The sequence below is a fragment of the Acidovorax sp. SRI_002 genome (assembly GCF_057586455.1).
In genome coordinates this window covers 113384-228726 of sequence record NZ_JBYCZW010000009.1, presented here as the reverse complement: position 1 = coordinate 228726, position 115343 = coordinate 113384, and the positions used below count along the sequence as shown (strand labels likewise).

The 115343-nt window shown below is 64.1% G+C and carries 97 protein-coding genes, 1 tRNA gene and 1 pseudogene (1 of these 99 cut by a window edge); 45 read left to right on the top strand and 54 right to left on the bottom strand.

From position 1 onward, the window contains the following. The first annotated feature begins 308 nt into the window (after window positions 1-308). The 14 genes from AC2YJX_RS23380 (at window position 309) to AC2YJX_RS23315 (ending at window position 20142) form a co-directional block, all read left to right on the top strand. A complete protein-coding gene (locus AC2YJX_RS23380; RefSeq protein WP_487257411.1) occupies window positions 309-1748 on the top strand; it encodes an aldehyde dehydrogenase family protein in 1440 nt (479 codons plus the stop codon). A gap of 165 nt (window positions 1749-1913) precedes the next feature. After that, entirely contained in the window at window positions 1914-2276 is a 363-nt protein-coding gene (locus tag AC2YJX_RS23375) for a DUF2946 family protein (protein WP_487257410.1), read from the top strand. Between the two features lie 136 nt (window positions 2277-2412). Then, window positions 2413-4635, top strand: coding sequence for a TonB-dependent receptor (locus AC2YJX_RS23370; RefSeq protein WP_487257409.1), 2223 nt, complete (start codon window positions 2413-2415; stop codon window positions 4633-4635). A gap of 19 nt (window positions 4636-4654) precedes the next feature. Continuing rightward, window positions 4655-6265, top strand: a complete 1611-nt coding sequence (locus AC2YJX_RS23365) for a PepSY domain-containing protein (RefSeq protein WP_487257408.1) — start codon at window positions 4655-4657, stop codon at window positions 6263-6265. Window positions 6266-6376: 111 nt separating this feature from the next. Then, a complete protein-coding gene (locus AC2YJX_RS23360) occupies window positions 6377-6694 on the top strand; it encodes a hypothetical protein (RefSeq protein WP_055402051.1) in 318 nt (105 codons plus the stop codon). A 468-nt stretch (window positions 6695-7162) separates the two neighbouring features. Continuing rightward, window positions 7163-10462: a hypothetical protein gene (locus AC2YJX_RS23355; protein ID WP_487257407.1), complete on the top strand. Its 3300-nt coding sequence runs from the start codon at window positions 7163-7165 to the stop codon at window positions 10460-10462. Then, window positions 10446-10733: a barstar family protein gene (locus AC2YJX_RS23350; protein WP_218301775.1), complete on the top strand. Its 288-nt coding sequence runs from the start codon at window positions 10446-10448 to the stop codon at window positions 10731-10733. Before AC2YJX_RS23355 ends, AC2YJX_RS23350 begins: the two co-directional genes overlap by 17 nt. Window positions 10734-11458: 725 nt before the next feature. Continuing rightward, window positions 11459-11950 carry a transposase gene (locus AC2YJX_RS23345; RefSeq protein WP_487257406.1) on the top strand — a complete coding sequence of 164 codons (492 nt, stop codon included), beginning with the start codon at window positions 11459-11461 and terminating at the stop codon, window positions 11948-11950. A gap of 593 nt (window positions 11951-12543) precedes the next feature. Further along, window positions 12544-13563 carry a porin gene (locus tag AC2YJX_RS23340; protein ID WP_487257405.1) on the top strand — a complete coding sequence of 340 codons (1020 nt, stop codon included), beginning with the start codon at window positions 12544-12546 and terminating at the stop codon, window positions 13561-13563. A gap of 1164 nt (window positions 13564-14727) precedes the next feature. Continuing rightward, a complete protein-coding gene (locus AC2YJX_RS23335; protein ID WP_218301772.1) occupies window positions 14728-15879 on the top strand; it encodes a hypothetical protein in 1152 nt (383 codons plus the stop codon). Next, window positions 15860-17164 carry a sensor histidine kinase gene (locus tag AC2YJX_RS23330; protein ID WP_487257404.1) on the top strand — a complete coding sequence of 435 codons (1305 nt, stop codon included), beginning with the start codon at window positions 15860-15862 and terminating at the stop codon, window positions 17162-17164. Before AC2YJX_RS23335 ends, AC2YJX_RS23330 begins: the two co-directional genes overlap by 20 nt. A 97-nt stretch (window positions 17165-17261) precedes the next feature. Further along, complete coding sequence (locus AC2YJX_RS23325) at window positions 17262-17927, top strand: response regulator transcription factor (RefSeq protein WP_218301770.1); 666 nt, start codon at window positions 17262-17264, stop codon at window positions 17925-17927. A 540-nt stretch (window positions 17928-18467) separates the two neighbouring features. Next, complete coding sequence (locus AC2YJX_RS23320; RefSeq protein WP_218301769.1) at window positions 18468-19196, top strand: hypothetical protein; 729 nt, start codon at window positions 18468-18470, stop codon at window positions 19194-19196. A gap of 244 nt (window positions 19197-19440) precedes the next feature. Next, window positions 19441-20142 carry a DUF6683 family protein gene (locus AC2YJX_RS23315; protein ID WP_228896325.1) on the top strand — a complete coding sequence of 234 codons (702 nt, stop codon included), beginning with the start codon at window positions 19441-19443 and terminating at the stop codon, window positions 20140-20142. 102 nt (window positions 20143-20244) lie between these two features. On the opposite strand, the gene AC2YJX_RS23310 is transcribed toward AC2YJX_RS23315, so the two are convergent. The 19 genes from AC2YJX_RS23310 to AC2YJX_RS23220 all read right to left on the bottom strand — a co-directional run bounded on the left by AC2YJX_RS23310 (window position 20245) and on the right by AC2YJX_RS23220 (window position 37850). Continuing rightward, window positions 20245-20931 carry a GNAT family N-acetyltransferase gene (locus tag AC2YJX_RS23310; protein WP_487257403.1) on the bottom strand — a complete coding sequence of 229 codons (687 nt, stop codon included), beginning with the start codon at window positions 20929-20931 and terminating at the stop codon, window positions 20245-20247. Beyond that, window positions 20921-22324: a hypothetical protein gene (locus AC2YJX_RS23305; RefSeq protein ID WP_487257402.1), complete on the bottom strand. Its 1404-nt coding sequence runs from the start codon at window positions 22322-22324 to the stop codon at window positions 20921-20923. Before AC2YJX_RS23305 ends, AC2YJX_RS23310 begins: the two co-directional genes overlap by 11 nt. A 63-nt stretch (window positions 22325-22387) precedes the next feature. After that, window positions 22388-23089: a hypothetical protein gene (locus AC2YJX_RS23300; protein WP_487257401.1), complete on the bottom strand. Its 702-nt coding sequence runs from the start codon at window positions 23087-23089 to the stop codon at window positions 22388-22390. Window positions 23090-23493: 404 nt separating this feature from the next. Then, window positions 23494-24294 carry a type III secretion system export apparatus subunit SctT gene (gene sctT / locus AC2YJX_RS23295; RefSeq protein WP_176886942.1) on the bottom strand — a complete coding sequence of 267 codons (801 nt, stop codon included), beginning with the start codon at window positions 24292-24294 and terminating at the stop codon, window positions 23494-23496. A gap of 12 nt (window positions 24295-24306) precedes the next feature. Beyond that, the gene (gene sctS, locus AC2YJX_RS23290; protein WP_142143659.1) at window positions 24307-24579 is read right to left on the bottom strand and encodes a type III secretion system export apparatus subunit SctS; all 273 of its coding nucleotides are present in this window, start codon (window positions 24577-24579) and stop codon (window positions 24307-24309) included. Window positions 24580-24629: 50 nt separating this feature from the next. After that, the gene (gene sctR, locus AC2YJX_RS23285) at window positions 24630-25283 is read right to left on the bottom strand and encodes a type III secretion system export apparatus subunit SctR (RefSeq protein WP_487257400.1); all 654 of its coding nucleotides are present in this window, start codon (window positions 25281-25283) and stop codon (window positions 24630-24632) included. Next, window positions 25274-26140 carry a hypothetical protein gene (locus tag AC2YJX_RS23280; RefSeq protein WP_487257399.1) on the bottom strand — a complete coding sequence of 289 codons (867 nt, stop codon included), beginning with the start codon at window positions 26138-26140 and terminating at the stop codon, window positions 25274-25276. The genes sctR and AC2YJX_RS23280 overlap by 10 nt, the downstream gene beginning before the upstream one ends. 274 nt (window positions 26141-26414) lie before the next feature. Next, complete coding sequence (locus AC2YJX_RS23275; RefSeq protein ID WP_487257398.1) at window positions 26415-27014, bottom strand: hypothetical protein; 600 nt, start codon at window positions 27012-27014, stop codon at window positions 26415-26417. Between the two features lie 10 nt (window positions 27015-27024). Then, window positions 27025-27507: a hypothetical protein gene (locus tag AC2YJX_RS23270; RefSeq protein WP_487257397.1), complete on the bottom strand. Its 483-nt coding sequence runs from the start codon at window positions 27505-27507 to the stop codon at window positions 27025-27027. 37 nt (window positions 27508-27544) lie between these two features. Further along, window positions 27545-28882 (bottom strand): FliI/YscN family ATPase, encoded by a 1338-nt coding sequence (locus AC2YJX_RS23265; RefSeq protein ID WP_487257396.1) that lies wholly within the window; start codon window positions 28880-28882, stop codon window positions 27545-27547. 20 nt (window positions 28883-28902) lie between these two features. After that, on the bottom strand, window positions 28903-29562 hold the full coding sequence (locus AC2YJX_RS23260) for a FliH/SctL family protein (protein ID WP_487257395.1): 660 nt from the start codon (window positions 29560-29562) through the stop codon (window positions 28903-28905). Then, the gene (locus tag AC2YJX_RS23255; RefSeq protein ID WP_487257394.1) at window positions 29559-30155 is read right to left on the bottom strand and encodes a hypothetical protein; all 597 of its coding nucleotides are present in this window, start codon (window positions 30153-30155) and stop codon (window positions 29559-29561) included. The genes AC2YJX_RS23260 and AC2YJX_RS23255 overlap by 4 nt, the downstream gene beginning before the upstream one ends. Window position 30156: 1 nt before the next feature. Continuing rightward, window positions 30157-31077 (bottom strand): type III secretion system inner membrane ring lipoprotein SctJ, encoded by a 921-nt coding sequence (sctJ, locus tag AC2YJX_RS23250; protein ID WP_487257393.1) that lies wholly within the window; start codon window positions 31075-31077, stop codon window positions 30157-30159. A gap of 25 nt (window positions 31078-31102) precedes the next feature. After that, the gene (locus tag AC2YJX_RS23245) at window positions 31103-31522 is read right to left on the bottom strand and encodes a hypothetical protein (RefSeq protein WP_487257392.1); all 420 of its coding nucleotides are present in this window, start codon (window positions 31520-31522) and stop codon (window positions 31103-31105) included. Window positions 31523-31537: 15 nt separating this feature from the next. Then, a complete protein-coding gene (locus AC2YJX_RS23240; protein ID WP_487257391.1) occupies window positions 31538-31840 on the bottom strand; it encodes a hypothetical protein in 303 nt (100 codons plus the stop codon). Between the two features lie 160 nt (window positions 31841-32000). Further along, a complete protein-coding gene (locus AC2YJX_RS23235; protein ID WP_487257390.1) occupies window positions 32001-33206 on the bottom strand; it encodes a SctD/MshK family protein in 1206 nt (401 codons plus the stop codon). A 50-nt stretch (window positions 33207-33256) separates the two neighbouring features. Continuing rightward, window positions 33257-35023, bottom strand: a complete 1767-nt coding sequence (gene sctC, locus AC2YJX_RS23230) for a type III secretion system outer membrane ring subunit SctC (RefSeq protein ID WP_158603824.1) — start codon at window positions 35021-35023, stop codon at window positions 33257-33259. Window positions 35024-35289: 266 nt separating this feature from the next. Then, window positions 35290-37257 (bottom strand): FHIPEP family type III secretion protein, encoded by a 1968-nt coding sequence (locus tag AC2YJX_RS23225; protein WP_487257450.1) that lies wholly within the window; start codon window positions 37255-37257, stop codon window positions 35290-35292. Window positions 37258-37328: 71 nt separating this feature from the next. Beyond that, complete coding sequence (locus AC2YJX_RS23220; protein ID WP_176886954.1) at window positions 37329-37850, bottom strand: lytic transglycosylase domain-containing protein; 522 nt, start codon at window positions 37848-37850, stop codon at window positions 37329-37331. Between the two features lie 686 nt (window positions 37851-38536). Here AC2YJX_RS23220 and sctU point away from each other — a divergent pair. Both sctU and fliO read left to right on the top strand, forming a co-directional pair. Further along, the gene (gene sctU / locus AC2YJX_RS23215; protein ID WP_487257389.1) at window positions 38537-39817 is read left to right on the top strand and encodes a type III secretion system export apparatus subunit SctU; all 1281 of its coding nucleotides are present in this window, start codon (window positions 38537-38539) and stop codon (window positions 39815-39817) included. Continuing rightward, on the top strand, window positions 39814-40239 hold the full coding sequence (fliO, locus tag AC2YJX_RS23210) for a flagellar biosynthetic protein FliO (protein ID WP_487257388.1): 426 nt from the start codon (window positions 39814-39816) through the stop codon (window positions 40237-40239). The genes sctU and fliO overlap by 4 nt, the downstream gene beginning before the upstream one ends. 213 nt (window positions 40240-40452) lie before the next feature. Here fliO and AC2YJX_RS23205 read toward each other — a convergent pair whose 3' ends face one another. After that, window positions 40453-42081, bottom strand: a complete 1629-nt coding sequence (locus tag AC2YJX_RS23205) for an ABC transporter permease (RefSeq protein ID WP_487257387.1) — start codon at window positions 42079-42081, stop codon at window positions 40453-40455. A 118-nt stretch (window positions 42082-42199) separates the two neighbouring features. Between AC2YJX_RS23205 and AC2YJX_RS23200 the strand changes: the two genes are divergently transcribed. After that, the gene (locus tag AC2YJX_RS23200) at window positions 42200-43279 is read left to right on the top strand and encodes an ABC transporter ATP-binding protein (protein ID WP_055402047.1); all 1080 of its coding nucleotides are present in this window, start codon (window positions 42200-42202) and stop codon (window positions 43277-43279) included. An 85-nt stretch (window positions 43280-43364) separates the two neighbouring features. On the opposite strand, the gene AC2YJX_RS23195 is transcribed toward AC2YJX_RS23200, so the two are convergent. The 7 genes from AC2YJX_RS23195 to AC2YJX_RS23165 all read right to left on the bottom strand — a co-directional run bounded on the left by AC2YJX_RS23195 (window position 43365) and on the right by AC2YJX_RS23165 (window position 49418). Then, complete coding sequence (locus tag AC2YJX_RS23195; protein ID WP_121421089.1) at window positions 43365-44597, bottom strand: Yip1 family protein; 1233 nt, start codon at window positions 44595-44597, stop codon at window positions 43365-43367. A 182-nt stretch (window positions 44598-44779) separates the two neighbouring features. Further along, entirely contained in the window at window positions 44780-45517 is a 738-nt protein-coding gene (locus tag AC2YJX_RS23190; RefSeq protein ID WP_121505518.1) for a lysophospholipid acyltransferase family protein, read from the bottom strand. Window positions 45518-45544: 27 nt separating this feature from the next. Then, window positions 45545-46840 (bottom strand): dihydroorotase, encoded by a 1296-nt coding sequence (locus AC2YJX_RS23185; RefSeq protein ID WP_487257386.1) that lies wholly within the window; start codon window positions 46838-46840, stop codon window positions 45545-45547. 79 nt (window positions 46841-46919) lie between these two features. Then, window positions 46920-47882, bottom strand: a complete 963-nt coding sequence (locus tag AC2YJX_RS23180) for an aspartate carbamoyltransferase catalytic subunit (RefSeq protein WP_008903259.1) — start codon at window positions 47880-47882, stop codon at window positions 46920-46922. 2 nt (window positions 47883-47884) lie between these two features. Further along, the gene (pyrR, locus tag AC2YJX_RS23175; RefSeq protein WP_055393349.1) at window positions 47885-48406 is read right to left on the bottom strand and encodes a bifunctional pyr operon transcriptional regulator/uracil phosphoribosyltransferase PyrR; all 522 of its coding nucleotides are present in this window, start codon (window positions 48404-48406) and stop codon (window positions 47885-47887) included. Beyond that, entirely contained in the window at window positions 48403-48822 is a 420-nt protein-coding gene (gene ruvX / locus AC2YJX_RS23170; RefSeq protein ID WP_121505516.1) for a Holliday junction resolvase RuvX, read from the bottom strand. Before ruvX ends, pyrR begins: the two co-directional genes overlap by 4 nt. Then, the gene (locus AC2YJX_RS23165; RefSeq protein ID WP_055393353.1) at window positions 48819-49418 is read right to left on the bottom strand and encodes a YqgE/AlgH family protein; all 600 of its coding nucleotides are present in this window, start codon (window positions 49416-49418) and stop codon (window positions 48819-48821) included. The genes ruvX and AC2YJX_RS23165 overlap by 4 nt, the downstream gene beginning before the upstream one ends. A gap of 21 nt (window positions 49419-49439) precedes the next feature. Between AC2YJX_RS23165 and AC2YJX_RS23160 the strand changes: the two genes are divergently transcribed. After that, entirely contained in the window at window positions 49440-50924 is a 1485-nt protein-coding gene (locus AC2YJX_RS23160; RefSeq protein ID WP_176886962.1) for a cryptochrome/photolyase family protein, read from the top strand. Window positions 50925-50933: 9 nt separating this feature from the next. On the opposite strand, the gene AC2YJX_RS23155 is transcribed toward AC2YJX_RS23160, so the two are convergent. From AC2YJX_RS23155 to AC2YJX_RS23125, 7 genes are all read right to left on the bottom strand, one after another. Beyond that, on the bottom strand, window positions 50934-52112 hold the full coding sequence (locus AC2YJX_RS23155) for a PilT/PilU family type 4a pilus ATPase (RefSeq protein WP_055393357.1): 1179 nt from the start codon (window positions 52110-52112) through the stop codon (window positions 50934-50936). Between the two features lie 112 nt (window positions 52113-52224). Continuing rightward, window positions 52225-58401: a hybrid sensor histidine kinase/response regulator gene (locus tag AC2YJX_RS23150; protein WP_487257385.1), complete on the bottom strand. Its 6177-nt coding sequence runs from the start codon at window positions 58399-58401 to the stop codon at window positions 52225-52227. A 47-nt stretch (window positions 58402-58448) separates the two neighbouring features. Continuing rightward, window positions 58449-60737, bottom strand: a complete 2289-nt coding sequence (locus tag AC2YJX_RS23145; protein WP_055393361.1) for a methyl-accepting chemotaxis protein — start codon at window positions 60735-60737, stop codon at window positions 58449-58451. A 21-nt stretch (window positions 60738-60758) separates the two neighbouring features. Then, window positions 60759-61286, bottom strand: a complete 528-nt coding sequence (locus tag AC2YJX_RS23140; protein ID WP_055393363.1) for a chemotaxis protein CheW — start codon at window positions 61284-61286, stop codon at window positions 60759-60761. A 15-nt stretch (window positions 61287-61301) separates the two neighbouring features. Beyond that, entirely contained in the window at window positions 61302-61667 is a 366-nt protein-coding gene (locus AC2YJX_RS23135; protein WP_010459520.1) for a response regulator, read from the bottom strand. After that, entirely contained in the window at window positions 61667-62065 is a 399-nt protein-coding gene (locus AC2YJX_RS23130) for a response regulator (RefSeq protein WP_034692846.1), read from the bottom strand. Before AC2YJX_RS23130 ends, AC2YJX_RS23135 begins: the two co-directional genes overlap by 1 nt. A gap of 58 nt (window positions 62066-62123) precedes the next feature. After that, on the bottom strand, window positions 62124-62297 hold the full coding sequence (locus tag AC2YJX_RS23125; protein WP_008903269.1) for a rubredoxin: 174 nt from the start codon (window positions 62295-62297) through the stop codon (window positions 62124-62126). Window positions 62298-62391: 94 nt separating this feature from the next. Here AC2YJX_RS23125 and thiD point away from each other — a divergent pair, with 94 nt between their 5' ends. The 3 genes from thiD to AC2YJX_RS23110 all read left to right on the top strand — a co-directional run bounded on the left by thiD (window position 62392) and on the right by AC2YJX_RS23110 (window position 66537). Then, the gene (gene thiD / locus AC2YJX_RS23120; RefSeq protein ID WP_487257384.1) at window positions 62392-63351 is read left to right on the top strand and encodes a bifunctional hydroxymethylpyrimidine kinase/phosphomethylpyrimidine kinase; all 960 of its coding nucleotides are present in this window, start codon (window positions 62392-62394) and stop codon (window positions 63349-63351) included. Further along, window positions 63335-64645 (top strand): glutamate-1-semialdehyde 2,1-aminomutase, encoded by a 1311-nt coding sequence (hemL, locus tag AC2YJX_RS23115; protein ID WP_228896295.1) that lies wholly within the window; start codon window positions 63335-63337, stop codon window positions 64643-64645. Before thiD ends, hemL begins: the two co-directional genes overlap by 17 nt. Window positions 64646-64785: 140 nt before the next feature. Then, window positions 64786-66537 carry an alkaline phosphatase D family protein gene (locus tag AC2YJX_RS23110; protein ID WP_487257383.1) on the top strand — a complete coding sequence of 584 codons (1752 nt, stop codon included), beginning with the start codon at window positions 64786-64788 and terminating at the stop codon, window positions 66535-66537. An 8-nt stretch (window positions 66538-66545) separates the two neighbouring features. Here the strand turns inward: AC2YJX_RS23110 and AC2YJX_RS23105 are convergent, their stop codons facing one another. Then, a complete protein-coding gene (locus AC2YJX_RS23105; protein ID WP_228896293.1) occupies window positions 66546-67325 on the bottom strand; it encodes an IclR family transcriptional regulator domain-containing protein in 780 nt (259 codons plus the stop codon). A gap of 201 nt (window positions 67326-67526) precedes the next feature. Here AC2YJX_RS23105 and pobA point away from each other — a divergent pair, with 201 nt between their 5' ends. Beyond that, window positions 67527-68711, top strand: a complete 1185-nt coding sequence (gene pobA, locus AC2YJX_RS23100) for a 4-hydroxybenzoate 3-monooxygenase (protein WP_487257382.1) — start codon at window positions 67527-67529, stop codon at window positions 68709-68711. An 86-nt stretch (window positions 68712-68797) separates the two neighbouring features. On the opposite strand, the gene purH is transcribed toward pobA, so the two are convergent. The 4 genes from purH to AC2YJX_RS23080 all read right to left on the bottom strand — a co-directional run bounded on the left by purH (window position 68798) and on the right by AC2YJX_RS23080 (window position 72496). Beyond that, complete coding sequence (gene purH, locus AC2YJX_RS23095; protein WP_487257381.1) at window positions 68798-70399, bottom strand: bifunctional phosphoribosylaminoimidazolecarboxamide formyltransferase/IMP cyclohydrolase; 1602 nt, start codon at window positions 70397-70399, stop codon at window positions 68798-68800. 95 nt (window positions 70400-70494) lie between these two features. After that, on the bottom strand, window positions 70495-70728 hold the full coding sequence (locus AC2YJX_RS23090; RefSeq protein WP_015015597.1) for a Fis family transcriptional regulator: 234 nt from the start codon (window positions 70726-70728) through the stop codon (window positions 70495-70497). Next, window positions 70725-71771, bottom strand: a complete 1047-nt coding sequence (dusB, locus tag AC2YJX_RS23085; protein WP_487257380.1) for a tRNA dihydrouridine synthase DusB — start codon at window positions 71769-71771, stop codon at window positions 70725-70727. The genes AC2YJX_RS23090 and dusB overlap by 4 nt, the downstream gene beginning before the upstream one ends. Window positions 71772-71932: 161 nt before the next feature. Beyond that, window positions 71933-72496 (bottom strand): D-Ala-D-Ala dipeptidase, encoded by a 564-nt coding sequence (locus AC2YJX_RS23080; RefSeq protein ID WP_487257379.1) that lies wholly within the window; start codon window positions 72494-72496, stop codon window positions 71933-71935. Between the two features lie 153 nt (window positions 72497-72649). On the opposite strand from AC2YJX_RS23080, the gene AC2YJX_RS23075 reads away from it, so the two are divergent. Then, complete coding sequence (locus tag AC2YJX_RS23075; RefSeq protein WP_055393381.1) at window positions 72650-73132, top strand: YqaA family protein; 483 nt, start codon at window positions 72650-72652, stop codon at window positions 73130-73132. Between the two features lie 22 nt (window positions 73133-73154). On the opposite strand, the gene AC2YJX_RS23070 is transcribed toward AC2YJX_RS23075, so the two are convergent. The 5 genes from AC2YJX_RS23070 to AC2YJX_RS23050 form a co-directional block, all read right to left on the bottom strand. Next, window positions 73155-74792, bottom strand: coding sequence for a bifunctional aminoglycoside phosphotransferase/ATP-binding protein (locus AC2YJX_RS23070; RefSeq protein WP_487257378.1), 1638 nt, complete (start codon window positions 74790-74792; stop codon window positions 73155-73157). 140 nt (window positions 74793-74932) lie between these two features. After that, window positions 74933-76174 (bottom strand): GGDEF domain-containing protein, encoded by a 1242-nt coding sequence (locus tag AC2YJX_RS23065; protein WP_487257377.1) that lies wholly within the window; start codon window positions 76172-76174, stop codon window positions 74933-74935. Window positions 76175-76421: 247 nt separating this feature from the next. Then, window positions 76422-77300: an EamA family transporter RarD gene (rarD, locus tag AC2YJX_RS23060; RefSeq protein ID WP_487257376.1), complete on the bottom strand. Its 879-nt coding sequence runs from the start codon at window positions 77298-77300 to the stop codon at window positions 76422-76424. Between the two features lie 128 nt (window positions 77301-77428). After that, entirely contained in the window at window positions 77429-78523 is a 1095-nt protein-coding gene (gene ychF, locus AC2YJX_RS23055; RefSeq protein WP_121421105.1) for a redox-regulated ATPase YchF, read from the bottom strand. 83 nt (window positions 78524-78606) lie between these two features. Beyond that, entirely contained in the window at window positions 78607-79476 is an 870-nt protein-coding gene (locus AC2YJX_RS23050) for an MOSC domain-containing protein (RefSeq protein WP_487257375.1), read from the bottom strand. Window positions 79477-79566: 90 nt separating this feature from the next. Here AC2YJX_RS23050 and AC2YJX_RS23045 point away from each other — a divergent pair, with 90 nt between their 5' ends. From AC2YJX_RS23045 to AC2YJX_RS22985, 13 genes are all read left to right on the top strand, one after another. Further along, on the top strand, window positions 79567-80700 hold the full coding sequence (locus tag AC2YJX_RS23045; RefSeq protein ID WP_487257374.1) for an FAD-dependent monooxygenase: 1134 nt from the start codon (window positions 79567-79569) through the stop codon (window positions 80698-80700). 53 nt (window positions 80701-80753) lie between these two features. Then, the gene (locus tag AC2YJX_RS23040; protein ID WP_055393390.1) at window positions 80754-81482 is read left to right on the top strand and encodes a DsbC family protein; all 729 of its coding nucleotides are present in this window, start codon (window positions 80754-80756) and stop codon (window positions 81480-81482) included. 78 nt (window positions 81483-81560) lie between these two features. After that, window positions 81561-83366, top strand: a complete 1806-nt coding sequence (locus AC2YJX_RS23035; protein WP_487257373.1) for a M61 family metallopeptidase — start codon at window positions 81561-81563, stop codon at window positions 83364-83366. Window positions 83367-83481: 115 nt separating this feature from the next. Continuing rightward, the gene (locus tag AC2YJX_RS23030; RefSeq protein ID WP_176886979.1) at window positions 83482-84261 is read left to right on the top strand and encodes an enoyl-CoA hydratase; all 780 of its coding nucleotides are present in this window, start codon (window positions 83482-83484) and stop codon (window positions 84259-84261) included. 25 nt (window positions 84262-84286) lie between these two features. Then, window positions 84287-84363 (top strand) — tRNA-Met (locus AC2YJX_RS23025). A 207-nt stretch (window positions 84364-84570) separates the two neighbouring features. Next, complete coding sequence (locus AC2YJX_RS23020) at window positions 84571-85023, top strand: hypothetical protein (protein ID WP_487257372.1); 453 nt, start codon at window positions 84571-84573, stop codon at window positions 85021-85023. Between the two features lie 106 nt (window positions 85024-85129). Then, entirely contained in the window at window positions 85130-86473 is a 1344-nt protein-coding gene (gene miaB / locus AC2YJX_RS23015) for a tRNA (N6-isopentenyl adenosine(37)-C2)-methylthiotransferase MiaB (RefSeq protein WP_306554604.1), read from the top strand. Between the two features lie 22 nt (window positions 86474-86495). Further along, entirely contained in the window at window positions 86496-87959 is a 1464-nt protein-coding gene (locus tag AC2YJX_RS23010; protein ID WP_487257371.1) for a sensor histidine kinase, read from the top strand. 55 nt (window positions 87960-88014) lie between these two features. Further along, complete coding sequence (locus AC2YJX_RS23005; protein ID WP_121508598.1) at window positions 88015-88635, top strand: hypothetical protein; 621 nt, start codon at window positions 88015-88017, stop codon at window positions 88633-88635. A 30-nt stretch (window positions 88636-88665) separates the two neighbouring features. After that, entirely contained in the window at window positions 88666-90081 is a 1416-nt protein-coding gene (locus tag AC2YJX_RS23000; RefSeq protein WP_055395011.1) for a sigma 54-interacting transcriptional regulator, read from the top strand. A gap of 181 nt (window positions 90082-90262) precedes the next feature. Then, a complete protein-coding gene (locus AC2YJX_RS22995; protein WP_487257370.1) occupies window positions 90263-91834 on the top strand; it encodes a glucan biosynthesis protein G in 1572 nt (523 codons plus the stop codon). Continuing rightward, complete coding sequence (gene mdoH / locus AC2YJX_RS22990; protein ID WP_121421111.1) at window positions 91807-93816, top strand: glucans biosynthesis glucosyltransferase MdoH; 2010 nt, start codon at window positions 91807-91809, stop codon at window positions 93814-93816. The genes AC2YJX_RS22995 and mdoH overlap by 28 nt, the downstream gene beginning before the upstream one ends. 442 nt (window positions 93817-94258) lie before the next feature. Continuing rightward, window positions 94259-94921 (top strand): C13 family peptidase, encoded by a 663-nt coding sequence (locus AC2YJX_RS22985; RefSeq protein ID WP_487257369.1) that lies wholly within the window; start codon window positions 94259-94261, stop codon window positions 94919-94921. A gap of 90 nt (window positions 94922-95011) precedes the next feature. Here AC2YJX_RS22985 and ffh read toward each other — a convergent pair whose 3' ends face one another. Further along, the gene (ffh, locus tag AC2YJX_RS22980) at window positions 95012-96391 is read right to left on the bottom strand and encodes a signal recognition particle protein (protein ID WP_121421114.1); all 1380 of its coding nucleotides are present in this window, start codon (window positions 96389-96391) and stop codon (window positions 95012-95014) included. Window positions 96392-96460: 69 nt separating this feature from the next. Here ffh and AC2YJX_RS22975 point away from each other — a divergent pair, with 69 nt between their 5' ends. From AC2YJX_RS22975 to AC2YJX_RS22940, 8 genes are all read left to right on the top strand, one after another. Then, window positions 96461-97258 carry a cytochrome C assembly family protein gene (locus tag AC2YJX_RS22975; protein WP_055395019.1) on the top strand — a complete coding sequence of 266 codons (798 nt, stop codon included), beginning with the start codon at window positions 96461-96463 and terminating at the stop codon, window positions 97256-97258. Then, window positions 97255-97482, top strand: coding sequence for a PP0621 family protein (locus AC2YJX_RS22970; protein ID WP_121421116.1), 228 nt, complete (start codon window positions 97255-97257; stop codon window positions 97480-97482). The genes AC2YJX_RS22975 and AC2YJX_RS22970 overlap by 4 nt, the downstream gene beginning before the upstream one ends. 8 nt (window positions 97483-97490) lie before the next feature. Next, the gene (locus AC2YJX_RS22965) at window positions 97491-99194 is read left to right on the top strand and encodes a two-component system sensor histidine kinase NtrB (RefSeq protein ID WP_431150657.1); all 1704 of its coding nucleotides are present in this window, start codon (window positions 97491-97493) and stop codon (window positions 99192-99194) included. An 11-nt stretch (window positions 99195-99205) separates the two neighbouring features. Then, window positions 99206-100723: a sigma-54-dependent transcriptional regulator gene (locus tag AC2YJX_RS22960; protein WP_228896260.1), complete on the top strand. Its 1518-nt coding sequence runs from the start codon at window positions 99206-99208 to the stop codon at window positions 100721-100723. Then, complete coding sequence (gene ampD / locus AC2YJX_RS22955) at window positions 100707-101336, top strand: 1,6-anhydro-N-acetylmuramyl-L-alanine amidase AmpD (RefSeq protein ID WP_176886985.1); 630 nt, start codon at window positions 100707-100709, stop codon at window positions 101334-101336. The genes AC2YJX_RS22960 and ampD overlap by 17 nt, the downstream gene beginning before the upstream one ends. Before the next feature lie 369 nt (window positions 101337-101705). Beyond that, the gene (locus tag AC2YJX_RS22950; RefSeq protein ID WP_487257368.1) at window positions 101706-104645 is read left to right on the top strand and encodes a ribonucleoside-diphosphate reductase subunit alpha; all 2940 of its coding nucleotides are present in this window, start codon (window positions 101706-101708) and stop codon (window positions 104643-104645) included. Between the two features lie 135 nt (window positions 104646-104780). Continuing rightward, window positions 104781-105977, top strand: coding sequence for a ribonucleotide-diphosphate reductase subunit beta (locus AC2YJX_RS22945; protein WP_218301718.1), 1197 nt, complete (start codon window positions 104781-104783; stop codon window positions 105975-105977). Between the two features lie 186 nt (window positions 105978-106163). Beyond that, window positions 106164-106751 carry a hypothetical protein gene (locus AC2YJX_RS22940; protein ID WP_055395059.1) on the top strand — a complete coding sequence of 196 codons (588 nt, stop codon included), beginning with the start codon at window positions 106164-106166 and terminating at the stop codon, window positions 106749-106751. Between the two features lie 137 nt (window positions 106752-106888). Here AC2YJX_RS22940 and AC2YJX_RS22935 read toward each other — a convergent pair whose 3' ends face one another. The 8 genes and pseudogenes from AC2YJX_RS22935 to AC2YJX_RS22900 form a co-directional block, all read right to left on the bottom strand. Continuing rightward, a complete protein-coding gene (locus tag AC2YJX_RS22935; RefSeq protein ID WP_121508595.1) occupies window positions 106889-107785 on the bottom strand; it encodes a carbohydrate kinase family protein in 897 nt (298 codons plus the stop codon). Window positions 107786-107810: 25 nt separating this feature from the next. Further along, window positions 107811-108596, bottom strand: coding sequence for a DUF3426 domain-containing protein (locus AC2YJX_RS22930; protein ID WP_431153126.1), 786 nt, complete (start codon window positions 108594-108596; stop codon window positions 107811-107813). A 687-nt stretch (window positions 108597-109283) separates the two neighbouring features. After that, window positions 109284-109349: pseudogene (locus tag AC2YJX_RS22925) on the bottom strand (MJ0042-type zinc finger domain-containing protein); the annotation flags it as partial. A gap of 56 nt (window positions 109350-109405) precedes the next feature. Beyond that, window positions 109406-110308 carry a 50S ribosomal protein L11 methyltransferase gene (gene prmA, locus AC2YJX_RS22920; RefSeq protein WP_121421123.1) on the bottom strand — a complete coding sequence of 301 codons (903 nt, stop codon included), beginning with the start codon at window positions 110306-110308 and terminating at the stop codon, window positions 109406-109408. A 76-nt stretch (window positions 110309-110384) separates the two neighbouring features. After that, entirely contained in the window at window positions 110385-111734 is a 1350-nt protein-coding gene (gene accC / locus AC2YJX_RS22915; RefSeq protein WP_055395037.1) for an acetyl-CoA carboxylase biotin carboxylase subunit, read from the bottom strand. Window positions 111735-111741: 7 nt separating this feature from the next. Further along, window positions 111742-112197: an acetyl-CoA carboxylase biotin carboxyl carrier protein gene (accB, locus tag AC2YJX_RS22910; protein ID WP_121421124.1), complete on the bottom strand. Its 456-nt coding sequence runs from the start codon at window positions 112195-112197 to the stop codon at window positions 111742-111744. Between the two features lie 235 nt (window positions 112198-112432). Further along, window positions 112433-113014, bottom strand: a complete 582-nt coding sequence (locus AC2YJX_RS22905; RefSeq protein ID WP_487257367.1) for a TlpA family protein disulfide reductase — start codon at window positions 113012-113014, stop codon at window positions 112433-112435. Continuing rightward, window positions 113011-113610 (bottom strand): hypothetical protein, encoded by a 600-nt coding sequence (locus AC2YJX_RS22900; RefSeq protein ID WP_121421126.1) that lies wholly within the window; start codon window positions 113608-113610, stop codon window positions 113011-113013. The genes AC2YJX_RS22905 and AC2YJX_RS22900 overlap by 4 nt, the downstream gene beginning before the upstream one ends. A 174-nt stretch (window positions 113611-113784) precedes the next feature. On the opposite strand from AC2YJX_RS22900, the gene mpl reads away from it, so the two are divergent. Then, window positions 113785-115209 (top strand): UDP-N-acetylmuramate:L-alanyl-gamma-D-glutamyl-meso-diaminopimelate ligase, encoded by a 1425-nt coding sequence (gene mpl, locus AC2YJX_RS22895; protein WP_121508591.1) that lies wholly within the window; start codon window positions 113785-113787, stop codon window positions 115207-115209. A gap of 48 nt (window positions 115210-115257) precedes the next feature. Here the strand turns inward: mpl and AC2YJX_RS22890 are convergent, their stop codons facing one another. Then, window positions 115258-115343, bottom strand: partial view of a hypothetical protein gene (locus tag AC2YJX_RS22890; protein WP_487257366.1) — the 3' end only. The gene runs 226 nt beyond the window's last position; 86 of the gene's 312 nt are visible here — the last part of the coding sequence; its start codon lies beyond the right edge, outside the window; its stop codon occupies window positions 115258-115260.

Genomic DNA, 115343 nt, shown 5'->3' with positions numbered 1-115343 from the left:
CCTTCATGAACCCTGGGGAATCATGGCCAAGGTGAGACGCCCGGTTGTCCCATCAGTAGTTACCCGACAACCGAGAGGACTTCTTATGTTGTACGATGACATACAACAAAATGTTGCAATGCTTTCGCGCGGTCGGGACTGCGACGCCTTTCAAACCACCAGGAGTTGTCTGTCGTAAAGCCCTCAGCGCACATTGAAAGACATCCTTCCTGGGTGCAGCGCCAGTTTGCGCTGCGCAACCTGCGCACTCGGCATGCAACCGCCCCTTTTTTTCTCAACACCCTCTTCTTCACCACCACACCACCACCATGCATGCAAACCTGATTGGCGGCGCCTGGACTGACGGCGTTCGCACCTACCAGAACACCAACCCGTCCGACACGCGCGATGTGATAGGCGACTACGCCGTGGCCAGCCGCGAGCAGGCGCTGGACGCCGTCGCCGCAGCGCACGCGGCCTTCCCGGCATGGAGCCTGTCCACGCCCCAACAGCGCTTTGACATTCTGGACGCCGTGGGCAACGAAATCATCGCGCGCAAGGCCGAGCTGGGCGACCTGCTGGCCCGCGAAGAAGGCAAGACCCTGCCCGAAGCCATTGGCGAAGTCGGCCGCGCTGCGGCCATCTTCAAGTTCTTTGCGGGCGAGGCGCTGCGCCCCGGCGGCGAGATGATCCCCTCCGTGCGCCCCGGCGTGGGCATCGAGATCACGCGCGAACCCCTGGGCACCATCGGCATCATCACGCCGTGGAACTTCCCCATCGCCATCCCGACCTGGAAGATCGCGCCCGCGCTGGCCTACGGGAACTGCGTGGTGTTCAAGCCCGCCGAGGTGGTGCCGGGCTCCGCCTGGGCGCTGGCAGACATCCTGCACCGCGCAGGGCTGCCGGCCGGTGTGTTCAACCTGGTGATGGGCCGGGGATCGGACGTGGGCGCCGTGCTGCTGGAAGACGAGCGCATTGCGGGCGTGAGCTTTACCGGCTCCGTCGGCACGGGCCAGCGTGTGGCCGCCGCCTGCGTGCCGCGCGGTGCCAAGGTGCAGCTGGAGATGGGCGGCAAGAACCCGTTTGTGGTGCTGGACGACGCGGACCTGAATGTGGCCGTGGGCGCGGCCATCAACAGCGGCTTTTTCTCCACCGGCCAACGCTGCACCGCCAGCAGCCGCGTGATCGTGACCGAAGGCATCCATGACCGCTTCGTGGCCGCCATGGTCGAAAAGATGAAGACCCTGAAGGTGGATGACGCACGCAAGGCCGGCACCGACATCGGCCCCGTGGTGGACGACCGCCAACTCGCACAAGACCTGGAATACATCGGCATCGGCCAGCAGGAAGGCGCCAAGCTCGCCTACGGCGGCGAAGCCCTGGAGAAGAACGCCGACGGCGCGCCCGGCTACTACCTGCGCCCCGCCCTGTTCACCGAGACCACGCCCGGCATGCGCATCAACCGCGAAGAGATCTTCGGCCCCGTGGTCAGCGTGTTGCGCGCCAAGAACTACGAGGAAGCGCTGGCCCTGGCCAACGACACGCCCTTTGGCCTGGCCAGCGGCATCGCCACCACCAGCCTCAAGCACGCCACGCACTTCAAGCGCCATGCGCAAGCCGGCATGGTGATGGTGAACCTGCCCACGGCGGGCGTGGACTACCACGTGCCGTTTGGCGGCCGCAAGAGCAGCAGCTACGGCCCGCGCGAGCAAGGCCGGTATGCGGCCGAGTTCTACACCACGGTCAAGACGGCCTACACCCAGGCCTGAACCTGGCGCCGCCGCCGACGCGGCGGCGCCAGCAGCCACGGTGCTTGCCCTGCGTCAAATTGCCACAAAATCCGGCCCTGGCGCCGATGCAGAAAGCAGGAAATGCTACAATATTTATAGCAAACCGCCCCGCACCGCTGTGTGGCCGCAGTATCATCGCGCCCCATGACCGCCCTCCCACGAACAACCTTTGCCGCGCTGCGCCTGTGGGTGCTCGCATGGTTCGTGGCGTCAATGGGGGTGGCCATCGCATCTCCGCTGGTACACCCCCAGTCCATCGAGGTGATCTGCTCGGGCGCGGGCACCATCAAGCTCCTGGTGCAGACCGATGACGGCACGGTGGAGATGGGCGCCATGGGCATGGACTGCCCCTTGTGCGCCACTCCCAGCGCGCCGCCCCCCACCCCGGTAGCCTCCGTGCTGCCACCCCACCCCCTGGCCCATGCGCTGCAGCCCGTCGAGGCCGCCCGCATCGCAGCGGCCACTGCAGCGCCACTGCCCGCACGCGGGCCCCCATCGCGCTCTTGATCTGAAGCCTGTTGGCAGTACCCGGCACCTGGTTGGTCGGGCGCTGCCTTGTTCCCGCTGGTTTCCAGACCGCGCAGCCCCGCGTGCACTCCACGCGGGCCTGGTTGCGCTGTCGCCTCAAGACAAGAGCGTTTTCATGTCCCGTTCGTACTCCTCCTCCCGCCATGCTGCGTGCTCTCCGCGCCTGCCTCTTTCTCCTTCGTGCTGGGGCGTGTTCGCCACCTGCGCACTGGCCTCCCTCTCTGTCCCTGCCCAGACCACCACGCCCACGCCCACGCCCACGCTCAAGGCCGTGGACGTGGTGGACACCGCCGCATCCCCCAACGGCAAGCTGAACCTGGACACACCCGTGGACACCGGTAGCCGCCTGGGCCTGACGGTGCGCGAGAACCCCGCCTCCGTCACCGTGGTGGACCGCGCCACCATCGACGCACGTGGCGCACAGGACACGCAGGAAATCCTGCGCGCCGTGCCGGGCGTGGTGGCGCACAACGCACCGGGCTCCATGTCAGCGCACTACCGGGGGTTCACGTCCAACTCGGTGGCCCAGCTGTACAACGGCATCAACCCGCAATACGGCAGCGCCACGCGCGCGGTCGACAGCTGGATCTATGACCGCGTCGAGGCCATCGGCGGCACGTCGAGTTTTCTGTACGGCTCGGGCGGCGTGGGTGGCTCCATCAACTACATCACCAAGACGGCCGAGCGCAGCGACTTTGCGGAAGCGCAGCTGCGCCTGGGTTCCTACGACCTGAAAGAAGTGTCCGTGGGCCTGAACCGCCGCATTGCGGGGGGCGATGGCAGTGCAGGCCCTGCCCACTACGCGCGCATCGACCTCAACCACCGCAACGCTGGCAGCTGGACCGAAGGCACCAAGACACAGTCCACCCAGCTGGCGACCTCGCTGCTGTCGGACCTGGGCGGAGGCTTCAGCCACACGCTGGCCTACGAATACCAGAAAGACCATGTGGACCGGCCCTACTGGGGCACGCCAGTGCTCAACCCCGCCGTGGGCGCGCTGCACATCGACCCGGCCACGCGCTTCAAGAACTACAACAGCGCCGACGGCATGTACGAACACCGCGTGCAATGGCTGCGCTCGGTGGCGCAATGGCGCGTGTCCGATGCGCTGCAACTCAAGAACACGTTCTACGTGTACGACGCCTTGCGCGACTACCGCAACGTCGAGATCTACACCTTCAACGCGAGCAACACGGCCGTCACGCGCACGGCGCCCTACCTGCAGCGCCACGACCAGACGCTGGTGGGTGACCGGCTGGAGGGCACCTACCAAGGGCAGCTGGCAGGCAGAAGGAGCGACTGGGCCTTTGGCCTGGATGTGAGCGTGAACAAGCAGGCACGTTTCCCGTTCGGCCCCTCGGTCACCGTGAGCACGGTCAACCCCTATCACTTCTCCACCGAGAACTTCTTCGACATTCCCGGCATGTCGCCCGTCCTGAGCCCCGACAAAGACAACAAGATCACCAACACCGCGCTGTACCTGGAAAACCGCACGGCCGTGGTGCCCGGGGTGAACCTGGTCACCGCACTGCGGCACGAGCGCATCGAGCTGGACTTGGTGAACCGCCGTGCCGTGACGGCCACCGCGCCCGCCACCTTCAGCCGCAGCTACAGCCCCACCACTGGCCGCCTGGGCGTGGTGTGGGACATTGCGCCCGGTGCCAACTTGTATGCACAGGCCTCCAACGCGGCCGACCCACCATCGGGCTCGCTGGCCTCGGCCTCGTTTGCCGATGTGCGCAACAACAGCGAGCTGACCACGGGCCGCCAAGTCGAGGTGGGCAGCAAGTTCGACTTCTGGGACGGCAAGGGCAGCGCCACGGTGGCGGCCTTTGACATCCGGCGCAAGAACATCGCCTCGCAAGATCCGTCCAACCCCAACCTCACGGTGCTGGTGGGCGAGCAGTCGTCCAAGGGCATCGAGCTGTCGGCCGGCATCCGCCCCACGCCGCAATGGCAGCTGCAGGGCAACCTGTCGCTGATCCGCGCGCGGTACGAGAACTTTGTGCAGGGCGGTGTCTCACGCGCGGGCAATGTGCCGCAACTGGTGCCGCAGCAAGTGGCAAACCTGTGGGCGTCGTATGCCATCACATCCACCGTCACGGCAAGCGCCGGTGTGCGCCATGTGGGCAAGGTGTATGGCAATGCAGCCAACACCAAGTTCTGGCCGTCGTACACGCTGCTGGACCTGGGCCTGGCGTGGAAGGTCAACAAGACCACCACCCTCACGGGCCGCGTGCGCAACGCCACCGACCGCATCTACGCGGCTGAGACGCGCGACCAAGTCTACCTGGGCGCACCGCGCACGCTGGACGTGACGCTGCACACCGCGTTCTGACGCAGGCGGAGCACCAGACATGCCACACGCCAAACGCTGGCTGTACCTCGTCCACCGCTGGCTGGGCGTGCTGCTGTGCGCCTTCTTCGCCATGTGGTTCCTCTCGGGCGTGGTGATGATGTACGTGGGCTACCCCAAGCTCACGCAGGCCGAGCGCCTGGCCCACCTGCCGCCACTGCGCAGCGCAACGCTGGGCACAGAGCCTCTGCTGGAGCCCGCTGCCGCCTTGGCGCGCGCAGGCCTGGCAGGACCGCTGCAGGACCTGAGGCTCGCCGTGGCCAGCGGCGCGCGCGCGGTGTACATGGTGGTTCCCGCCGCCCCTGCCGGAGACGCCGTACCACGCCCGCGCAGGGCGCCAGCGCCTGCGGTCATCGACGCACTCACAGGCGAACGGTTGCAGCGCGTAGACGCCGAGCACGCCCTCGCTTCGGCTCGCGCCTTCGCGCAGGAGCCCGGCGCACGGATCGCACACCTGGGCACGATCGACGAAGACGCCTTCACCCACTCGCGTGCGCTCGACGTGCACCGCCCGCTGCACCGCCTGCACCTGGGCGACAGCGCGGGCACCGTGGTCTATGTGTCGGGCACCACGGGCGAGGTGGTGCGCGATGCGCCGCTGCAGGAACGCGCCTGGAACTACGCAGGCGCTTGGATCCACTGGCTCTACCCCTTCCGGGGCAATGTCTTCAACGGCTACTGGACGGACATCGTCAACTGGCTTTCCATTGCGGGCATCGTGCTCACGCTGACGGGCACCGTGGTGGGCGTGCTGCGCTGGCGCTTCCAGGGCCGGTACAAGACCGGTTCGCGCACGCCATACCGGGGCTTCATGATGCGCTGGCACCATGTGTTCGGGCTGGTGTTTGCGCTGATCACATTCACCTGGATCTTCAGCGGCCTCATGTCGATGAACCCGTGGAAGATTTTTGACAGCGGCGCCGCGCCACTGCGCCAGCAGGCCATGAACGGCGGCCCGCTGGTGCTCCCCCCGCAAGCCGCCACCGTGCAGGCTTTGCTGTCAGGCGGTTCGCCGAACACGCGGGAGCTGCGCTGGGTGCAAAGCGCGGGCCATCCGCTGGTGCTTGCGTACAGCCCGACCGGCGCCCCCGCGCTGCTCGATGCGACCACCGCCGCGCCCCACCAGTGGCCCCCAGGCGCGGTGGCCGAGGCCGCAGCGCGCCTGCTGCCCCACGCCGTGGTGCGCACCGACACGCTGACCGCCTACGACCTGCATTACTACGACCGCGCCACCCACACCATGACGGGCGGGGGCGACAAGCCCCTGCCCGCGCTGCGCCTGGTGTTTGACGACCCCCATGCCACCTGGGTCCACATCGACCCCCACACCGGCGCCGTACTCGGCCGCACCGACAGTTATCGCCGTACCAGCCGCTGGCTGTTCTCCATGCTGCACAGCTGGGACTGGCTGCCGCTGCTGGAGCGGCGCCCGCTGTGGGACATCGTTCTCATTGTGCTGAGCCTGGGTGGTGCGGTGCTGAGCGCAACGGGGGTTGTCATTGGATTGCGGCGGCTGGGCGCCAAGTTCGCATTCGCAGCGGGCCCGGCGTCGCAGCTTGCCGGACAGGGCCGCCGCAGGCGCGCCCGTGTCTTGCCTACGACAGGTGGCTGAGCCGTCATTTTTTGTTTGATACTTTTTGTTTCAAACAACTACACTGGGCTTCACCCACCGCACGTCCATCCCGGGCGTGCGGGGGCTCCATCCCTCGCAGAGATTTTCCCCATGCAACTGATCCGCACCATCACTGGCGCCGCCCTCCTGTTGGCCGCTGGCACTTCGGCCTGGGCCGCCACCGACTACAACCGCCCACCTGCAGGCGACGCGCAATACCGGCAGTGCCTGAGCTACTCTGCCACCGTCTACGAGGGTGGCAACGAGCCCAGCCCCATCAAGGGCCAAACCAAGGCCCAGGCCTGGTGCACCTGCATGTGGAACGAAACGCCCGAAGATTTCAAGGGCAACCTCGTGAAGTTCGCCGAAACCCGCAAGGGCAAGGAAACCAACAAGCTGTGCGAGAAGCATTCGGACTGGAGCGAATAAGCGCCACGGTGCAATAGACCGGTTGGCGGTTTCCCACGACAGCTGAAGTGCCCCCATGTTCGCCCAAGCTGTTGGGTTTCAATCAGTCTGCCAACCTGCAGGCCATCAAGGCACAAGACGAAATGATGGGTTCGCTGCTCGAAGTGAAGGCCTGAGCCAGCAGTGTGCAGTCAGGCGAAATTCCTTCGGCGCTGACCCGGCACCCGCAGTTCGCGCCCTTGCGTCCTACCTGCCCGTCGTAAAAGTCTGTAACCCCCTCCGCCTCATCTCCTGCGTTCCCCGCGCGCAGACCGCTCCTGATTCCATAGCTGCTTGCGCTCTCTCCACGGCCCCTGCGGCCATATTTCTTGCATTTCCCACGGCTCCCACCGGCCGGTCCCATGTAGGGGTCATTCCTAGCTAGGAACGTCCCTAGCTAGGAGCCTTCCCAGTTTCGCGCGCTGATGCCTGTAGGCACAGTCGCGCGCCATGCAAGTCGCACCCTCAGCCTCCACCTACGCCCCCGCCCCTGGCGACCTGGCCAGCCCGCCCGCTCCTGGCAGTGCATTCAACAGCTATACAGACCAGCCCCAGGACAACGCTGGCGCCTTCACCGACAGCGGCCCAGGCGGCTATGGCCAGCCCGACCCCTACGCTGACACGGCCTTGGCCAGCACCTCCCTCTTCGCCCCCACCGACCACACCCCCAGCACCACACTGGCCCTGATGGTGCAGGCACAGACCAAGCCTCTGCAGGTCACCCCGGAGAACGCAGCAGGCCTGGGCATCGACTTTGCACACACCAAGCCCCTGACCGTCACCCCGGAGAACGCAGCAGGTCTCGGTATCGACCTGGTGCAGACCAAACCCCTGCAGATCACTCCCGAGAACCCAGCCATTGGCACTGCCAGCGCCCAGGCAGCAGCCCCCAACGCCAGCCCCACCGAGGTCGCCGCCCTGGAACTGCTGCTGGCCGAGCCCGCCAACCAGGAGATGGTGGCCCAGTTCGGCCCGCCCCTGCGCCCCTTGAACACCGACACCGACGTCGGCCAAGGCATCCTCGCGCGCTTTGGCCCCGACCTGGGCGCACGCCTGACCCAGTTGCAAGAGGCGCACAACGCCGTACGCGACCAATTCCTGCAGGCCCTGGACCACGCCCAGCAAAACCCCGGCCCCGAAGTGGCAGGCAGCGAACTGATCGCACGGCACTCCAGCGGAGGCGATGCCGAGCACATCACCGAGCAGACACTGCACAGCGTCACCCACCCGCCAAGCGCCAATCAGGCCAGCGACCTCCAGGCCATCGAAGCCCAGGCGCTCGCCGCTGGCGGGCAACACCAGAACCTCTGGCGCCTGAGCGACCCCGCCGAATTCGCCAAGGCCTACGCCAGCGGCGACAGCCCCGCACAAAAAGCCTTTGCCCAACTGCACGGCAAAGAGCCCCTGCAGTTCCATTCCGCCGTGCAGCACGGCGAAACCGATGCGGGCCCCCAGATCACCCCTGCCTACTACGGCCTGGGCGAGAGCCAGCTGGTACTCGGCGGCCCCACCGTCACAGAAAACGGCAACCCCGGGCCCTGGGCTGCCAGCACCTGGCAAGCCACCCAGCTCACCCCCGAACAAAACCGGGATCTGATCAACAACGAATACCTGTGGTTTGACCCCGTCAACGGCTGGAGCACGGACCTGGCCAACAACATCCGGCAAAGCACCAGCTTCCTGGACAAAGCGCTGCCCATGGTGTTTGCAGGCGTCATGACCTTCGCCACCGCAGGCGCCTTTGGCATCACCGCCGCCAGCGCCAGCACCAGCCTGGGCCAAAGCATGGCGCTGGGCGCCATCAGCAGCGCCACCATGCAGCTGACCACCGGGGGCAAGATCGACCTGGGCGACCTGCTGCGCTCGGCACTGACCGCCGGAGTGAGCTTTGGGATGATGAACGCCACAGGCATGAACGAGCTGCTGCAAGGCGGCGATCTGGCCACGCGCAGCCTGGGCCACCTGGGCAAGGCGGGCCTGCAGGGTGTGCTGCAAGAAGCCACGGGGGGCAAGTTCAAGGACGGCCTCACAAACAGCCTGCTGGCCAGCGTGGCGGGAGAAGTGGGCAAGAGCCTGGAAGTGCAGATCGCCGAGCTCAGCAAGAACGAAGGCCTGAGCGTGCAAGAAGCCAGCATGCTGCGCCTGCTCGGCCGGGCTGCCAGCAGCGCAGTGAAGGTTGCGGGCAGCAATGACCCGGCGGCAGGGTTTGCGAGTGACTTCCTGGGCGAAGTGCTGGGTGAAGAGCTGCGGGGCGCACAAGGAAAGGGGCAAAGCCAAAGCCAGAACCCAAGCCAGGCAGGGAATGAGGGACAATCAGGAGACAGGCCCTCCAGCGACTGGGTGAGGAACCTGGGGGCCAGTGAGGTGGATGCGCAGGGGCTGGGCCTGCGGCCAGGGCTCGGAGGACAGGGGCTGCAAATCTCGGGCGAAACGCTATCGAACTGGAGCGACGAAATCGACGGCGGCATCGCCCTAAACGGCAGCATGGCCCCCGAAACGCAAGCCATCACCGAAGCAGTGGTGGGCAAGGGCCAAGGTCCGCTGGCGGCATTGGCAACGGCCGGACTGGACAAGCAGCAGCAGATAGCGGCCTACGGTCAGTTGCTGGCTAGCGGTCAGATACAGCTCAACGCGCAGGGCGTGCCCATCGTGCAGCCGGGGCAGGTGCTGCAGTTTGATCTGTCGGATACAGGCGCAGCGCAGCTGGGCGGGCGGGCCATTGCGCACGAGAGTGCGGGGCGGGCCCAGCGTGAGGCGCTGGCGGCGCAGCAGGCGGCAGAGACCTATACGGGAGCAGGCGGCGGACGGGGGTTTGTGAATCCTGCACTAGCGTCAGAGCATGGCCGCTATCCCTTTGCGGGGCGCTCCACGATTACCGACCCCAATGCTTACATTGACCCGCGCCGACGCACCATGGCACTGGCGGACATGTCGAACATGCCCGCTGAGAAATACAGCGCAGAAGAGTGGAGAGCCGCAGCCCAGGAGTACAAGCAAATCCAGGGCAAAGACTTCTCTCGTGACAGCATCTATAACGGTCTGTGGACCAAGGCGGCGCAACTGGACGCTGAAGCAGGCAAAGGGTTCAGCCGGGATGTGATCAATGACATCACAGGCTTTGCCACGTCAGAAGGGCTGCACGCGCAGGCCGGTGTGGCGATAGGCGGGGCGCTGGGTCGGGGTATTGGCAACAGGCTTGGTGGCAGCGTTGACAATGCGCTGGGGGCTGTAGGCAAGAAGCCGGATGGGGCTGTGCCTGCGGCTGGGCCGGGTGTGGGTGGTGTTTCGACCAATGGGGCCAATGGAGGGACAGCGACAGCGGGAGGTACCGCAAATGTTGCGACCTATGCTGGCTTGAAGTTGGATCTAAAGACGACCCAGGCTGCAAACGAGGTAGTCGAAAGCCTCCAGACTACTGGGAAATTGCCTCCAAACTACGTCGATAAAGCGCAAGCAGCTCAACAAGGATGGCAACCGGGCAAGGCGTTAAACAACTTTGTTCCGGGTGGACAATTGGGTGGTGATGTCTTCAATAACGTTCCACCTATCAACGGGCTACCGCAAGCTGCAAGCAGGACCTGGCAGGAAGTGGATATTGGATTGAGTAATACCATGTCCAGAAGTAATCAACCTGGCACACGGTTGCTTTATTCCAATGATGGTCTTCTGTACATAACAACTGACCACTACAAAACGGTTACGCCAATCGGTATTTGGAAAAATAGGGAAAAGCATGGAAATACTCATTGATGGTGACACGCTTGAAACGGCGAGTGATTTTCACCGAGCATTTGCGTTTGCGCTTGGAATTGAAAGTTTTTATGGTGAAAATCTTCACGCGTTGTGGGATGTTTTGAGCGCTAGTATTGAAAGGCCCGTGACGCTGACTTGGAAGCGGTCTGATAAGTCAAAACAGGCGTTAGGGGCTGACTTTGATGCAATTGTTGATGTGCTTCGACGAGTTGAGTTGCAGGATGAGAAATTTGGTTGGGCAGATAGGTTTTCTTTTGCCCTTGAATAGGTGTTGCGAATGGCTTTGTTGGGCTTTGTTGCACAAACCGCCCCCCTTGCGCGGGCAGCTCAGCGCATGAGTGAACCCCAAGGGCCAAAGGCCCGCTACAAGACCACCCACTGGACGAAGTACAACGCGGCGCTTAAGGCCCGAGCAGGCGGCTGAGATCTACATGCGATACGGAAGACGCTCTGCCAGCTATGCAGGTTTGACACCCACCTGGAGCGGCCGCATGGTCGACGTGCCAGGGGGTGGAGTGGGCGCCCTGGGCAACCCTACGGGCAGCCGTCAACTGCCCTTGCCACAACACCTTGTAGGGGCCTTGGTCAACCAGCGCAGCTCCTCACAGCAGGTCATGCTCGACGGCTTCTTTGCAAACCTGGGCACTGATGATGGGACTGGTCTCGGACATGTGCGTATGTATCTCTGACCGCGCCTTTGCCAAGACCCGCAGTCACCTCGATTGGAATGCCCTGCCCGAGCTCAATGCGCGCTTGCTCGCGACTGCTCATGCCTTTGCACCCCGCTGTCACGGGCGGCGTGTGGTGACCGCAGATGCCAGTCTGCTCATGCCCGCCCTTCGTGTCGGCCATCAGGCGCGGTTGGTCAAGGTGGACCAGCGTCTGTTTGCCCGGAGCCTGCCCAGCGCTGAGCTTTGCTTGAATGCGCGGGTGTACGGTGGTGCGAGAGCGGCAGATGTTGTTTGAATCCTTGGAGCAACCGGGGCTTCGGATTTGCTGGTACTGGACCGGGGCTACCCCGCCAGCTGGCTGGTCGCGCATTTGGTGGAGCAGGGCATCGGCTTTTGCATGCGCTGCGACAAGGCCAATGGCAGGGTGGCGATGCAGGAGTTCTTGCAAAGCCAGCACGATGAGCCCATCGTGCAACTGAGGGCGCCCAGTACGCAGGATGCCAAGGACTACGAGTGCTCGGGGGCTGCGCCCTGGGTACGTTTGGTGCACTGCATCTCCAGCACCGGGCAGGTGCGGGTGATGGCGACGAACCTGCCAGCGCAGGACTTCCCGGCATCGGTGTTTGCAGAGTTGTATCACCAATGCTGGCGCATCGAAGATGCGTTCAAGCGGCGTTCAAGATCGAATGTATTTCCGGTGCTGACGCAGCAGGCGCTGCTGGTGGATGTGGCGGCTAAGGTGTTGGCGGACAGCCTAGCAGCACAGGTGTGCGCGGCGGCGCAGACTGAAAACAATCTGCAGCCCGAGGATTGAGTGTGCAATCGCGCGCATGCGGAGGCCGTGATGCAGAGCTGGTTGCCGCTTGCGCTGCTGCTCCTACGGGGCGACCTGCAGGGCCGCAGGAGCCGATTTCCCATGCCGTTGGCCTGCTGGGCAAGAACTTGGTGCGCCGCAGTTCCGGGCCGATCTCAGCCCAGACCTGCGCGGCATGTGAAGCCGCATCCGCATATGGCTTACAAGGGATGGTGGGGGCTTAAGTTCGGTGGATTGAGGGCATTGCGGGGATGGCGCGGCCGGGGCGTGCATTTGCATGTACCCAGCCCAGCTCACACCTCTATCCATAGCAGGTCTCTGTCCTTTTAGGTTCACTCAGGTTCATGCATTGGGGCTAGCAGCGCAATGGGCCCGACTTGTGCAACAAAGCCCCCACGAATTGCAATCAAAAGAAACATTCTTTTCACACCTCCCCAGTGTGCAGTAACACCTGCTGTTGCGTGCGCGCGAAACCATGGCGCAGGGGCGCCGGGGGCTTGCTGTAATACCGCGCTGCGGCTGCCCTGCCAGGCTGGACTGGTGGGCATCAGGGAGGGGCAGCCTTTCAATAACTTCTGGATCAAGCACTGTTCATGAATAAATACCAAGTAACCCCTTTGGCTCTGGCAACCCTGCTGGCGTGCGCGCCTGCGTGGGCGCAGTCGAGTGTGACGATTTATGGCGCTGTGGATGTGGCTGTGGGTAAAACATATCAAGTAGACAGTACCCAAGTGAAGCCGGGCAGGATCGGCCTACAAAGTTCTTCCATGGTGAATCTCCAAGACAGCTTTGTAGGTATCAGAGGGGTGGAAGACTTAGGTGGCGGGCTGCAAGCGGGCTTTCAGCTGGAGCAAGGCTTAGATGCGTCCAGTGGCGCAACCGACCCTGCAGGCGCGTTTGCTCGCAACTCCAGCGTTTGGGTGGGTGATAGCTGGGGCCGCATAAAACTAGGTCGAGCCACTACGCCCAGCTATAACGCTATGGCATCCTGGGATTTGATGGGCGCAGGAAATAATTCCATTGCAGTTCGAGTTTTCGGCGCTGTGGGCGCTGGCCTGCGCCAATCCAATCAGATCAGCTACCGTACGCCGCAATTGGGTGGTCTTATGCTGGAGGCCGCCTATGTGCCGAAGGACAACGATCTGCTCAATGGTGCCAACCGCAGTAAGGTGGACCTCGGCGCTACTTACAGAACAGGCCCCCTGACTATGGGCGCCGCCTATAACAAGGCAAGCGACCAGAAAGCCAATTTTGCCTTTGGTGCCAAATACCAATACCAAAACCTTGCATTTTCAGGCGGCTACTTTCAATCGCGCAATGGACGATATTACGACCCTTCCACCCTACTTAGCGTGGCCAATGCTATTTTTTCATCCAGTGGCATTACTCTGGGCGCCAAGGCCACCTGGAATCAATTTTCAGCAGGTATTGATATAGCCCGCGAAACCAAGGCTGAGTACACCATTGGCAATGCACGGTTTGAACGCAAAAAATACACCAACGCGACTATCAACGGTACATACGCCTTATCCAAGCGAACACAAACCTACATCAACTACATGCGGGAAGGCACTCTTAATAATTACGGTATTGGAGTTACCCATAGCTTCTAAAAAATACAAATATCCGGTGCAAAAATATACTTGAAATAACCTTTTTCACTAATGTTCACCGGCCATAGTGATGCACTGACCCCACCGGTCACTCCTACTCCCACCGAAGTACCCGCGCAGCCCCCCGCTACGCCCGAGGCTCCGGTGTCGGCACCCAGTGGGCCTCCCGCACCGGTGGATCCTCCGCTACCGCCGGCCTCCAACCAGCCGCCCCCTGCTCCGGCAGAGGGCCCCAGCGCGGCCCCTGCGCACAACCCCACTCCAGCCCAACAGCCCGGTGAAGCCAGCCCCACGGACGGACCCAACGGCTCAACCAACACCGGCAGCAGCCCACCCGGCGCACGCCCTGGGCTGGGCAGCAGTGGGGAATCCAGTCCGGGGGGCTCCGGAGCTGGCGGTACCGGCAGTGTTGGCCCTGGTGGCGGGGGACTGCAGCCTGTGGGCGGGCTGAGCACTAACGTCGGCGGTAGCGGCGGTGGGAGCCCGGGAAACTGGGCAACCCACAGCGGTGCAGGACAGTTGCAGGGCGGCGGCCAGGCGTACTCGGCCGCGGGTACGCCACAGGGTGGTGGAGCATCTCAGCCCACAGCCAGTGGCACGGGTGTGCCGCCTGGCGGCTATGGTTTTGGAGGAGGGAGTTCTCAGCAGGGCAGTGCGCAGGGGGGCCAGCCCCCTGTTGGAGCGCCGCCGGGGGCGCTGGCACCGGCCACCACGCTGGCTGGCACGGCTGTGACGATTTCAGGCGCTGGCACCAGCTGGGGTGCTGGTTCTGCGGTACACAACGGCAGCGCCATGGGAGGCCAAAACTACGGCGCTGCGCCATGGCAGGGTACTGCGACCGGCGGCGGGCAGCGCATAGAAGGGATGAGTACGGGCGGGGGTTTACCGCGCCCGCTAGGCACCAGCCCGGCAGCAACGCAAGTGGGCATTGCCAACCCAAGGGCTGATGCGGCTGCGCAGTCTTTGGCACAAGGCAATGGGTTCGCTGCTGCCAAAAGCACGCCTGCCAGCGCAGGGCAAACGCCTGCGGCGGTGCAGGCCGCGCAGGCAGCACAGAGCGCACAGGCTGCAACTGTGGGAGCGGCACCGCAGACGGAAGGCCGCAAACAGACGCCCCCCCAGCCACGCACAGAGACCCGAGATGGTGCGGCGCCGTCTGGGAGCATGGCGGGGCGCGCTGGTGCGCAGCCCGCAGTGGCGCAGGCGCAAGCTGCCCTGGCCCAGGCATTGGGGCGCACTCTGGCAGGACAAATGACGGCGGGGGCAGCTGCGGTGGCGCTGGCGCAGGCACAGTGGGCGCTGCGGGCTGCGCGCTTGGGCGAGAGCCCTGCGGGGGGCATTGCGGGAATGGCGCGGCCGGGCGCAGGAGCCGCCGCAACAGGGGCTACGGCGCGCGGGCCTGAATTCGCCCCGCGCGGTGTGCGGCCCGATGGGCTGGCGCTGGGGCCACGCGGCCGCGCTGAGGGGCCGCTGGCAGCTGCCACAGGCGCAGACGCCAAAGGTTCGGTAGCAACGGGGGCCGCAGGCGTGCGTGAGGAGCGGGGGCCTGGCAAGCCACTGCTCGCGGGCGAACCGACGGAGATGCCGCACGCCCTGGCAATGGCTTTGGCGCTGGCACCGAAGGTTCGGCAGCGGGTGTCGCAGGACCGGGTGGAGCGGGTGGAACGCGACATGCCACGCAATGCTGCGCCGGAGCTGGAGGACGAAGATTTCTGGGATGCCTGGAGCGATGCCGATGAGGACGCGCAGGAGGAGCCCGGTGAGGCGCCAGGGCTGGAGGATATGAGTCGAGAAGCCGCTGCACAGCACTACCGAGCGCTGCGGGTGTGGCTGGAGGCCAATGCGCAGCAGGCATTGTTGCGGGAGCTGGAGGCGGGTCGCTGTGTGTTGGTGCTGGCGCCGCCCGATGTGTCGCACATGCGCCTGTGGGGGCATGTACTGCGCCCGGATGCGGTGCGTGCGGGGTGGGCAGCCGGCACAGCAGGACAAGCTTGGCCGCTGGTGGCACGCTGGACGGCCACGATGCCTGCCGATACGCAGTGGCGGGTGTGGCGCTTGCGCCAGGACGTGGATGCCGCAGGCCGGTGGCGGCTGGGAGCTTCTCGGCCAGATCGCCACACGCCGCAGCTGGTGGTGCATAGCGCGGCTGACGAGCCTGCGGCGGCGGGCCCGGGAGCGCCCGAGCGCATTGTGCTGCAGGAGCCGCGCCGCCTGCGCCGCTTGCTGGGCACGCAGTGGACACTGATGGCACTGCGGTTGCCTGTACCGCTGGATGGCGCGGGCCTGGGTGCGCTGCATGCCGTGCATGCAGGGTGATGGCTTGAACAGCGTGGGCTTGGCGCAGGGGCTGCCTGCCGACTGGCAGGCCTGTGCGCTGACTGCTCTGGGCGATGCGATGGCGGTGCTGGATGTGTCTGGCACAGGTCGGGTGCTTTGGCGCAATGCAGCGCTGTGCGCGGCAGTGGCCCCTCCCACGGAGAGGGTAGAGCAGGACACCTGGCCGCCCGTGGGTGCCCCCCTGGCACTGCTGTGCGAGCGGCTGGAAGGGTTGACGGCCGGGATGTGCGCGGTAGCCCAATGGCCGGGCTGTGATCACGGATGGGCAGGCACGGTGGAGTTGTGTGGCGAGCAAGTGGAGGGGCACGACGAGGCACACGATGGCCGCATGCATGCCGCGCCTAGGGGCGCACGCACGCGCCCTGCCCGGCTGGCCCCGGTGGCACCGCAGCAGGGGCTGTGGGTGCTGTGGCTTGGGCCTGATGGAGGGGCGCTGAACCCTACGCGACGCCACCTGGAAGACCGTGAGCGACTGCTTTTTACGTCGCACAGCTTGGCGGTGGGCGAGATGGCGACCACGTTGGCACATGAGCTCAACCAGCCGCTGGGGGCGGTGGGCAATGTGCTGCGGGGCCTGAAAGCGCGGCTGGCGTCGGCTGGTGAAAGTTTGCAGCCGCAGATGTTGCCGCCGCTGGTGCAGGGGGTGCAGTTGGCGTTGGAGCAGGTGCAGTACGCGGCACGGGTGATTGGCCGGGTGCGGGACTACACGCGCAATCACCAACCGCAACGGGAGCCTCTGGATACGCTGACCTTGTTACGCAGTAGCTTGGCGCTGCTGGATTGGGACCTGGAGCGCCACGGGGTGCAGTGGTGCGTGCAGGAGGACGGCATTGAGCAGGCGCTGCAGCAGCGCGGCTGGGCGGTGGTGGCCGATGGTGTGATGGTGCAGCAGGTGCTGGTGAATTTGCTGCGCAATGCAATCGATGCCATGGCGCAGTCGCCTGCGCACGAGCGGCGTCTGGAGGTCGTGTGCCGGATCGATGAGGTGGACCAGATGCTGGAGATGGCGATCCGGGATTCAGGGTGTGGCATGGAGGATGAGACGGCGGCGCAATTGTTCATGCCGTTTTTTTCGACGAAACCCACGGGAATGGGTGTGGGGCTGAACATCTGCCGCAGCCTGATTGAACTGCACCAGGGCCGCCTGTGGTTCACGCCCAATACGGACCGGGGTTGCACGTTCTTCGTCGCGCTGCCGCTGGTTGCAGCGCCTGCGCCTGCCGCCCAGGCCGAGCCGCAGGGGCTACCCGGCGATCAGGCCTGAGCCTGGCGGCGACTGCGGCGCAAAGACAGGCGCAAGACCTGCCTACCCAACGGGGCGCCCCTGAGAGTTTTGAATGCTATGAGGGAGAGATGGACACATGACAGTCACGCACGCTGGACCGACGACACGAACGCTGTACCTGCTGGACGACAACGCAGATTTCCGCACCACGGCCCGCTGGTGGCTGGAGGGTGCGGGCTACCGGGTTCTGGATTTCGCGGATGCCAACGCCGCCATTGCCACCCTGGAGCACCAGATGCAAGCGGGCACGCTGGCCGACAGCTGCTTGTTGCTGGATGTGCGGATGCCCGGGATGTCAGGGTTGCAGGTGCATGACGTGCTGATTGCGCGGGGTATTGCAGGGCCAAGTGCGCAGTGGCCACTGCCGGTGGTGTACATGACCGGGCACGGCGACGTGCCGCTGGCGGTGCAGGCCATGGAAAAGGGCGCCATCACGTTCCTGGAAAAACCGTTTGAAGACAGTGCGCTGGAGCAGGCGCTGGCCAAGGCGTTTGAGGCACCGGCCGCGCCGCATCGGCCACCAGCGTGCGCAGAGTTCCAGCGCAGGCTGGCCACGCTGACGGATCGGGAGTCCGAGGTGATGCGCGGGGTGGTGGACGGCAAGATGAGCAAAGAAATCGCCCGGGACCTGAACATCAGCGCCAAGACGGTGGAACTGCACCGCGGCCGGGTGCTTGGCAAGATGCAGGCCGACTCTGCGGTGCACCTGACCCGCATGACCATGGCACAGAGGGTGCTGTAAGCACCTTTGCGCGATCTGTTCACGGCGTGCTGTGCACAACGCGCACGGACGGGCTGGGCAGCGCGTTGCAAAGGTCTTCAGTTGCAACGAGTCGCAAGCAGGCGAAGCGCGCGACAAGGGCTTCGACAGGTATCTGGCATTGGGAGCTGAGCTACTCCGGTGCAGGATGACAGAGTGTTGGGCAACGGCTGATATCCAAAGCAAATATGCCGCCAGCGCTTTTCTACAAAGCGCAATTAGCTACTATTTTTATAGCAAAAATAGATACTGAAATTGTGATCCGCGCATGCTTTGCGGGCGGGCGGATCCTGGGCCAGAGAGGTGCGCGGGTAGGTGTCCTCCCTAGCTAGGGGCATTCCTAGCTGGGAATCGCACATATAGCGCGGCAGACCCAAAGCCGGTTCAATCACGGCTGTCCCGACGGAGCCAGTGCCACAAAGCCGCAGCCCGATGGGGTCCTTGCCAGGGCGACCTGTGCAGGCAAAGGAGTCGTTCCAACCAATCACGGCCCGAAGATGGGCCAGTTTCAAGGAGTTTGTTATGGGTGCAGCAGTTGGCGTCGTGGGTTCCGCATTGATCGGCGGCGGCGGAATGGGCATGGGCGGCCTGCTCGGTGGCATCGGTTCGCAGTTTCTGAGTGGCATGGTCAGCGGCCTGCTGGGTGGCAATGACATGAGCAAGACGCTGGAAGGCTTCTCGCCAGTCAACATCCTGAATGCAACGACCAACTTGGTCAGCACCATCATGGGCGGCGGCGCACAACAAGCGGCGCAAACACTGCAACGCGAAGATGGCATGCCGAAGTTCCTGCAAGACGCGATCAGCCAGGCGATCGACGAGGTGATGCAGGAATACTGCAAGCCCACCGATGGTGCTGGTGAGGCAATTTCCGACGTGGCATCTTGCGACATCCAAAAGTCGGTTGACGACATTGCGCAGCAGATCGTCGACAGCGTGCGCAACCAGATGGCCGAGAGCACGGGCGAAGGCGGCAGGGGCTGTGGCAAAGCCGGTGCCAAGAGCTGGCTGCAGGCCATTGCCCAGGCCATGGGCGAGGCCATGGGCGACAAGGCCGCCAAGATGGTGGAGCTGTCGGGCAAGCTCAAGGAGGCCGCTGGTGGTGACGGCGAGGATGCTGCCAAGGAAATGCAGGCTGTCAACGCAGAGTTCCAGGCTGTAAGCCAGGAGTTCAAGCTGCTGACCGATGCGTTCAATACCGCGCTGAAGTCGCTGGGCGAAGGCATGAGCAGCATGGCTCGCAAGCAATAAGCCCTGTCCGCCCGACGGGCGGATATCGCGATTTGCAACAAACGAAACGGACCGTTCCTCGGTCCGTTTTTTTCTTCCTCGACCGATACGATGTGGCCGCCTTGTGCGCCTGGTGGGCACCGCTGGAAGTCCAAGGCCGTTCTGCATGCACAGGTATCACCTGGGATGTTTGGACTTTTCTTTGTGCCCCGGACAGGGCTGGCTGGGTTGCGGAACTGTCCGCGTTTTTGACTGAACACTGATCATGAAATCCCTGAAAGATCTTTGCGCTGCTGTAGCGATCACCTTCGCAACCATGACTCCTGCCAGTGCCTGGTGGATGAGTTCGGACACGGGCATGAGCCTGTCCGTGGGCGCTGGCAGCTACTTGCTGAACAACGAAATCCAACGCGCTGCGCGCGCCAGCCGCAAGGGGGTGGCGGGCGGCGTATCCACAGCGCAGTTGGCGCGCACCGGCTTTCAGCGCAATGGCAGAACGGCAGCACTGGATATGTTGGTGGGCTACTACCCGCCGGCGCAGCGTCCACAAATGCGCCAGGGGTTTCTGGAACTGCACCAGCAGTACCCGCAGGTGGCGCGACAGCTGGGTGTGCCGACCAACGATGTGGCCACGGGGCTGGCATCTTTTCTCGCGGGAGCCTATATGGCCTACAACAACCAGAATGTGAGCAACAGCCATGTGAAGCCGCTGGCCAATCAGTTGCGCAGAGCGCTTGCGGCAGAGCGAGATTTCGCCCAGGTGACCGACGCGGAGAAGCAGCGCATGTATGACGCCACGGTGATGCTGGGCATGCTGATGGCAACGACGCAGGTGCAGTTGCAGCGGCAGCCTGATCCGATGCTGGAGGCGCAGATGCGGCAGCTTGGCAAGGAGATGATCGAGGGCTTCTTGAAGGTGGACGCCAGCCGCCTGCGCATCACGTCATCGGGCATGCGAATCGTTTGAGATCGGTGCGTCGTTCATCGTTTGGGGCGAGCCTCTCGGGGCCATCACGCCCCGTGCCATCCCTCTTCACATCCCCCTCACCTCCCCTCACCCGCTGCAGGTTTATGCCGGAGAAACGCTGAGCACCGCACGCTGGCGCTGGCGGCGGGACTGGGTGTGCCACGCCTGCCACTGGGCCTGGTCCAGGCGGTAGCGCCGGGCCTGCGTGCCGTTGTAAGTGGCCATACCTTGGCAGCCGAAGCCCAGTACTTGCAGACAGTGCGCGGCAGAGCGGTTGGTGGGTGCGCAGTGGCCTAGCACATGCGTTTGCAGCAAGGCGCCAAAGGCGTGCTGCAGCAGCCACTCCCCGCCATCCAGTGCGAGCGTACCGCCCCAGGTCTGTGCCGCCAGTCGGGCGCCGATCTCCAGGATTTTCGGATCTTCCTCCAAATGCACCAGGCTGAACCAGCCGCAAAAGACCCATCGGGGTTGCACAAGCTTGGCCAACAACGCAGCGTCGATGTCGCCTTCGGCGTGCGCACGCACTGCGTCGGTAATGGTGTCCGAATCAGGCGGCTGTGCCCGCTCTGCACACCAGATGCCGGTGCCAGGGTATTGCAGATAAAACTGCTGCATGTGCGCGATAAAGCGGTGTGCGACACGGGGCTCATCCAGCGGTGCATCGTCGGCCAAGTGCGCGCGTACGCGAGGGTCGCGGTGCATGGTGACCAGGGCCTGGGCGTCGCGGCTGCGGAACTGGCGAATGCGCAAGCGTGGACCTTGATAGAGGATGACGGGTTCAGGGGACATAGGGTGTGCCGATGACGGGCGCTGCGCCGCTGTGGGTGGGTGCGGAGGCTGCCAGGAGGAGTGGCGATAGCCCGCCGCAATGGGCTTGCAGCACGCGCTGATAAGCCGCCCAAAAGGCGGTTTGCGGACCGCTCTGTTGCCAGACAGGCGCCGTGAGGAACTTGCTCGCCTCTGCACTCTGGGCGGGCCCGAGGGCGGCATATGCTGTGCCTGCGAGCCAGAGGTCTCCTTGGTGAGCGGCTTGCGGTGCGCGCCCGGTGGGCTGGGCATGGGGAGAGAGCTGCACTGGCGCAGTTGTGCCTGCGGGAGGGCCGCCTGGGTTGTTGCCGATGACCATGGCCCAAGCCCCCAGGTAGTGCCCCAGAGCCATGGCATGGGGATATGCCCCGCGCCGATCGCAGTGATGCAGGTATTCCGCAGGAGGGTGCATGCCGTCGTGGCCCTGGTGCAGCTGGTGGTGAATGAGCCGGATTTCTTGGGTGCGCTGCTGGGCACACAGGATGTGCAAGTAGCAAGCCAGGGCCTGGCCCTCAGGGTGCTGCTGGGCAAGGGCCTTGACAATGGCACAGGTCTGGCTGGTAAGCAGCCGCGTAAGGGCGGGGGCGAGTGCCGGCAGGGCCGCACCTTGGGAAGCAACAGGTATGGCCAGGGCCCACAGGGTGGCTTTGGCGGGTGCATCGCTGGCGGTGGCGCAGGCCTCCAGCGCCTGCCGCAGGGCTCCGGGATCGGCCTGCGTGCGCACCGGGGTGTAGGGTGGTAACAGGGCGGTGAGCATGGCCCTGACCATTGCCACAGACTGTGCCGACGCCGGGGGAAGCTGCAGCATGGCGTGCAAGGCGGTGTCGAGGGCATGGGTACGGCCGTGCAGACTACTCAGCAAACGGCCGATCAAAGGAGCGCGCAGTCCGTCTGGCTGGGGGTGGCTGAGCAGGACAGGCTCCACGGCGGTACGGTGGCCAACCAGAGCGATCAGCAGGCCGAGCCTGTCGCGATCGCTGGCGCTGCGCGCCAGGTGTTCACCCCAGCGCGCCAGATCTTGCTCCTGAACGGCAACCCGGGTGAAGCCTGCCAGGTGCGCTGCATCGAGGCGCGTTGCGAGGTGCTGCAACAGTGTGTCTGTGTCGGCGTAGTCGAGCTGGTGGTACCAGGGTCGGGCCCGGCGACTGGGGGACTGCGCCAAGCTGTGTACCCAGGCCTGCAGGTCGGCGTCCTCCAGCCGGAGCAGAGCATCCAGCAAGTGGGCGGGCGACTGGGGGGCTTCGGGGTCGTCACCGGGCCATGGCCCGTCACCGCTGAAGCCCTGGCCGCCGCCCGGGTACCCCCCCAAGGCTGCAACGCGGCCACCAGGAGCAACGGCCCGAATGGGGGCCAGCGCGGCCCATGGCTCAGACATGCCAGATGGTGAGGGTGGGATAGCAGGGTGCAACGGGCCGCATGGGGGCGGCGTACAGGGGCCTCAACGCCAGGAGGCCGGAGGAATCCAGCCCTGAGCCAGCGCGCCAACCGTTGCATCAGGCGCGGATTGTTCACCGTGGCGGGACGCAGCCATGAAGGCTTCTACCGCCTGGGTGGCCGCACGGTAGGGTTCGGGGTCCGCCTGAGACCAGCTCAGGGCCATAGCTTGCAGTGCGTGGCGGCTGCTGCGGGTCCAAGCCCCATCGAGGGGGTCGTCGGCCACGCTGTGGAGCTTGGCGCAATAGAGGCGCCGGGCCGCTTCACTGTGCGATACCAGGCCCACCAGTGCGCGTGCGGCCCGGTCAAAAGCCACCGCCCCGAGGGTGCCGCGCCCGTCGGGCTGCGCGAACCAGGCGCACAGGTACTCAATGGGGCCCATGGTGCGGGTGGCGCGCACGGACGCGTCCCACTGCGCCCCCCATGCGGCGTGCCGCCCCGAGGGCAAGCGGCCGCTTTGCAGAGCAAGCACCAGAGTATCGGCGACCACAGCCTGGGCCTGGGGGTGGCCGTGTTCGCCAATGCGGCAAAGCACCTGCAGGAAGGCGGGGTACAGCGCATCGCCGAGCGAGAGGCACAGGCGCTCCATCCAGCGCACGCGGTCTTCACGTGAAGGCAGATGGGCGCAGCCTTCGATGAGGACCTCTGCCGCACCGGCCCAGTCGGGCTGATCGCGCAGGGTCAGATCGGGGATGGGTTGGGCCATGGGTGGTGTCGCAAAGGAGCGGCGCGCGGGGGGCGGAGATCAAACCCGGGTAAAGAGGCAGTCAATGAACCGGGATTGCAACTGGGCAGGGGTGTCGCCGCTGAAGGGGGGGACGGACAAGGAGCGGGCGACGGCGTCGCTGCCGGTATAGCCAAACAGGCGCGCGGTGTCGCCGTTGTCCAAGGCTGGCCGGAGCGCGTCAGTCCGGGGCGCTAGGCCAGCGAGGCCTGCCAGCGACGAGAGAGAGGACGAGGTCACCATGTGTGGACGCGGATGAAAGATGGGATGTCTCCATCGTAAAAACTTGCGCCCGCTTGCGCTATTGGGAAGCCTCCTAGTGGAGGGGGTGCATTTGCAACAAAACGCTTCAAACCCCAAGCCCGAGGCAGGCGCTCGCTGGGTGTTCAGGTGGGCAGCAGGGTCTGCATCTTGTGCAGCAGCGTCGGGAAAAGGGCAGCCAGGTAGTTCAGTAGTGTCTTGGCCAAGGTGGTGAGCATGACCAACCACAGCAGGATGGCTGCCACGCTTTTGAGGGAGCTGGACAACGAGTACAGATTGAGCTGGGGCGCGAAACGATTCATGAGGCCCAGCGCCAGGTCAATGGCGTACATGACTACCAGGGTGGGCGCAGCGAGCAGGAAGCTCAGGCCCGCAAACTGCGCGAAGGCGCTCTCAAACAAGGTGACACCGGCTGGGCGCGGCGCAAGGCCAGGCTGGGCCAGGGGCCACAGCACAAAGCTTTCCATGAGGACGCCGATCCAGAGCATGAGGCCACCCGAGGCCATAAACAGGTACACAGCCAAGCGACCCAGGAAGGCCCCTGAAAGCGAGGTCTGACGCCCGGAGAGAGGGTCTGTGACCTGCGCCTGCGACAGTCCGATCGCGCCGTCAATGATCTCGCCGGCGGCGTCGAACGCCCAGAGTACAGCGGCCAGCAGCATGCCCAGAGCCAGGCCGATGAAGGCTTCTTTGGAGAACAACCCGATCCATTGGGAAACGCTCCAGCCGGTGACGTTGACCGCAGGCTGCAGGGCCAGTGTGATGACTCCGAACGCAAGAAAAATGGCGCCCCGCACGAGCTGGGGCACGGTTTCCTGGGCCAGCAGGGGCAACAACACGAAAGCGGTAGCAAAGCGCACGCTGGCAAGCGCGGCCAGCAACGCAAGTTCGCTGACGTTGTTCACCGCAGCAAAGGTTTCTCCCATAGGTGGGTGGCCTCAGCGTTTGACGAGGGCGGGGAAGTCGGTCATGACCCGGTCGGTGTAGCGGTACAGCGTGCCGCCCAGCAGGGATGCGGTGATGAAGATGGTGAGCACGATGGCGAAGAACTTGAGCGCGTACTGCAGGGTCTGCTCCTGAATCTGGGTGGCGGCCTGCACCAGGGCAACCAGTAGCCCGACCAGCGCGGCCACGATGACCGGTGGCGCGGACAGGAGCAACACCAGCCACAGGGCCTGGTACAGCAGTTGGATGGTCTGGCTTTCAAACATGGCGTACGGAGGGCATGGTCAGAGTGGGAAGGCGATGCACGGGGGCGAGGTCAGTGGCCGTAGGAGAGCACCAGGCCGTGGGTGAGCTTGACCCACCCATCGACGAGCACGAAAAGCAGCAGCTTGAACGGCAGCGAGATGGTGGTGGGCGACAGCATCATCATGCCCATGGCGGTGAGGATGTTGGCGATGACCAGGTCGATGATGAGAAAGGGCAGGAAGATGAGGAACCCGATCTGGAACGCTGCAGACAGCTCGCTGACGGTAAAGGCGGGCACAACCACCACAAAGTCGCGTTCGCTGATCTGGGCAGCGCGTTCGGGACTGAGGGTTTTCTGGGCGGTCTTGAGGAAGAAAGCGCGCTCGTGGGCGGATGAGTGGCGAACCAGAAAGTCGCGCAGGGGCTCTTTGGCCGCATCGGCCACCGCCAGCATGCCAGAGGTGCTGCCGATGTTGGAGACGCTGCGGGCACGTTCGGCCATATCCAACCCCACGGGCAGCATGACGTAGATGGTGAGTACCAGGGCCATGCCGTTGAGCACCACGTTGGGTGGCACCTGCTGCAGGCCTAAAGCGTTGCGCAGCAGGCTGAGCACCACAATGATCTTGGTGAAGGAAGTGACCATGACGCCCACAAACGGCGCCAGGGAGACAACGATCACGGTGACCAGTGCCGAGGAAGGGGTAAATTGATTCAGGTCCATGGTGTCTGCGAATGGGCTGCGCCGCACGCGCGCCCGGTGGATGGTTCAGCGGAAAACAAGGGGGCTTCAGGCCCAAAGGCTGGTGTGGCACCGAGGGCGCTGCGGATTCGAAGGGCGTAGCCACCGGCCAGAGGAACCAGATCACCGTGGGCGCGCAACGCACCACCCTGCTGCAAGTGCAGCTCCCCCGGCAGCATGGGTGGTAGCCGAAGGCGAGCCGGTGCTGTCGATGCGGGAGGTGCGGCTGGTACCGAGAGCACCGCAGGGCGAGCCTGCCAGCACAGCCATTGCTCCAGCCCCATGGCGGGCATGCCGTGCCAGACGATCTCGGCATCGGCATCCGTGTTGGCATGGGTGTCTGTGGCAGGAGGCTCGGTGGCCGTGGGCAGCGGCGCGTGCAGGTCCAGCCCCAGGGGCTCGGCCATGTGCGGGGCACCAGTGCGAACATCGGGGCTGCGTACCAGCACCCCCGCGCGCACCGGAAGGTGGCCGCAGATGGGCCGCACGGTGACGGGCCATTCGCACCCCAGAGAGGGCGTGAGCCAGACCAGGGAGCCTTCAGCGAGTTCCGCGACTGCGGCGGCAGGCACTGCATCCAGGCACAGTTCCGTGTGCACGCTGGGCCAGGCGACATGCGGGGACTGCAGCCAGTCGGCTGGCGGACCCGACAGTGCCGTCCAAGGCAGGCGCAGGCGCGTGCCCACAGGGGCCAGTGCAGCGGTCTGCACCACCGCTTCGCACGTGCCGGATTCCAGGGCGACTGCTGGCGCGGCTTCACCGGGCTGCAACAGCCAGGGGTGGCGCAGCCATTGCTCGACAGCACTGATGAGCGGTTCTGCCTTGGCCAGCTGCAGCATCAGGCGCGGTCCGGTCCACTCCGCTGCGGTGTCCCCAGAGGTGCGCGCAGGCGGGGTGGCATCCCGACCAGTGGTGCCTGAGGAGGCTGTTGGTGCATCCGGGTTTAGGGCTGGGGGCTGAGGTTCACACAGGCAAGGGTCTGGCTCTGGCAGCAGCGGCAGCCAGAGTTCGGCCCGGTGCGCGCCCACCGGGCCACAAAAAACGAGCCACGCCGGCGCGGGCACTGGTGGGGCGTGCGGGGCAGGTGTCGCCACTGCGGCTGGGTTGGCGGTATCAGGCCACGATGTCATCGTCAAATCCGAGGTCGTCCATGCGACCGTGGCTGTGTTCGCGCAGGCGGTCACGCAGTCGCTCCAGGTGCGGGGTCAGTTGCTGGCGGGTGGTGGCATTGGTGCCCATGCGCAGCTGCCACTGGCCGTTGCCGCTTTGGGCTAAGCGCAGGGCCAGGGTGGCGGCCTCGGCACCGCCCAGCGGCACTTGCAAGCGCAACGGGGTACCCACCCCAGGCGCGGCCGCATGTGGGGCCATGGGCAGAGAATCTGGCAGGAGGCCAGTGGGTTGGGCGGGTGCGGTGAGGGCTGCACTGCCCCCCATAAGGGCACTGCCCTCACCTGCCGACCCGGTGTGCCCGGTCAGTGGCGGCAGCTGCCCCCAAAGGCCTGGGGGCGGAGCCTCGGTGTGAAAGAGGTCGTTGGGTTCGGGATCGTCGTGGTCCTTGAGCCGACTGTCACTGCGTTCGCCGGCCCGCCGGATGGCGGCATCAAAGTCCCGCCGCGCCTGCGGGGGCACCCAGCCGCCGGCCTGTGAGGCCCGGGCGGTAGTGTCGGAGGTATGGGTTTTTCGTTCAGGGGTCGATGGACGGATGTCACTCACGGGGCATTCCTCAGGGGGCTGACCGGAGCGGGGGGTCTTCCCGCTCCAGCGTGGTTTCACGTTCGCGCCGCAGGCTCTGGCGGGCGTCATCGCGTAGCGTGGAGCTGGCCTGGTGCTGGGCCACGGCCTGGAGCCACGTGGTGCGGGCTGAGGCGGCGCGGGTGCGCGCGTTGATCAGCTCTTCTTCCTCATCGATCAATGCGTATTCAGCGCGTTCGAGCTGGTCGTCCAGCGCCTCCTGTGCAGCACTGGCGTAGCTGGCCACGACCCCCATGCGGGCGGCGTAGGGGCCGATCAGGCTGTGCTGCAGCTCCAGCCTGCGGGCCTGCAGCTGGCGAATTTGGGCTTCGCGGTCGCGCACCACTTGCTGGGCAGCTTGCAACTCGCGCTCGGCCTGCTGGCTGGCTTGCAAGGCTTTGCGTTCGCGCAACGCACGCAGTCGCTGCAGCTGACTGGCAGCGGCCAGTTGCTGGGCCATGGCGGAGGCGGTCATGGGTGAGCCCCCCAAGGTGTATGCAGGCTGGTCACAGTCACCGCTGGAACTGCTGCAGCGCAGCAAGGGTTTGTTCGAAGGGTGTCCCCTCGTCGGGCCGCTGTCGCAACAGTGCCTGCAACGCAGATTGGGCGACGATGGCGTCGTCGGCCAGGGCGTCGCTGCCTGGCGCATATTCACCAACCTGAAGCAGGAAGCGGATTTCGTCGTGTTTGGCCATCAGGGCGCGCACGCGCAGGGCTGCGTCTTGGTGGGCGCGGTCGGTGACGCGGTTGAACACACGGCTGGCACTGGCCAGTACGTCAATGGCCGGGTAGTGCCCCGCTTGCCCTAGCTGGCGCGAAAGCACAATGTGGCCGTCCAGGATAGAGCGGGTCTCCTCGGCCACAGGATCGGAGCCGTCTTCATCTTCAGCCAGAACCGTGTAGAAAGCGGTGATGGAGCCGGACGCATCGTTACCCGCCCGCTCGAATAGGCGCGGCAGCTCTGCAAACACACTGGGGGGGAAGCCACGGCGCACGGCCGGCTCCCCCACCGACAGGCCGATCTCGCGCAACGCACGGGCGTATCGGGTCACGGAGTCCATCATCAGCAGCACGCGCCGCCCTTGCGCGCGGAAGTGTTCGGCAATGGCGGTGGCGGTCTGGGCGGCACGCAGCCGCTCCATGGCGGGCCGGTCGGAGGTGGAGACAACGATCACCGAGCGGGCCAGGCCCTGGGGGCCAAGGCTGTCCTCCAGAAACTCGCTGACCTCACGCCCCCGTTCGCCAATCAGGGCAATGACATTGACATCGCTGTGTGCGAGCTTGGCAAGCATGCCCAACAAGGTGGACTTGCCACCCCCGGCCATGGCGAACACGCCCAGTCGCTGACCTTCACCGATGGTGAGCAATCCGTCGAGCGCACGCACCCCGGTGATGAATGGGGTATCAATGGGCCGCCGGGTCAGCGGGTTGGGTGGCTCGGCGTGGAAGGCGCGGAGCGGCAAGTGGGCCGGGAGGGCGTGACCATCCAGGGGTGTGCCGAAGGCATCGAGCACGCGGCCCAGCAGGGCGTCGCCCACGGGAATGAGCTCTCCGCCATCCAGAGGCTCCACCTCGGCACCCATCGAGACGCCGTGCAGGTGCCCCAGTGGCACAAGAATGGCGTCATGCTCGCGAAGCCCGACGACTTCTGCGCGCAGCACGTTGCCATGCGGTTGCGCGGGGTCACGAATCAGGCATTGCTGGCCGATGACGGCACGCAATCCACTCACGCGCAATGTGGTGCCAAAGGCTTGCACAACCCGCCCCCGGGCAGCCACCGGCTGCATGGAGCGCAGCGAGGCCAGGATGGCAGGATCGAGCAGAGGGCGGGGGGAAGCGTCGGCGTGCATGTCGCAAATCGGTGGCGCGCTCAGGCGGCCCTGGCTTCGGGGGCCGCCATCTGGCGCTGAGAGGTTTCAATCCGCTGCGCAGCACTTGCCAGGACGGTGTCGAGCCCGGCCAGCAACGCACCAGCCTGAGACTCCACCACGCAGTCCAGCCCATGGATTTCTGTGTCGGCCAGACATTGCACGGGCATGGGCAATTCACGCGTGGCAAGTTGTGCGCGCACGGGCTCGACCAGCTCTGCGGGCAGGCGCAGGCGCACGGGCTGAGGAGGCACTACCTGCTCAAAAGCCTGCAGCGCCAGGGCGGTCACCACTTGATCGGGCGCCAGGGCCGAAGCCATGCAACGCACCATGGCAGTGGCCAGCGTGACGAGGGCGCTGCGCAGTTCTTCGCGCTGGTGCTGGTGCTGTTGCGCCAGCGATTGCAGCGCTGCTGCAATCTGTCCCGCCGCTTCCTGGTGGGCCTGTGCCAGCCCAACGGCAAAACCGTCGCGGTGACCTTGCTCGCAGGCCGCCTGCTGCGCCTGCGCAGCCGCGTCACGGGCACTGCTGGTAAGCGTTTGCAGCGCAGCGGCCAGGTCCAGAGCGCTCTCCAGCGCCTGAACGTGCTGCGCCGGCACGGTACGTTCCGTGGTGGCCAGGGTCAGGGTTGCGTCTTGGTGCAGGGTGAGCAGGTAACTCATGACGGTGTGGGCAACGGGGTTACGGGCTCGGTCTGCGGGGTAACACTGGCGGGTGCTGCCAGCGCTGGTGCGGCCGCATGTGCCTGCTCTAACGCGGACTGGGCCCAGGTCGGGTTAGAGCCCACCGTGGGCAGCAAAGCCAGCGAGGCGCTCCAGCCAAGGTGGTGGGCAAGGCGCGCCTGGAGTTCGTGCACGCAACCCCACAGCAGCATCGCCTGACCCCAGGCACGAACGTACGACACGATCGTGTGGGCAGGCGGCAGCAGGGGCCGGGGTGCCCGCGCCAGCAGTTCCGGGGTTTCCGGAGCGTCAAGGGCAGCACGGAAGGGCCCGACCCCAACGCTGCGCGACAGGGGTGCGAGTTGCCGCCCGTCGATGCAGGCACGCAGCGACGCCTTGAGCCAGTAGATGCCAGACAAGGCGCTGAGTGCATCGCGGGCCGGCGCGGGATCGGCCACCCACAGAGGACACAGCATGAGCTGCTGCCAGCTCAATGGCTCGGCCTGCAACTGCCGCGCAAGCGCTGCCCGCGCGCGCCGCTGCGCGGCCACATGGGTCAACGCCGAGTCTTCACCCAGGTCCACGGGCTGCATCTCAGGACTCGCTGCCGACACGGGGCTGCGCGGGGGATGCGACCGCAACGGCGGCGCCCCGGCGCAGCGGTGCCACTGCGGCGCCGACCATGGAGGCCAGCCCGGTCTCGGCCAAGGCTGCTGCGGCTGCAGGGCGGCGCTGCCACCAGGCCATGGCCGCCACGGCGGCCGCTATGAGGCTAAGCAGCCCCGCCACCAGCATGACCATGCCGCCATACTGCGCCCACAAACCGCCCAGGAATGACGGCGGGGCCGCCGGTGGAATAGGTTCGGCGGGGAACATGGCAACAGTGACGTTGTCGTAGGGCAGCCCCTCCATGGCGTTGACTACGAGGGCTTTGATCTTGCCCGTCTGCTGGCTCAGGTCGACCCCGGGGCGGTGTTTGATGAACACCGAGGCCGTCGAGTGCTGGGGCTTGTCGGACAGGGGATTCTTCTCGGGCACAGAGACATGCACCCGTGCCTGCACCACGCCGTCAATGCTGGAAAGCGTGGCCGAGAGCTCTTGCGACAGGGCATGGGTGAAGCGGGCCCGCTCTTCGAGTGCCGATGACACGAAGCCCTCTTTCTTGAATACCTGGCCCAGGGTGTCGAAGGAGTCCCGTGGGAACCCTCCGGCGTGCAAGATCTCTACAGCGCGAGAAAAGTCGTCAGGCCGGGTGCTGACGACAAAGGCTTTGCCGTCGCGCGAGGCCGCTTTTTCTGCATGCAGGCCCGCATTGCGCAACACGGCCACCATCTCGTTGGCTTGGCGCTCGGTCAACTGGCCATACAGCTCCTGCTGGGAGCATGCGGCCAGGAGTGCCAGCGTGACCGTGACGAGGGCACGCGCGGGCCAGGAGGGTGTCCTGGCCTTGCGGGCGTTGGCCCCGGGAATGGGGCAAGTGCGCAGGTGCGTTCTGGCAGTAAGTAGCGGTCTCATGCGATATAGCGGTCAAGGCGGGCGGTCAGGCCTGCTGGCGGAACAGTTGTTGCAGCCCGTCAGAGGTGCGGTTGGCGATATTGGCGGTGAGCTGGCTGTGGAACAGAAACTCGTGCGCCCGGACGGTCAGCATGACCATCTCACCCGGTGTCATGTCGTTGCCCGCAGCCATGGCCGCCTGCGCATGTTCCTCCAGCGAGGCGGCCTCGGCGTTGATGTGTTCAAGCGGTTTAAAGAGGGCTTGCATGCCCTCGCCCGATGCCTGCACAGGCTGGGCCTGTAGCGTGCTACCTGCGCCGGCTTCGGCACGCGCCATGGCTTCATGGAAGCCAGACATGTCGGTCAGGGAGATGCCGTAGCCGGCCTGGACGGAGCCCTGCCCCGCAGAGGCGCCGGCAACGTCTGCGCCCGAAAGTGTCAGGCCCATGGTGGTGGTGGGGTTCATGGAGTCAACGCCACATCACTGTTTGCGGGCCATGGTTTCCAACGCGGTCCCGACCGACTGCAGGGAAGTGTGCGCGCTGTTGGACATGAAGCCCATCTGCTGGGCCAGCATGGTCATGTGAGTGATGTGGGCAGGCTTGTCGTTGCCGTCGGCCAGGGCATCCCCTGCTGCCTCGATTTCGCTGGCTTTGGCATCCAGTGTTTTGCCCCAGGCATCGGCCATGACCTCGTACCAGCTGGCACTTTTGCCGCCACGGTTTTGGGAGCTGCTAAGTCCGGTAGTGGCCATCATGGCCAGCGGGTTGATGGAATTGCTCATGCTCTGACTCCTTTTGCAGGTGGTGCTGGCGGTGATCGCCAGCGGGTGGTTGATTGCGGGACCGGTGCGTGGGCCGGTGTGGCGCAGTGCCGGTTCAGGTTTTTGGAAGAGACTGGTGCGGTTGGTCCGGACGGGCTGAGCGGACGGCTATGCGGGGGCCTTAGAACGAAAGTACGCTGGCCACGCCCTCGCGCTCCATTTGCACCTTGTCGGGCAGGATGGCCACGATGCGGTGCCCGCTTGGCAGCATGGCCCCCTCGAAGTAGCGGGTTCCATCCGCAGTGACGAGGTAGGCGGGTTCTCCGGGCACGATGGCTGCCACACGCTTGCCCGGGTCGTGGATAGTCGACGCAGCCGGGGGCGGCGCAGGGGGGGCCTCGTTGATAGCGACCAGCTGCTGCAAGCCCGGCACATCGCGGTGGGCCAGGGCCTGGACATGCTCAAGCTGCCGCACATCGGACACGGCGGTCTGCACGCGCACCACGCCGGCACCCGTGGCCTGCACCTGCGCAGCAATGCCGTTCAGGCGATACACCTCAGCCACGCTGGCAGCAACCTGCTCGTTGACCCACACTGAGAGCCTGGCGGGCGAACGGTCTGCGAGGGCTTTCTCCAGCCGTGCTCTTTCCGCCTGGGATTCAAGGTGCCCGGTCACAAACAACTGCCCGTTGCGCGACTCAACATTGAGTGCAGCCATGCCCATGTGAGAGAGCGTCTGGCGGATGTTCACAGCCTGCTCTTGCGGGCTCAGGGTGGAAGGCCCCATGGCCCAGGCCAGGGTGAGGGTGCACACAGAAACGCCCACCAACGCGGTACCGCCCAGCATCAGGCGCGAGCGCCAGCGCTGCAAAGGGGACGTCTGACCTGCCGCCATGGCTGCAGGGTCCTTTGCTGGCGTAGCTGCGGCAGAGGAGGCCTGCGAAGCAGACGCACCCATACCAGCATGCGAACGCGCCTCCGAGGCTGCTTCTGAAGCAGGAGCAGACTCTTGCGCATGCGGTGTAGCCGACGTGGCACCTCCGTCTGGTGCCGCGTCGGTGAATAGCGGCGCCCATTGCTGCGCACCGAGCTGACCCACGGCAAGCCGGATCCCTCCGACAGTGAACGGCTCGTACAAGCCCAGCTCTGCGCGCGCGCCTGCCTCCAGCGTCCTGTGGGCTACGGCACCGCCGCCCTGCTGCACCTGCAACACCAAGATGCCTGTGGGCGAAAACGACAACACAGCAACGCCTTCGGCCTTCTGAAGCACGACTTCATTGATCCAGTCCTGTCCGATGCGCAGCGTCTGCCCAGGCTGAATGACAGAAGATGCGCCACGCTGCTCGCCGCTGAGAACGCGCAGTTCGTACAGAGTTTCTGTGCTCATTCCACGGTACTCCTCGGCCCGGACATGCGGGCCTCGTTCGCTCGATTCGTTCACGGCGCCTGCTCACCCAACCCCTGGGCTACGCCAGGCCTGGGATCGCCCGTCGCGGGGTTGCGGGTAGACGTTGTGGTCTCTTCCAGTACAGGCATGGGTGGGGCAGCCACGGCGCCACCGGGCCGCAGTGGCCCCGTGGGTGCTGATGCATTGGTCGCGCGCCGTGCAGGGATGAGGCGGGGCGAAATGAGGAAGAGGCGTTCCACCCGCTCTTGCTGATCGTTGTTCGAGCGGAACAGCGCGCCCGCCAGGGGGATATCGCCCAGAAATGGAACCTTGGAAACCCCTTCGCTGCTGGACTCCTTGACCATGCCGCCAATCAGCAGGCTCTCGCCCGCGCCGATCAGCGCCTGGGTATTGATGGAGGAACGCTCGACGATGGGGATCGAATCAACCTGGCTGGCTCCATTGATGCCGCCGTCTTCGATCTGGACGAGCAGCTTGATGCGCACGTCTGAGCCTTCCTGGAACACATGGGGCGTGACACGCAAGGAGGTCCCTGCCGACACCTTGTAAAGGTCGACTTGCTCTCGACCTGCCACGCGCACGTAGAAACTCTTGTTGGTGTCAAAGAGCGCCTCGACGTTGGACAGCGTCATGACCTGGGGGCTCGAAACAATGCGGGCTACGCCCTTGTTCTGCAATGCATTGATTCGCGCCACAAAGTTGTTGCGCCCGCCCAGCACCAGGGACATGAATCCGCCCTCGCCTGCTGGCGTAATGCTCTGAACCGGCGTGCTGCCCAGCAGACTGGTGTCGCTGGCGGTGCCATTGCCAAACAGGAAGGAATAGCGGTCGCCACTCAGGCGCCAGTTGATACCCATCTCACGCAACTTGTCGGTGCTCAGGTCGATGATGGTGGCTTCGATCTCCAGGGCCTGGGGCTCAATGTCCAGCGACTTGATGAGCTCGTCGTAGTAAGGCAGACGCTCCGGGAGGTCTCGCACGATCACTGCATTGAGACGGGTATCGGCCTCCACACGGGCCTGGTTCGCGACCGAAGCCGCGCCCAGGCCTTCCAGCAACGCCGCGTCCACGGTGGCCACCTGCACACCTCCTACGGCTCCAGGTCGGCCGCCCCAGGCTTGCTGCACGGTTTCGGCAGAGGCCTGCATGGGGTTGGCACCAGCGGCTCCCAGCGTGCCTTGTCGAGCCAGCCCCTGGCCGCGCAGACCCGGCTCAGAGGCGCCCCGATACTGCGTCAGTGCCGGTGACGGGTTACCTCGCTGGGCTGTCAGCAAAGAACGCAGGATGCTTGCCACACCAGGGATGACCGTGACGGTGCCGCCGTACTGGGCACTCACATCCTGGGCCCATGCGTATTTCAGGTAGTACACCTTGAAACCCACGGGAGCCAGCGTGGTGGACTGGCTTTGCTGACCTGAAGCCAGTTCGCCGACCAAGTCTACAAACCGTCGGTTTCCGCTGGCGATGAGCCCACCACTCTGGCTCACACGCAGGGTGTTGCGCGAGTCCATGATGTTCATGTCACGCGCGGTATTGATGACCTGGCGAGCGTCTCCCTGGCGCATGGCAAAGGTGCGTGTCGTGACCTCTGCCGGTGTGTACACGTGCACGACGGCGCCGTCGTAGTAGGCCATGAGCCCAAATGAGCGCTGGATGCTGGAAAACACTTTTTCGGCCGTACCTCGGAACACGCCGTTGACCGCGCCCTTGACACCAGAACTTACCGACACGGGTACATCCATGGTCCCGAAGAAGTCCTGCAAGAACGCCGCAATCGGCTGCTCTCGCACGGTCATATCGACCTGTCTCTCCCCGAAAGGAATGGGCGAGGCCTGCACCGCCGTGGCGCACAACGCCCAACCCAACGCACAGCCTGCCGCCCAGGCGCGCCACGCGCCCGCCTTTGGCCCCGACAGCAACGGACTCCAATTCCCCTTAGCTACTACTCCCATTCTCACTCCCTTGTTTGAACTCATTGTTGGTATCAGCGCATACGCTCATCGGCGAGGCTGTTGAAGAACAGACTCCGCCTGAAAACAGTCGGCGACTGCCGACCGACTTACTACGACGCCCCCTGTAACATGGGGGCGTCGTCTTTTCCGACATGGGCCAGTACGCCCAGGTGCAGCGTCGGAACCAATTCGTGGTAACTGAGCACTGGAGTGTCAAAGCACTCGATCTCGATCAACTTGCGTACGTGGCGGCGAATGTCCACCGCCGTCACGATGGCTGCTGGCCGGTGATGTGCGATGGCCTGCGTGAATTTCTGAATCAACTGCGTGGTTTGCGCAGGATCGAGCGCCAGCTGCTGCACCCCGCCGTTGACCCGCACAGCGGATCGCAGCAGCTCCTCGACGGAGGGATCGATAAGCAGCGCGCCCAGGCGGCCGATCGGCGCGTAGCGATAGCACAGCTGGCGCTTGAGTCCGATCCGGACCAGTTCCGTCAGAGCGAACACATCTTTCTCCCGCTGGGCCGCATCGGCGAGGGTCTCCAGGATGTCGCGGAGGTTGCGGATGGCCACCTCTTCTTCCACAAGGCGACGCAGGATTTCAGCCACCCGTGCCAGAGGCAGAGCACGAAGGGTTTCCTTGACCACATCGGGCAGCTCGGCGCTGGCACGGGTCAGCAAGAGGTTGGTTTCCTGCGTGCCCAAGAACAGCGCGGCGTTGCGACGGAGAGCTTCCCGCACGGCCGTGGCCAGTGCCGCCGCAACACCGTCGGCCACCATGTCGCCCTGGGCAACCGGCACCTCGTGCACCATCAGCCGCCAAGCAGGCGCTGGCGCGGCTGGTTCGAGGGCCAGTGCGCTGGACCCCGGCACCGCTGGCGCCGGCGTCTGAGCAGGTGACGCGGGCACCATGTGCACATCGATGCGCGGCAAACGCAGGCCCAGGTGCAGCTGAAAATGGTCGAGCACGCCTTCAAGGCCGTGCAGCAGGTCACGGCTGTCTTCGCCGCGCAGGTGCCCGGCAGGCAACTCAAGTAGGAGGGGCACGTTGGGACGCACCGGGATGGCATCGGTGAACATCAACTCGGGGGCGTGCGCGGGCTTGCGGCGCACAGCCACCAGCTTCGGCCCGATCCAGCGTTCCCAGCGCTCCCGCCACGCGGGCGTCAGCATGGCCCCAACCCCAAAGAACACAAGACCGAGCAGACCAAAGACCACGGCGGGAAAGCCAGGCACGGCCGCGAAAAGAAAACTCAGGCCACCGGCCACCAGCAACACGCGGGGCTTGGCCGTCAGTTGTCTACCAATGGCGTCGCCCAGATGTTTGTCATGCTCATCGTCTGTAGTGCGCGTCACCAGCAGACCTGCGGACATGGCCCCCAGCAATGCGGGGATCTGCGTCACCATGCCATCACCAATGGCAAGGATGCAGTACTTGATGGCCGCTGCCGACATGGGCATTCCCTGCTGGAGCACCCCCACGGCCAGCCCTCCCAGCAGATTAATGATGATGATGATGATGCCCGCGATGGCATCGCCTTTGACAAACTTCATGGCGCCGTCAAGGCTGCCGTTGAGCTTGCTTTCGCTTTCCAGTTGGCGACGGCGACGCCGGGCCTCGTCCTTGTCGATCAGGCCTGAGCGAAGGTCCGAGTCGATGGACATCTGTTTGCCAGGCATGGCATCCAGCGAGAAACGCGCGGCGACTTCAGCCACGCGCTCCGAGCCTTTGGCAATGACGATGAACTGCACCACGGTAATGATGAGAAACACCACCAGGCCCACCACGAGATTGCCGCCCGCCACCATGTTCCCAAACGTGTCAATGATGTGGCCAGCTTCGCCGTGCAGAAGAATCATGCGGGTTGTCGCGATCGACAGCGCCAGCCGAAAAAGCGTGCTGATCAGCAGCACGCTGGGGAACACGGAAAATTCGAGTGGATTGGCCACATAGATGGCCAGCAGCAGCAGCAAAACCCCACCCGAGATGTTGACGGCCACGAGGGTGTCGAGGGCCCAGGTCGGCAGCGGCACGATCATGAGCGCGATGATGGCCACGATGCCAGCCACCAAGGCGATGTCGGTGTACCGCGCGAGCCCGCCACCACTGCGGTCGGCACGCGCGGCCGACCGGAAATAGCTAGCCAAATTCACAGCGAGTCTTTCCCTGTGAAGGCATGGCCCGCTTGCCTGGCGCTGACCCCGCGCAGCAGCACGTATTCGGCAAGCACTTTGCGGACGTAGTCCTGAGTCTCGCGGTAGGGTGGGATTTTGCGTCCGTGTTTTTCTACGGCGCCCTCACCGGCGTTGTAGGCGGCAAGCACCAACTCCAGGTCATTGCCAAATCGCTGCTGCAAGGTTTTGAGGTACCGGGCGCTCACCCGCAGGTTCGTCTGCGGGTCGTGCAGTTGCTCTGCGCCCTCCACGCCAAAACGGCGCGCGGTCGGGGGGATCACCTGCATCAAGCCTCGGGCTCCTGCATGCGAGATGGCATCGGGCTGGTGACGGGACTCCACGCGAGCGATGGAGTGCAGCAGCAACGGGTCGATGTCGTGCTCCTGCGCGGTGCGGTCTACCAAAGGTGCCAGCCCGACGGGGCTGCTGGTTCGCAAGGGCTGGGCGTCGGGGCTGCGCGATGGCATGGCTGTGCGGGGCGGGAGCTTGCCGGTCATGGCAGGCTGCGCTGTGCGGGCGCCTGCACCGACAGGCAACAGACGCGACGAGGTGTGGCGATACAACCCCATCTGCGCAGCCAGAACTGGTTTGCTGGATTTGGCGGCAGACACTTGGCAACCGCGAACAAGCGCTTCGGCGTCCCGTTGCGCGGGTGTCAACAACTGATCCCACCCGACGGCACATTCGGCTGTCGGCGCTGGCGCCAAGACCGCAGGTCCAGGTGCAGCGTGGGTCAGCCCCCCAAGGCCCAGTCCGCAAGTCCCCATGAGGAACCACATCCTAGGGAGCCTCGCCAAGGGCCGAACCAACAAACGTCGGGCAAGCAGATGAACACGATGAGACGATGGGGAACGCACAAACACACTTTCGCTTTTAGAAGCAGACTCAGACACGAACGCAACAAGGTAGAGCTAGTGTTTCCGCTCAGCCTTTCGAATTTGTGGCAAAAAGTGCTGCTTCACGTATCCATTTGTCAGCAACGAAACACAGATGCAACGCACGCCCATTGCTGGCACGTGCTTTCGCTTGCATCCTGTTTCAACATTCATGTGACCGTTGGCGCACTGCCCGACACTTCAGTTTTGTGCACCGCTGCCAAGCTTCCCCGTGATGCTGCAGCGCCTTGAGCCCAGGGCCTGCACGGCCTGCGGCCCCACCCGATTTCCAACAGGACTCTCCGCCCATGGCCGGCCAAGACGACAGTGGCGACAAGACAGAAAAGCCGACACCCAAGAAGCTTCAGGACGCTCGGAAAAAGGGCGAGGTTTCCAAGAGCAAGGACCTGACAGCGACAGCAACATTGCTGACCGTGCTGCTGCTAGCCACTGTGGCCTTGCCGATGGTGGGGCAGCAGATGACGTCACTGATTGAACTGAGCCTGTGGGGACTGCAGGTCCCTTTTCCTGAGGCACTCGCCCAACTGGGGTGGCAAGCGCTGCGCACATTGCTGTTGCTGGTGGGGCTGGTGGTGGTACCCGTTGCGGTGGTCGGCGTCCTGGTGGAGTTTCTGCAGACCGGCCCTGTGCTGACGATGGAGAAAATCTGGCCCAAGGCAGAACACCTGAACCCCACCAGCGGCCTCAAACGCATGTTCTCGCTGGACAACCTGGTCGAGCTACTCAAGTCACTGCTCAAGACCGTGCTCGTGGCCGTCATTGCCTGGATTGCGCTGAAGGACTTGCTGCCCGATCTGCCACTGCTTGCGCGCGCGAAGCCAGAGGCCGTGGGATCGGCTCTCTGGCACGCCAGCTGGACGCTGCTGGCGTGGGTCACGGGCGCGTTTCTCCTGGTGTCGGCGCTGGACCTGGCATGGCAACGCTACAGCTTCATGAAGAAGATGCGCATGAGCATGCGCGACATACGCCAGGAAATGAAGGACGCCGAAGGCGACCCGCATCTCAAGGGCCATCGCAAGCAACTGCAGCAGGAGTGGGCTCAGCAAGGCGCCAACAAGGCGGCAGCCAGCGCCCATGTGCTGGTGGTCAATCCCACCCATGTCGCGATTGCCATCGACTACCATCGTGACCGATGCCCGGTGCCCACGGTCATTGCCAAGGCGCAGGACGATGATGCTCTGGCCATGAGAACCGCCGCACAGGAGGCCGGCGTTCCCGTACTGCGCAACATCGAAATCGCCCGTCAATTGCTGGCCGACACAGAGCCCGGCGACGTCGTTCCTGCGGAGCTGTTCGACATCATCGCGACCGTGATCCTGTGGGCGCAAGATGTGCGCTATGAACTCGAACGTGCCTCGCAGACCTCCCATGCGAAGTCTTCCACAGAGTCAGAACCGCGCCGTCCTCGGCGCCCCGCTCCTGGTGAAGACCTGACCCGGTACCCGATATCTACGGCCCATGACGCAGCGGGCGCAGCCGCCCCCCCCGGGGGCTGGAGAACCAACCGCCTTGCCCGCTATGTTCCCAGGCGGTGGCGATCCAAAGCTGCCACTGACACAGCATCATGAACAAGCATTCACATACAGACACCGCACAGCCTCATGAAGGCACAGCCCCTGCCCAACTGGTCGAGATGACGAGCCCCCAGGCCACTGCCAGCGTGGTGCTCCCGACGGCCCCGCCATATGGCGTATCTGACGCGCCCGCAGCGCCCTTGGCCGGAGTGCTGGGTACGGTACTGGCACTGGCATTCGTGCTGGCCCTGGCCTGGATACTTCTGAAGGTGCTGCAGCGCACCGGCATAGCGCGGAATCGAGGTGGCAAAGCCGTGCTGCAGGTCGTGCAGCAAATATCTCTTGGCGGGCGAGAGAGAGTGGCCCTGGTCCGGCACGGGGACCGAGAATATCTGCTGGGGGTGACACCGCACCAGGTACATCTGCTGGCTGAATCCGCTCCTGAAGGCAGAGAGAAATCGCCGACTGTTCCTTGAGGCGTTCATGCAGGCATTGCGGCAACTGCGTGCGCTCCCATGGTGGCTGTACCAAAGACTGCGGGGCACCCTCGGTAGGGTGTCAGAGGTGCCTGCCGCTGCGCCTTCTCCTTGGGCTGTAAACAAGCTGCCACATGGCAGCTTGTTTTCTACGCTGGAGGACCATGCCCTTGGGCGGGCGCGCCCACCCATTCAGTACAGCATGTCAGCCGCTCACCCTTTGCTGCGCAGCGTCCGGCTCAGCAAGATCACGGGCACCAACCCCACGGCCACCAGCGCCAGAGACGGCAACGCCGCCTCACCCAGCCGCTCGTCGCGCGCCAGCTGGTAGGCCACCACGGCCAGGGTGTCGCTGTTGAAGGGGCGCAACACCATGGTGGCGGGCAACTCCTTCATCACGTCCACAAACACCAGCAGCGCGGCAGCAGCGGTAGACCGCTTGAGCAGCGGCCCATGCACGCGCGCCATCAGGCCCACGCTGCCCATGCCCAGCATGCGGGCAGAGTCATCCAGGCTGGGGGGAATTCGCGCGTAACCGCTCTGAATGGACTGCAGCGCCACCGCGCAGAACCGCACCAGGTACGCCCATACGATGCCCAACGCCGTGGCCGTGACCAGCGCACCCACGCCCCACTGTGGCATGGCCGCCTGCAGCCAGCCCACGGGCAGCAGCAGGCCCACCACAATGACGGCACCTGGCACGGCGTAGCCCACGCTGGCCAATTGCACCACGCCGCGCGTGATCGCATCAGGCTGGCGGCGCACGGCAAACGCCAGGGCCAGCGCAATCATCACGGCCAGCGCAGCGGTGATGCATCCCAAGCGCACGCTGTGCCAGGCCCATTCCATGAATCGCTCCCACGGCAGCACCGACCAGTCGGCCGCCAGCGGGCGCAGCATGAAGAGAACCGGGGCGACAAAACCCATCACCACCGGCACCGCGCACACCACCCAGGCGGCCCAGCGGCGTGCGCCGCGCAGCGCCAGGGGCTGTGCCTCGGCCGAGCCTGCGCGCCCGCCGCCCGTGGCGAAACGCATGCGCTTTTGCGCGCGATGTTCCAGGTGCAGCAGCGCCATCACCACCACCAGCAGCATGGTGGCCAGCTGCGCGGCGGCCAGGCGGTTGTCCATCGACAGCCAGGCCTTGTAGATACCGGTGGTGAAGGTCTGGATGCCGAAGTAGCTGGCCACGCCAAAGTCAGCCAGCGTTTCCATCAGCACCAGCGCAACGCCTGCAGCGACTGCCGGGCGTGCCAGAGGCAGCGCCACGGCGCGGATGCGGCGCGACAGCGGAGCGCCCAGCAGGCGCGCGGCCTCCATGAGGTGCGCGGCACGCTCGCCCAGCGCCGTGCGCGCCAGCAGGTACACATACGGGTACAGCGAAAAGATGAACACCCACACCGCGCCGCCCAGGCTGCGCACCTCGGGCAGCAGGCGGCCTTCCAGGCCAAAGGTGTTGCGCAGGCCCACCTGCAGCGGGCCGCTGAACTGCAGAAAGTCGGTGTAGGCATACGCGGTGACATACGCGGGCATGGCCAGGGGCAGCAGCAGCAGCCATTCAAACGTACGGCGGCCCGGGAAATCAAACAGCGTCACCGCTGCCGCCGTGCCTGTGCCCACAATGGCCGCGCCCAGGGCCACCAGCACGCTCAGCCACAAGGTGGTCCACACATAGCCAGGCAACACGGTGGCCGCCATCTCGCGCAGGATGGCGCCCGCCTGCGCATCGCCCTGCCCCAAGGGCAACCAGGATGCCAGCACGGCCAGCACGGGCAGCGCCAGAAACCCCGCGAACAGGATCAAAGGGATGGTGCGAAAGGCAGAAAAAGGCGTGCGGCGCAAGGCGAGTGGCTCGGCAAAGTAAGAAAGCGCACACCCGCTGGCAGGCTCAGGCCGGGCAACGATCAGGAATGCAAATGCGAATTTTAAGCATTCGTCCCTGCCCGCCTAGAATCAAGCGATGTTTCTAGAGGTCTCCCAACTCGAAGTGCGCTACGCAGGCCGCCCCAACGCGGCGGTGGAAGGCGTCACGCTGGGCCTGCATGCAGGCGATATCGGTGTGTTGATCGGCCCCTCGGGCTGCGGCAAAACGACACTGCTGCGCGCTGTGGCAGGGCTGGAGCCCGTGACGGGCGGCGAGATCCGCCTGACCAAAAGTGTGGTCAGCAGCGCCACGCTCAGCGTGCCGCCCGAGCTGCGGCGCATTGGCATGGTGTTCCAGGACTACGCGTTGTTCCCGCACCTGTCGGTAGGCCGCAACGTGGCGTTTGGCATCCACCAGTTACCCCGTGCCGAGCAGGCCGCGCGCGTGGCAGAGGTGCTGCAACTGGTGGGGCTGGAGGGCAGCGAGAACCGCTTTCCGCACGAGCTTTCTGGCGGGCAGCAGCAGCGTGTGGCCCTGGCTCGGGCCCTCGCACCACGCCCGCAGCTCATGCTGCTGGACGAGCCTTTTTCGAACCTGGACGTGGACCTGCGCGAGCGCCTGGCCCACGAGGTGCGCGGCATTCTGAAAGCCGCTGGCGCCACCGCCCTGTTTGTGACGCACGACCAGTTCGAGGCCTTTGCCATTGGCGACGTGATCGGCGTGATGCACGAAGGCCATCTGCACCAGTGGGACGATGCGTACACGCTGTACCACCGCCCCGCCACACGGTTTGTGGCCGACTTCATTGGCCACGGCGTGTTCGCCCCTGCCACGCTGCTGCAGCGCGGTAACAACGTGGTGGCGCAGACGCCGCTGGGCGAGCTGACCGACCTGGAAGAATGCCCCCTGCCCAGCAGCTACCCCGGTGGCGAATGTGATGTGCTGCTGCGTGCGGACGACATTGTGCACGACGACCATGCCCCCGTGCAGGCGCAGATCGTGCGCAAGTCGTTCCGGGGTTCGGAGTTTTTGTATACGCTGCGCCTGGCCAGCGGCCACACGGTGCTGGCGCATGTGCCGAGCCACCATGACCACGCCTTGGGAGAGTGGATAGGCATCCGCGCCCAGGTGGACCATGTGGTGACGTTCCCCCGCGAACAGGGAACCACCATCTAAGCCCAAATAGGCTATAGCGCTTATCCATAAAGCGCTGGTTGCTATTACTTTTGATGGCTCATTGCGCCACGGCGCACTGCAGTCTTCAGGATTTGCCCTTGCGCTGCAGGCTTTCCAGGGCATTGAGATCCACCTGCGACATGAAGCCCCGCAGATCCTTCACGCCCATGTTGTCGCCCTCAATGCTGACCACCAGGCCGTTTTTCAGGATGGTCTTGAACTCGGCATGGCTGCCGTCCTTTTCATAGCGCTGGTGCAGGGTGCGGCCACCCTCCTGCCAGGTCTTCTCGGCGCTCGTTGGGTCTTCTTTTTCGCCCTGGGCCATGCCCATGGCCATGACCGCCATCTGCCCCAGGCCGCCGATATCCACGATCTCCAGGCGCACCTGCTTGTCATCGCTGCCGTACTGCGCACTGGCCTGGCTGGTGGGCAGGCCCAGGGCGGCACCGTCCTGCACATCAAAGCCCGTGCGCGGCAGGCCGGCGAGCTTCTCGGGCAGTGCCGCCTTGAGCGACTGCGCCGCAATGGCCTGGCCACCCCCCAGCGCACCTGCGGCGGCCTTGGCGGCATCACCAGCAGCCGCGGCAATGGCGGCGGGGTCCTGGCTCTTTTGCGCTTCTTCCATCTTGCGGGCAGCCTCTTCCATCTTCTTGCCTGCGGCCTCCAGGCCGGCGGTGTCGATGGACACCTTGCCGCCCGGCGTGTTCATCGTGATGGCGGGCGCATCGGCCCCGCCAAACATCGCTCCGCCACGGGGCAGGAAGAGCGCACTGACGGCGCCGATGACCACCCCCATCACAATGGCCGCGATGATGACCACCACGGTGTAGACCACCGACTTGTCGGGGGCGTTTTTCATGAGCACCGGCAGGCCGGTGTAGAGCAGGTAGATGGAGTACAAAGCCGCCAGCAGGCCCAGCATGGATAGTGCAGGCAGCAGGCTGAACACCCCGCCCAGCATGGCCGCCGTGCTGGCATACACCGCCACCTTCAAGGCCTGGATGGAGTTTTTCTGGCCGCCAAAGGTGGAGGCCAGCGCATCGATGATGAGCCCGAGCACGAAGATGCCCACGAGGCTGAGCACATACGACACCACCATGTTCACCAGCCCCGAGACAAAGGGCACGCGGATGGTGACGCCAAAGCCCCCAAAACCGATCAGCGACATGCCAATGAAACCGCAGACTGCCGGAATGGCGGCCAAAATCATGGCGTAGCGGGTGTACAGGGTGGCGGCGTCGGTGCTCTCGGCCTCAATGGTGACCCAGGTGTCCTTGGGTTGCAGAAGAATGCTCTTGGCGCGCTCAATCAGGTTCATGGTGCCCTCCCGGCAGTGTGGATGAGCCTGCCCACGCATTTGCAAGCGCTTGCAGGCGAAAGACGCGGACGATACGGGAAATTGCGTGCAATAGAGATCGGATGTGCAGACCGCGCTGCTGCAAACGTGGAATATGCACGCTTTTGCCCACGGAAACCACCCCCTGCCCCCAGAGCGCCAGCTCAGGCTTTGCGCAACTGATCGACCGTATCGTGCAGGTGCTGCGTCCAGGTACGGCGGTCGCGCTCGCCCGCCAGCTCGGGGGGGCCGTAATGCACCACAGCCTCGATGGGCGGGGCGCACAGGGTGCGCCAGATGGAGCCCACCAGGGTTTCGTCGCCGATGTAGCTGGGCGCAAAACTGGTGGCACCCGTGGCCTTGTCGGCAAAACGCAGTCCCACGGGCTGCACCGGAGCCTGCGCCACCACAGCGGCTTGCAGCAAATTGGCGTGAAAAGGCAGCATCTCGCGCCCATCGCCCGTGGTTCCCTCAGGGAACACGGCCAGCACCTCGCCCCGCTCCAGCGCCTCCTGCATCGACCGCACCATGCGCAGCGCATCACGGCGCGAGCTGCGCTCGATGTAGAGCGTGCCTGCGGCCGTGGCCAGGGTGCCGATCAGCGGCCAGCCCTGTACGTCGGACTTGGAGACAAAGCGGCAATGCCGCGCCGCGTGCATCACCGGGATATCAAGCCACGAGATGTGGTTGGCCACCAGCATCACCGGGCCGGTGAGCGGGGGCTGACCCAAGATGCGCAGGCTGATGCCAAGGTGCGCCAGCAGCTGCAGCGACCACACCTGCACCCGGGCATGCTGCTGGTCCGGCGAGAGCGCTGGAAAACGCAACGCCACGATGGCGAGCCCTTTGACAATGTGGCCCAGCAGGCGCAGCAGGCGCCAGCAGGCACGCAAAGACTTCACCGCAGGGCCTCGCAGCGTCGCACTACCTCAACCCCGGTCAAAAGCCACCTGGCCACCGACGAGGGTCATGCGCACACAGCCAGGCAGTTCGTAGCCCGAGAACGGGGTGTGTTTGCCTTGGCTGCGCAATGCGTCGTCCTGCACCGTCCACGCCGCCTGCGGGTCAAAGACGCACAGGTCGCCCACGCCACCTTCCACGATCTGGCCGACGCTGGCCTGCAGTGTGCCCAGGGCGCTGCCGAGCACGCGCGCGGGTTCAGACGTGACGGTGGCGAGCGCACGCTGCAGGGGCACAACGCTGTCCTGCGACCACTTGAGCGCGAGCGACAGCAGCAGCTCCAGCCCCGTGGCGCCGGGCTCGGCTTCGGCGAATGGCAAGGTCTTGGCGTCTTCATCGACCGGCGTGTGGTCAGACACCAGGGCGTCGATGGTGCCGTCGGCCAGCGCAGCGTTCAGCGCATCGCGGTCGCGCTGCTGGCGCAGCGGGGGCGACAGGCGGGCGCGGCTGTCGAAGAAGCCGATGTCCACGTCGGTGAGGTGCAGCGAGTTGATGCTGACATCGGCCGTCACCTTCAGGCCCTCGGCCTTGGCGCGGCGCAGCAACTCGACACCGGCAGCACTGCTGATGCGGCACAGGTGCACACGGGCGCCGGTGGTCTTGAGCAGTTCAAAAATGGTGTGCAGCGCAATGGTCTCGGCCGCCACGGGCACGCCCGACAGGCCCAGGCGCGTGGCCAGCGGGCCGCTGGCAGCCACGCCCTTGCCCAGGTGCATCTCCTGCGGGCGCAGCCACACGGTGTAGCCAAAGGTGGCGGCGTATTGCAGCGCGCGCTGCAGCACCTGGGTGCTGGCCAGCGGCACCTCGGCCTGGCCAAAGCCCACGCAGCCGGATTCGGTCAGCTCGGCCATCTCGGTCAGCACCTCGCCTGCAAGGTTGCGCGTGAGGGCCCCCAGAGGGAACAGGCGCGCCTGGTGCAACTTCTCGGCGCGGAACTTGAGCATCTCGACCAGGCCCGGCTCGTCGAGCACGGGGTCGGTGTCGGGCGGGCAGACCAGGCTGGTCACGCCACCGGCCACGGCGGCGGCCATTTCGGATTCGAGCATGCCTTCGTGTTCGTGGCCGGGCTCGCGCAGGCGCGCCGCCAGGTCCACCAGGCCGGGCAACACGATGCAGCCAGCAGCATTGATGGTGCGGTTGGGCGCAAAGTCGGGGGGCACGCGGTTGACGCTCACGATGCGGCCTGCCGCCAGCGCGATGTCGCAGGTCTGGTCAAGCCCCGAAGCGGGATCGATCACACGGCCGTTCTGGATCAGTATCTTCATGATTTCAAGCCAAATTGACTGCTAGCGCTTATTGGATAAGCGCTAGCAGCTATGAAAACAGGAGCATTTATTCCAAGCGTCATGCTTCGTTACCAGCAACGATGGACATGACAGCCATACGGACCGCAATACCGAAAGTCACCTGCGGCAGGATCACGCTCTGCTTGCCATCGACCACGGCGGAGTCGATTTCCACGCCGCGGTTGATGGGGCCGGGGTGCATGACGATGGCGTCGGGCTTGGCCAGTTGCAGCTTCTCCTGCGTGAGGCCGAAGCTCTTGAAATACTCCTGGCTCGACGGCAGCAGGGCGCCGCTCATGCGCTCGTTCTGCAGCCTCAGCATGATGACCACGTCGGCATCCTTGATGCCCTCTTCGAGCGTGTGGCACACGCGCACGCCCATTTGCGCCATGTCGCTGGGCACCAGCGTGCGCGGGCCCACCACGCGCACTTCGGCGCAGCCCAATGTGGTGAGGCCGTGGATGTCAGAACGCGCCACGCGCGAGTGCAGCACGTCGCCCACGATCGCCACAGTAAGGTTGCTGAAGTCCTTCTTGTAGTGGCGGATGGTGTACATGTCCAACAGCCCCTGCGTGGGGTGGGCATGCCGGCCGTCGCCCGCATTGATCACATGCACATGGGGCGCCACATGCTGCGCGATGAGGTAGGGCGCGCCCGACTCGCTGTGCCGCACCACGAACAGGTCGGCCGCCATGGCCGAGAGGTTGGCGATGGTGTCGAGCAGCGACTCGCCCTTGCTGGCCGAGCTGCGCGCGATGTCGAGGTTGAGCACGTCGGCCGACAGGCGCTTGGCCGCGATCTCGAAGGTGGTGCGGGTGCGCGTGCTGTTCTCGAAAAACAGGTTGAACACGCTCTTGCCGCGCAGGAGGGGCACCTTCTTCACTTCGCGGTCGTTCACGCTCACGAAGTTGGCCGCCGTGTCGAGGATGTGCGTGACGATGTCGCGCGGCAGGCCTTCGATGGACAGCAGGTGGATGAGTTCGCCGTTGCCGTTGAGTTGGGGGTTGCGCTTGTGCAGCACGGTCAGGCCTCTTTGACTTGGAATTGGAAGATGCCGCTGTCGTCACGCGCCAGGGCCAGCGACTGGGCGGCAGGCAGGGCCACACGCGCGGCGGCAAAGTCGGCCTGCACGGGCAGCTCGCGCCCACCCCGGTCCACCAGCACGGCCAGGCGCACGCTGGCGGGGCGACCGTAGTCGAACAGCTCGTTGAGCACGGCGCGGATGGTGCGGCCGGTGTAGAGCACGTCGTCGAGCACCAGCACGTCGGCACCGTTCACATCGAACGGCAGCGCGGTCTGCGCGCTGGCCGACAGGCCACGCTGGGCGAAGTCGTCGCGGTGCATCACCGACGACAGCACGCCTGCGGGCCCTTCGAGGCCCAGGTCTTTTTGCAGGCGCTCGGCCAGCCAGGCGCCGCCCGAGGCAATGCCCGCCAGGCGCGTGGTGGGGGTCAGCATGCTGCGCACTCCGCGCAGCAGTTCGCGGTACAGCGCCTCAGCATCAAGCACCAGGCTGCCGGACACTCCGGGGGAGGGGGTGGTCATGGGAGATTCCTCAAAAACTGTTCCAGGATGATGCAGGCCGAAGCGGCGTCGGCATCCTTGGCGCCACCTGCGATGGCTTCGGTGGTGCTGTAACGCTCGTCAACCTCGAACACCTGCAAACCAAAGCGGCCGCGCAGCTGGCGGCCGAACTTGAGCGCGCGCTCGGTGTTCTCATGGCTCGCGCCGTCAGGGTGGTAGGGCACGCCGATCACGAGGGCGTCGGGCTGCCACTCCTTGATGCGCTGCGCCACCTGCACAAAACGGGCGTCGCCCTCGGCCTTGATGGTGGCCTGCGGCGTGGCGCTGCGCAACATGCGGTTGCCCGTGGCGACCCCCGTGCGCTTGAGGCCAAAATCGAAAGCAAGAAAGGTCTGAAAATGCGCAGGAACGGCGGGCTGAACGGGCAGGCCGGTCATGCGTGCCCCGCCTCGGGCGACAACATCCAGGCCTTGAGGCCCAGCAGCGAAAGGGCCCGGTCGTAGCGCTCGGGCACAGGGGTGTCGAAGATCACGGACAGATCGGCCGCCACGGTGAGCCAGGCGTTCTCGGCCAGCTCCGATTCAAGCTGGCCCTCACCCCAGGACGAATACCCCAGCGTGATGAGCACGCGGCGCGGGCCTGCGCCCGTGGACAGCGCTTCGAGCACGTCCTTGGAGGTGGTCATCTCCAGCCCGCCGGGGATGGTCATGGTGGAGGCATATGCCGATTCATCGGTTTCTGCCTTGTCCATGAGCATGGGCTCATGCAACACAAAACCGCGCTCGGTCTGCACCGGGCCGCCTTGGAAAACAGGTTCCTGGGTGAGATCTTCGCGCCGCAGGGACAGGTCTACCTTGTCAAAAAGGCCTTTGAGGGTGATGTCAGAAGGCTTGTTGATGATGAGGCCGAGTGCACCGCGTTCGCTGTGCTCGCACAGGTAAACGACGCTGCGCGAGAAAGACTCATCTTCCAGACCGGGCATCGCAATCAGGAAGTGATGCGTCAGGTTGATGGGCGCAGAATCGAAAGACATTCGGCAATTTTAACGGTGAACATGGCCCCCTCCTCCGAGCCCTCGTACCCCAGCGGTCTGGTCTGGTTCCGCCGCGACCTGCGCGCGAACGATCAGGCCGCTCTTTACCGCGCACTGACTCAATGCCAGGAGGTGCACTGCGCCTTTGTTTTTGACCGCGAAATCATCGACGCCCTGCCCCGGGCTGACCGGCGGGTGGAGTTCATCCGCGAGTCGCTCGTGGAGCTGGATGAAACGCTGCGAACGCTTTCCGGGCATGAACAGGGTGGCCTCATCGTGCTGCATGCAGTGGCCAGTGATGCCATTCCAGAACTGGCCAACGCCCTGGGCGTGCAGGCCGTGTTTGCCAACCACGATGACGAGCCCCAGGCCCTGGAACGCGACCGACTGGTGCGCACACGGTTGGCCGCTGCCGGAAGGGCATTTCACACCTTCAAGGACCACACCATTCTGGAACGCAGCGAGGTGCTGACGCAGACCGGCAATCCGTACAGCGTGTTCACACCGTACAAGAACGCCTGGCTCAAGAAGGTGGATGCGTTTCAACTCACCGGCTACCCCGTGGAGCGCCACGCACACCGGTTGGCACCGCGCCCGCAGGCGCACTGCCAAGCGGTGCCCACCCTGGCACGCCTGGGTTTTGAGGCCACGGCCCTATCGCAGCTCAATCTGCCCACGGGCGCCAGCGGCGCGCTGCGGCTGTTCAACGACTTCCTGGGCCGCATCGAGCGGTACGAGGACACGCGCAACTTTCCAGCTGTCAAAGGCCCCAGCTACCTCAGCGTGCACCTGCGTTTTGGCACCATCTCGCCGCGCCTGCTGGCCCGCACCGCGCACGGGCTGATGCTGCAAGGCAACCCGGGCGCCGCCACCTGGCTCAGCGAGCTGATCTGGCGGGACTTCTACTTTCAGATCCTGCACCACCATCCCCATGTGGTGGGCCACAGTTTCAAGCCCGCGTATGACGCGATCCAGTGGGAATCAGGCCCCGAGGCCAACACCCTGTTTGCCGCCTGGTGTGAGGGACGCACGGGCTACCCGCTGGTGGATGCGGCCATGGCGCAGATCAACCAGACGGGCTACATGCACAACCGCTTGCGCATGGTGGTGGCGAGCTTCCTGGTCAAGGATCTGGGCATCGACTGGCGCTGGGGCGAAGCCTATTTCGCCACACACCTCAATGACTTCGATCTGGCCGCCAACAACGGTGGCTGGCAGTGGGCCAGCTCCAGCGGGTGCGATGCCCAGCCCTATTTCCGCATCTTCAACCCCGTGAGCCAGAGTGAAAAGTTCGACCCCGAGGGCAAGTTCATCCGCCGCTATCTGCCGCAGCTGGCGAGTTTGCCTACCAAGGCGTTGCACGCGCCCTGGCTGGCGCGCCCGCTGGAGTTGCAGGATGCGGGAGTGCGGCTGGGGGATACCTACCCGCTGCCGGTGGTGGAGCACGACGCAGCGCGGCACCGCACCCTGGAGCGGTATGCGGTCGTAAAGTCTGCTGCGGCCTGATCCCCGCACTCACCGGCGGGTGGCAGGCGGTGGAACGCTGTCGGGCCCAGCGGGCTCATCCGGGCTCATCTGCATGCCCTCACCACCCAGCGGCGCCCCCGCCGCCAGCCGAAGGCGCAGCCGCACATCGGTGCGGTTATCGGCATTGGCAATCGCTTCTTCGGGCGATATGGCACCGGACTCGACCATGGCCAGCAAGGATTGGTCGAAGCTCCACATGCCTTGCTCTGCGCTGCGGGTAATGGCGGTCTTGAGTTCGTCGATCTGCCCCTTCTGGATCAGCTCGGCCACATAGGGCGTGAGCAGCATGATCTCGGTGGCAGGCACCAGGCCACCCGCCAGCCCCGCCACCAGGCGCTGCGCTACGACAGCGCGCAGGTTGAGGGACAGGTCCATGAGCAATTGGCGGTGGGCGTCTTCGGGGAAGAAATTCACAATGCGCTGCACCGCCTGGTTCGCATTGTTGGCATGCAGTGTGGAAACACACAGGTGGCCGGACTCGGCATAGTGCAGCGCGTGCTGCATGGTGGCCCGGTCGCGGATTTCACCAATCATGATCACGTTCGGCGCTTCCCGCATCGCGCGACGCAGGGCCTCGTCATAGGAAAGCGTATCGAGCCCCACCTCGCGCTGTGTCACGAGTGACTTCTTGTGGGTATGAAGGTATTCGATGGGGTCTTCCACCGTCAGGATATGCCCGCCCGTGTGGGCATTGCGGTGGTCCAGCAGCGCGGCCAACGTGGTGGTCTTGCCAGAACCCGCCGACCCTACCGTGAGCACCAGCCCCCCTTTGAGAAACGCCAGTTGCTGGAGCACTGGCGGAAGGCCGAGCGCTGCCAGGCTGGGGATCTGGGCAATAACATGGCGGATCACCATGCCTACCTGCCCACGCTGCCGGTGCACATTCACACGAAACCGCTCGCCCTCCGGGGTCTGCAAGGACAGGTCGCACTCCATGGTGGCATCGAACTCCTGCCGCTGCGTTTCGCGGAGGATGGAATACGCCATCTGCCTGACATCGTCGGCGGACAGCTGCTGCTGCCCCATGGCCACAAACACGCCCTGCCGCTTGAGCGTGGGTGGTGCACCCGCCATGATGAATAGATCAGAGGCCCTTTCCCGCACCACCACAGCCAGACAAGCCAGGAGGCGAGGGTCCGGAGAAGGAACAGTTGCCGTCGGCTCCATCAGAACAGCCTCCAAAGGGAAGCTGCCGTGGCCGTGGCCCGCACCAACAGGAATATTGGCAGGCCACAGGCCCGCCGGTTCAAGGCAGACCTGTGGTGCACATGCATGCTGGCTAGGCCTCTGCGGTTGCCGCGATGCGGGCGTAGTGCTGAATGAGGCTCAGCAGTTCTTCGTCGGAGTAAGGCTTGCCCAGGTAATGGTTAACGCCCAGCTCCATCGCATGCTCGCGGTGCTTTTCAGCGATGCGCGACGTGATCATGATGATGGGCAGGTCGCGCAGGGCACCGTCTGCACGGATGTTCCGCGCCAAGTCGAACCCGTCCATGCGTGGCATTTCGATGTCGGACAGCACAACGGTGGGGCGCTCTTCCTGCAGACGCTCCAGTGCTTGCAAGCCATCGGCCGCGAGCGCCACACGATAGCCTTCGCGCTGCAGCAAACGCTGCGTAACCCGGCGCACCGTGATCGAATCGTCCACCACCAGAACCAGGGGCACCTGGCTGGGGCCCGCCAATTGGGGCGAGACGACCGACTTGCCCGCACCCGAAGAGCCATCGGCCTCCAGCACTGAAGGCAGACCGGCGCTGGCGGCACGCACCTGATCGCCATACACCGTCGCCAGCGCCACGGGGTTGTAGATCAGCACCACAGCACCCGACGCCAGCACCGACATGCCGGCCAAGCCGGGCAAACGGGACAGTTGCGGACCCAGGTTCTTCACCACGACTTCCTGGTTGCCCAGAACTTCGTCCACGTGCATGGCGATGCGCTGCGATGCGCTGCGGAAGATCACCACAGGGCGCGTCTTTCCAGCAGGTTCGTTGCTGCGGGAAGAAGCCTGCAGGAGCGCTCCAGCCCAGAAGAAAGGCAGTTGCTCCATGCCGTCATCAAAATGGCCCGTGCGGTATGCAACCTCCAGGTCTGCCGCAGACGTGCGCCGAACGATCTCGACCACGTTGGCCGGCACGCCGATCGCGAGGTCACCCGCGCGCAGCATCACCACCTGCGTCACCGCCGTGGTCAAAGGAAGGACCATGCGGAAGGCCGCGCCCTTGCCAGCTTCTGTCGAGGTCTCGATCCGACCGCCCAGTGCATTGATCTCGGCACGCACCACGTCCATGCCAATACCACGCCCTGCCAAGCCGGTCACCTCGGAAGCCGTGGAGAACCCGGGCATGAAAATCAGGTTGGCAGCTTCGGCATCGCTCAACTCGGTATCGGGCGCCACAATGCCCTGCGCCAACGCCTTTTCACGGATACGGGGCAGGTTCAGTCCGGCACCGTCATCCCGGAACTCCACCGACACGTCGTTGCCTTCGTGGTGCAACTCCACAGTGATCGTGCCCGATGCAGGCTTGCCTGCGGCCGTGCGCACCTGCGGATCTTCAATGCCATGGGCCACGCAGTTGCGCAACAGATGCTCGAACGCGGGGGTCATGCGGTCCAGCACACCACGGTCCATCTCAATGGAGCCGCCGGTGATGTCGAGCTTGATCTGCTTGTTGGTTTCCTTGGAGGCCTGGCGCACCACGGCATACAGACGTTCAGCAATGCCTTCGAACTCCACCATGCGGGTGCGCAGCAAGTCGCGCTGCAGCTCCCGCGCCTGGCGGCCTTGGGCAATCAGGTCGTCTTCTGCACCTTCCATGGCACGCTGCAGGTTGCGCTGCACGGTGGCCACGTCGTTCACCGACTCGGCCATCATGCGTGTGAGCTCCTGCACACGGGTAAAGCGGTCAAACTCCAGCGGATCAAAGCCCGCCGCCGAGTCCTTCGACAGGGCCAGGCGCGACTGCATCTGCGACTCAGCTTGCAGCTCGATGTCCCGCAATTGCTGGCGCAGACGGTCCAAATTGCCCGACAGGTCAGTCAGCGAGCTGCGGAACTGACCCAGCCGCACATCCAGGCGCGAGCGGCTGATCATCACCTCACCCGCCTGATTGACCAACCGGTCCAGCAACTGGGCACGCACCCGCACCGACTGGTTAGCAGCAACACGCAAAGGCGCGAGCTGCGAAGGACCAGGCAGGCGCACCGCCGGAGCAGAGGACACGGCAGACGCGGGTGCTGCTGCTGGCACTGGAGCTGATGGGGCCTCGGAGGCTTCAGGCTGGCTGCGCGGTGTTTCCACGGGCAGAGAAACCACCGTATCGGCGGGCCCCTGGCCAATCGCACGCAGCGCATCAAAGTTCGCCTGGATGCCGTCAAAACTACCCTGCAAAGGCTCGATTTGATCGGATGTCACCGTCTCAGCGTCAAGCTGCTCGATGGCGGATTCCAGCCGGTGGGCCATCTCACCCAGGCGCATGGCACCTGCCAAGCGCGAACTTCCCTTGAGGGTGTGCAACGCACGCAGCACTTCACTGCGGGCACCAAGGTTGTCGGGACGCGAGGCCCATTGGCGCAGCGCACCACCAAGCTGTGGCAACAGCTCGGCAGCCTCTTCCTCAAAGATCGGGAACAGATCCGGGTCGATAACGTCAATCGCATCGATATCGTCGTCCACATCCGAGCCAAGCGCCACAGCATGGGCGATCGCATCATCAATACGCTGATCGTGGTCGTGGATGACGGCCGACAAAGCAGGGGCCACATGCCCTTTGGGGCCCACAACAGCCGCAGGCTCAGGCATGGCTTGCAGGTCCGGCTCGGGTTCGGCAGGTGGCAGTGGCTGCACCACTTCTGCTTCCACCGGAGCAGTCTGGTCCTGCACCGACAACAACTCGTCTGCAGCCTCCTCTTCAGGCGGTGACAAGGTGTTGTCCACCTCGGTTTGCAGGATCTGGCGCAGCTGCTCCAGCACCTCCTGACTTGGTTCCTTGAGGAAACCTGCCGCAAACTGGTGCAGCAAACGACGGATGTCTTCCGCCGCTGCCATGAAGGCCTGGGCCTGCTCCTGTGTGCCGCCAGACTGCAGCGTCACGTGTTGAAGCGCGTGTTCGAGCACCCTGGCCATCTCTGACAGGGCATTGAACCCCACCGTGGCCGAGCTGCCCGCCAACGAGTGCGCCAATGCCACGGCCATATCGGGCAGAGGTTCGTGCAGCTCCAGCGACCATTCCTGCAGGCAGGTCACCAATCGGCGCGACCACTCGTCGGCCTCGTTCAGATAAACGTTATAGAGCGGGATGCCAATGCGCAGGGTGTCAATGACCTTCACCGCTTCATCGCTGGCGCTGTCTTCCGGCTCCTGCGGCACGGCTTCGATGGCCTGCGGCACTTCAGAGGCAGCCTCAAAGGCCACAGCCTCTGCGGCTTCTATGACTTCGGCGGGTACATCCTGACCCACAGATTCCGACCCATCGGCACCCGACAGCTGATGCTCGGGCTCTGTCTCGCTCGGCACTTCATGGGATTCGATGTCATCGAGCGACTCGACAGGCAGAACAAAGGCCTCATCCACTGCAGGTTCGTCGGGCACCACGGGTGCCTGCGAAAGAGCCTCCACCTCGGGAGCGGTCGCGACAGGTTCCAGGTCTGGGAGTTCGAGATCCAGAACAAAGTCGACACTGGAGGGGGCGATAGCTTCAGGAGCAGCAGGCGCCTCATTAAGCGCAGCGGCGAACACGGAGAAATCGATCTCCTCGGCCACCTCGGGGGCTGGAGCGATCGCCTCTGCCGGCAGTTCGGGCACATGGTCGAAAATTTCGGTGGCTTCGAAGTCCGGCATCGCCAGATCTTCTTCCACGACCTTCGGAACTTCTGCAACCATTGGCGCGGGCACCTCAGGAGGCAGGTCATCCAGCACAGCCACCTCAGGCTCAAGTGCCACTTCAGCCAGGACCGGGGCTTCTCCGTCGGCAGACGGCAACACCAGCGGCAACAGGGTTCCATCCAGGCGCATGGCATCCGCAGATTGCCGGAACGCGTCCGGTTGCCAGCCAGAGGCTTGGCCCGCCGCAATGTCGTCCGCCCAGCGGCTGAAGGCCCGCAACGCGTCGGAAGAAAGCTGCAGCAAACCAGGGTGCATGGGCTTTTGCTCAGCCAGCCAGGCATTGAGCAACTGCTCCATCGACCAGGCGGCCTCACCAAAATCGTTCAGCCCCACCATCCGCGAACTGCCCTTGAGCGTGTGAAAGGCACGCCGCAGCGTGGTCTGCTCACTCAGGTTGCCCGGATCGTCCTTCAGCACCTCGATCGCAGCCAGACCATTGACTACCACCTCGCGCGCCTCTTCCAGGAAGACCTCAAGCAATTCGTCCTCGACTTCAGGCACCTGCGCAGGGGCTGGTGCGGGCGCTGCCACAGCCAGGGGCAAGGGCGCCGGCTCGCTGCCCGCCACAGCGGGCAGATCGAACGAAATATCAGGGGCCAGCGAATCCGCCTCTACGGGAGCCAATGGCTCAGCGGCGGTCGCTGCGGGCATGTCCGGCAACGAAGGCAGCGAACCGAAATCGGTCGGCTCGCTGAGCGGCTCCTGCACAGGAAAACGCGGCACCACGTCAGGCAGGGGAACGGCCGACCGCTCCTCCAGCTTGGCAGGAGTCTCTTCCAAAGCATCCGAGGCACGCGGCCGACTCTTGCCCGTGAGAATGCGCAACTCGCCCAGTTCCTCGTCATACACAAACAGCTTGCGCGCCATGGTGCGCTGGTAGCTGAGCATGTCGATCAGGAAGCCCAGGGCGCCCAAGCTGTTGCCCAGTTTCTCGAACACGCCCTGGCGGTCCGACTCGGGGACTTCATTGATGAGTAAACGCTCCACCATGTCGCGCATGCGAACCACGGCGAGCGATGCCTGGTCCAGCCCCAGCACCGACAGCACGCCGCGCATTTGGGCAAGATGCCCCGGTACGGTTGCCAGGACTGCAGTGTCCTGCGGGCTGCGGAAGAACTGGTCCAGCGCCTTTTCCGCCTCGCCGAGCGTGGAGCGCAATTCGTCCACCACACTGCCCATGGTCTGGTTGTCGCTGACCCTGCGGTACAGCTCTTCCATCCATTGCTCGAGAGGTTCTGGCTCAGCGCCCGCCCCCACCGCATCCAGGCGCTCTGCCAGTCGGCCCGCGCGGATTTCCATCTGATTGCCGTCCGCATCCAGCTCTTCAAAGGCTGCTTGCAGATACAAGACCGAGGTAGCTACTTCCATGGCCAGCGCGGCCGAAGGAGGTTCACCCGAGCGGGTGGTGGATTCCAGCGCGCGGGTCAGCGCCTGAGCGAGGCTTTCGCTACCGGGGTGCAGCTTGCGCAGCGAGTCGCAGACCAGACTGAATTGGTCCGCCGCCGGCTTGAGCTTGTTGCGGTCGCCGCCCGCCAGGGCAGACCAGGTTTCCGTGGCAGCAGCTATTCGCTTGCGTGCCTGCGCCAGCATGGCAGGATCAAACCTGCCAAAACGGGCTGCTTCATAGTCCACCGGCTTGAACCGATCAAGGGCAAAAGCCTGCCGGACCGCCTGCAAAGACGGAGCAGCACTGTCATTGGATTCGGCTGGCTTGGCCTGCGAACAGAAGAACAGCAGATCCTGAACCAAGCGGTCTGCAATCGTCGTGTCACCCTTGGCAAGGGTGGAGTACTGCATCAGCACGCGGGATGCCACACGCTTGACGTAGACGTCCGCAGGCAAAAGGCCGGAGCCGAAAGCCTCAAAAAAGCCCGCGCATATCTTCCAGAAAGCGCGGGACTGGCGGTCTTGCTGGGATGCCACAAATCCCAGGCAGGTATCCCGCAAACTCAACGAAGCCCTGAGATCGCCGGATTTGACGATTCTTAGAACTGCCGCATCCAGGCGAGCACGCGCCTCAGGCCCGTAGGGCAGCGGCGTGGCTGCAACAGCCCCCTCGGGCTCGCGAAACCGGCGTTCCACGGGCCACAGATCGGCCGGATGGACACGGTCTGCACCTGCCAGGGCCTGGGCATCGCGGTACTGGGGAAACAACGCGACCGGCGACGCGGCCTTGCCAGCCAGAACGGTTTCCAGGTATTCGATGAGCGCAAAGCTCGCACGCTCAATCACTGCGGCAGCATCGTCGCTGCAGGTCTCAGGCCGTTGAACGAACTTCTGGACTGCCGACTCCATGGCGCGCAGGACCAAAGCTGGAGGGCCCATGCCCACCATTTCCAGCGCACCACACGCTTGGTGCAACTGCTGGCGAGCGATGCGCAGTGGGCCTGCGTCCAGCGCTGCAAGATCCGACTCGCGTGCGGCTTCTGCATCTCGCACAAAACGGCGCATGGCCTTGACAGCGCCATCCAGAGATTTGCGCAGTTCGTCAAGCACCCACGCCAAAGGGCCCAGGTCCTGATCCCCCTGGGTCCCATCCGCGGCCGGTGCATTGTTGACATCAATAGATGACATGGATTCGTCCCCGGCTGCTATGAGCCAGCTGGTTGATGACTACAGCGTCAGGCAATCTTGAACCGTGCCACCGATTGGCGCAGTTCCTCAGCCATGTGCGACAGCTCGCGCACCTGCTGCGCTGTGGTACGGGTACCTTCACCCGTCTGCTCGGTCACCGCAAAAATGTGCTGGATGTTGTCGGCCACTTCGTTGGCCAAAACGGCTTCCCGCGAAGTTGAAGACGAAATCTGCTCAATCAGCTCGGCGAGGCGACGCGACACGCGGTCAATCTCGGTCAGTGCGGTACCGGCGCTGTCAGACAGGCGGGCCCCTTCCACCACACCCTGCGTGGAACGCTCCATAGCGGCCACGGCATCCTGGGTGTCGGTCTGAATCGCCTTCACCAGCGCAGAAATCTGGCGCGTCGCATCAGCGGAACGTTCGGCCAGTCGCTGCACTTCTTCCGCCACCACCGAGAAGCCACGACCGGCTTCACCAGCGGATGCGGCCTGAATGGCTGCGTTTAGAGCCAGCACGTTCGTCTGTTCGGTAATGTCAGAGATCAGCTCCGTGATTTCACCGATCTCCTGCGACGATTCGCCCAGTCGCTTGATCCGCTTGGAGGTGTCCTGAATCTGGTCACGGATGGAGTTCATACCGCCGATGGCGTTTTGCACGGCCTGCAGACCGGAGTCAGCCGCTTGCAGCGACTGGCGGGCCACCGTGGCGGATTCTTGCGCCTGTGTGGACACCTCGTTAATGCGGGTCGCCATGTCGAGCACCGAGCGGCCGGTTTCGCGAATTTCGCGCAGTTGCTCGGTCGATGCTGCCAGCAGTTCGGTGGAGGTGTTGTCCACCTGAGCCGTCGTTTGTGCCACGCGGGTGGCCGTGTTCTGCACGCTGCCCACCAGTTGGCGCAGCTCTTCCACCGTGTAGTTCACCGAGTCAGCAATGGCGCCCGTGATGTCTTCCGTCACCGTGGCTTCTTGCGTCAAGTCACCCTCAGCGACCGATTGCAGTTCGTTCATCAAACGCAAAATGGCAGCCTGGTTGGCGTCGTTGACGCGCTTGGCTTCTTGCTCCTGGCGCTTGGCGTCCTTCTGCTGCATTTCAGCAGCCGCCTGGCGGCCACGGCTGTCGAGCAGCTGAACACGAGAGATTCCCACACCGCAAAAGATCACAAACAAACCAGCAAGCGCAAGAGCTGCCAGTTGGCCGCCACCCACACCCGTCTGGGCCGACAGTTTGGTTTGCAGTCCTTCGAGCTGACGGCGCAGAGGCTCACTGTCAGCAATGATGGCGGACTGCGCTTCACGGGCCGACACCAGCCCTTGCAGGTTGCCCAGAATGGCGCTGGCCTGGGTGCGGGTCTGCTCATAGAGCTTCACCAGAGCTTCCAGCTGTTCCCGGGTCTGGGCATCCTTGGTGGCAGCCAGGCGCAGTTCCGGGCTGCCGTCCAGCAGGCCCTGGGCAATTTCCTTGAACGAATTCAAGTCCTTGCCCAGCAGGAACACGGCCTCAGGACTCACACCTTCCATGGTCTGGAATTCGTTGGCGGACTTGCCGATACGCTGGGTCAACATCACCAGCTGGCCAGCAGCAGAAATTTCAGCGGCCGGGGCGTTCTGCTGCAGCTTCAGGGAAGACACAGTTTCGGCGATTTCCAGCAGGTCAGACGACTGGCGGTTGATGGTGCGCAGAGCGTCACCCACCTGGGTCAGGATCTTCTGCTGACCCATCACCACGCTGGCATTGCGCTCGGCACGTTCCATGAGCGGGTTCACGGCGTCCAGATCGGGCTTGTAGGGCTCGCCCAGGGATTCCACGCCAAGTTCGCCATCACCCGCGTTGAGGGCACGCACATTGCGCGCCAGCACGCCGGAGCTTTCCACCACGTCCGGGAAGGCCTGGGGACTACCCACCAGGGCCTGAGATACGGACTTGGCGAGACGCTGTGATTGCATCAGGGATTGGCCGGTAGCCGCAAGCTGCTGAGCTGATCGGTCTGCCTGCTGCAGCACCCAGAAGGCAATCAACGCGAGAACCGCCACACCGATACCAAGCAGCGCGAGCAATCGACGCTGGTGAGCGGCGGCCGTGGCACGCCCCAGCACCGGCAGCGCGATCAAGTCTTCCTCTGCGTCCGATGCGGCCAGTTCCGGCGAATAACCATCTGGATCGCCCTGCACGCTGTTCATCGCTTCAGCCTGGTAGGTGTCGCGCAGCTGCGCACCATCCAGCGAACCCGTGGCAAGAAGATCCTGCCCGTCGTCGGCGGCGCCGGCAGTCGCGCCGGTTTCCGGCGTGGCAGGTTTCCGGTTGAACAGTTTTCCAAATTGATTGACGACGGACATGGTGCAGCCTTACAGAAAAACTCAAGCACTGATGCTCAGGAAAGCGGGATGTTGGGACAGGATCTGCAAGTTCAGCTCCTGCCAGCGTGTGCCGCTGGAATCGATATAGGTGGTGCCAAAGAACGCGGGCGAATCCTCGGCGGGCGGCTCAGAAGACACAAATGCATCGGTCCCACGCAGGCCCGCAAGGCGATCCACCAGCAACGCTGCATTGACCTCCAGGGCAGCATTGAAGGCCAGCAGGCTGGCTTCCGACAAGGCCTGCTCCGTGCGCGGAGCGGCTGAGCCCAGAAGGCCTGCCAGATCCACCACGCCGACCAGCCCGCCGCGCAGGTTGGCCACACCCAGAAACCACCGCTGGGTGTAGGGCACCGCCTGGATCGAGACCCAGGGAAAGATCTCCCCCGACTGACCCAGTGGCAGCAAGTAAAAACTCCCGGCCGACTCGACAGCCAGCCAGGATGAAACAGAGGACCCTTCGGTTCTTGCAGCCTGAAGGCGGCTGGCAAGTCGGGTCTGGAGCTCTCGCAGGGCTTCGCGGTTGGCCATGAACGCGCCGCAGCCTTAGTTCAGAGCGTCAATTTTGGCCTGCAGTTCAGCGGGATCCACGGGCTTGGTGATATAGCCGCGCGCACCCTGCCGCATCCCCCAGACGCGATCCGTTTCCTGGTTCTTGCTGGTGCACATGATGATGGGCACATCGGCGTACAGCGGGTCGCGGGTGATGGCACGTGTGAGCTGGAAGCCGTTTTGGCCGGGCATGACAACGTCCATGAGGATCAGGTCGGGCTTTTCCTCCGCCAGACGGCGGAAAGCCTCATCGGCATTTTCTGCGGTGCGTACCTGCATGCCTTTTTTCTGAAGCAGGTCGGTCAAAAACATCAACTCGGTCTTCGAGTCGTCGACGACCAATACTTTCTGGATGGGCATTACATCGCTCCTTGTTGGGCATTGCCAAATTGCTGCACGGCTTGCAGCAACTGGTCTTTGGTAAACGGTTTGGTGAGATATTCCTGGCAGCCGACCATGCGCCCGCGCGCTTTGTCGAATACACCATCCTTGGAGGACAGCATCACCACCGGAGTATCTGCAAAACGGGCATTGCGCTTGATGATGGCGCAGGTCTGGTACCCGTCGAGCTTGGGCATGAGGATGTCGCAGAAAATCAGCTGAGGCTGGTAATCATTGACTTTGGCCAAAGCATCAAAGCCGTCGTCGGCCAACAAGACTTCGTGCCCCCCCTGCTTGAGAAAAATCTCGGCGCTTCGACGGATGGTGTTGCTGTCATCCACCACGAGCACTTTGAAAGATGCGCCTGTTGTAGTCAATTGTTACTGCTCCTGATGGAGAAAAAAACAACGCAGCAGCACATGATGCTGGTGCGCCTCAAATCTGAACCATCTCGAAGTCTTCCTTGCGGGCCCCACACTCGGGGCAGGTCCAGTTCATCGGAACCTGATCCCATGGTGTATTGGGTGCAATGCCGTGCTCAGGTGAACCCTCTGCTTCGTCATAAATCCAACCGCAAATCAAACACATCCAAGTTTTAGAGTCGATCACAGCTTAAAGGGCCTTCACATAGAATGCAACGATTGTATCTAGTCATCTCCGTGGGCTGCGGCTTCGGTGCCACCCCTCAAGCAGGATCTGGTCCATGACCATCAAAGCATCCCCTCCCCCCCCCGAAAGCATAGATATTGAAGATGACGGTTTGGAGGACGCAAGCCCTGCATGCGTGCTCGTCTTCAATGCCAGCGACCCCTGCGGCGCTGGCGGACTGACAGCCGACATCACCACCGTTGCCTCCGTGGGCGGGCATCCGATTGCCGTGGTCACAGGCGCCTATGCCCGCGACACAGCGCAGATTTTCGACCACTTCAGCTTTGACGACGAGGCGGTGGCCGAGCAGGCCCGGGCCGTGCTGGAAGACCTGCCGGTCCAGGCCATCAAGGTCGGTTTCGTGGGCAGTCCGGAGAACATCAGCACCATCGCCGAGATAACCACAGACTATGATGAAGTCCCGGTGATAGCGTACATGCCCAACCTGTCCTGGTGGCGCGATGAGCTGATCGACGAGTACCTGGATGCCTTCCGCGAATTGTTGTTACCGCAGACCTCGGTGTTGGTTGGAAACCACAGCACCCTGTGGCGCTGGCTGTTGCCCGACTGGACCAGCGACCGCAGCCCCACAGCCCGCGACATTGCCCGGGCCGCCTCCGAAATGGGCGTGCCCTATACCCTGGTCACCGGCATTCCCCTGCCCGAGCAGTTTGTCGAGAACGTGCTGGCCTCCCCCCAGACCGTGCTGGGCAGTGGCAAGTTCGAACTGTTCGATGCCACCTTCTCCGGCGCCGGCGATACCTTGTCGGCGGCCCTCACGGCCCTGGTGGCCAGCGGCAACGACCTGGGCGAAGCCACCAGCGAAGCCCTGGGCTACCTCGACCGCTGCCTGGATGCCGGCTTTCGCCCCGGCATGGGGCATATCGTGCCCGACCGCATGTTCTGGGCCCAGCCCGACGATGACGAGGCCGATGGTGACGAAGAAGAACTCCCGATTGACGAAGCACAGGCCCTCGAAGGCTTTGTGATGCCCCCCCATGACACCAAGCACTGATCTCAACATCCCCCTGTTCGAACGCGCCAAGGCGCTGATCCCCGGCGGCGTGAATTCGCCCGTGCGGGCCTTCAAGGCCGTGGGCGGCACGCCGCGTTTTGTGAAGCGTGCAAAAGGCGCCTACTTCTGGGACGCCAACGACCAGCGTTTCATCGACTACATCGGCTCCTGGGGCCCGATGATCCTGGGCCACGGCCACCCGGCCGTGCTCGAAGCCGTGCAGAGCGCAGCGCTCGAAGGCTTCAGCTTTGGCGCACCGACCGAACGCGAGGTGGAGCTGGCCGAGGAAATCCTGAGCCTCGTGCCGTCGATGGAAATGATCCGCCTAGTCAGCTCGGGTACCGAAGCGGGCATGAGCGCGATCCGCCTGGCCCGTGGCGCCACAGGCCGCAGCAAGTTCATCAAGTTCGAAGGCTGCTACCACGGCCATGCCGATTCGCTGCTGGTCAAGGCCGGATCGGGCCTGGCCACGTTTGGCAACGCCACCAGCGCGGGCGTGCCGCCCGAGGTGGTGCAGCACACCCTGGTGCTCGAGTACAACAATGTCGCTCAGCTCGAAGAGGCCTTTGCCCTGCACGGCAAGGAACTGGCCTGCGTGATGATCGAGCCCATCGCGGGCAACATGAACCTGGTGCGCGCCAGTGTGCCCTTCATGCGCCGCTGCCGCGAGCTGTGCACCGAATACGGCGCGCTGCTGGTGCTGGATGAGGTGATGACGGGCTTCCGTGTGGCCCTGGGCAGCGCGCAAAGCGTCTATGCCAAGAGCATCCCCGGCTTCAAACCCGACATCACGGTGCTGGGCAAGGTCATTGGCGGTGGTATGCCGCTGGCAGCCTTTGGTGGCCCGCGCGCCATCATGGAAAACCTCGCACCGTTGGGCGCCGTGTACCAGGCAGGCACGCTGTCGGGCAACCCTGTGGCCACGGCCTGCGGGCTGGCCACGCTGCGCGAGATCAAGAAGCCGGGCTTCTTCGACGCACTGTCGGCCACCACACGCTCCCTGGTTGATGGCCTCGCCGCTGCGGCGGCGGCTGAAGGCGTGCCCTTCAGCACCGACAGCGAAGGCGGCATGTTCGGCTTCTTCCTGATGCCCGAGCTACCCCAGAACTACGCCCAGGTGCTCAAGACCGACAGCGCGCGTTTCAACCAGCTGTTCCACGGCCTGCTTGATCGCGGTATCTATATTGCACCTGCGCTGTACGAGGCCGGTTTTGTCAGCGCCGCCCACACACCCGAAGACATTGCCGCCACCGTGGCTGCCGCGCGCGAAGTGTTCAAAGAACTATCAAAATAATAGCTGCCAGCGGCTTACCACCAAGCGCTAGAGGCTTTTTTATTGATATTTTTTTGTAGCAGGGGCGCAGCGCCCTCGCTTCACGCGGCCGTCATGCAATGCGGGCAGGCTCGGGTGCTTTACCCCACACCACCCGCGCCATGGCACACAAACCCCTCGTCTCTACCTCCCACCCTTTCCGCGACGCTGCGCAGGCCGATGCCGGGCGGCGGCGCTTCGTGCGCCAGCTCGGCATCGCTGCAGCCGCGCTGGGCACCCTGCCGCTGGCGGCCTGCGGCGGCGGCGATGACGATGCGCCTGCCGTGCAGTTTGCACATGGCATCGCCAGCGGCGACCCGCTGGCCGACCGCGTGATGCTGTGGACACGGGTGACCCCACCCGCTGGCCACACCAGCGATATCCCTGTCGAATGGGAACTTGCCACAGACAGCAACTTCACCTCCATCGCTGCCCAAGGCAAGACCACGGCGCTGGCCAGTAAGGACTTCACCGTCAAGGTCGATGCCACCGGGCTCAAGGCGGCCACTGCGTACTACTACCGCTTTCGTGCGTACGCTGCCCACACCGCCACCGGCCGCACGCGCACCCTGCCCACCGGCAGCGTGGCGCAGGTCAAGCTGGCCGTTTTTTCGTGCGCCAACTACCCCGCCGGCTACTTCAATGTGTATGCCGACGCGGCCCGCCGCAATGACCTGGATGCCACCGTCCACCTGGGCGACTACGTCTATGAATATGCCCGGGGTGGATATGCGTCGGCCAACGCAGGCGCGTTGGGGCGCCTGTCGCAGCCTGCCCACGAGATCCTGAGCCTTGCCGACTACCGCCAGCGCCACGCCCAATACAAAACCGACTCCGACCTGCAGGACCTGCACGCAGCCGCCCCCATGATCGCCGTGTGGGACGACCACGAGATCACCAACGACACCTGGAGCAACGGCGCAGAAAACCACCAGAGCGCCACCGAAGGCAGTTTCAGCGCGCGCAAAGCCGCGGCCATGCAGGCGTACCACGAGTGGATGCCCACCCGCAACGCGCAGCCCGAGCTGATCTACCGCAGCTTTGCTTTTGGCAACCTGGTGGCGCTGCACATGCTCGACACCCGCGTGGTGGCACGTGATGAGCAGCTCGACTACGGCCAGTATTTCACTGCCACCGGCTTTGACGCCGCCGCATTCACCGCCGCCGTGGGCAGCACCAGTCGCCAGCTGCTGGGCACCACGCAGACACAGTGGCTTCAGCAGCAGATGGCCACATCCAGCGCTACCTGGCAGGTGCTGGGGCAGCAGGTACTGATGGGTCGCATGAACATTCCCGCGCCCATCCTGATGGAAACGCTGCAACCCGGCGCAGGCGTCACCGTCAGCCAGTACGCGGCCCTGGTGGGACGCGCGCAGACAGACCCCGCCAGCCTCACACCGGCCGAGCAGGCCATCCTGGCGCAGCCCTCCATTCCCTACAACCTGGACGCCTGGGACGGCTACCAGGTGGCACGCGAGACGGTGCTGGCCACCTCGCGCAGCCTGGGCAAGAACCTGGTGGTGCTGTCGGGCGACACCCACAACGCCTGGGCCAACGAGCTGCGGAACATGAGCGGCAATGCCGTGGGTGTGGAATTTGCCACCTCGTCCGTCACCTCGCCGGGGTTTGAGGAATACCTGCCGAACGAAAACCCCGCCACACTGGCCGGTGCGCTGCAGCAGCTCATCGCTCCGCTGAAGTACTGCGATACCTCGCGCCGTGGCTACATGGTGCTGACTGCCACCGCCACTGAGTGCCGCGCCGACTGGGTTTACGTGAGCACCATCACCAGCCGCAACTACACGGCCAGCACCGACAAATCTCTGAAGGTGCTGGCGGGCGCGGCGGGCACGGGGCGCATTGTCGCGGCATGAGCTCAGGCTTACAGCAGCCCGCGCAATTCGCGGGCTGCCTCCTGCAGCAGCGGCAGCATGTCGCGCTGCAGGCTGCTCTCATCCACCTGCTTGGGCGACGCCACCACATTGAGCGCCGCCACCGTGTCGCCCTGAAGGTTGCGCAGGGGCACGGCCAGCGCGTGCACGCCCAGCTCGTGCTCTTCCACCGCCAGGCAATAGTCATCGCGCCGCACCTTGGCAATCACCTGCCGCAGCGGGCCGACCTGGGTGATGGTGTGGGGCGTGAGGCGGTGCAGTGAGCAGGCCTTGAGCCACGCGGTGAGTTGGGCAGGAGGCAATGCCGCCAGCAGCACGCGCCCCGTGGACGTGGGGTGCGCCGGCAGCCGCGCGCCCAGGTGCAGGCCATAGGCCAGCACGCGCGACGGCGCGCCGTACACCCCGCTGCGCGCCACGATCACCACCTCGCTGCCATCCAGCACCACGGCCGAAAACGACTGCTGCGTCTGGGCAGCCAGCCGGTTCAGCGTGGGCTGCAGCACACGCGGCAGGCGGGCTGAGGCCAGGTAGCTGCCTGAAAACCGCAGCACCTTGGGCGCCAGCCAGAAGTAGCTGCCATCTGTCTCCAGATACCCCAGGTGCGCCAGCGTCAGCAGGTGCCGCCGCGCCGCCGCGCGCGTGAGACCCGTGCGCTGCGCGGCCAGTGTGGCATTGAGCCGCTGGCGCTCGGTGTCAAAACTCTCCAGCACCGCCATACCCTTGGCCATGCCTTCGATGAAATCTGCCTTGGCGATGGGAACGGTGGTCATGGTTTGCCTGGGGCGCTTGGGGTCGGTCGCCTGGTCGAAGACTGGAGGTGAGCCGAGGCTATGGAAGATTGCGCGATGATCGCACATCAGATCTATCAATCGCACGATAGCGGCGCGGGCCGGGCTTCAATTGACATGGATCAACCTACGCTTGGCCCTGTTCCTTTACCGCTTTCTAACGCCTTTGTGAGGTTGTCCACCATGCGTACCCAGGTTGCCATCATCGGCGCAGGCCCCGCCGGTCTGCTGCTCGGCCAGTTGCTCTACAAATCCGGCATTGACGCCGTCATCATCGAACAGCGCAGCCCCGACTACGTGCTGGGCCGCATCCGCGCAGGTGTGCTGGAGCAGGTCAGCATGGACCTGCTGGACAAGGCCGGTGTCGGGGCCCGTGCCCATGCCGAAGGGCTGCCCCACGATGGCATCGAGCTGCTGTTCAAGGGCCAGCGCCACCGCATCGACCTGCACGAGCTGACCGGCGGCAGCCGCGTGACGGTGTATGGCCAGACCGAAGTGACGCGCGACCTGATGGACGCGCGCGCGGCAGAAGGCTTGACCACCGTGTACGACGCGCAGAACGTACAAGTGCACGACTTCGATGGCCAAAGCCCCCGCGTGACCTACCAGAAGGACGGCCAGACGCACGAGCTGGCCTGTGACTTCATCGCAGGCTGCGACGGCTACCACGGCGTGTGCCGCGCCAGCGCCCCGGCCGATCTGCTCAAGACTTACGAACGTGTCTACCCCTTTGGCTGGCTGGGTGTGCTGGCCGATGTGCCGCCCGTCTCGCACGAACTGATTTACGCCAACACCGAGCGCGGCTTTGCGCTGTGCAGCATGCGAAGTGCCACCCGCAGCCGCTACTACGTGCAGGTGCCCAACACCGACAAGATCGAGAACTGGACCATCGACCAGTTCTGGACCGAGCTGGGCAACCGCCTGGACCCCGAAGCCCGCGCCAACCTGGTGACTGGCCCCGCGCTGGAGATGAGCATTGCCCCACTGCGCAGCTTTGTGGCCGAGCCCATGCGGTTTGGCCGCATGTTCCTGGCGGGCGACGCGGCCCACATCGTGCCGCCCACGGGCGCCAAGGGCCTGAACCTGGCGGCAAGCGACGTGGGTTACCTGTGGACCGCGCTCACCGAGTTCTACACAGAGAAATCCGCCGTGGGCATCGACACCTACTCCGACCGCTGCCTGCGCCGCGTGTGGCGCGCCGAGCGCTTCTCGTGGTGGTTCACCTCGCTGATGCACCGCTTTCCCGAGACGGGCGAGTTCGGCCAGAAGATCCAGGAGGCCGAGCTGGACTACCTGGTGAACTCACGCGCTGCTTCGGTGTCGCTGGCCGAGAACTATGTCGGACTGCCGATGAATTTCGGCACCTGAACCTCACCTCACCTTCATCCTGACAACGGACATAAAAAAAGCGGCTTCCTTGGAAGCCGCTTTTTGTTGGATGACCGCCGGTCGAATCAATGGCGGAAGTGGCGCACGCCACTGAACACCATGGCTACGCCGCGCTCGTTGGCGGCGTCAATCACTTCGTTGTCGCGCATGGAGCCACCGGGCTGAATGACGCAGGTGGCGCCTGCATCGACCACCACATCGAGGCCGTCGCGGAAGGGGAAGAAGGCGTCACTGGCTACGACCGTGCCTTGCAAGGTCAGGCCTGCGTGGCCTGCCTTGATGCTGGCGATGCGGGCCGAGTCCAGGCGGCTCATCTGGCCAGCGCCCACGCCCATGGTCATGCCGCCTTTGCAGAAGACGATGGCATTGCTCTTGACGTACTTGGCCACCTTCCAGGCGAACAGCAGGTCTTCCATTTCTTCCAGCGTGGGCTGCTTCTGGGTCACGACCTTGAGGTCGATGAGCGACAGCTCGTGGTTGTCGGCGGTCTGCAGCAGCAGGCCCGAGCCGATGCGCTTGGCGTCCATGGCGTTGCGGCCGCGTTCCCAGTCGGTCTTGCCTCCGTGTGTTGGCAACGCGATCTTGAGCAGGCGTACATTGGCCTTGGCCTTGAAGATCTCCAGCGCCTCGGCGGTGAAGTCGGGGGCCATCAGCACTTCGACAAACTGCTTGCTCACCTGCTGGGCGGCCGGGCCGTCCACCACGCGGTTGAACGCGATGATGCCGCCGAAAGCGCTGGTGGGGTCGGTCTGGAAGGCCTTGCTGTAGGCGCTCAGCGCGTCCAGGCCCACGGCCACGCCGCAGGGGTTGGCGTGCTTGACGATCACGCAGGCGGCGGCTTCAAAGCTCTTCACGCATTCCCAAGCGGCATCGGCGTCGGCGATGTTGTTGTAGCTCAGCTCCTTGCCCTGCAACTGCACGCCGGTGACCAGCGAGCCGGGCGCGGGGTACAGGTCGCGGTACAGAGCGGCTTGCTGGTGGCTGTTTTCGCCGTAGCGCAGGTCCTGCACCTTGGTGAAGATGCCATTGCTCTGGCCGGGGAACTGGGTGCGCGTGGGCACGTAGGTTTCCGACAGTTTTTCTTCTTCGAACGTGACGGACGAGAGGTAGTCGCTGATGGCGCCGTCGTACTGGGCGATGCGATTGAACGCAGCCACCGACAGCGAAAAACGCAGCTTGTCGCTCAACTTGCCACCGGCCTTCAGCTCGGCCAGCACGGCCTCGTACTGGTCGGCCGAGGTGATCACGCCGACGTCCTTCCAGTTCTTGGCGGCGCTGCGCACCATGGCGGGGCCGCCGATGTCGATGTTCTCGATCGCGTCGGCCAGCGTGCAGCCGGCCTTGGCCACGGTGGCTTCAAAGGGGTAGAGGTTGACCACCAGCAGGTCGATGGTGTCGATGCCGTGTTCCTTCAGCGCGGCCATGTGTTCGGGCAGCTCGCGGCGGGCCAGCAGGCCGCCGTGCACCTTGGGGTGCAGCGTCTTCACGCGGCCGTCGAGCATTTCGGGGAACTGGGTGACCTCGGCCACTTCGGTGACGGGCAGGCCCTTGTCGGCCAGCAGCTTGGCGGTGCCGCCGGTGGACAGGAGCTTGATGCCCAGCGCATGCAGCGCTTGTGCGAATTCGACGATGCCGGTCTTGTCGGAGACGGAGAGAAGTGCGTTCATGGTGTGGGAGGGGAGAGTTTGAATAAAAACAGGCTCTAGCGCTTATCCATCAAGCGCAAACAGCTACAAATTAAATAGCAAATAACACAATGACGTCAGAGCAGCTTGTGCTCGACGAGCTTTTTGCGCAGCGTGTTGCGGTTCAGGCCTAGCCATTCGGCCGCGCGGGACTGGTTGTTGTCGGCTTGCTGCATCACGACTTCCAGCAGCGGCCTTTCGACCACACGCACCAGCATGTCGTACATGCCATCGGGCGTCTCGCCGCCCAGGTCGCGAAAGTAGCCCTGCAGGCTCTCGCGCACGCATTCTTCTATGTGTTTCTTGCTCATGCAGCCAATCCCTCTTGTTCTTCTGGTTCTGCGTCCAAGCCCGTGGCGGCAGGCAGCCGGTCCATCTGTTGCCCGAGGGCGTCCAGGTGGTCGGCCACGGCCTGCCACTGCGTGGTGCAGTCTTCGATCGTGTTGATGTGTTGCCTGAAGGCCTCGCCGCCCGGCAGCGCGCGCAGGTACCAGGCAATGTGCTTGCGCGCACTGCGCACCCCGGTCAGCTCGCCATACAGGCTGTAGTGGTCTTGCAGGTGGTCCAGCAGCAGGCGGCGCACCTCGGCCACCAGCGGCGGCGCCAGGTGTTCGCCCGTGGCCAGAAAGTGGCCGATCTCGCGGAAGATCCATGGTCGGCCCTGTGCGGCACGGCCGATCATTATCGCGTCGGCCCCGGTGGAAGCGAGCACGTCGCGCGCCTTTTCGGGCGAGGTGATGTCGCCGTTGGCCACCACGGGCACCTTCACCGCCGCCTTGACGGCTGCGATGGTGTCGTACTCCGCGTGGCCCTTGTAGCCCTGCTCGCGCGTGCGGCCGTGCACGGTGAGCATCTGGATGCCCACGCTTTCAAACTGCCGCGCCAATGCCACGGCGTTCTTGTGCTCCTGGCACCAGCCGGTGCGCATCTTCAGCGTGACAGGCACGTTGAAAGGCGCGCAGGCCTCGACCACCGCAGCGGCGATCTCCACCGCCAGCGCCTCGTTTTGCATCAGGGCGGAACCCGCCCATTTGTTGCACACCTTCTTGGCCGGGCAGCCCATGTTGATGTCGATGATCTGCGCGCCGCGTTCCACGTTGTAGACCGCAGCCTCGGCCATCATCGGTGCATCGGTGCCGGCGATCTGCACGGCAATGGGCCCCGGCTCCCCTTCATGGTTGGCACGGCGCGAGGTCTTGAGACTGTTCCACAAGTCCTTGCGCGAGGTCACCATCTCGCTCACCGCATAGCCCGCACCCAGCGCCTTGCACAGCTGGCGGAACGGCCGGTCGGTGACGCCCGCCATCGGGGCGACGAACAACCGGTTCGCCAAAGGAATGTGGCCGATGTGCATGGGCGGGGTGGGATAGGGAGGCAGCAGCAGATGCTGAAAAAGGAGGCAGGATTGTACCTGCTCAAAATTTCAGCAAATGAAATATCTCGACCGCTGAAAATCGGACGGCTTTGTCACCCTCACGCGCAGCCGGGGCGTGTGCCACCCCGCAGGGAGCAAGGTCATCGCGCGGCGAGGTCAGCGTCCGCGGTGTGCACCGTTGCAGCGCCGCGCAGCGCAAAGTGCCACCAGGCATCGGGGGTGTTTTCAAACTGGTGGCGGGCCATCGTCGCACGCAGCCAGGCGCGGTTGTGCAGCACATCGGGAGAGAAGCCCTGGGCGGCCGACTCTGCCCCCGCCAGCGCAGCCCCCGCAGGCGTTCCCATGTCCACATCGTGCCCATCGGCCAGCGGCCCGCGCACCACCTTGCTGGCCTTCATGCCGTCCACCACACGCACCTGCACCACCCAGCCGCCACCAGTGGCCGGGCAGGTGGCTTGCAACACCATGCCCTGCGCCTGCAATTCCTGGCCCACCCGCTGCAAGGCGGCGCGCGCAGAAGGTGTTTCGCTGCAAGGGCTGGCGACATGCACCTCAGCGGGTTGCAGTTCAGGCACCGCTGCCTGTGGGCTGTGCACACAGGCAGCCATCAGCAGCGCCAGGGCCAGAGGCAGCCAGCGAGAGCCAACAGGCGCGCCAGCCAGAGTGGTGCTGCTGGGGAAGACGTGGGTTTCAAAACGTTGCATGCTGCCTCCTCCTTGGGAATTTTTCGGGGGACGGTGTGGGTACCACGATAAGAAAGGAGCCCCTTGCAAGCCATGCGCAGATGGCGCAGCCCGGCGTAGGACAGCGCCCCCTGGCACCAAAGCACCGGCTGCGCCGCCCTACACTTGGCCCCTATGGAAATCTGGATGCACCAGCTGCTGGAATGGCTTGCGCTGCCGCAGTTCGGCCTGAGCACGGTCTTTGTGGTGGCGTTCATCTCCGCCACGCTGCTGCCTTTGGGCTCGGAGCCTGCGGTGTTCGGCCTGATCAAGATCAACCCTGAACTCTTCTGGCCCGCCATCCTGGTGGCCACGGTTGGCAACACGCTGGGCGGTGGTGTGAGCTGGTGGATGGGCCTGGGCGCTCACAAGGTAGTGGACAAGGCCCGTGGCAATGCCACTGAAGTTCGCGCGCTGAACTGGCTTCGGCGCTTTGGCGCCCCCGCCTGCCTGATGAGCTGGCTGCCCGTGGTGGGCGACCCGCTGTGTGCTGTGGCAGGCTGGCTCAAGCTGCCGTTCTGGCCTTGCCTGGCCTATATGGCTGTGGGCAAGTTCTTCCGCTATCTGGTTATGACGAGCGTGTTGCTGTACTTCATGCCAGGGCATCTGGCGATGTAGTGGCCCGCCGAAGGCACCGGGATCAGGGCGGCAGCAGACGGTCCCAGTTCACGGGCACCGTGGTGTCCACGTGCAGCGTGATCGCCTCTTCGTGGGACTGCAGCGGGTGGGCGCGGGCCCACTGGGCGTCCAGCACCGCCACATCCGCCTCTGACGCACCGGCTCCGGCCAGCGCGCGCTGGCGCACACGCTCGCGCAGCACCGGCAAGGGGGCCTCGAACGACAGGATGTGGCAGGGCACTTGCACAGAATCGGCCAGGGCCAGGAAAAGCGCGCGGGCATCGCGGTCCAGCAAGGTGGCATCCACGATCACGGAGTAGCCTGCCGCCAACACCTCGCGCGCCACTTGCGCCAACCGCTGGTGCGTGTGGAATGTGGCCTCGGCGGTGTAGATGCCGCCAGGTACGCCGTCGCTGTAAGCATTGGGCGCCAAGCCGAACAGGCGCTTGCGCTCTACATCCGCCCGCACGCGCACCAATCCACGCTGGCACGCCAGGGTCAGCGCATGGGTGCTCTTGCCCGCCCCCGAAAAGCCATGGGCCAGCCACAACGCAGCAGGGCGCGCCACTGGCCAGCGCGCTGGCCGTTGTCCCGCAAAACCCGCCGCCAGTTCCAGATATTCCTCCAGGGCTTGCACAGCCTGCGCGCTGCCATCACCGCAGGTTGGGTTCAGCCGCAGGGCAGCAACCCGCGCCCGCACCAAAGCGCGGTAGGCGCCGTAGTACCGCAAAACGGACAGGCCCGCGTAGTCTCCCGTGTGCTCCAGCCACCGGTTCAAAAACCGCCAGGCCAGATCGGCCCGGCCATGGGCCTCGAGGTCCATCACCACAAAGGCGATATCGGCCACACAGTCGATCCAGCGCAAGGCGGGGTTGAACTCGATGGCATCGAACAGCTGGGCCTCGCCATCGATGAGTGCAATGTTGGCCAGATGCAAATCGCCATGGCATTCGCGCACCCGACCGGCTGCCCGCCGTGCCTCGAACGTGGTGGCCAGGGCCCGCCCCTGGTGCCGGCACCAGCCGACCACCTGCGCCAGCAGAGGGCCCTGAACGGGCAGCGCGCTTGCCACGGGTGCGCGCAGAGCCGCCACACAGTCATCCACTGGCGCTTGCACCGCTGCCGCCATGCCCCAGCTGTCGGTGCTTGCAGCGATGGCGGCTGCGTCGTGGAACTGCGCCACATGGCACGCCAGCTGGTCGATCTGCGCAGGCAACACGCGATGCGCATCCAGTGCAGTGGCGAGCAGTGCGTCCTGGGCAAAACGTCGCATCCACACGACGGGTTCGGCGCCTGGCAGAGCGTCTTTCCACGGCACGACCTGAAGCGTGGTGGGGGCGCCATCCGCCCCAGCAGTCACCTGACCCACCAAACCTACAAGGCCCAAGTACAGGCCCGGCGCCGTGCGGCGATTGATGCGCAGCTCTTCCTCGCAGGCGGCGTGCCGCAGGGCATGGGTACTGAAGTCCAGAAAATCCAGCTGCAAGGGTTTTTTGAGCTTGTAGGCAAAGTCACCCGCAAGCAGCACCCAGGAGATGTGGGTCTCGATACATTCCACGCGCTCTACAGGGTGGGGAAAAGCCTGCGGTTGTTGCTGCAGCAGACGCACACGCTGCTGGGCGGTGGCGAATTCGGCCGACAGGTCGGTGGATGAGGGCATGGAACGGACGCGGGGGAAAGGCACCAACGCACAAGCGCGAAAGGCAGCCATGCCACCCAACGTGGGGGATGGAAACAGGCGTTCAGTGTGAACACCGAAGGCCGCTTGTCAACCCGGCCAGCACAAACAACGGCCAGCAGCTACAGGAAAGCGTTGCTGCTGGAGATCGACAAGTCCGACAGCTGCGAATCGCCTTTGGCAACGGGCTCCTCGACCACCACCTGGTTGCGCCCGCCTTCCTTGGCCATGTACATGGCGGTATCGGCCCGCGAGAAGAACTCCAGCACCGACTCGCCCAACACATACTGCGTCACCCCGACCGATACCGTCACCCGGCCCTTGAGCAATCCGGTCCAGGCATGGGTTTCCACCTGCGCGCGAATGCGCTCACAGGTATTGAGCGCAGGCAGCAACGAAGTGCCAGGGAAGATGAGCAGAAACTCTTCACCCCCATACCGGCCAAACACGTCGCCCCCGCGAACGCCCTGCTGCGCGATGCGCGCAAAGGTGCGCAGCACCTCGTCGCCCCCCAGATGCCCCAGCTCATCGTTGATGCGCTTGAAGTGGTCAATGTCCAGCACGGCCAGGCACAACGGGATGCCACTTTCGTCGGCCAGCTGTTTTTGCTCTTCCAGCGCGGCCAACACGTAGCGGCGGTTGAAGCATCCCACCAGCGGATCGCGCTGGGCGTCTTCCTGGATGTTCTTGATCTTGCGGCTTGCATGGTAGAGGCTGCGGTACAGGCGCTGCACCCGGCCCATGAGAGCAATGAAGGCGGGCAAAGAAACCGCCAGAGCCACCCAATGCAATGCCTCCAGGCGCAGCAGGGCGTTGTTCTGCTGCTCCAGGTAGTGCAGCCCCACCACCCCGGCATAGAGGCACAACATGCAGGCCGCCAGTGCCAGCAGGGTGGGCCGTGGCACAGTGAAAATGCCATAGGCCACGGCCACAAAGGTGAATGGCGCCAACAGGATTTGCGTAACGGGCGCCAGGTAGACAATGCCGAGCATGCACGCGAGCGCTGTAGCCACCATGGCCAGCTTCAGGTGCCGATGCCGCACATTTTTGTGCAAGCCCGTGTTGAAAATGCCCCAGAAGGTCGCGCAGACCACCGCCACCAGCACGCCCAACACGGCGAGCACCTGAAGTTCCACCATGCCCAGCGCACAAAACCCTAGCATCGCCAGCGCATAGAGCCCCATCAGACCTGCGGCCAGCAACCATTTTTCGCGCGCACTGCGCCCACTGCGGGGCCCCATTCCATCCAGCGCGCGGCGGGCCGGGCGCACCATGGCTGAAGACGAGTCATCGAACTCCATGACAGCGTCGGACAGGGGAAAGGCGTCCGTCGCCGAAAACGGATTCTTGCGACCAAAAAACATGTGGAGGCAGGCCTGAGCCCGGGTTCGTTCGGGTGATGCTTCACCGAAATGCGCAGGCTGCAGGCACCAACACCCGGCAGACGAGCCCGCGCATCTTACGCAGAACTGACACCGTCGCGCTCCGTGTTTTCCAGTAGCGCCACCAGCGGCGCAGCAAATCTGTGCAATGAATGCGACGCGAGCCCCATCGGAAAGACTCCCAGCCCCTGGTCCCACGCATGCAGTGCGGGGAGAACTCGGCCCTTCTTCAGGCCACTACAACCCGCCGACGCGTCCACCAGCCTTCCATGCTGTAGACCAGCAGCGCCGCCCAGATCAAGACAAACCCCACCAGGCGCGCTGGCTCGAACGGTTCATGGAACAACCACACGCCCAGCGCAAACTGCAGGCTGGGCGAGATGTACTGCAGGATGCCCAAGGTGGACATCGGGATCAGGCGCGCACCCGCCGCAAACAGCAGCAGCGGAACTGCCGTCATGGGGCCCGCAAGCAGCAGCCAGCCGACGGTGGCGGGCGTGCCCTGCACCAGCGCACCCTGGCCTTGCCACGCCCACCAGCCCAGCACAACGGCGGCCACCGGCGCGAGCACCAGCGTCTCCAGCGCGAGACCCTCCAGTGCGCCCAGCACAGCAACCTTGCGCAACAACCCATAGAAGCCAAAACTCAAGGCCAGCACCAGTGCAATCCAAGGCAGGCGCCCAGCCTGCACCGCCAGCCACAGCACGCCAGCGGCCGCCACGGCCACCGCCATCCATTGGCCCGAGCGAGGCCGCTCACGCAGAAATACAAAGCCCAGCGCGACGTTGACCAGCGGAAGGATGAAATAGCCCAGGCTAGCGTCTACCACGTGCTGGTTTTGCACCGCCCACACATAGGTAAGCCAGTTGCCCGACAGCAGCATCGCAGACAGACCAAATGCCGCCAGCACCTTGGGCTGGCGCAGCACGGTCCCCATCCACGACCATTGCCTGCGCACCATCAATACGCCAAATACAAACACCAGCGACCACAGTGTGCGGTGCATCACCACCTCCAGCGAGGGCACGTCTGCCACCTGCTTGAAATACAGGGGGAACAGGCCCCAGGCGATGTAAGCCAGGGCTGCGTAGAGGATTCCAGTGTTCATAGAAATCGATGCTCAGGGGGATGCGTGGACACACCCCTGCCAAACGGTCGTAAAAAATCCCTGCATGCCAGGGGCCCTGCAGGGATGCGGGCCACCGGGCCATGACCCGATGGCGTTTTCAGTGATTTTTAGACGTTGAACAGGAAGTTCAGCACGTCGCCGTCCTTGACCACGTATTCCTTGCCTTCGGCGCGCATCTTGCCAGCATCCTTGGCGCCCTGCTCACCCTTGTAGGCGATGAAATCGTCAAAGGCAATCGTCTGCGCACGGATGAAGCCGCGCTCGAAGTCGCCGTGGATCACGCCGGCCGCCTGGGGTGCCGTGTCACCAATGTGGATGGTCCACGCGCGCACTTCCTTCACACCCGCAGTGAAATAGGTCTGCAGGCCCAGCAGCTTGAAGGCGCCCCGGATCAGGCGCGCGAGGCCGGGCTCGGTCTGGCCCATTTCGGCCAGGAACATGTCACGGTCTTCGTCGCTCATTTCAGCCATCTCGGCTTCCATCTTGGCGCAGATGGCCACCACGGGGGCGTTCTGGCTGGCGGCGTAGTCCTTGAGGCGGTCGAGGAAAGGGTTGTTCTCAAAGCCGTCTTCGCTCACGTTGCCCACGAACATTGCGGGCTTGGCGGTGATCAGGCACAGGGACTTGAGCAGCGGCTGCTCTTCCTTGGTGATCTCGACCGAGCGGGCGGGCTTGCCTTCATTGAGCGCAGCCTGGATGCGCGTGAGCAGCGCCACCAGCTTGGCGGCATCCTTGTCGTTGCCCGACTTGGCAGCCTTGGTGTAGCGATTGAGCGCCTTTTCGACGGTGCCCATGTCGGCCAGGCACAGCTCGGTCTGGATCACCTCGATGTCCGAGATCGGGTCCACACGGCCAGCCACGTGGATCACGTTGTCGTCTTCAAAGCAGCGCACCACGTTCACGATGGCGTCGGTTTCTCGGATGTGGGCCAGGAACTGGTTGCCCAGGCCTTCACCCTGGCTGGCACCGGCCACCAAACCAGCGATGTCCACAAACTCGACAATGGCGGGCACGATGCGCTCGGGCGAGATGATCTGGGCGAGCTGCTGCAGGCGGGGGTCAGGCACTTCCACCACGCCCACGTTGGGCTCAATGGTGCAGAACGGATAGTTTTCGGCGGCGATGCCGGCCTTGGTCAGCGCGTTGAAAAGGGTGGACTTGCCGACGTTGGGCAAGCCCACGATGCCGCATTGGAGGCTCATGGCAGGGCTTTCTGGATTTCGGAGACAAACCGCCGATTTTACGGGCCAGCCAGCTATCACCCTTTCACGCCGTGTTCACACCGTCAGTCGAAGCGCAGATTGGCCGCCACCCGCTGACCCACGCGCAGCATCTGGCCCGCCCCCTGGCGCACGATGGCATTCATTCCGAACGTGATGGCGCCATCGAGCCGTTGGTCCTTCCGATAGGTCCGCAGGGTATCCCCCACCGATGGGTTGCTTTCGGCTGTCGCGGGGTCGATGTCAGGAATGGGGCACCGCGAACAGGGTTTGACGGGCTGAAGGTGGATTTCACCCTCTTGCGCATCCACACGCACCAGATCCACTCGGTCCTCGTCGTGTGCGTCCACCCCGGCCATGACCACATTGGGCCGAAACCGCTCGATCCCCGCGGCGGCATGGCCTGCAGCCTGAAGTCGCAGGTTCAGCTCATCCATCGATGTCTGGCTGGCGAGCAACAAGGGAAAACCATCGGAAAACTGGTTCGGCGCCTCGACACCGCCCGTCCACTCCATGCTGGACAAGCGGCGGTATTCCGGATCAAAACGGACAAGGCGGCACGGCTGGCCGAGGAAATCCGTAAACCACTGCGCCGCCACGGCACCCATGTCCCATGCGGGCACCGTGTCCCGCCACACGGTCACGGTGGCGGGCGCCTCGACCGCATCGATGGCCACATGCAAGGCCAGCATGCCAGGCGCACGCAGCACCATCTCATCAGCTTTGAGCTGCGGGCGAATCAGCGCCATGCGCGGCAGCGTGCGCTGGGTTACAAACATGCCCTCAGCGTCTACTACCATCCAGGCACGGTCCAGATCGAGCCCCGTATCGGTGAGCAAGGCCTGCTGCACTTCAATGCCAGCACACGACTTGACGGGATAGACAAACAGGCGCGCGATGGTGCCCGACAGATCGGAATCAGGGTGGAAACTCACGCGAAGGTGCTCCTCAAAAATGACCAGTTGGACAGCGAGTCCGATTTTGCACCGCGCCCAAGGGCCCAGGCCCGCTCCTACAATGCCGCCATGGCCCAAACCTTTGATATCTGTATTCGCGGCACCGGCATTGTGGGCAAGACGCTGGCACTGCTGCTGGCCCGCGAACGGCTGAAAGTGGCCCTGCTACCTGCCCCCGGCCCGAAGCCCCCCGCAGCTGCCGATGTGCGGGCCTATGCGCTGAACGCAGCATCGCGCAAACTGCTGGAATCGCTTCGCAGCTGGCCCGGTGCAGAGCACGCCACAGCCGTGCGATCCATGCAGGTACAAGGAGACCGGGATGGCGCCGTGCATTTTGATGCGGCCACCCAAGGGGTGGAAGCCCTGGCCTGGATCGTTGACGTGCCCGCCCTGGAGGCCCGCCTCGCCGAAGCTCTGCGCTACCAGCCCCAGGTGGAAATGGTCGATGCCCCCGTGCCGGCGGCACTGACCGTGGTGTGCGAGGGCCGCGCCAGCAGCACGCGCGAAGAGTTTGGTGTGGATTTTCAGGTGACGCCGTATGGGCAAAACGCCATCGCCACCCGATTGCAGTGTGAACGCGCCCACGAACAGGTGGCACGGCAATGGTTTTTGCCCGACGGCATCCTGGCTTTTTTGCCTTTGGGCGGGCCGCAGGGGAACTCCGTGGCGGTTGTCTGGTCCGTCTTGCAGGAACATGTCGCGCCGCTGATGGCCTTGTCCCCTGAAGAATTCGCGCAGAAGCTCCACATGGCCAGCCGGGAATCCCTGGGGTCGCTGACGCTCAGTGTGGAACGAGCAGCCTGGCCCCTGCAGCTTGCAAAAGCAGACCGCTGGTGTGGCAGCTTGCCATCCACCGGAAAAAACCCACGCAGCTGGGTGCTGGCTGGTGACGCGGCGCACAACGTGCATCCGCTCGCAGGCCAGGGGCTGAACCTGGGACTGGCAGACGCGCAAGCCCTGGCCAGCGCGCTGCATGGGCGCGACTACTGGCGCAGTGTGGCTGATGTACGTTTGCTGCGGGGCTACGAGCGCGAGCGCAAGGCAGCCCTGCTGCCGATGGGATTGGCGACGGATGGCCTGCAACAACTCTTCTCCCGCCAGGAAGGGCCCCTGCAGGCGCTGCGCAACTGGGGAATGAAGGGCTTTGAACTGAGCGGCCCACTGAAGCACTTCGTGGCCCGCCAGGCCATGGGAAATTACTGACCACACCGGTGGCCGCCCTCTGGAAGCCACCAGACCGTTTTAACGAGAACACCATGAAACTGATTCCCACCCTGCTCGCTGCCGCCGCGCTGGCCTCCGGCTTTGCCGCCACCGCACAAGAAGCAGACATCCGCAAGGCGCTCGCTGAACGCATTCCCCAAATGGACAAGATTGACGAGGTGCGCCCCACCCCCATGAAAGGCCTCTACGAGGTACGCATCGGGACGGACCTTTTCTACACGGACGCCAAGGGCAACTATGTGATCCAGGGTGAACTGATCGATACGAAAGTGCGCCGGAATCTGACCGAAGACCGCATTGCAAAGCTCACAGCCGTCGAGTTCTCGGCACTGCCCCTCAAAGACGCCTTCACCATTGTGCGCGGCGACGGGAAACGCAAGTTGGCCGTGTTTGAGGACCCCAACTGCGGCTATTGCAAGCGTTTTGAACGCGATCTGCAGAACGTGGACAACGTGACGGTGTATCTGTTCCTGTACCCCATCCTCAGCCCCGACTCTGCGGAAAAATCGCGCAACATCTGGTGCTCCAAAGACCAGGTGACGGCCTGGCAGGATCTCATGGTGCGCGACAAGCCTGTGCCTGCAGCGAGCTGCGATACCAGCGCCTTGCAGCGCAACCTGGCATTTGGCCGCAAGCACAAGATCACAGGAACGCCTACGCTGATTTTTGCCAACGGCGCCCGCGTGCCCGGGGCCATCGGCGCCAAGGAAGTGGAAAAGCGCCTGGCCGAGGCCAGCAGCGAAACCCCTGCCGCCAACTAATACGCGTTTTGCATGCGCGCAGGCCCCGCTCCCACGGGCCGCGCCATCTGACCACAAGGCCCGAACCTGCAGTTGCCCATGCCCTCAACCCGCAAGCCAGAATCCGCCGCCATTCACTACCACGTTGAGCCAGCGGACCTGCACGGTCATCTGTTTCGCATTGCACTGACGATTCCCCACCCTGCAGCGCAGCAAGAGGTCTCGCTGCCGATCTGGATTCCGGGGAGCTATCTGGTGCGGGAGTTCTCCAAAAATCTGCAAGAGCTCAAAGCCCACCAGGGCACGCGGGAAGTGAAGCTCACGCAACTGGACAAGCATCGGTGGCAAGCTGAATGCAGCCCCAACAAGCCCCTTGTGCTGTCCTACGCCGTCTGCGCCTACGACACCTCGGTGCGCACGGCCTGGCTGGACGCATCGCGCGGGTTTTTCAACGGCACCAGCCTGTGCCTGCGCGTGCAGGGCCAGGAAACGCAGCGCCACACGCTCGATATTGCCAGCACGCCTGCTACGGCCACCTGGTCAGTGGCCACCGGCTTGTCCCCCGTCAAGACAGACAAGAAGGGTTTTGGTCTCTACGCTGCGGCGAACTACGACGAGCTGGTTGACTGCCCGGTGGAAATGGGCCTCTTCTGGACCGGCCGCTTCACGGCCTGCGGCGTTCCGCACCGCTTTGTGGTGGCTGGTGCCGCGCCCTCTTTTGACGGTAAGCGCCTGCTGGCAGACACCCAGAAGATCTGCGAGACCGCAATCCGCTTCTGGCATGGTGAAGGCAAGGCGCCTTTCAAGAGCTACCTGTTCATGCTCAACGCCGTGGGCGACGGCTACGGAGGGCTGGAGCACCGCAACTCCACCGCGCTCATCTGTGGTCGGCGCGACCTGCCACGGGTCGATGAGGCCCGCACTGGTGATGGATACACCACACTGCTGGGCCTGATCAGCCACGAGTACTTCCACGCGTGGAACGTCAAGCGGCTGCGCCCCGCCGATTTTGCCCAATACGACTACACCTGCGAAAACTACACGGAGCTGCTGTGGTTCTTCGAGGGCTTTACCAGTTACTACGACGATTTGCTGCTACGCCGTGCAGGGTTGATTGACGACGCTGCGTACCTGAAGCTCATCACCAAAACCATCAACCAGGTGCTTCAGACACCAGGCAGGGCCGTGCAGACCGTGGCGCAAGCCAGCTTTGACGCCTGGGTCAAGTACTACCGCCAGGACGAAAACACCCCCAACGCGACGGTCAGCTACTACACCAAGGGCTCGCTGGTGGCCCTGTGCCTGGACCTGGCCCTGCGCCGCGAAGGCAAGACCAGCCTGGATGAGGTCATGCGCACGCTGTGGCTGCGGTGCCAGGGCGGCCCGATGTCGCAAGACGATTTGCTGGCAGTATTGAAAGAACTGTCCGATCGGCCCTTCGATACAGAACTGGCGCGGTGGGTGCACAGCACCGCAGAACTGCCGCTGGCAGAGTTGCTGGAAGCCAACGGCGTTTTGCTCAAGGCGGAGACCCCCCAATGGGCGCAGCGGCTGGGGCTGCGGGTGGGAGAAAACCACAGCGTGCAAATCAAGACCGTGCTGCGAGGTGGCCCTGCGGAAAAGGCGGGCATGGCGGCTGGCGATGAGTGGCTGGGCATTGAAGTGAAAGGCCAGGGGTGGCGCATCAGCAAGCTGGAGGACGTGGCGTTCTATGCCGGCACCGAGACATCCTTGACGGCCCTAGTGGCACGGGACGGCCGACTGGTGCGGTTGCCGCTCGAACTGTCGGCCCGCAGTGCGTCCACACACCCTAAGAAGGCCTCCCGCACCACCACCGCCACGGTGCCAGACACGGTGAGCCTGTCGATTGGCAACGCTGCCGCCTTGGGGCGCTGGTTGAACTGAGCCAGGGACATGACACCGGAGCGGTACGGTGTTCTACCTACCAGCGCATAGGTTCGGGCATGCTTGGGTATATTCGTTCGTGCTTTCATAACTACCTATAAACCCAGGAGATTTCATGTCTTACGAAACTATCGAGGTTCGCATTGAGGCGGACAAGGTTGGTATCGTCACGCTCAACCGGCCCAAGCAGCTCAACGCGCTGAACGACCAGCTCATGGATGAGCTGGGCGCGGCACTGAAGGCCTTTGATGCGGACGAAAAAATCGGCTGCATCATCGTCACAGGCAGTGAAAAGGCGTTTGCCGCAGGCGCCGACATTGGCGCCATGGCGAAATACAGTTTCGCAGACACTTACAAGGGCGACTACATCACCCGCAACTGGGAAGCGATCCGCTCCATCCGCAAGCCCGTCATTGCCGCTGTCAGCGGTTTTGCACTGGGCGGTGGCTGCGAGTTGGCCATGATGTGCGATTTCATCATCGCCGCTGAAAACGCCAAATTCGGCCAACCCGAAATCAAACTGGGCGTGATCCCCGGCGCAGGCGGTACGCAGCGTCTGCCGCGCGCAGTGGGCAAATCCAAGGCGATGGACATGGCCCTGACCGGTCGCATGATGGACGCGGTGGAAGCCGAACGTTCCGGCCTGGTCAGCCGCGTGGTGCCCTACGACAAGCTCATGGACGAAGCACTGGGTGCCGCCATCATCATTGCAGGCTTCTCCCAGATCGCCGTGATGGCGGCCAAGGAGTCGGTCAACCGCGCCTTCGAAGGCAGCCTGTCGGACGGTGTGATGTTCGAGCGCCGCCTCTTCCACGCCCTGTTCTCCACCCAGGACCAGAAGGAAGGCATGGACGCTTTCATGAACAAGCGCACCGCGAACTTCACACACCAATAATTTTTGTTCTATAATCTTGGACTGCGGTCGTATAGCTCAGTTGGTTAGAGCGCAGCATTCATAATGCTGATGTCGGTGGTTCAAGTCCACCTACGACCACCAAATCCAACCCACAGTGCCTGCGCACTGTGGGTTTTTTATTGGGCAGCCGCACCTCAAAAATCATAGCTGCCGACGCTTGATGCCATTGGTTTTTAATGGAAAACCGCTGGAAATCCTTTAAAAACAAGCGCGCGCAGCTATTATTTTTGAGAACTGCGGGATTGGCCCCGCTTTTAGAATCGCTGTTTCAGCCCCTGGATGTAAACCATGAACCGCTGCACCACGACTTCCTCGCCTGCTTCCTCCCTCACTTCGCCGACGGCACCCGCGCGAAAGCTCATCGCGGCTGTGGCCTGCGCCCTGCTCTGCGGCACCCTGCCGGTGTCCGCCCAGGTACAGCCCGGGCTTGGCGGCATGCGGACCTTTCCCGATGCGGCCCAGCGCGGCACCCTGACCCTCAACACGGCATCAGAGGCCACGCTCAATGGCCGCAGCATCCGCCTGGCGCCTGGCATGCGCCTGCTAAGCCCTCAGAACACGCTGGTCATGATGCACACGGTGCTGGGGCAGAGCTACAAGGTGAACTACGTGATCGAAAACAGCACCGGCATGCTGATCACCGCCTGGATCCTGACCCAGGGCGAAGCCGAGCAGCCCCGCAAGGGCAGCGACACGGTCGAGCGCAACTACCGCACCGAGTACGACGCCATCCGCAAGTGATGCGTTGACCCATCAGCCGCGCCCTGTGTCCCGGCGCGGCCCTTGAATATTTGCGGCGCGCTGCGGTGCTCCGCCCTTTTTCTTTCTGATTGCAAGAGAGCCTGCCATGGCCAAAAAAGTCTTCATCAAAACCTTCGGCTGCCAGATGAACGAGTACGACTCGGACAAGATGGCCGACGTGCTCCACGCTGCCCAGGGCTACGAGCCCACGCAGAACGTGGACGAAGCCGACCTCATCCTCTTCAACACCTGCTCGGTGCGCGAAAAGGCGCAAGAGAAAGTCTTCAGCGACCTGGGCCGCATCAAGCACCTGAAGGCACGCGGCGTGAAGATTGGCGTGGGCGGCTGCGTGGCCAGCCAGGAAGGCGCAGAGATCATCAAGCGCGCCCCCTATGTGGACGTGGTGTTTGGACCCCAAACCCTGCACCGCCTGCCCGAGATGCTGAACCAGCGCGAGCGCTTGGATAAGCCGCAAGTGGACATCAGCTTTCCTGAGATCGAGAAGTTCGACCACTTGCCGCCCGCGCGCGTGGAGGGCGCCTCGGCCTTTGTGTCCATCATGGAAGGCTGCAGCAAATACTGCAGCTACTGTGTGGTTCCCTACACCCGGGGCGAAGAGGTGAGCCGCCCGTTTGACGACGTGCTGGTGGAAGTGGCAGGGCTGGCCGACCAGGGCGTGAAGGAAATCACCCTGCTGGGCCAGAACGTGAACGCCTACCTGGGCAAGATGGGTGGCACGGCCGAGATTGCCGACTTTGCCCTGCTGCTCGAATACGTGTCCGACATCCCGGGCATCGAGCGCATCCGCTACACCACCAGCCACCCCAATGAGTTCACGCCCCGACTGATCGAGGCCTATGCGAAGCTGCCCAAGCTGGCCAGCCACTTGCACCTGCCTGTGCAGCACGGCAGCGACCGCATCCTGATGGCCATGAAGCGCGGCTACACCGCCATGGAATACAAGAGCACGGTGCGCAAGCTGCGCGCCATCCGACCTGACCTGGCCATGAGCAGCGACTTCATCGTGGGCTTCCCCGGCGAGACCGAAGACGACTTCAACAAGATGATGAAGTTGATTGACGACATCCACTTTGACAACAGCTTCAGCTTCATCTTCAGCCCCCGCCCCGGCACCCCAGCGGCTGGCCTGCACGACGACACGCCGCACGACGTAAAGCTGCGCCGCCTGCAGCACCTGCAAGGCGTCATCAACGCCAACATCAAGTCCATCAGCGAGAGCCGCGTGGGCACGGTGCAGCGCATCCTGGTAGAAGGCGCTTCCAAGCGCGATACCACCGAGCTGATGGGCCGTACCGAATGCAACCGCGTGGTGAACTTTGTGGGTCAGTCACGCCTGGTAGGCCAGATGGTGGATGTCACCATCACCGAAGCCAAGGCCTACACGCTGCGCGGCGAAGTGCTCACCCGCGAGGCGGCAGTCGCAGCCTGACGCGCACCCGGCGCCAGTGGCAATGACGGCAGACACCCCGCCAAGCGCGGATCTTCGCAAGGCCGACGGCCCGCTGCACGGCCTCTCGTTCCAGCAGCTTTTGCTGCTGGCCTTCCTGCTCATAGCGGGACTGCTGGGGGTCAGCTCGTTGCGGGCGCTGTACACCCTGGAACAGCTCATGGCGCAAAGCCGGCTTGGTGCCGCCGAGGCCACCACGCTGAGCACAGCGGCCCAGGCATTGAACCAGCGCGGGCAGGCCCTAGAACGCGCGGCACGCCAGTCCCTGGTGCTGCGGGATGCGCCGCTGCGGCGCAGCTTCAACGAAATGTCCGTAGAGGCACAAGCCGTTCTCGACCAGTTGCACCAGGGCGGCCTTCCCGAAGACCAGGCCAGCCAGTGGCGTGCGCATCTTGACGCCGTGAAGGCACTGCTGGATGCACCGCCGGAACGGGCCCTGGAAAACGAGCAACGGGTAGCGGAAGAATTTGTCACGCTTGAAGCGCTGCATACCGCCATCGTGCAATCGGTCCAGGAGATCAATGCACAACGTAACCGCGCGCTGCTGGACCGGGTGGAAGCGAGCCGCCGCAACGTGACGCACCAGGTGGTAGGGGTGATCGTCCTGGCGCTCGTCCTGGCCCTGGCGCTGGGCATCTGGCTTGCCCGTCCTTTCAAGCGGCTGGAAGGCACGATTCGGCGGTTGGGCGAGAACCAGCTTGAAGCGCCCGTGGTGATCTCCGGCCCCGACGACGTACGCCGCGTGGGGCAGCAGCTGGAATGGCTGCGCCTGAGGCTGCTGGAACTGGATTCGGACAAGGCCCGCTTCCTGCGCCATGTCTCGCACGAACTCAAGACGCCGCTGGCCGCGATGCGCGAGGGCGTGGCGCTGCTGCAGGACGGTGTGACCGGTGAACTCAATGCCGGCCAGCGCGAAGTCACACAGATCCTTCACCACAACACATTGGTTTTGCAAGGGGAGATTGAAGCCTTGCTGCGCTTTAACGCTGCAGCCTTTGAGGCACGCCAGCTGCAGCGGCGCGACACCGATCTGCTCGCGCTGCTGGAAGCCCAGGTGGAAGCCCAGCGGCTGCAATGGCAAGCCCGGGGCCTGCGGGTGCTGGTGGAAGGATCCGCCATCTCTCTGCCCATTGACGCCGACAAAATCGCCTCGGCAATCAGCAACCTGCTGTCCAACGCCATTCGTTTTTCGCCCAAAGGGGGAACGGTGCGGCTATCCCTCTCGCGCCATGCGGGCTGCGTGCGCGTGGACGTTTCGGACCAGGGCCCCGGTGTGGCCCAGGCAGACCGTGATCGCGTGTTCGAACCTTTTTACCGTGGCATCCGCCAGCCGGACGACGCAGTGCGCGGCACCGGCATCGGGCTTTCCATCGTCCAAGAGTACATCGTCGCCCACGGCGGCCAGGTGCGGTTGGTGGAAGATGGCGTCCACACCTTTTTTCGCATGGAACTACCGCATGCTGCCTAGTTGTCTTCCCGTCCACCCCACCAACATGCGCGCCCTGGACTTTCCGGTATGGGTGATGTTGCTGGCTGCAGCCATCACGTTGGCCGGATGCAATGCGACGGCGCCCCAAGCGGTTGCAGCGCCTGTTCCGCCCATGACCGCCCCCACGCCAGCCCCGGTGGCTACGGAATCCCCCAGCCCCAACCCGGCCGCCGCCACCAGCGCTCCTTCGGATGCCATCCCGGTCCTGCAGGTGCTGGCGCAAACGGACCGTACCCTGCGTATGGCCCCCGCAGAGCTGGCCAAAGAGATTGCCCGCCTGGGCGAGGCGGAAGATGCCTCGGTGGAGACCCCCCTACTTCTGGCAACAGCATTGGCCCAGACGCGCCAGCCCGTCGATACGGCCCGTGCCCTGGGCCTGGTGCAGCGGGTGATGAGCAACACCACGGCAGCGGCACAAGCCCTCCACCCCCTGGCGCGGCTGATGGAGTCGCGGCTTCTGCAGCAACGCAGGCTGGAAGACCAGCTGGAGCGGCAGGGCCAGCAACTGCGCGAGGCGCAGCGCCGCAACGACCAGCTCAACGAACGGCTGGAGGCCGTGCGCGCCATCGAACGCAGCCTGACCACGCGCCCGGCCCCGCTTCCTGCCGCCCCCGCCTCGCCCCCGGGCAGTAGCCCCCAGCGCCCCACGCCCTGATCGCTCAGGAAGGTGTCAAAGGAAACCGCCATGGCAGCTGCCCCCACCCCATCCCGCACAACGCCCCGCGCCCGCGTCCTTGTGGTGGACGACGATGCCGACATGCTGCGGCTGCTGTCGCTGCGCTTGCAGGCCGCCGGATACGACGTGGTCGCCGTGGGCTCGGCCGAGGCGGCCTTGGCGCAGCTGGACATGGCACGCCCACAGCTCGTGCTGAGCGATGTGCGCCTACCTGGGCGTGATGGCCTCGCGCTGTTCGACGAAGTGCGTGCGCGACACCCTTCGCTGCCGGTCATCCTGCTCACTGCCCACGGCACCATTCCCGACGCGGTGGAAGCCACTTCGCGCGGGGTGTTCACCTACCTCACCAAGCCCTACGACGGCAAAGAACTGCTGGAAAAGATTGCCCAGGCACTGGCCCTGAGCGCCCCCGCCGTCACACATGCCCACGCCCATGAAGCATGGCGTGCCGACATCGTGAGCCGTTCCAACCGCATGACCGACCTGCTGGCCGAGGCCTACATGGTGGCCCAGTCGGACGCCAGTGTGCTGCTGCTGGGCGATAGCGGCTCGGGCAAGGAGTTGCTGGCCCAGGCCATCCACCGCGCCAGCCCGCGCGCGCGCCACCCCTTTGTGGCGGTCAACTGCGGCGCCATCCCCGAAGCCCTTCTCGAATCCGAACTGTTCGGCCACGTCAAAGGGGCCTTTACCGACGCAGTGAGCAACCACAAGGGGCTGTTCCAGGCGGCGGAAGGCGGCACCTTGTTGCTCGACGAGATTGGCGACATGCCGCCCGCCCTGCAGGTCAAGCTGCTGCGGGTGCTGCAGGAACGCGCGGTGCGCCCCGTGGGTGCCAGCCAGTCGATTCCCATCGACGTGCGCATCATCTCGGCCACGCACCGCGACCTGGAAGCCGCCATGGCCACGGCCCAGTTCCGCGAAGACCTGTACTACCGGCTCAATGTGGTCACGCTGGCGCTGCCCACCCTGGGAGATCGGCGCGAAGACATCGCGCTGCTGGCCAACCACTTTCTCGACAAGCTGGCGCGCAAGTACGACAAGCGCCTGTCAGGCTTTGCACCCGAGGCGCTCAAGGCACTGACCCTGGCCGCCTGGCCTGGCAACGTGCGACAGCTCTACAACGTCGTCGAACAGGTGTGTGCCCTGTCCACCACGCCCCTGGTGCCCCTGACGCTGGTGCAGCGCGCGCTGCGCACGCCATCTACCCAGGTGCTGAGCTTTGCTGAGGCCCGCCAAAGGTTTGAGCGCGAGTACCTGGTGGGCCTGCTCAAGATGACGGATGGCAATGTAGCCGACGCGGCGCGCCTGGCACAGCGCAACCGCACAGAGTTCTACCGACTGCTGCAAAAGCACGCATTGACCCCCGGAAACTTCAAGAACGACGCTGTGGACAACGAAGACGTCGCTGATGAGCGACACGACTAGGTCGTTGATTTGATTCAGTTTTTCTCTAGCGCCTTGCTCCGCCGTCGCCATTCGGCGACAAAAACACTGGATTTCCCCCCTAATCCACGAGTCGCACAACTGCTTACATGCAATTGATGACTTAAACCATTGATTTAAAACAGTTTTTTGAAGCTGGCACAGGGTTTGCCCTAGTCTCAGCATGCAAGCTGTTTTTTCTCACTGTTCACGCTTCACCGGCCGCCTCCCACAGGCCGCGATAGCGCTGGCCGCCACCCTGTTGGCAGGCGCCGCACAGGCCCAGAGCTTCGATTTCGACAGCGTCACCCGCATCGCCCGGGAACGGGCGGAGAAGCCCTATCGCGCATCCAGCGACAAGCTCCCCGCCGACCTCGCCAACCTCAACTACGACCAGGTGCGCGACATCCGCTGGCGCCCCGACCGTGCCCTGTGGCGCGCCGAAAAGCTGCCGTTCGAGGCCATGTTCTTCCACCTGGGCCTGTACCAGAAGGAGCCAGTGCTGATCAACGAGGTGACACCGCAGGGCGCGCGCCACATCGGCTACAGCCGCGCGGACTTCGACTACGGCAAGAACCAGGTGCGGCCTGAGGCCTGGGGCGACCTCGGCTTTGCGGGCTTTCGCCTGCACAACCACCTCAACTCCAGCGCCTACAAGGATGAGCTGGTGGTCTTCCAGGGCGCCAGCTACTTCCGCGCACTGGGCAAGGGTCAGCAATACGGCCTGTCAGCGCGCGGGCTGGCCATCGACACCGTGGGTGGCAGTGGCGAAGAGTTCCCACGCTTCACCGAGTTCTGGCTGGTGCGGCCGGATCCCTTGTCCACACAGGTCACCGTGTATGCGCTGCTGGATTCGCCCCGTGCCACCGGCGCCTACCGCTTCGACATCCAGCCGGGGACGCAGACCACCACCACCGTGCGCAGCCGCATTTTTGTGCGGCCCAGCACGGGCAGCAAGCCCATCGCCACGCTGGGCATTGCGCCCTTGACCAGCATGTTTTTCTTTGGCGAGAACCAGCCCCGCAAAGAAGACTTCCGGCCGGAGGTCCATGACTCCGACGGGCTGATGATTGCCACGGGCGAAGGCGAATGGCTCTGGCGTCCGCTGCAAAACCCCAAGCAGACGCTGGTCACATCGTTTGCCACCAAAAATCCCAAAGGCTTTGGCCTGATGCAGCGCGACCGCCAATGGTCGAACTATGAGGACGTGGAAGCCCGCTATGAGCGCCGCCCAAGTGCCTGGGTGCGCCCCCTGCACGACTGGGGCGCTGGCCGCGTCGAACTGGTGCAGCTCAACACCCCCGACGAAACGCACGACAACATCGTGGCGTATTGGGTACCCGCCCAGATGCCCGCCCCCGGCCAGCCCCTGGAATTTGCCTACGAGCTGAGCTGGCAAGGCGATGAACAGCAGCGGCCGCCCGGGGCCTGGGCCACGCAATCGCGCCGGGGCGTGGGCTACACCAAAGAGACCACTGCCGCCTTGCGTCAGCAGGCGCAGTACGTGGTCGATTTCGACGGCCCCGCCCTCAAGGCTTTGCCCGCTGACGCCACCGTGAAAGCCGTGGTGACCAGCGATGCCAACGGCAAGGTGCTGGAAAACATCGTCTACCGCAATCCCGCCACCGAGCAGTGGCGCATGACCGTTCGCGTACAGCGCCAAAAGGCCGATCGCCCGATCGAGCTGCGCGCTTTTCTTCAACACGACAACAACGCTGTGAGTGAAACATGGACGCACATCATTCTTCCCGAGTAAGCCCCCCGGTGCCCCATCACCCCCAACGCAGCACGCTGCGCGAGGAACGGCATCCCAATGCCGTCACCGCGCCGCCCGTCCACCGGGGTTCCATGGCACCCGTGCCCTGGCGCGGCTTCTGGAACAGCATGGGCACAGCCCTGCTTCTCAAGCTGACCGGTCGCACCGAAACCAGCCCTCCCGCATCGCCCGAAAACCGGCCAGCCCAGGAATGGGAGGGTGCTGCGCAGCGCCGCCGCTGGACCTTTGCGGTGCTGACGGTGCTGACCACGGCCCTGGCGAGTTTCCTGTTTGCCGGCGTGCAGCCTGAGTATGAGAACCCGTGGCTGGGCTATGGGCAGATCGCGCTGTTTGCCCTGCTGTCGGCCTGGGTGGTCACCGGCTTTCTCACCGGCTTGATGGGCTTTTGGGTCATGCTGCGCGGCGACAGGCATGCGCTGTCCGTGCGCAGTGTGGTGGAGCATGAACTGGCACCCGACGCGCGCACGGCCATCATCATGCCGATCTGCAACGAGGACGTGGCCACCGTGTTTGCGGGGCTGCGGGCAACGTGCGAGTCGGTGGCATCGACCGGCCACGGGGCCACCTTCGACGTGTTTGTGCTGTCCGACAGCTATGACCCCGCCATCGCCCAGGCTGAACGCGCCGCCTGGGAGGAACTGCGCAGCGCCCTGGCGCAGCACAGTCAGCAACCGCAGGTGCAGGTGTACTACCGCCTGCGCGCACGCCGCACGCACCGCAAGGCCGGCAATGTGGCCGACTTCTGCCGCCGCTGGGGCAAGGACTACCGCTACATGGTGGTGCTGGACGCCGACAGCGTGATGAGCGGTGACTGCATCGTGTCCATGGCGAAACTCATGGAAGCGAACCCCACGGCCGGCATTATCCAGACCGCCACGCAGGCCATCGGCCACGTCACGCTGCACGCCCGTGCGCAGCAGTTTGCGTCCCGCGTCACGGGGCGCCTGTTCACGCTCGGCATGCAGTACTGGCAGCTGGGCGAATCGCACTACTGGGGCCACAACGCGATCATTCGCGTGGCACCCTTCATGGAACACTGCGCCCTCGCGCCGATCAAGGGCAATGGTGGCCTGGCGGGCGGCATCATGTCGCACGACTTTGTCGAAGCCGCGCTGATGCGCCGCGCTGGCTACCACGTGTGGCTGGTGTCGGACCTGATTGGCAGCTATGAACAGCAACCCCCCGACCTGCTGGCCGAACTGCAGCGCGACCGCCGCTGGTGCCAGGGCAACCTGCAAAACGCACGCTTGATGGCCGAGCCCGGCATCCACGCGGTGCACCGCTCGATGTTCATCACGGGCGCCATGGCCTACCTGTCGGCGCCGCTGTGGCTCGCCTTCCTGACACTGGGCACGGCGCTGTGGCTGTCGGGCGCCAAGCTCGTGGCCGACTGGCACATCCTGCCGGCCGAATTGCTGTCGCTGTGGGCCTGGACGCTGTGCATGCTGTTCCTGCCCCGCATCCTGGGTGTGGCCGCCGTGTTCATGCGCCGCGAGCAAAAGGAATACGGCGGCGCCGTCAGCCTGCTCAAGAGCGCCGCGCTGGAGAGTGTGCTGGCCATCCTGCAAGCCCCCATCCGCATGCTGGCGCATTCGCTGTTCGTGCTGATTGCGCTCACCGGCCTGAAGCTGGAATGGAAGTCGCCCCCGCGCGAAGCCCATGCCGTGCCCTGGCGCCACGCCGTGCGCCAGCTGGCACCCATGAGCCTGGTGATTGCCCTGCTGGCAGTGGGTGTCGCCGTGATCGATAGCAGCGCCCTGCTGTGGCTCATGCCTGTGGGCCTGCCCCTGGCGCTGGCCATACCGCTGGCCGTGTTCACCAGCCAGATCGCGTTGGGCAAGGCCATGCGCGCACAACGCCTGTTGCTGATCCCCGAGGAGTCCTGGTCACCGCCGGTGCTGCGCCGAGCCTGGCTGCATGCAAGCCGGCTGGCACGGCCAGCGCCGCTGGCAGCGTTGTAGGCATGTGACAATTGCCCCACAAGCCACAAGCCGGTGCATGCACCGGCTTTTTTGCGATTGCTATTTTATTTATAGCAATAAAATGTTTACCAACAAGCGCTAGCACCGAAAAAGCAGCAAATTCCCCGGCAACAGGGCGGCGCCCCCGCTGATGGGGCACCGTTACGATACGCATCCCTTCCAACCGGCCCCTGTGCGTGAAACCGATTCATCGCGGTTTCTGCGGTGTGCGGCCCTGTCATCGATGCAATCGTCTCTGTTTTTAACTGTCGCCCGCCAGCGGCTGTGCCATGCCAGCGCACTCGCCCTGGCCCTTGTCATTACCGGCTGCGCCGCGCCCTCAGCAAAGGCTCCCGTCGCAGCACCGGCCCCAGTCGCTGCGCCAGCACCACCGGCTCCACCACCCGAGCCCCCTGGGCGCATCATTTTTGCGGGATTTGCGATGCATTCGCAATCCAAGGTTTTCCGCAACGACGTGCTTCTGGCCGAAAAGCTGGTCAAAGACATCGATCCGAATGCGCTGATGCTCAAGCTGGCCAACCCGGCACGCGATCAGAGCGCCGACTGGCCGCAGGCCACCCCCGAGAACTTCGCGCTGGTGATGTCCAAAATGGCCGAAGTGGCGCGCCCGCGAGACCGCGTTCTGCTGCTCATTTCGACCCACAGCAACCCCGGTCTGCTCAACATCAACGCGGGCGGCAAACACCTGCCGCCGCTCACCCCCCAAATCCTTAGCAATGCGCTGGCCCCGCTCAACGATGTGCCAACGCTGGTGGTGCTTTCCGCCTGCTACAGCGGCGCGTTCATCGAGCCCCTGAAAGCTCCGAACCGCGTGCTGCTCACTGCCACGGACGCCCGCCGCACCACTTTCAATTGCCAGTACAAAGGCGACCACACACCGTTTGCCGAAGCGCTGTTTGGCCAGGCGGGCGCAGAAAACCGTTCTGTGACCGACTGGATGGGCGAGGCGCAGAAATCCATCGCAGCGCAGGAAAGGCGCCGCAAGGTCCCCGCATCCCAGCCGCGCATCTTTGTCGGTGACGAGGCCAAGGCCTGGGCGAATCAACCTCTGAAAAACTGGTTGCAAGCACCGAAAGCGCCATAAGCCGGCCGCCACAAGCCCGTCTCCCCCGAATGCAAAAAACCCTGAAGAAGCCGTGCCTCTTCAGGGTTTTTGCATTTCAGCGCCGGGGGCTCAGAAAGGCATCTTGGGCATGCCGCCCCCGCCCATACCCTTCATCCCGCCCATCTTCTTCATCATCTTCATCAGGCCGCCTCCCTTCATCTTCTTCATCATGCCCTGCATCTGCTCAAACTCCTTGAGCAAGCGGTTGACCTCTTGCACCTGCACACCCGCCCCGTTGGCGATGCGCTTCTTGCGCGTAGCCTTGATGAGTTCGGGCTTGCGGCGCTCCAGCGGCGTCATGCTCTGGATGATGCCCTCCTTGCGTTTGATGTCCTTCTCGGCCTTGTCCATGTCCAGTGCGCCTGCCTTGGCAGTCAGCTGAGACGGCAGCTTGTCCATCAGGCTGGAGAGCCCCCCCATCTGCTTCATCTGCTGGATCTGCGACAGGAAGTCGTTCAGATCGAACCCGTCGCCACTCTTGACCTTGGCCGCCAGCTTTTGCGCGGCCTCCATGTCCACCCCGGCGGTGACCTGCTCCACCAGGGCCACGATGTCGCCCATGCCCAGAATGCGGCCCGCGTGGCGCTCGGCATCGAACACCTCCAGGCCGTCGAGCTTTTCAGACACACCCGCAAACTTGATGGGCGCGCCCGTGATCTGGCGCACGGACAGCGCAGCGCCGCCGCGCGAATCGCCGTCGAGCTTGGTGAGCACGATGCCAGTGAGCGGCAGCGCTTCCTTGAAGGCCTTGGCCGTGTTGATCGCGTCCTGGCCCTGCATGGCATCAACCACGAACAACGTTTCGACCGGGTTCAGCGCGGCGTGCAGGTCCTTGATTTCCTTCATCAAGGCTTCATCGATGGCCAGGCGACCCGCCGTATCGACCAGCAGCACGTCAAAGTAGTGCTTCTTGGCGTAGTCCAGTGCGGCGTGGGCGATGTCGAGCGGCTTCTGGTCGGGCGTGCTGGGAAACCATTCGGCACCGGCCTGCTTGGTCACCGTCTTGAGCTGCTCGATAGCGGCCGGGCGGTACACGTCGCCCGACACGGTCAGCACCTTCTTCTTGCGCTTTTCGATCAGGTGCTTGGCCAGCTTGGCCGTGGTGGTGGTCTTGCCCGCGCCCTGCAGACCAGCCATCAGGATCACGGCGGGCGGCTGGGCGGCCAGGTTGATGTCAGCCACGCCTTCGCCCATGGTGGCGGCCAGTTCACGATTGACGATGCTGACCAGCGTCTGACCTGGCTTGAGCGAGCCCAGCACTTCCTGGCCCAGGGCCTTCTCTTTGACACGGGCGATGAAATCGCGCACCACCGGCAGGGCCACATCGGCTTCGAGCAGGGCCATGCGCACCTCGCGCAGCATGTCCTGCACATTGGTTTCGGTGATGCGGGCCTGGCCACGCATCTCCTTGACGAGGCGCGTGAGTTTGTCGGTAAGGGCGGAGGCCATAGGGGAGATGTCCGGTGTTGCCTGCGCGCCAGGGTGCTGGCGGTGGGGCGAAAGGCTAAACTGCGATCCATGATTTTACCCAGTGCTTCCCCTGCCAGCTGGCTCCTGGCCCTGGCCGCTGCCGTGGCATACGCCGTTCCGGCTGCCGCATCCTCGCGGCTGGGCGCTACAGCGGCGCGCAATGCACTGCTGGTGGCCTGGTTGCTGCATGGCGCCGTGCTGGTATGGGGCCTGTGGGGCGATTCCCCCCGATTTGGTTTTGCACCCGCCTTGTCGATGACCGCCTGGCTGGTGCTGACGGTGTACGCGGTAGAGCGGCAGCTGTTTCCGCAGATGCAGTCACGCTGGATACTGGCAGCGCTGGGGGCGGTTGCCATTGTGCTGGCGATGCTCTTTCCGGGCCAGCCGCTGCATGTGACGGCTTCCGCCTGGCTGCCGCTGCACCTGGCGCTGGGCATTGCCTGCTATGGCTTGTTTGCCGCCGCCGTGGTGCACGCCTGGCTGATGACACGGGCAGAGCAACGCATCCGGCAGGCCGAAGATCCCCACAGCGGCATCCCCCTGCTCACGCTGGAGCGCCTGACCTTCCGGTTTGTGACGGCGGGCTTCATCCTGCTGACTGCCACGCTGCTGGCGGGCTGGCTGTTTGGTGACACGCTGTACGGCAGGGCCTGGCGGTGGGACCACAAGGCCGTGTTCTCGCTGCTGTCCTGGATCACGTTTGCCACGTTGCTGGTGGGCCGAGCACGCTTCGGGTGGCGGGGACGCAATGCCGTGCGCGTGCTCTACGCCGGATCAGCGCTGCTGTTGCTGGCCTATGTGGGCTCCCGCTTTGTCATGGAAGTCGTCCTGGGCCGCAGCGCATGAAATACCTGGTCTTGCTGGTGGTTCTGGCCATCGCCATCGGTATCTGGCGCAGCCGACGCGCGCCAGAGGCAAACGCTTCCAAAACGCCTGCACCTCCGCTGGCCCTCCCGCAGAACATGCTGGCCTGCGCCCACTGCGGCGTTCACATTCCGCAGGCAGACGCACTGATGGTGGGCGAACAAGCCTACTGCTGCACAGAACACCGGCGCCTGGGCCCGGTCTGAAACCGACCATGCCACCGCTGTCCGCAAGCACCTTTGCGTCCACCATGGATGCGCCATTTGTGCGCCTGTGGCGCGGTTTTCTGACAGGCCGCGTCATGGTCGCACTGGCCCTGCTGGTACTGCAAGGGGCCGGGCAGGCCATCAACCAGACCACCGAACCCGCCGTGCTGGCAGTGTGTGTGGCCTATCTGGTGGCCGCCGTCATGCTGCGCGTGCTCGGCAGGCACAGACCGCCTTCACCCAAGACCGGCCCCCAGTGGCTCCCCTCCATTGGTGTTGACCTTGCAGCGATTGTCGCCCTGCAACTGCTGAACGCGGGCACCATGAACTACACCCCCCTGTTTGGCTTGCCCATCCTGATGGCAGCCGTGCTGGGAACGCTGACCTTGGCACTGGGCACCACAGCAGGCGTCACGCTGCTGCTGCTGGGCTGGGCCTGGTGGCTCGGCTCGGGCACTGCGGGCGACGACGCACCGCGCTACCTGCAAAGCGCGCTGACTGGCACAGGCTATTTCATCGTGAGCTATCTTGTGCACCAACTGGCAACACGCCTGGCGCGCGAGCAGGAAGTGGCGCAGCAAAGCCAGGTTGCTGCCCGCGTGCAGACGCAGGTCAGCGCACTGGTCATCCAGAACCTGACCGATGGGGTGTTGGTCGTGGACGAAAGCGATGTTGTGCGCATTGCAAACCCCGCAGGGCTGCAGTTGCTCGGGGGCACCTCGCTGCCCGAGCTGCCATTCATCCTGGCATCCGAGACACCCTGGAATCCGCTCGTGATCCTGGCTCGGCGCACCTTCCGCCAGGAACAGCCCCAGACCGCCGACGTAGACCTCCTGCACCCGGGACAAAGCCCCACCGGGTTGCATGTACGCACGTGGTTGACTTCGACGCGCGAGGCAGCGCGGCAGACGCAGACCGAGCGCCTGTGCGTGATGTTTCTGCACGACCTGCGCGAGATGGAAGCCCGCCTGCGCACGGAAAAGCTGGCGGCCATGGGCCGCATGTCCGCCGCCGTGGCCCATGAGATCCGCAACCCGCTGGCCGCCATCGTGCAGGCCAATGCCTTGCTCGAAGAAGACCTGCACGACCCGGCACACAAGCGCCTGGCCCACATGGTGCAGCAGAACGCCGACCGCCTCGCGCGCATTGCCGAGGAGGTACTGGATATCGCCCGCGTGCAGCACCAGATCAGCCATGCGCCCGCGTCCACCTTGCCCCTGGACGAAACGGTGTCGCAAATATGGAATGACTGGCAGGCCCAGGACCCCGTGCAGCGCCGGGCAGTAGTGATGCTGGAAGCGGGCAATCCGCAGGTGGAATTCGACACCGAACACCTGCGCCGCGTGCTCGTGAACCTGCTGGACAATGCCCTGCGCTATGTGGGACAGGAGCCTGACTCCCTCACGGTGACCACCCGCACCTTGCCCTCCGGCCAGACCAGCCTGCAAGTCTGGAGCGACGGTGCCCCCATGGACAAGTCCGTGGAGCGTCACCTGTTCGAACCGTTTTTTTCCTCCGAAAGCCGCTCCAGCGGCCTGGGCCTCTATATTTGCCGCGAGTTATGTCAGCGGCATGGAGCGTCCATCAGCTACCAGCGGCTGACCCGTACCACCTTGCGGGGCGAGGTAGGCGGCAACGCCTTTACCGTCGGCTTTCGCCGCACCACACGCCCTGCCGATGCTGCCACGCTGTTTGACACCATCGTGGTCTGAAACGCCCTGCCATGAACGCACCTACCGCTTCCATCCTCGTCGTGGACGACGAACCCGACCTGCGCACCTTGTACGAACTGACCTTGCTGCGCGAAGGCTATCGGGTGGAGACCGCATCCAGCGTCCAGGAGGCGCGCGAACAGCTCAAGGCCCACCGCTTTGACGCCGTCATCACCGACATGCGCCTGCCCGATGGTTTCGGCATGGAACTGCTGCAGGATCTGCGCGACCAGCAGCGCCGCGAGCGCTGCGTGGTCATGACAGCGTATGGCTCCGCAGAGAACGCCGTGGAAGCCCTGCGCTCTGGTGCCTTCGACTATCTGACCAAACCCGTGGATCTGAAGCAGTTCCGCTCCGTCGTCGCATCGGCCGTACAAGGCACCGGGGGTGTCCCCGCGCCCCGGGCCGCACGCACCGGCGGCGTACAGAGTCGGCAGGGCGCGTTCAGCGCAGACCCCTTGGCAGCGGGCACCGCACTGGACCGGCTGGTGGGCACCTCAGAGGCCATTCGCAACGTCAAGCAGCGCGTGGCCAAGGTGGCACGAGGCATGGCGCCCGTGCTGATTCATGGGGAATCCGGCACGGGCAAGGAACTGGTTGCGCAAGCGCTGCATGCCAGCAGCCAGCGTGCCGATGGTCCCCTGGTTGCCGTGAACTGCGGCGCCATCCCAGAAAACCTGCTGGAGGCAGAATTTTTTGGTGCCCGGAAAGGCTCTTACACCGGTGCCACCCAGGATCGGGACGGCTACTTTCAGGCAGCCCGTGGCGGCACGCTGTTTCTGGACGAAATCGGTGACCTTCCCTTGGCCATGCAGTCCAAATTGCTGCGCGCCATCCAGGAGCGCAGCGTACGACCTCTTGGCTCCACCCAGGAGGAGACGGTGGATGTGCGCATCGTGAGCGCCACACACCGCGACCTGGCCGCCGACGTGCAATCGGGCCGCTTCCGCCAGGATCTCTATTACCGGCTCAACGTGATCGAAATCGTGATCCCCCCGTTGCGCGAGCGGCGTGAAGATCTGCCTGTGCTGTGTGCCGCACTTCTGGCGCGCATCGCCCAGGAATCTGGCATGCCAGTGCCTTCTCTGACAGAGCATGCGCTCCAAGCCATTGCCGCACACCCCCTGACCGGCAACGTCCGCGAACTGGAAAACCTGTTGCACCGGGCCGTGGCACTCAGCGACGGAGACGAGCTGCATGTGGACTGGCCCTCTGGCACCCCCGCCCCATTGGTGGCGCGGACGCTACCAGCCCCCACCCTCCCCAACCACACCGAGGCGCAGCCTGCCTACCAATCACCACAGCCCGCCGCCAGCACGGGCTGCTCGGTCCCTCTGCCCAATGACCTTCAGGCCTGGCTGGACCAGCAGGAGCGGGACATTCTGATACGAGCCTTGCGCGAAGCGGGTTTCAACAGAACCGCCACCGCAGCCCGGCTGGGCATCAGCCTGCGTCAGATACGCTACCGCATCGCCCGGCTGAACATCGCCGTCCCCAATGACCAGGACCCGCATGACGAGATCGGCTGACGCGGCACCAGGCAGATCAACGCCTTGGGACGGTGGATGGCACCGTGCAGCAACTAGGCTGGAATCCCCCAACCATGGTGTGCGCCCTGCCCCGGCAAGTTCCTCCATCGACCTGATCGTGGTGCATTCCATCAGTTTGCCGCCAGGCACATATGGCGGGAATGCGGTGCAACAGCTATTCACCAATTCGCTGGACTGGGACGCACACCCCTACTACCAGAGCATCCGTGGTTTGGCCGTTTCGTCGCATTTCTTCATTGACCGCACCGGCGCCCTTTGGCAGTTTGTGGACTGTGATCTTCGGGCCTGGCATGCTGGCCAGTCGGCCTACCGTGGCCGCAGCCAGTGCAACGATGACTCGATTGGCATTGAACTGGAAGGCCTTGAAGGGCTTGCGTTCGAACCCGCGCAGTACCAGACCCTGACAACGCTCTGCCAGGACATCGAACAGCGCTACCCCATTGAACACATCGCAGGGCATGAGCACATCGCGCCCGGGCGCAAGCAGGACCCAGGCTCCGGCTTCGATTGGGCGCAGGTACAAAAAGCACTGAACTGGCCCATGCAACGTTTTCCGGCAGCCACCTGGCCTGACATTCAAGCCGCTCGCTGAGGGCGCTGTGGCAGCGCCACATTCAGCGACTTTTTTCTATGTGCATTTGCACATCGTCGCGTCCCCAGACACCACGCGGCCTCGCGCAGAAAATCCGCTCGAAACGCTTGTGTTTGCGAGGTTTTCGCCCTGCTTTTCCGCAGGGGCAACGGGTTCCGGCGGGGTCAGCAGAAGGCCCTGCGGCGCCGCTGACATGCTGTTTCGTTTTTCTGAGGGCAATACGACGGTACACTACCGGTAGTGTCTTGAATGCATGTGACACACCATATATAGTGTGCGCCAGACAGTAGTCCGCCGCACCACTCACACGCTGCGACGGCATCCAGGCCGCGCACCACACCCCAGACAGCCCACAGAAGAGGACCCCCCATGCAAGCTGCTTTGAACACGCCTTCCACGCCCCATGCCGCCTCCCCCGAGGCCCCAAACACCCAGTCCGCACCAGCAGCGGCGGGTAACTCGCTGGCGCACTATCAGATCATTCGCCGCAACGGAGCAGTCGTTCCCTTTGAGCCGCAAAAAATTGCGGTGGCGATGATGAAGGCATTTCTGGCAGTGCACGGCACGCAGGGCGCCGCCTCCGCCAGCGTGCGCGAGGTGGTGGACACGCTCACCCAGAATGTGGTCCGCGCCCTCATGCGCTCGCGTCCCGGTGGCGGCACCTTCCATATTGAAGACGTGCAGGATCAGGTTGAACTGGGCCTGATGCGCGGCGAACACCACGAAGTCGCCCGGGCCTATGTTCTGTACCGCGAGCGCCGCACGCAAGAGCGTGCCCACCACCAGGAACAGCTCGCGCCCGCAACCCCCATGTTGAACGTGATCGACAACGGCCAACGCGTGCAGCTGGACATCCTGCGCCTGCACGGGCTCATCGAATCGGCCTGCGCCAACCTCGGCGCCGACATCCAGGCCGCGCCCATCGTCGCCGAGACCATGCGCAACCTGTATGACGGCGTTCCCATGGACGAGGTCTACAAGGCGTCCATCCTCGCCGCCCGCACCCTGATCGAAAAAGACCCTGACTACACCTATGCCACGGCCCGCCTGCTGCTGCATACCATCGTGCGCGAAGTGCTGGGACGCGAGGTCGCCCAGAGCGACATGGGCCAGGCCTACAGGGACTATTTCCCCGCCTTCATCCAGAAGGGGGTGGACAACGAGCTGTTGGACGAGCGCCTGCTCAAGCAATACGACCTGAACCGCCTGGGCGCCGCGCTCAAGGCCGAGCGCGACCTTCAGTTCGACTACCTCGGCCTGCAGACCCTGTATGACCGCTACTTCCTGCACGTCAAGAAAACCCGCATCGAACTGCCCCAGGCGTTCTTCATGCGCGTGGCCATGGGCCTGGCACTCAATGAAACCGACCGCGAGGCCCGCGCAATCGAGTTCTACGAAGTGCTGTCGTCCTTCGACTTCATGTCGTCCACCCCCACGCTGTTCAACAGCGGCACCCTGCGCTCGCAGCTGTCCAGCTGCTACCTGACCACGGTGCCCGACGACCTGGATGGTATCTACGAATCGATCAAGGAAAACGCCCTGCTGTCCAAGTTTGCTGGCGGCCTGGGCAATGACTGGACCCGCGTGCGCGCCCTGGGCTCCCACATCAAGGGCACGAACGGCGAATCGCAAGGCGTGGTGCCCTTCCTCAAGGTGGTCAACGACACCGCTGTGGCGGTGAACCAGGGCGGCAAGCGCAAAGGCGCCGTCTGCACCTACCTGGAAACCTGGCACCTGGATATCGAAGAGTTCCTGGAACTGCGCAAGAACACTGGCGACGACCGCCGCCGCACGCACGACATGAACACGGCCAACTGGATCCCTGACCTGTTCATGCGCCGCGTGATGGAAAAGGGCACCTGGACATTGTTCTCGCCCTCCAACGTGCCCGACCTGCACGATCTGTTCGGCGCCGACTTCGAGAAGGCCTATGTGGCCTACGAAGAGAAGGCCGCGCGCGGCGAGATCAAACCCGCCAAGACGGTGCAGGCCACCGACATGTGGCGCAAGATGCTGACCATGCTGTTCGAGACCGGCCATCCTTGGATCACCTTCAAGGATGCCTGCAACGTGCGCTCGCCCCAGCAGCACGCTGGTGTGGTGCACTCGTCCAACCTGTGCACTGAGATCACACTCAACACCAGCGACACCGAAACCGCCGTCTGCAATCTCGGTTCGGTCAACCTGCTGCAGCACATCAAGGACGGCCAGATCGACCACGAGAAGCTCAAGAAGACCATCACGGTTGCCATGCGCATGCTCGACAACGTGATCGACATCAACTATTACGCCGTCAAGAAGGCCCGCGACTCCAATCTGCGCCACCGCCCCGTGGGCCTGGGCGTCATGGCGTTCCAAGACAGCCTGTACGAACTGCGCATTCCCTACGCCTCGCAGGAGGCCGTGGAATTCGCCGACAAGTCGATGGAGGCCATCTGCTACTACGCCTACTGGGCCTCCACCGAATTGGCCCGGGAACGCGGCCAGTACTCCAGCTACAAGGGCTCGCTGTGGGATCGCGGCATCCTGCCTTTCGACACGCTGGACATGCTCTCGCAGGCCCGTGGCGGATATGTGGAAGTGGATCGCTCGTCCACCCTGGACTGGGATGCCCTGCGCAAGAAGATTGCACAGGACGGCATGCGCAACTCCAACTGCGTCGCCATTGCCCCCACGGCCACCATCTCCAACATCATCGGCGTTGATGCCTCGATCGAGCCTTCGTTCGGCAACCTGTCGGTCAAGTCCAACCTGTCGGGTGAATTCACGGTCATCAACGGTGGGCTGGTGCGCGACCTCAAGCGCCTGGGACTGTGGGATGACGTGATGATCATGGACCTCAAGCACTTCAAGGGTTCGCTGCACCCCATCGATCGGGTGCCACAGGACATCAAGGCGCTGTACTCCACAGCGTTTGAAGTCGAGCCGCAGTGGCTGGTGGAAGCCGCATCGCGTCGCCAGAAATGGATTGATCAGGCGCAGAGCCTGAACATCTACATGGCCGGCGCATCGGGCAAGAAGCTCGACGACACCTACAAGCTGGCCTGGATCCGTGGCCTCAAGACCACGTATTACCTGCGCACACAAAGCGCCACACACGTCGAAATGAGCACCGTGAATACACGCCAGCTCAATGCCGTTTCATCGGGCAATGACAGTGGCGCATCGGCAGCGTCAGTGCCCGTTGCAGCGAAACCCAGCGCACTCGATGCGGCAGTTGCTGAAGCCACCCATCAAGCATCAGCAGTGCCTGCTACTGACGTCAAGTTCTGCGCTATCGATGATCCCGGCTGCGAAGCCTGCCAATAAGAACTTCGCACGCGACACCTTGGGCTCTTCCGAGGTGTCGCGCATGTGCTGTGAAGCAACAAATCCTTGCTGCACAACGCTTCAGTGCTTTTCTTTTCGCAGCACTGCTTTCATAATCCGAACACTGGAAAATCTATGTTGACCTGGGACGAAGAAGTCAAGCCCTCATCGCAAAATCAACTGGACGGTGGACTGAACCAAAGCCACCCGGCGGGACAGCCGCCTTTGCCTTTCCAAACCCCCTCACTGCAGGAAGTGCACGCACCGATGACGGCCTCTGCAGCACCGCACGCAACACCTGCCGCAGCCACGCAACGCCGCGTGAACGCCGCCGACAAACGCATCATCAACGGGCAGACGGATGTCAATCAGCTGGTCCCGTTCAAATACAAGTGGGCCTGGGAAAAATACCTGGCCACCTGCGCCAACCATTGGATGCCTCAGGAAGTGAACATGACGCGCGACATCGCGTTGTGGAAGGACCCCAATGGCCTGACCGATGACGAACGCCGCATCATCAAGCGCAACCTGGGCTTCTTTGTCACGGCCGACTCGCTGGCTGCCAACAACATCGTGCTGGGCACCTATCGCCACATCACGGCACCCGAGTGCCGCCAGTTCCTGCTGCGCCAGGCCTTTGAAGAAGCTATCCACACGCACGCCTATCAGTACATCGTGGAATCGCTGGGGCTGGATGAGAGCGAGATTTTCAACGCGTACAACGAAGTCCAGTCCATCCGCGACAAAGACCAGTTCCTGATCCCCTTCATCGAGGCGATCATGGATCCGAACTTCCACACTGGCACGCCCGATACCGACCAGACGCTCCTCAAGTCGCTGATCGTGTTTGCCTGCCTGATGGAAGGCCTGTTCTTCTACGTCGGCTTCACACAGATCCTTGCACTGGGCCGCCAGAACAAGATGACTGGCGCCGCCGAGCAGTACCAGTACATCTTGCGCGACGAGTCGATGCACTGCAACTTTGGCATTGACCTGATCAACCAGCTCAAGCTGGAAAATCCCCATCTGTGGACCGCTGAATTCAAGGCCGAGATCAAGGCGCTGTTCCTCAAGGCGGTTGAACTCGAGTACCGCTACGCTGAAGACACCATGCCGCGCGGCGTGCTGGGCATGAATGCATCGATGTTCAAGGGATACCTGCGTTACATCGCCAACCGCCGTGCCACACAAATCGGGCTGGAGACGCTGTTTCCCAATGAAGAAAACCCGTTCCCGTGGATGAGCGAGATGATTGACCTCAAGAAGGAACGCAACTTCTTCGAGACCCGGGTTATTGAATACCAATCCGGTGGTGCGCTGTCCTGGGACTAGCGCCTTTTCGCAACACACCACCATGGATTTTTACACCACGCCCACCACCACAAGCAGCGCTGCAGTGCGTTGCGGTGCAGGGCGTCCCCGTGTTCATGGCGATGGGGATTTCTCCATCGCCATGGATCGCTTCGTGTCCACTGCAGACAGGAAGTGCTCTTTGCAAATTGACCCAAGGAGAACATGATGGCAACTGCGAAAAAACCAGCCGCTAAGAAGGCGACCCCAGCGAAAAAAGCTGCACCTGCAAAACCAGTAGCAGCGAAGAAGGCTGCACCTGCCAAGAAGGCAGCAGCACCGGCAAAGAAAGCCGCTCCCGCCAAGAAGGCAGTAGCAGCGAAGAAGGCTGCACCTGCCAAGAAGGCAGCAGCACCGGCAAAGAAAGCCGCTCCCGCCAAAAAGGCAGTAGCAGCGAAGAAGGCCGCACCCGCCAAGAAGGCAGCAGCACCGGCAAAGAAAGCCGCTCCCGCCAAGAAGGCAGTAGCAGCGAAGAAGGCCGCACCTGCCAAGAAGGCAGCAGCACCGGCAAAGAAAGCCGCTCCCGCCAAGAAGGCAGTAGCAGCGAAGAAGCCTGCCGCCCCAGCCAAGAAGGCGGCTCCCGCCAAGAAGGCAACGGCTGCCAAGAAGGCCGCTCCCGCCAAGGCTCCTGCAAAAAAAGCTGCACCGGCCAAGAAGGCCCCCAAGGCGCCTGCCCCTGCGGCAGCAGCTCCAGCAGCACAGACCACCCTGAATCCTCAGGCAGCCTGGCCCTTCCCTACGGGCAACAAGCCTTAATCCTGGCGTATCACACGCTCAACCCGGTGCCTGCGCACCGGGTTTTTTTGTGCCTGTTCGTGTTGCACACCACACGCCGTGCAACACAAGAAGCCGGCAGCAATGGCGCCCCGTGACTTCATGGAAAGCTGGCCCTATTACGCGGGGATGAAATCCAGTGTGTAGTTTTGCGGGCCCCGCTGTGCAATCTTGAGGGCTCCTACCCGGTTGCCCAGCTCGGCGCAACGCACCAGCGGCCAGCCCTTTTCCAGGCCGAACAACAACGCGCCCCGCCAAGCATCACCACACCCCGTAGGATCCACCACTTGGGCAGGCACCACGGCGGGTACATGGGTTTTCTGACCATCCACCCAGACCTCGCAGCCCTCCGCGCCCAGCGTCACCACAAGCCCCTTTACCTTGCGCGAAATCTCTGCAAGCGTCCAGCCCGTGCGGTCGCAAAGCATTTTCCCCTCGTAGTCATTGACCGTCACCCAGGAAGCCTGGTCCACGAACCTCGCCAGCTCTTCGCCATTGAACATGGGCAAGCCCTGGCCCGGGTCAAATACAAAAGGAATACCGGCCGCCACAAACTGGGCCGCGTGTTCAAGCATGGCGTCACGACCATCCGGCGCGATGATCCCCACGCTCACCCCCACATCTGCCTCGATGCGGTTCACATGTGCCTGCATCATCGCCCCAGGGTGGAAGGCGGTGATCTGGTTGTTGTCACGGTCCGTCATGATCATGGCTTGTGCGGTGTAGGTGTCCTGGACCTGCCCCACATGACGCGCACTGATACCCAGCAATTCCAGGCGCTGCAGATAGTCAGCGCCATCGCTGCCCAGCATGGCCATTGGCAATGGCTCACCGCCGAGCAACTTGAGGCTATACGCAATGTTGCCCGCACAACCACCAAAGTCGCGCCGCAACGAAGGCACCAGGAAAGAGACGTTCAGGATGTGCAGCTGGTCGGGCAGTATCTGCTCGGCAAAACGGCCCTCGAAGGTCATGATGGTGTCGAACGCCAGAGAACCACAAATGAGGGCAGCCATATCAAAGAAGTAGGTTGGTAAAAAATCAGGGATAAAACGCCAGCAACCGATAGCCAGCAACACGCGCTCCGCCGGTGGTCACAATCACTGACACGGACGAACTCCATTCGCCCCCTGCAGACAACTCCATGGGAGCCCCCATGTCAGTGGGCAAAAGCACACGCCGAAGCACTGGCTGGTCCTGCGCATCGGTCAACGTCAACTCGACGGCGGGCATGGCCAGAGGTATCGAGGCCTTGCTCTTCATGGTCAGCGCGAGTTGATAGCTATCACCTCGGGCCTTGTTGAACGAAGAACTGTCGATGACCACATCCGCAATCTGGCGCGGCGGCGCGATCTCGCAGTGCAAGGGAGCGCACAACGCCATCAACCATGGCCTGGCACGCGCATCCATCGCGGCAAGGCGGTCACGCTCCTGAACAGCGACCTGCAGCGCAAGTCCCGCCACAGACATCAAAAGCAGCACTCCAAGCACCGTGCGCACCATCGGCCTGCGCCAGAACGCCTTGCGCCGGGCAGCGACTACAAAGCTGACTTCCTGTCCGGCCTCAGGGTCATCGTCCTCGGCAACGGCATCCGACGCCTTTCGGACCGAGGATCGCTTGCGAGCCGATGCCTGCAACACGGCTGCGGGCGAATGGTCTTCCACGAGCGCAAGTGCCTCCGGCTCGGGTTCAGGCGTCGCGGGCTGCGCAAAACCCACCGGCGGCACGGGCTCTTCAGCCCGCTCTTCCGGCTCCGCACCTTCCACCGGCAACGCCGTCTTGGTAGGCAACTCCAGTGCGGGATATCCCATAGGGGTCAACGCCACGGCTGCAGCTGGATCAGAAGCCACCTCTTCGCCGTCTCGAAGAGCAGCAGCAGGTAACTCATACCCTGCAGGGAGTGATGTTCCATCGCCTGCACCGGGCAAGACGGCTGACAACGAGGCAGTAGGGTGCTCCCCCTTGGGCAAAGAGGATGGCCTATCAGCTGCCACCTCGGGAAAGGCCAAAGGAGGCAAGGCGACGGCATCGCTCCGCATCCCTGCAACATCCCCGCCCGTTGTTGGCACATTGCGCACGGAGTCCGGGCGCCAGGCAAATGGAGTGAAGGGGCCGATTCCCGCATCGGCACCAGGTGCCACCGCCCCGGCTGCCGCAGACAGAAACGCAGGCACCGCAGGCTGAGGAACCTCTAGAACCGGAGCCACCACCTGGGCCTGTGCATCCGGCAACCCCGCCATTACGTCGGAAGTACCTGCGGGAAACAGCGAAAACGCTGGTTTTTCGGAGGTTGCCGACAGCGCCCCCGCAGATGGGGCAACCGGTGGTGGCGAAGAAGTCGGCTCACCCCATGACCGCCCCGTCTCTGCCTTGCGCGCCACCGCCATGGATGGCGGACGTATGTCGGTCAACGAGACATCGGGCAACAACGCTGGTGGAGCCGCTGGAAGCAGGTGCGCCGAAGCATCAAACACCTCTTTGCATTGACCACAACGCACCCACCCTTGCGAGATGCGCAATTGGTCCGCCACCACCTTGAATGAGGTAGAGCAGGACGGGCAGCGAGTGATCTGGCTCATCAGCGATGGATTGTAGAGGCGCGTGCGACCCCGGCGAAGCGGGCTTCGGCCCCGTCTCAGCGTCGGGCGGTCATCAATATCCAGCCATCTTCTGTATCCGCCACATCGAGCTGAAGCCAGGGAGCATATGCCTCTTTCAACTCCTCAGCCTGGCGTTCCAAAATGCCTGCCAGCACCAGATTCCCGCCGGGCGCGACGTGGCTGCACAAGAGGGGCGCCAGCACGCGCAAGGGGGTGGCAAGAATGTTTGCCAGCACCGTCTGGTATTCACCCCGTGCCTTGTCGGGCAGTCCCGCGTGGAGCCGTACGTCATTGGCCTGTGCATTCAGCGCGGTGGACTCGACCGCCGCAGGATCAATATCGACCGCATCGATGTCCGTGGCACCAAACTTGGCCGCACCAATGGCGAGGATGCCAGAGCCACAGCCATAGTCCAGAACCCGGCCCAGCGGATTGCCCATGGACGACTCGGTGGCACCGTTACGGGCAATCCAGCGCAGACACATGCGCGTCGTGGGGTGGGTGCCGGTGCCAAACGCCAGGCCCGGATCCAGCCGGATGCTGCGCTTTGCCTCGGCGGGAAGTTCGTGCCAGGTAGGAACTATCCAAAAATCCGGCGTGATGTCCACAGGCGCAAATTGCGATTGCGTGAGCCGCACCCAGTCCTGCTCGGGCACGTGGGCAACCCCCAGCACCTGGCAGCCCGCAAAAAAATCCTGCACCACCAGCAGTTGCTGGGCCTCCCGGGCTGCCACCTCCGAAGGAAAGAGCGCCACCACCCTGCTGCGCTGCCAGCCATCCTTGGGCGGCGGCATGCCAGGCTCGCCAAACAAGGCCTGCTCGGCGTCGGTCTGGGCATCAGCGTCCTCCACCGAAACGCTCAGCGCATCCAGCGCATCCAGCGCATCGCTGACCGCCTCGATCCGATCCTCGGGACACATCAGACTCAGCTCAAACATAGAAGCCTCTCAGAAAAAGTGAAATGCTGGCACCCGTTGCCAGGAGCCAGCATGTGAATGACTGCGCAATACGATTTCAGCGCTTGTGCTGCGACAGCCACTCTTCCAGGTAATGGATGTTGGTGCCACCGGCCATGAACTTGGCGTCCACCATCAGCTCGCGGTGCAGCGGCACGTTGGTGTTGATGCCTTCGATCACCGTCTCGGACAGCGCCGTGCGCATGCGGGCCAGGGCCTGCTCGCGCGTGTCGCCGTGCACGATGATCTTGCCGATCATCGAGTCGTAGTTAGGCGGCACAAAGTAGTTGGTGTACGCATGCGAATCCACACGCACGCCGGGGCCGCCTGGTGGATGCCACGTTGTGATACGCCCGGGCGACGGAATGAACTTGTAAGGGTCTTCCGCATTGATCCGGCACTCGATGGCATGGCCCCGGATCTCGATCTGGCGCTGGGTGAACGGCAGCTTCTCGCCCGCCGCGACCATGATCTGCGTCTTCACGATGTCCACGCCGGTGATCCACTCGGTGACGGGGTGTTCCACTTGCACACGAGTGTTCATCTCGATGAAGTAGAACTCGCCGTTTTCGTACAGGAACTCGAACGTGCCCGCACCACGGTAGCCGATCTTCTTGCACGCGGCCACGCAGCGCTCGCCGATCTTCTCGATCAGTTTGCGGGGGATGCCGGGGGCTGGAGCCTCTTCGATGACCTTCTGGTGGCGGCGTTGCATGGAGCAGTCGCGCTCGCCCAAATACACCGCATTGCGGTGCTTGTCGGCCAGGATCTGGATTTCGATGTGGCGCGGGTTCTGGAGGAACTTCTCCATGTACACCGCAGGATTGCCAAACGCAGCGCCCGCCTCGGCCTTGGTCATCTGCACCGCATTGACCAAGGCAGCTTCGGTATGCACCACGCGCATGCCACGGCCACCACCGCCGCCTGCGGCCTTAATGATCACCGGGTAGCCCACGGCCTTGGCGATGCGGCGGATCTGCACCGGATCGTCGGGCAACTCGCCCTCAGAGCCCGGCACGCAAGGCACGCCTGCGCGGATCATGGCCTGCTTGGCGGACACCTTGTCGCCCATGATGCGGATCGACTCGGGGGTGGGGCCGATGAACTGGAAGCCACTCTTTTCCACGCGCTCGGCGAAATCTGCGTTCTCAGACAGGAAGCCATAGCCGGGGTGAATGGCCTCGGCGTCGGTCACCTCGGCGGCCGAGATGATGGCTGGCATGTTCAGGTAGGACAACGGCGAGGGCGCTGGGCCGATGCACACCGCTTCTTCGGCGAGCTTGACGTATTTGGCGTCGCGGTCGGCCTCGGAGTAGACCATCACGGCCTTGACACCCAACTCATGGCAGGCGCGCTGAATGCGAAGGGCGATCTCCCCTCTGTTTGCGACCAGGATTTTCTTGAACATGCGCGCCTTATTCGATGACGAACAAAGGTTGGCCGTATTCCACGGCCTGACCGTTTTCACCCAGGATGCGGGTGACGGTGCCAGACTTGTCAGCCTCGATTTCGTTGAGGATCTTCATCGCTTCGATGATGCAGATGGTTTCGCCTTCCTTGACCTGGCTGCCGACTTCGACAAAAGCCTTGGCGCCAGGGCTGGACGAACGGTAGAACGTGCCCACCATGGGTGACTTGACGATGTGGCCAGCAGGGACTGCAGGTGCCGAGGGCGCAGGCAGCTCGGCGACTTGGGCGGCGGCAGACGCAGGGGGCGCAGGCGCTTGCATCGGTGCGGGGACGTACTGCTGAACGACACCACCCACGCTCTTGACGATGCGGACTTTGCCCTCGGCTTCCGTGATTTCGAGTTCAGATACGTTCGACTCGGACACGAGATCGATGAGGGTTTTGAGTTTTCGCAGATCCATGGGAGCTCCAACGGCTATAAAACTGATAGGACTCACGCCAATCGGGACGCGACAGCCGCATCGCGTTGGGCGAGCCGCTTGCCTGAGCCCTGCTTTGCGCAAGTCATGACTGAATAGGGCGCGAATTTACTCCAATTTCCGCCTATCTCCGTCTTCCACAGGTATTTTTGATGAACTACATCATGCCGATACCCAACTCGGGGCCACAAAAATGCCGAACAGAAGGCTTGGTCGATCAGCGCAGAGGCGCCCACAGCTGGAGGTCTTGCGGGGTGATTTGCCCCATTTTACGGTGCAGGACACGTCCGTTGCCCCCGAGCACCACGGTAAACGGCAGGCCACCGGTAAGGTTGCCCAGTGATCGCCCCAGGTCGGTACCGCCCAGTCCGGCAAGGCCCACGGGGAACTCCAGCGGAATACGCTGCAGAAACTTGCGCACGGCAGAGGGCTGGTCGATGGCCAATCCCAGAACTTGCCATCCGTTCGGCGCCTGTTGGCGATAGAAAGCATTGAGCATGGGCAGCTCTTCCACACAGGGCGGGCACCAGGTGGCCCAGAAGTTCAGCAGCAGCGGCTTGCCAGCCAGAGACTTCAGCGCCACCACGCCCCCTTCAGGCTTTTCAAACTCCATCGCCCAGAGCGCTTCTTCCACCCCATGCTCCATGGCATGGGGCCGGAACTTCCACCATGCCAGGCCGGCACCACCCAACGCTGCTGCGCCTGCCACCCCGGCGTACAGCAGTCGCCTACGTGCGGCCGACGGTTGCGCATCGCTGGTGGCGGGGATGGACTCAGGGCGATCGGAAGGGCTTGTCATGGGGCAGGGGTTTCCTGGAGCAGGCGCCGAACGGCGGTCATGTCACCGCGCGGCACACGCCCTTGGGCATCCGGGCGCAATGCGCCGCGCAGGTCATCGAGGTCATAGATCATCAAGTGCACCCCGATCATCTCATTGAGTTCGGGCGACTTGCTGCCCAGGCTCAGCGCTTCGACCGACTCACCATGAAAACCGGTGACCGTGCGTGGCTCGTAGTCCACATGGTGATCGATGAGCGCTATTTCTGCAGATTTGGAGTCATCGCAGAACAACTGCAGGTAAATGTCGGACAGCCGCGTGGCTGTACCATGCCATACAGCCCCCGCCAGATGGGGACGGAAGGCCGCCATGCGCTCCATCCACACGAGGGCCAGCTGGCGCAGCGCCCGCAGCTCGTGCGGCTGCGTATCGGCACAAAAGAGCTGGATGTACTCCCGTACGGCGGCCTCGACCTGGTCGTTGCTCGGCAGGGGCGTGCGGGCAGGCAAGCCCATCTGGCGCAGCGCACGGCGCTTGGCCGGGCCCCATTCCAGGCCCTCTTCCACCACCAGCCGAGCCGTGGTGTGGGCGATTTCGTCGCTCAAAGGTGTGTGCATGGCGGTAGGGGATGGTGGTGGCAGGAAAAGAAACCGCATTGTGGCCCGAAGCACCTGCCTGGACTACGGGTTACCCCTAGATATGCCCAGGGTCACTATATTTTTCATAGCTTCTCGCGCTTATCCACCAAGCGCTAGGGGCTTGTTTTTTATTGAACCTTAGAATCTGCGCCCATGCATATACACATACTGGGCATCTGCGGCACGTTCATGGGCGGCCTGGCCGCGCTCGCGCGCGAGGCAGGCCACAAGGTGACGGGTTGCGACGCTGGCGTTTACCCGCCGATGAGCGACCAATTGCGGGCCCTGGGCATCGATCTGATCGAAGGTTTTGGCGCCGACCAACTGGCCCTGCAGCCCGACATGTTTGTCATCGGCAACGTGGTCAGCCGCGTCCGCCTGCCTGACGGCTCGCCCAAGTTTCCGTTGATGGAAGCCATCCTGGACGCAGGCCTGCCCTACACCAGCGGCCCGCAGTGGCTGGCCGAGCATGTACTACAAGGCCGCCATGTGCTGGCGGTTGCTGGCACCCATGGCAAGACAACCACCACATCAATGCTGGCCTGGATTCTGGAAAGCGCCGGGCAACAGCCAGGTTTTCTGATTGGCGGAGTACCGTTGAATTTCGGCGTGTCCGCCCGTCTGGGGGCGCCCCGGCGACCATCACCCGGCAGTGCGCCGCTGGGGGCCGCGCCGCTGTTCGTGATCGAGGCTGACGAATACGACACCGCCTTCTTCGACAAGCGCAGCAAGTTTGTGCACTACCGCCCTCGCACTGCGGTGCTGAACAACCTGGAGTTCGACCACGCAGACATCTTTGACAACCTGGCCGCCATCGAGCGGCAATTTCACCACCTCGTGCGCACGGTGCCGCCATCGGGCCGTGTGGTGGTCAACGGTCTCGAAGAAAGCCTCACCCGCGTGTTGCACACGGGCTGCTGGAGCGAAGTGGCCAGCTTCGGCGAAGCCGTCAGCGACTTTTCGGCACAAGGCGACCCCCAGGCATTCGACGTGCTGCACCAGGGGCGCAAGGCCGCCCGGGTGGAGTGGGCGCTGACCGGCGTGCACAACCAGCTCAACGCACTGGCGGCCATTGCCGCCGCCCACCATGTGGGCGTGAGCCCCGAGCAGGCCGCTACGGCACTGGCCACCTTTCAGAACGTGAAGCGGCGCATGGAACTGCGCGGCACCGTGAATGGCGTTGCGGTGTATGACGACTTCGCCCACCACCCCACCGCCCTGAGAACCACGCTGGACGGCCTGCGCCGCAGCCTGGGCCAGGGTGCGCGCATCCTGGCGGTGTTCGAGCCCCGCAGCAACACCATGAAACTGGGCGCCATGAAGGCCCAACTGCCGTGGGCGCTGGAGCCTGCCGACCTCGCGTTCTGTCACACGGCCGGGCTGGACTGGGACGCGGCGCAGGCCCTAGCCCCCCTGGGCGTGGGCCCAGGCCTGCGGGCGCAAACCGCTGCCGACATCAACACCCTGGTAAAACAGGTCACAGCGGCAGCCCGCCCGGGGGATCACATCGTATGCATGAGCAACGGGGGATTTGGCGGCATCCACGCCAAACTGCTGGAATCGCTACAAAATAAATAGCTGTCAACGCTTACCAGGCAAGCGCCGGGGCCTGATTTACTTCAAAAATCAGAACGATACCGCCATGCCCGGGACGTCCACGCGCACCACGGGCTTGGCGAGTGCAGCGCTGGCAGCGCGCGCAAAGTCACGGG

Coding starts and splice junctions, on each gene's coding strand:
- AC2YJX_RS23350 (WP_218301775.1), top strand. CDS start 10,446: ATGGAAATACTCATTGATGGTGACACGCTTGAAACGGCGAGTGATTTT.
- AC2YJX_RS23065 (WP_487257377.1), bottom strand. CDS start 76,174: ATGTTTTTTGGTCGCAAGAATCCGTTTTCGGCGACGGACGCCTTTCCC.
- AC2YJX_RS23160 (WP_176886962.1), top strand. CDS start 49,440: ATGGCCCCCTCCTCCGAGCCCTCGTACCCCAGCGGTCTGGTCTGGTTC.
- AC2YJX_RS23315 (WP_228896325.1), top strand. CDS start 19,441: ATGAAATCCCTGAAAGATCTTTGCGCTGCTGTAGCGATCACCTTCGCA.
- AC2YJX_RS23030 (WP_176886979.1), top strand. CDS start 83,482: ATGTCTTACGAAACTATCGAGGTTCGCATTGAGGCGGACAAGGTTGGT.
- AC2YJX_RS22970 (WP_121421116.1), top strand. CDS start 97,255: ATGAAATACCTGGTCTTGCTGGTGGTTCTGGCCATCGCCATCGGTATC.
- AC2YJX_RS23235 (WP_487257390.1), bottom strand. CDS start 33,206: ATGAGCACAGAAACTCTGTACGAACTGCGCGTTCTCAGCGGCGAGCAG.
- AC2YJX_RS23165 (WP_055393353.1), bottom strand. CDS start 49,418: ATGTCTTTCGATTCTGCGCCCATCAACCTGACGCATCACTTCCTGATT.
- AC2YJX_RS23150 (WP_487257385.1), bottom strand. CDS start 58,401: ATGTCATCTATTGATGTCAACAATGCACCGGCCGCGGATGGGACCCAG.
- AC2YJX_RS23195 (WP_121421089.1), bottom strand. CDS start 44,597: ATGAACCTGATTGAGCGCGCCAAGAGCATTCTTCTGCAACCCAAGGAC.
- AC2YJX_RS23000 (WP_055395011.1), top strand. CDS start 88,666: ATGGCAGCTGCCCCCACCCCATCCCGCACAACGCCCCGCGCCCGCGTC.
- AC2YJX_RS23360 (WP_055402051.1), top strand. CDS start 6,377: ATGCAACTGATCCGCACCATCACTGGCGCCGCCCTCCTGTTGGCCGCT.
- AC2YJX_RS23110 (WP_487257383.1), top strand. CDS start 64,786: ATGGCACACAAACCCCTCGTCTCTACCTCCCACCCTTTCCGCGACGCT.
- AC2YJX_RS23320 (WP_218301769.1), top strand. CDS start 18,468: ATGGGTGCAGCAGTTGGCGTCGTGGGTTCCGCATTGATCGGCGGCGGC.
- accB (WP_121421124.1), bottom strand. CDS start 112,197: ATGGATCTGCGAAAACTCAAAACCCTCATCGATCTCGTGTCCGAGTCG.
- sctC (WP_158603824.1), bottom strand. CDS start 35,023: ATGACCGTGCGAGAGCAGCCGATTGCGGCGTTCTTGCAGGACTTCTTC.
- AC2YJX_RS23155 (WP_055393357.1), bottom strand. CDS start 52,112: ATGGAGCCGACGGCAACTGTTCCTTCTCCGGACCCTCGCCTCCTGGCT.
- pobA (WP_487257382.1), top strand. CDS start 67,527: ATGCGTACCCAGGTTGCCATCATCGGCGCAGGCCCCGCCGGTCTGCTG.
- AC2YJX_RS23200 (WP_055402047.1), top strand. CDS start 42,200: ATGTTTCTAGAGGTCTCCCAACTCGAAGTGCGCTACGCAGGCCGCCCC.
- thiD (WP_487257384.1), top strand. CDS start 62,392: ATGACCATCAAAGCATCCCCTCCCCCCCCCGAAAGCATAGATATTGAA.
- AC2YJX_RS23380 (WP_487257411.1), top strand. CDS start 309: ATGCATGCAAACCTGATTGGCGGCGCCTGGACTGACGGCGTTCGCACC.
- sctJ (WP_487257393.1), bottom strand. CDS start 31,077: ATGAGACCGCTACTTACTGCCAGAACGCACCTGCGCACTTGCCCCATT.
- pyrR (WP_055393349.1), bottom strand. CDS start 48,406: ATGACCACCCCCTCCCCCGGAGTGTCCGGCAGCCTGGTGCTTGATGCT.
- sctR (WP_487257400.1), bottom strand. CDS start 25,283: ATGGACCTGAATCAATTTACCCCTTCCTCGGCACTGGTCACCGTGATC.
- sctT (WP_176886942.1), bottom strand. CDS start 24,294: ATGGGAGAAACCTTTGCTGCGGTGAACAACGTCAGCGAACTTGCGTTG.
- AC2YJX_RS23255 (WP_487257394.1), bottom strand. CDS start 30,155: ATGCAGCCCGTGGACCTGGGTGAAGACTCGGCGTTGACCCATGTGGCC.
- AC2YJX_RS23020 (WP_487257372.1), top strand. CDS start 84,571: ATGAACCGCTGCACCACGACTTCCTCGCCTGCTTCCTCCCTCACTTCG.
- dusB (WP_487257380.1), bottom strand. CDS start 71,771: ATGCACATCGGCCACATTCCTTTGGCGAACCGGTTGTTCGTCGCCCCG.
- AC2YJX_RS23305 (WP_487257402.1), bottom strand. CDS start 22,324: ATGTCTGAGCCATGGGCCGCGCTGGCCCCCATTCGGGCCGTTGCTCCT.
- AC2YJX_RS23135 (WP_010459520.1), bottom strand. CDS start 61,667: ATGCCCATCCAGAAAGTATTGGTCGTCGACGACTCGAAGACCGAGTTG.
- AC2YJX_RS23300 (WP_487257401.1), bottom strand. CDS start 23,089: ATGGCCCAACCCATCCCCGATCTGACCCTGCGCGATCAGCCCGACTGG.
- AC2YJX_RS22940 (WP_055395059.1), top strand. CDS start 106,164: ATGGCAACTGCGAAAAAACCAGCCGCTAAGAAGGCGACCCCAGCGAAA.
- AC2YJX_RS23070 (WP_487257378.1), bottom strand. CDS start 74,792: ATGCCCTCATCCACCGACCTGTCGGCCGAATTCGCCACCGCCCAGCAG.
- AC2YJX_RS23035 (WP_487257373.1), top strand. CDS start 81,561: ATGCCCTCAACCCGCAAGCCAGAATCCGCCGCCATTCACTACCACGTT.
- AC2YJX_RS22985 (WP_487257369.1), top strand. CDS start 94,259: ATGCATTCGCAATCCAAGGTTTTCCGCAACGACGTGCTTCTGGCCGAA.
- hemL (WP_228896295.1), top strand. CDS start 63,335: ATGACACCAAGCACTGATCTCAACATCCCCCTGTTCGAACGCGCCAAG.
- AC2YJX_RS23185 (WP_487257386.1), bottom strand. CDS start 46,840: ATGAAGATACTGATCCAGAACGGCCGTGTGATCGATCCCGCTTCGGGG.
- AC2YJX_RS23375 (WP_487257410.1), top strand. CDS start 1,914: ATGACCGCCCTCCCACGAACAACCTTTGCCGCGCTGCGCCTGTGGGTG.
- AC2YJX_RS23340 (WP_487257405.1), top strand. CDS start 12,544: ATGAATAAATACCAAGTAACCCCTTTGGCTCTGGCAACCCTGCTGGCG.
- AC2YJX_RS23090 (WP_015015597.1), bottom strand. CDS start 70,728: ATGAGCAAGAAACACATAGAAGAATGCGTGCGCGAGAGCCTGCAGGGC.
- AC2YJX_RS23105 (WP_228896293.1), bottom strand. CDS start 67,325: ATGACCACCGTTCCCATCGCCAAGGCAGATTTCATCGAAGGCATGGCC.
- accC (WP_055395037.1), bottom strand. CDS start 111,734: ATGTTCAAGAAAATCCTGGTCGCAAACAGAGGGGAGATCGCCCTTCGC.
- sctU (WP_487257389.1), top strand. CDS start 38,537: ATGGCCGGCCAAGACGACAGTGGCGACAAGACAGAAAAGCCGACACCC.
- AC2YJX_RS23040 (WP_055393390.1), top strand. CDS start 80,754: ATGAAACTGATTCCCACCCTGCTCGCTGCCGCCGCGCTGGCCTCCGGC.
- AC2YJX_RS23310 (WP_487257403.1), bottom strand. CDS start 20,931: ATGTCCCCTGAACCCGTCATCCTCTATCAAGGTCCACGCTTGCGCATT.
- AC2YJX_RS23010 (WP_487257371.1), top strand. CDS start 86,496: ATGACGGCAGACACCCCGCCAAGCGCGGATCTTCGCAAGGCCGACGGC.
- AC2YJX_RS22960 (WP_228896260.1), top strand. CDS start 99,206: ATGAACGCACCTACCGCTTCCATCCTCGTCGTGGACGACGAACCCGAC.
- AC2YJX_RS23280 (WP_487257399.1), bottom strand. CDS start 26,140: ATGCTGCAGCTGGCCAAGGCAGAACCGCTCATCAGTGCTGTCGAGCAA.
- mpl (WP_121508591.1), top strand. CDS start 113,785: ATGCATATACACATACTGGGCATCTGCGGCACGTTCATGGGCGGCCTG.
- AC2YJX_RS22965 (WP_431150657.1), top strand. CDS start 97,491: ATGCCACCGCTGTCCGCAAGCACCTTTGCGTCCACCATGGATGCGCCA.
- AC2YJX_RS23140 (WP_055393363.1), bottom strand. CDS start 61,286: ATGGCCAACCGCGAAGCCCTGCGAGAGCTCCAGACCCGACTTGCCAGC.
- fliO (WP_487257388.1), top strand. CDS start 39,814: ATGAACAAGCATTCACATACAGACACCGCACAGCCTCATGAAGGCACA.
- AC2YJX_RS23355 (WP_487257407.1), top strand. CDS start 7,163: ATGCAAGTCGCACCCTCAGCCTCCACCTACGCCCCCGCCCCTGGCGAC.
- AC2YJX_RS23220 (WP_176886954.1), bottom strand. CDS start 37,850: ATGACCGGCAAGCTCCCGCCCCGCACAGCCATGCCATCGCGCAGCCCC.
- prmA (WP_121421123.1), bottom strand. CDS start 110,308: ATGTTTGAGCTGAGTCTGATGTGTCCCGAGGATCGGATCGAGGCGGTC.
- ffh (WP_121421114.1), bottom strand. CDS start 96,391: ATGGCCTCCGCCCTTACCGACAAACTCACGCGCCTCGTCAAGGAGATG.
- AC2YJX_RS23330 (WP_487257404.1), top strand. CDS start 15,860: ATGCCGTGCATGCAGGGTGATGGCTTGAACAGCGTGGGCTTGGCGCAG.
- ruvX (WP_121505516.1), bottom strand. CDS start 48,822: ATGACCGGCCTGCCCGTTCAGCCCGCCGTTCCTGCGCATTTTCAGACC.
- sctS (WP_142143659.1), bottom strand. CDS start 24,579: ATGTTTGAAAGCCAGACCATCCAACTGCTGTACCAGGCCCTGTGGCTG.
- ychF (WP_121421105.1), bottom strand. CDS start 78,523: ATGAGCCTCCAATGCGGCATCGTGGGCTTGCCCAACGTCGGCAAGTCC.
- AC2YJX_RS23370 (WP_487257409.1), top strand. CDS start 2,413: ATGTCCCGTTCGTACTCCTCCTCCCGCCATGCTGCGTGCTCTCCGCGC.
- AC2YJX_RS23335 (WP_218301772.1), top strand. CDS start 14,728: ATGGCGGGGCGCGCTGGTGCGCAGCCCGCAGTGGCGCAGGCGCAAGCT.
- AC2YJX_RS22935 (WP_121508595.1), bottom strand. CDS start 107,785: ATGGCTGCCCTCATTTGTGGTTCTCTGGCGTTCGACACCATCATGACC.
- AC2YJX_RS23075 (WP_055393381.1), top strand. CDS start 72,650: ATGGAAATCTGGATGCACCAGCTGCTGGAATGGCTTGCGCTGCCGCAG.
- miaB (WP_306554604.1), top strand. CDS start 85,130: ATGGCCAAAAAAGTCTTCATCAAAACCTTCGGCTGCCAGATGAACGAG.
- purH (WP_487257381.1), bottom strand. CDS start 70,399: ATGAACGCACTTCTCTCCGTCTCCGACAAGACCGGCATCGTCGAATTC.
- AC2YJX_RS23260 (WP_487257395.1), bottom strand. CDS start 29,562: ATGAGTTACCTGCTCACCCTGCACCAAGACGCAACCCTGACCCTGGCC.
- rarD (WP_487257376.1), bottom strand. CDS start 77,300: ATGAACACTGGAATCCTCTACGCAGCCCTGGCTTACATCGCCTGGGGC.
- AC2YJX_RS22900 (WP_121421126.1), bottom strand. CDS start 113,610: ATGCACACACCTTTGAGCGACGAAATCGCCCACACCACGGCTCGGCTG.
- AC2YJX_RS22995 (WP_487257370.1), top strand. CDS start 90,263: ATGCAAGCTGTTTTTTCTCACTGTTCACGCTTCACCGGCCGCCTCCCA.
- AC2YJX_RS23045 (WP_487257374.1), top strand. CDS start 79,567: ATGGCCCAAACCTTTGATATCTGTATTCGCGGCACCGGCATTGTGGGC.
- AC2YJX_RS22905 (WP_487257367.1), bottom strand. CDS start 113,014: ATGACAAGCCCTTCCGATCGCCCTGAGTCCATCCCCGCCACCAGCGAT.
- AC2YJX_RS22945 (WP_218301718.1), top strand. CDS start 104,781: ATGTTGACCTGGGACGAAGAAGTCAAGCCCTCATCGCAAAATCAACTG.
- mdoH (WP_121421111.1), top strand. CDS start 91,807: ATGGACGCACATCATTCTTCCCGAGTAAGCCCCCCGGTGCCCCATCAC.
- AC2YJX_RS22950 (WP_487257368.1), top strand. CDS start 101,706: ATGCAAGCTGCTTTGAACACGCCTTCCACGCCCCATGCCGCCTCCCCC.
- AC2YJX_RS23005 (WP_121508598.1), top strand. CDS start 88,015: ATGTTGCTGGCTGCAGCCATCACGTTGGCCGGATGCAATGCGACGGCG.
- AC2YJX_RS22975 (WP_055395019.1), top strand. CDS start 96,461: ATGATTTTACCCAGTGCTTCCCCTGCCAGCTGGCTCCTGGCCCTGGCC.
- AC2YJX_RS23265 (WP_487257396.1), bottom strand. CDS start 28,882: ATGCACGCCGACGCTTCCCCCCGCCCTCTGCTCGATCCTGCCATCCTG.
- AC2YJX_RS23325 (WP_218301770.1), top strand. CDS start 17,262: ATGACAGTCACGCACGCTGGACCGACGACACGAACGCTGTACCTGCTG.
- AC2YJX_RS23245 (WP_487257392.1), bottom strand. CDS start 31,522: ATGAACCCCACCACCACCATGGGCCTGACACTTTCGGGCGCAGACGTT.
- AC2YJX_RS23270 (WP_487257397.1), bottom strand. CDS start 27,507: ATGACCGCCTCCGCCATGGCCCAGCAACTGGCCGCTGCCAGTCAGCTG.
- AC2YJX_RS23080 (WP_487257379.1), bottom strand. CDS start 72,496: ATGCAACGTTTTGAAACCCACGTCTTCCCCAGCAGCACCACTCTGGCT.
- ampD (WP_176886985.1), top strand. CDS start 100,707: ATGACGAGATCGGCTGACGCGGCACCAGGCAGATCAACGCCTTGGGAC.
- AC2YJX_RS23365 (WP_487257408.1), top strand. CDS start 4,655: ATGCCACACGCCAAACGCTGGCTGTACCTCGTCCACCGCTGGCTGGGC.
- AC2YJX_RS23240 (WP_487257391.1), bottom strand. CDS start 31,840: ATGAGCAATTCCATCAACCCGCTGGCCATGATGGCCACTACCGGACTT.
- AC2YJX_RS23145 (WP_055393361.1), bottom strand. CDS start 60,737: ATGTCCGTCGTCAATCAATTTGGAAAACTGTTCAACCGGAAACCTGCC.